The sequence below is a fragment of the Azomonas macrocytogenes genome (assembly GCF_014191985.1).
Classification (GTDB): domain Bacteria; phylum Pseudomonadota; class Gammaproteobacteria; order Pseudomonadales; family Pseudomonadaceae; genus Azomonas; species Azomonas macrocytogenes.
The window spans coordinates 115,343-230,685 of record NZ_JACHXI010000005.1 but is presented as its reverse complement, the minus strand read 5'-3'; the positions used below and the strand labels follow the sequence as shown (position 1 = coordinate 230,685).

The 115,343-nt window shown below is 59.2% G+C and carries 100 protein-coding genes and 3 pseudogenes; 44 read left to right on the top strand and 59 right to left on the bottom strand.

From position 1 onward, the window contains the following. Nucleotides 1-92: 92 nt before the first annotated feature. The 8 genes from FHR87_RS07615 to zapE form a co-directional block, all read right to left on the bottom strand. Nucleotides 93-1,469: a porin gene (locus FHR87_RS07615; RefSeq protein WP_221189762.1), complete on the bottom strand. Its 1,377-nt coding sequence runs from the start codon at nt 1,467-1,469 to the stop codon at nt 93-95. A gap of 718 nt (nt 1,470-2,187) precedes the next feature. Beyond that, nucleotides 2,188-4,311 (bottom strand): heavy metal translocating P-type ATPase, encoded by a 2,124-nt coding sequence (locus FHR87_RS07610; protein WP_183166111.1) that lies wholly within the window; start codon nt 4,309-4,311, stop codon nt 2,188-2,190. Nucleotide 4,312: 1 nt separating this feature from the next. Beyond that, a complete protein-coding gene (locus FHR87_RS07605) occupies nt 4,313-4,846 on the bottom strand; it encodes a hypothetical protein (protein ID WP_183166110.1) in 534 nt (177 codons plus the stop codon). Further along, entirely contained in the window at nt 4,830-5,171 is a 342-nt protein-coding gene (locus tag FHR87_RS07600) for a hypothetical protein (protein WP_183166109.1), read from the bottom strand. Before FHR87_RS07600 ends, FHR87_RS07605 begins: the two co-directional genes overlap by 17 nt. Before the next feature lie 5 nt (nt 5,172-5,176). Further along, a complete protein-coding gene (locus FHR87_RS07595; protein ID WP_183166108.1) occupies nt 5,177-5,464 on the bottom strand; it encodes a hypothetical protein in 288 nt (95 codons plus the stop codon). Nucleotide 5,465: 1 nt separating this feature from the next. After that, on the bottom strand, nt 5,466-6,161 hold the full coding sequence (locus tag FHR87_RS07590; protein ID WP_183166107.1) for a ferritin-like domain-containing protein: 696 nt from the start codon (nt 6,159-6,161) through the stop codon (nt 5,466-5,468). Further along, nucleotides 6,148-6,528 (bottom strand): heavy-metal-associated domain-containing protein, encoded by a 381-nt coding sequence (locus FHR87_RS07585; RefSeq protein WP_246335829.1) that lies wholly within the window; start codon nt 6,526-6,528, stop codon nt 6,148-6,150. The genes FHR87_RS07590 and FHR87_RS07585 overlap by 14 nt, the downstream gene beginning before the upstream one ends. A 234-nt stretch (nt 6,529-6,762) precedes the next feature. Beyond that, entirely contained in the window at nt 6,763-7,917 is a 1,155-nt protein-coding gene (gene zapE / locus FHR87_RS07580) for a cell division protein ZapE (protein WP_183166106.1), read from the bottom strand. Between the two features lie 486 nt (nt 7,918-8,403). Between zapE and FHR87_RS07575 the strand changes: the two genes are divergently transcribed. The 4 genes from FHR87_RS07575 to FHR87_RS07560 all read left to right on the top strand — a co-directional run bounded on the left by FHR87_RS07575 (nt 8,404) and on the right by FHR87_RS07560 (nt 11,972). Beyond that, the gene (locus FHR87_RS07575; RefSeq protein WP_183166105.1) at nt 8,404-9,177 is read left to right on the top strand and encodes an SDR family NAD(P)-dependent oxidoreductase; all 774 of its coding nucleotides are present in this window, start codon (nt 8,404-8,406) and stop codon (nt 9,175-9,177) included. A gap of 45 nt (nt 9,178-9,222) precedes the next feature. Beyond that, nucleotides 9,223-10,545, top strand: a complete 1,323-nt coding sequence (locus FHR87_RS07570) for an MFS transporter (protein WP_183166104.1) — start codon at nt 9,223-9,225, stop codon at nt 10,543-10,545. Continuing rightward, nucleotides 10,526-10,744 carry a hypothetical protein gene (locus tag FHR87_RS07565; RefSeq protein WP_183166103.1) on the top strand — a complete coding sequence of 73 codons (219 nt, stop codon included), beginning with the start codon at nt 10,526-10,528 and terminating at the stop codon, nt 10,742-10,744. Before FHR87_RS07570 ends, FHR87_RS07565 begins: the two co-directional genes overlap by 20 nt. 130 nt (nt 10,745-10,874) lie before the next feature. Next, nucleotides 10,875-11,972 (top strand): hypothetical protein, encoded by a 1,098-nt coding sequence (locus FHR87_RS07560; RefSeq protein ID WP_221189761.1) that lies wholly within the window; start codon nt 10,875-10,877, stop codon nt 11,970-11,972. A gap of 108 nt (nt 11,973-12,080) precedes the next feature. Here FHR87_RS07560 and FHR87_RS07555 read toward each other — a convergent pair whose 3' ends face one another. Then, nucleotides 12,081-13,445: a sensor histidine kinase gene (locus FHR87_RS07555; protein WP_183166102.1), complete on the bottom strand. Its 1,365-nt coding sequence runs from the start codon at nt 13,443-13,445 to the stop codon at nt 12,081-12,083. Further along, nucleotides 13,423-14,112 carry a response regulator transcription factor gene (locus FHR87_RS07550; RefSeq protein WP_183166101.1) on the bottom strand — a complete coding sequence of 230 codons (690 nt, stop codon included), beginning with the start codon at nt 14,110-14,112 and terminating at the stop codon, nt 13,423-13,425. The genes FHR87_RS07555 and FHR87_RS07550 overlap by 23 nt, the downstream gene beginning before the upstream one ends. A 123-nt stretch (nt 14,113-14,235) precedes the next feature. Here FHR87_RS07550 and FHR87_RS07545 point away from each other — a divergent pair, with 123 nt between their 5' ends. Continuing rightward, a complete protein-coding gene (locus FHR87_RS07545) occupies nt 14,236-14,934 on the top strand; it encodes a response regulator transcription factor (protein ID WP_183166100.1) in 699 nt (232 codons plus the stop codon). Nucleotides 14,935-14,988: 54 nt separating this feature from the next. Here FHR87_RS07545 and pbpC read toward each other — a convergent pair whose 3' ends face one another. From pbpC to FHR87_RS07530, 3 genes are all read right to left on the bottom strand, one after another. Then, nucleotides 14,989-17,241, bottom strand: coding sequence for a peptidoglycan glycosyltransferase PbpC (pbpC, locus tag FHR87_RS07540; protein WP_246335863.1), 2,253 nt, complete (start codon nt 17,239-17,241; stop codon nt 14,989-14,991). Nucleotides 17,242-17,410: 169 nt separating this feature from the next. Beyond that, nucleotides 17,411-17,944 carry a DUF3299 domain-containing protein gene (locus FHR87_RS07535; RefSeq protein ID WP_183166098.1) on the bottom strand — a complete coding sequence of 178 codons (534 nt, stop codon included), beginning with the start codon at nt 17,942-17,944 and terminating at the stop codon, nt 17,411-17,413. 117 nt (nt 17,945-18,061) lie between these two features. Beyond that, a complete protein-coding gene (locus FHR87_RS07530; protein WP_183166097.1) occupies nt 18,062-18,625 on the bottom strand; it encodes a DUF2796 domain-containing protein in 564 nt (187 codons plus the stop codon). A gap of 197 nt (nt 18,626-18,822) precedes the next feature. On the opposite strand from FHR87_RS07530, the gene FHR87_RS07525 reads away from it, so the two are divergent. Then, nucleotides 18,823-19,368, top strand: coding sequence for an ATPase (locus tag FHR87_RS07525; protein WP_221189774.1), 546 nt, complete (start codon nt 18,823-18,825; stop codon nt 19,366-19,368). Continuing rightward, complete coding sequence (locus FHR87_RS07520) at nt 19,365-19,565, top strand: hypothetical protein (protein ID WP_183166096.1); 201 nt, start codon at nt 19,365-19,367, stop codon at nt 19,563-19,565. Before FHR87_RS07525 ends, FHR87_RS07520 begins: the two co-directional genes overlap by 4 nt. Before the next feature lie 245 nt (nt 19,566-19,810). Here the strand turns inward: FHR87_RS07520 and FHR87_RS07515 are convergent, their stop codons facing one another. The 3 genes from FHR87_RS07515 to FHR87_RS07500 all read right to left on the bottom strand — a co-directional run bounded on the left by FHR87_RS07515 (nt 19,811) and on the right by FHR87_RS07500 (nt 27,017). Then, nucleotides 19,811-24,745: an alpha-2-macroglobulin family protein gene (locus FHR87_RS07515; protein WP_420826731.1), complete on the bottom strand. Its 4,935-nt coding sequence runs from the start codon at nt 24,743-24,745 to the stop codon at nt 19,811-19,813. 725 nt (nt 24,746-25,470) lie between these two features. Then, nucleotides 25,471-25,884: a hypothetical protein gene (locus tag FHR87_RS19155; protein ID WP_246335828.1), complete on the bottom strand. Its 414-nt coding sequence runs from the start codon at nt 25,882-25,884 to the stop codon at nt 25,471-25,473. 107 nt (nt 25,885-25,991) lie between these two features. Next, nucleotides 25,992-27,017 (bottom strand): zinc-dependent alcohol dehydrogenase family protein, encoded by a 1,026-nt coding sequence (locus FHR87_RS07500; RefSeq protein ID WP_183166093.1) that lies wholly within the window; start codon nt 27,015-27,017, stop codon nt 25,992-25,994. A 224-nt stretch (nt 27,018-27,241) separates the two neighbouring features. Between FHR87_RS07500 and FHR87_RS07495 the strand changes: the two genes are divergently transcribed. The 6 genes from FHR87_RS07495 to FHR87_RS07470 all read left to right on the top strand — a co-directional run bounded on the left by FHR87_RS07495 (nt 27,242) and on the right by FHR87_RS07470 (nt 34,944). Further along, the gene (locus FHR87_RS07495) at nt 27,242-28,198 is read left to right on the top strand and encodes a LysR family transcriptional regulator (RefSeq protein ID WP_338021229.1); all 957 of its coding nucleotides are present in this window, start codon (nt 27,242-27,244) and stop codon (nt 28,196-28,198) included. 233 nt (nt 28,199-28,431) lie between these two features. Further along, nucleotides 28,432-30,597: a TonB-dependent receptor gene (locus tag FHR87_RS07490; RefSeq protein ID WP_246335825.1), complete on the top strand. Its 2,166-nt coding sequence runs from the start codon at nt 28,432-28,434 to the stop codon at nt 30,595-30,597. Between the two features lie 5 nt (nt 30,598-30,602). Further along, a complete protein-coding gene (locus FHR87_RS07485) occupies nt 30,603-31,679 on the top strand; it encodes an ABC transporter substrate-binding protein (RefSeq protein WP_183166092.1) in 1,077 nt (358 codons plus the stop codon). A gap of 1 nt (nt 31,680) precedes the next feature. Continuing rightward, nucleotides 31,681-33,078, top strand: a complete 1,398-nt coding sequence (locus tag FHR87_RS07480; RefSeq protein WP_183166091.1) for a nitrogenase component 1 — start codon at nt 31,681-31,683, stop codon at nt 33,076-33,078. A gap of 66 nt (nt 33,079-33,144) precedes the next feature. Beyond that, a complete protein-coding gene (locus FHR87_RS07475; protein WP_183166090.1) occupies nt 33,145-33,483 on the top strand; it encodes a hypothetical protein in 339 nt (112 codons plus the stop codon). A gap of 234 nt (nt 33,484-33,717) precedes the next feature. Next, nucleotides 33,718-34,944, top strand: a complete 1,227-nt coding sequence (locus FHR87_RS07470; protein WP_183166089.1) for an RtcB family protein — start codon at nt 33,718-33,720, stop codon at nt 34,942-34,944. A 43-nt stretch (nt 34,945-34,987) separates the two neighbouring features. On the opposite strand, the gene cptA is transcribed toward FHR87_RS07470, so the two are convergent. From cptA to FHR87_RS07450, 3 genes and pseudogenes are all read right to left on the bottom strand, one after another. After that, nucleotides 34,988-36,751 carry a phosphoethanolamine transferase CptA gene (gene cptA / locus FHR87_RS07465; protein WP_183166088.1) on the bottom strand — a complete coding sequence of 588 codons (1,764 nt, stop codon included), beginning with the start codon at nt 36,749-36,751 and terminating at the stop codon, nt 34,988-34,990. Between the two features lie 344 nt (nt 36,752-37,095). Beyond that, nucleotides 37,096-37,727, bottom strand: a pseudogene (locus tag FHR87_RS07455) (thermostable hemolysin). Between the two features lie 753 nt (nt 37,728-38,480). Continuing rightward, a complete protein-coding gene (locus tag FHR87_RS07450; protein WP_183166085.1) occupies nt 38,481-38,831 on the bottom strand; it encodes an NADH:ubiquinone oxidoreductase in 351 nt (116 codons plus the stop codon). A 108-nt stretch (nt 38,832-38,939) separates the two neighbouring features. Between FHR87_RS07450 and FHR87_RS07445 the strand changes: the two genes are divergently transcribed. Further along, nucleotides 38,940-39,899 carry a CobW family GTP-binding protein gene (locus FHR87_RS07445; protein ID WP_183166084.1) on the top strand — a complete coding sequence of 320 codons (960 nt, stop codon included), beginning with the start codon at nt 38,940-38,942 and terminating at the stop codon, nt 39,897-39,899. Between the two features lie 10 nt (nt 39,900-39,909). On the opposite strand, the gene FHR87_RS07440 is transcribed toward FHR87_RS07445, so the two are convergent. From FHR87_RS07440 to FHR87_RS07420, 5 genes are all read right to left on the bottom strand, one after another. Further along, on the bottom strand, nt 39,910-40,368 hold the full coding sequence (locus FHR87_RS07440; protein ID WP_183166083.1) for a DUF3301 domain-containing protein: 459 nt from the start codon (nt 40,366-40,368) through the stop codon (nt 39,910-39,912). 36 nt (nt 40,369-40,404) lie between these two features. Then, on the bottom strand, nt 40,405-40,812 hold the full coding sequence (locus tag FHR87_RS07435; RefSeq protein ID WP_183166122.1) for an SMI1/KNR4 family protein: 408 nt from the start codon (nt 40,810-40,812) through the stop codon (nt 40,405-40,407). A 422-nt stretch (nt 40,813-41,234) separates the two neighbouring features. Then, on the bottom strand, nt 41,235-41,375 hold the full coding sequence (locus tag FHR87_RS07430; RefSeq protein ID WP_221189773.1) for a hypothetical protein: 141 nt from the start codon (nt 41,373-41,375) through the stop codon (nt 41,235-41,237). Nucleotides 41,376-41,675: 300 nt separating this feature from the next. Continuing rightward, a complete protein-coding gene (locus tag FHR87_RS07425) occupies nt 41,676-41,954 on the bottom strand; it encodes a DUF2790 domain-containing protein (RefSeq protein WP_183166082.1) in 279 nt (92 codons plus the stop codon). Between the two features lie 376 nt (nt 41,955-42,330). Beyond that, a complete protein-coding gene (locus FHR87_RS07420) occupies nt 42,331-42,663 on the bottom strand; it encodes a DUF2790 domain-containing protein (protein ID WP_183166081.1) in 333 nt (110 codons plus the stop codon). Nucleotides 42,664-42,911: 248 nt separating this feature from the next. Here FHR87_RS07420 and FHR87_RS07415 point away from each other — a divergent pair, with 248 nt between their 5' ends. From FHR87_RS07415 to FHR87_RS07405, 3 genes are all read left to right on the top strand, one after another. Then, on the top strand, nt 42,912-43,625 hold the full coding sequence (locus FHR87_RS07415; RefSeq protein ID WP_183166080.1) for a class I SAM-dependent methyltransferase: 714 nt from the start codon (nt 42,912-42,914) through the stop codon (nt 43,623-43,625). A 42-nt stretch (nt 43,626-43,667) separates the two neighbouring features. Continuing rightward, the gene (locus FHR87_RS07410; protein WP_183166079.1) at nt 43,668-44,036 is read left to right on the top strand and encodes a DUF2946 family protein; all 369 of its coding nucleotides are present in this window, start codon (nt 43,668-43,670) and stop codon (nt 44,034-44,036) included. 146 nt (nt 44,037-44,182) lie between these two features. Then, a complete protein-coding gene (locus tag FHR87_RS07405; protein ID WP_183166078.1) occupies nt 44,183-46,222 on the top strand; it encodes a TonB-dependent receptor family protein in 2,040 nt (679 codons plus the stop codon). A gap of 57 nt (nt 46,223-46,279) precedes the next feature. Here FHR87_RS07405 and FHR87_RS07400 read toward each other — a convergent pair whose 3' ends face one another. Then, complete coding sequence (locus FHR87_RS07400) at nt 46,280-46,714, bottom strand: ArsC/Spx/MgsR family protein (protein WP_183166077.1); 435 nt, start codon at nt 46,712-46,714, stop codon at nt 46,280-46,282. A 567-nt stretch (nt 46,715-47,281) separates the two neighbouring features. On the opposite strand from FHR87_RS07400, the gene FHR87_RS07395 reads away from it, so the two are divergent. Beyond that, nucleotides 47,282-48,052 carry a TerC family protein gene (locus FHR87_RS07395; RefSeq protein ID WP_183166076.1) on the top strand — a complete coding sequence of 257 codons (771 nt, stop codon included), beginning with the start codon at nt 47,282-47,284 and terminating at the stop codon, nt 48,050-48,052. A gap of 59 nt (nt 48,053-48,111) precedes the next feature. On the opposite strand, the gene FHR87_RS07390 is transcribed toward FHR87_RS07395, so the two are convergent. Beyond that, nucleotides 48,112-49,014 (bottom strand): LysR family transcriptional regulator, encoded by a 903-nt coding sequence (locus tag FHR87_RS07390; RefSeq protein ID WP_183166075.1) that lies wholly within the window; start codon nt 49,012-49,014, stop codon nt 48,112-48,114. A gap of 112 nt (nt 49,015-49,126) precedes the next feature. Between FHR87_RS07390 and FHR87_RS07385 the strand changes: the two genes are divergently transcribed. Continuing rightward, a complete protein-coding gene (locus tag FHR87_RS07385; RefSeq protein ID WP_420826730.1) occupies nt 49,127-50,284 on the top strand; it encodes an AbrB family transcriptional regulator in 1,158 nt (385 codons plus the stop codon). 15 nt (nt 50,285-50,299) lie between these two features. Here FHR87_RS07385 and FHR87_RS07380 read toward each other — a convergent pair whose 3' ends face one another. Next, complete coding sequence (locus tag FHR87_RS07380) at nt 50,300-51,439, bottom strand: glycerate kinase (protein WP_183166073.1); 1,140 nt, start codon at nt 51,437-51,439, stop codon at nt 50,300-50,302. 19 nt (nt 51,440-51,458) lie between these two features. After that, nucleotides 51,459-52,364: a LysR family transcriptional regulator gene (locus FHR87_RS07375; RefSeq protein ID WP_183166072.1), complete on the bottom strand. Its 906-nt coding sequence runs from the start codon at nt 52,362-52,364 to the stop codon at nt 51,459-51,461. Nucleotides 52,365-52,525: 161 nt separating this feature from the next. Here FHR87_RS07375 and FHR87_RS07370 point away from each other — a divergent pair, with 161 nt between their 5' ends. From FHR87_RS07370 to FHR87_RS07355, 4 genes are all read left to right on the top strand, one after another. Then, nucleotides 52,526-53,299, top strand: a complete 774-nt coding sequence (locus tag FHR87_RS07370) for an SDR family NAD(P)-dependent oxidoreductase (RefSeq protein ID WP_183166071.1) — start codon at nt 52,526-52,528, stop codon at nt 53,297-53,299. A gap of 49 nt (nt 53,300-53,348) precedes the next feature. Then, on the top strand, nt 53,349-54,164 hold the full coding sequence (gene aroE / locus FHR87_RS07365) for a shikimate dehydrogenase (protein WP_183166070.1): 816 nt from the start codon (nt 53,349-53,351) through the stop codon (nt 54,162-54,164). Between the two features lie 53 nt (nt 54,165-54,217). After that, entirely contained in the window at nt 54,218-55,660 is a 1,443-nt protein-coding gene (locus FHR87_RS07360; RefSeq protein WP_183166069.1) for an MFS transporter, read from the top strand. A 118-nt stretch (nt 55,661-55,778) separates the two neighbouring features. Continuing rightward, nucleotides 55,779-56,252, top strand: coding sequence for a GlcG/HbpS family heme-binding protein (locus FHR87_RS07355; RefSeq protein ID WP_183166068.1), 474 nt, complete (start codon nt 55,779-55,781; stop codon nt 56,250-56,252). 113 nt (nt 56,253-56,365) lie between these two features. Here the strand turns inward: FHR87_RS07355 and FHR87_RS07350 are convergent, their stop codons facing one another. From FHR87_RS07350 to FHR87_RS07340, 3 genes are read right to left on the bottom strand one after another with little or no spacing between them, the layout of a single operon-like run. Next, complete coding sequence (locus FHR87_RS07350) at nt 56,366-57,901, bottom strand: efflux transporter outer membrane subunit (RefSeq protein ID WP_183166067.1); 1,536 nt, start codon at nt 57,899-57,901, stop codon at nt 56,366-56,368. Continuing rightward, nucleotides 57,898-61,044, bottom strand: coding sequence for an efflux RND transporter permease subunit (locus FHR87_RS07345; RefSeq protein ID WP_183166066.1), 3,147 nt, complete (start codon nt 61,042-61,044; stop codon nt 57,898-57,900). Before FHR87_RS07345 ends, FHR87_RS07350 begins: the two co-directional genes overlap by 4 nt. 3 nt (nt 61,045-61,047) lie before the next feature. After that, entirely contained in the window at nt 61,048-62,145 is a 1,098-nt protein-coding gene (locus tag FHR87_RS07340; RefSeq protein WP_221189759.1) for an efflux RND transporter periplasmic adaptor subunit, read from the bottom strand. 251 nt (nt 62,146-62,396) lie between these two features. On the opposite strand from FHR87_RS07340, the gene FHR87_RS07335 reads away from it, so the two are divergent. Then, nucleotides 62,397-63,182 carry an IclR family transcriptional regulator gene (locus tag FHR87_RS07335; protein ID WP_183166064.1) on the top strand — a complete coding sequence of 262 codons (786 nt, stop codon included), beginning with the start codon at nt 62,397-62,399 and terminating at the stop codon, nt 63,180-63,182. 40 nt (nt 63,183-63,222) lie between these two features. On the opposite strand, the gene aroE (FHR87_RS07330) is transcribed toward FHR87_RS07335, so the two are convergent. Further along, nucleotides 63,223-64,074, bottom strand: a complete 852-nt coding sequence (gene aroE, locus FHR87_RS07330; protein WP_183166063.1) for a shikimate dehydrogenase — start codon at nt 64,072-64,074, stop codon at nt 63,223-63,225. A gap of 227 nt (nt 64,075-64,301) precedes the next feature. Continuing rightward, a complete protein-coding gene (locus FHR87_RS07325) occupies nt 64,302-65,531 on the bottom strand; it encodes an ROK family transcriptional regulator (RefSeq protein ID WP_183166121.1) in 1,230 nt (409 codons plus the stop codon). Nucleotides 65,532-65,923: 392 nt separating this feature from the next. Between FHR87_RS07325 and fucP the strand changes: the two genes are divergently transcribed. Next, on the top strand, nt 65,924-67,252 hold the full coding sequence (gene fucP, locus FHR87_RS07320) for an L-fucose:H+ symporter permease (RefSeq protein WP_183166062.1): 1,329 nt from the start codon (nt 65,924-65,926) through the stop codon (nt 67,250-67,252). Between the two features lie 115 nt (nt 67,253-67,367). Here the strand turns inward: fucP and FHR87_RS07315 are convergent, their stop codons facing one another. After that, the gene (locus FHR87_RS07315) at nt 67,368-68,276 is read right to left on the bottom strand and encodes a LysR family transcriptional regulator (RefSeq protein ID WP_183166061.1); all 909 of its coding nucleotides are present in this window, start codon (nt 68,274-68,276) and stop codon (nt 67,368-67,370) included. 101 nt (nt 68,277-68,377) lie between these two features. Between FHR87_RS07315 and FHR87_RS07310 the strand changes: the two genes are divergently transcribed. After that, nucleotides 68,378-69,115 (top strand): SDR family oxidoreductase, encoded by a 738-nt coding sequence (locus FHR87_RS07310; RefSeq protein WP_183166060.1) that lies wholly within the window; start codon nt 68,378-68,380, stop codon nt 69,113-69,115. Between the two features lie 91 nt (nt 69,116-69,206). Here FHR87_RS07310 and FHR87_RS07305 read toward each other — a convergent pair whose 3' ends face one another. Further along, a complete protein-coding gene (locus FHR87_RS07305) occupies nt 69,207-69,743 on the bottom strand; it encodes a cupin domain-containing protein (RefSeq protein WP_183166059.1) in 537 nt (178 codons plus the stop codon). A gap of 511 nt (nt 69,744-70,254) precedes the next feature. On the opposite strand from FHR87_RS07305, the gene FHR87_RS07300 reads away from it, so the two are divergent. The 4 genes from FHR87_RS07300 to FHR87_RS07285 all read left to right on the top strand — a co-directional run bounded on the left by FHR87_RS07300 (nt 70,255) and on the right by FHR87_RS07285 (nt 75,582). Beyond that, entirely contained in the window at nt 70,255-71,295 is a 1,041-nt protein-coding gene (locus tag FHR87_RS07300) for a FecCD family ABC transporter permease (protein WP_183166058.1), read from the top strand. Next, the gene (locus FHR87_RS07295) at nt 71,292-72,077 is read left to right on the top strand and encodes an ABC transporter ATP-binding protein (RefSeq protein ID WP_183166057.1); all 786 of its coding nucleotides are present in this window, start codon (nt 71,292-71,294) and stop codon (nt 72,075-72,077) included. Before FHR87_RS07300 ends, FHR87_RS07295 begins: the two co-directional genes overlap by 4 nt. A gap of 221 nt (nt 72,078-72,298) precedes the next feature. After that, on the top strand, nt 72,299-74,536 hold the full coding sequence (locus tag FHR87_RS07290; RefSeq protein WP_221189758.1) for a TonB-dependent receptor: 2,238 nt from the start codon (nt 72,299-72,301) through the stop codon (nt 74,534-74,536). An 8-nt stretch (nt 74,537-74,544) separates the two neighbouring features. Next, nucleotides 74,545-75,582, top strand: a complete 1,038-nt coding sequence (locus tag FHR87_RS07285) for an ABC transporter substrate-binding protein (protein ID WP_183166056.1) — start codon at nt 74,545-74,547, stop codon at nt 75,580-75,582. Between the two features lie 66 nt (nt 75,583-75,648). Here FHR87_RS07285 and FHR87_RS07280 read toward each other — a convergent pair whose 3' ends face one another. The 4 genes from FHR87_RS07280 to FHR87_RS07265 all read right to left on the bottom strand — a co-directional run bounded on the left by FHR87_RS07280 (nt 75,649) and on the right by FHR87_RS07265 (nt 78,498). Then, a complete protein-coding gene (locus FHR87_RS07280) occupies nt 75,649-76,077 on the bottom strand; it encodes a c-type cytochrome (RefSeq protein WP_420826729.1) in 429 nt (142 codons plus the stop codon). Nucleotides 76,078-76,140: 63 nt separating this feature from the next. Next, nucleotides 76,141-76,689, bottom strand: coding sequence for a cupin domain-containing protein (locus tag FHR87_RS07275; protein ID WP_183166055.1), 549 nt, complete (start codon nt 76,687-76,689; stop codon nt 76,141-76,143). Nucleotides 76,690-76,820: 131 nt separating this feature from the next. After that, nucleotides 76,821-77,225 (bottom strand): RidA family protein, encoded by a 405-nt coding sequence (locus tag FHR87_RS07270; protein ID WP_183166054.1) that lies wholly within the window; start codon nt 77,223-77,225, stop codon nt 76,821-76,823. Next, nucleotides 77,200-78,498, bottom strand: coding sequence for a D-amino acid dehydrogenase (locus FHR87_RS07265; protein WP_183166053.1), 1,299 nt, complete (start codon nt 78,496-78,498; stop codon nt 77,200-77,202). The genes FHR87_RS07270 and FHR87_RS07265 overlap by 26 nt, the downstream gene beginning before the upstream one ends. Before the next feature lie 460 nt (nt 78,499-78,958). Between FHR87_RS07265 and FHR87_RS07260 the strand changes: the two genes are divergently transcribed. From FHR87_RS07260 to FHR87_RS07240, 5 genes and pseudogenes are all read left to right on the top strand, one after another. After that, nucleotides 78,959-79,324: a group III truncated hemoglobin gene (locus FHR87_RS07260; RefSeq protein WP_183166052.1), complete on the top strand. Its 366-nt coding sequence runs from the start codon at nt 78,959-78,961 to the stop codon at nt 79,322-79,324. A 142-nt stretch (nt 79,325-79,466) separates the two neighbouring features. Continuing rightward, entirely contained in the window at nt 79,467-80,783 is a 1,317-nt protein-coding gene (locus FHR87_RS07255; protein ID WP_183166051.1) for an NAD(P)/FAD-dependent oxidoreductase, read from the top strand. A 244-nt stretch (nt 80,784-81,027) separates the two neighbouring features. Next, the gene (locus FHR87_RS07250; RefSeq protein WP_183166118.1) at nt 81,028-82,545 is read left to right on the top strand and encodes a phospholipase D family protein; all 1,518 of its coding nucleotides are present in this window, start codon (nt 81,028-81,030) and stop codon (nt 82,543-82,545) included. Between the two features lie 378 nt (nt 82,546-82,923). After that, nucleotides 82,924-84,129: an MFS transporter gene (locus FHR87_RS07245; protein WP_246335824.1), complete on the top strand. Its 1,206-nt coding sequence runs from the start codon at nt 82,924-82,926 to the stop codon at nt 84,127-84,129. Between the two features lie 127 nt (nt 84,130-84,256). Further along, nucleotides 84,257-84,589 (top strand): annotated as a pseudogene (locus FHR87_RS07240) (type II toxin-antitoxin system YhaV family toxin). Between the two features lie 260 nt (nt 84,590-84,849). Here FHR87_RS07240 and FHR87_RS07235 read toward each other — a convergent pair. From FHR87_RS07235 to FHR87_RS07225, 3 genes are all read right to left on the bottom strand, one after another. Further along, a complete protein-coding gene (locus FHR87_RS07235) occupies nt 84,850-85,083 on the bottom strand; it encodes a DUF2845 domain-containing protein (RefSeq protein WP_246335856.1) in 234 nt (77 codons plus the stop codon). Nucleotides 85,084-85,147: 64 nt separating this feature from the next. Continuing rightward, complete coding sequence (locus FHR87_RS07230; protein WP_183166049.1) at nt 85,148-85,333, bottom strand: hypothetical protein; 186 nt, start codon at nt 85,331-85,333, stop codon at nt 85,148-85,150. A gap of 104 nt (nt 85,334-85,437) precedes the next feature. Continuing rightward, nucleotides 85,438-86,529, bottom strand: a complete 1,092-nt coding sequence (locus FHR87_RS07225) for a calcium:cation antiporter (protein ID WP_183166048.1) — start codon at nt 86,527-86,529, stop codon at nt 85,438-85,440. 362 nt (nt 86,530-86,891) lie between these two features. Here FHR87_RS07225 and FHR87_RS07220 point away from each other — a divergent pair, with 362 nt between their 5' ends. Further along, a complete protein-coding gene (locus FHR87_RS07220; RefSeq protein WP_183166047.1) occupies nt 86,892-87,170 on the top strand; it encodes a hypothetical protein in 279 nt (92 codons plus the stop codon). Between the two features lie 361 nt (nt 87,171-87,531). Here the strand turns inward: FHR87_RS07220 and FHR87_RS07215 are convergent, their stop codons facing one another. The 4 genes from FHR87_RS07215 to FHR87_RS07200 form a co-directional block, all read right to left on the bottom strand. Next, the gene (locus FHR87_RS07215) at nt 87,532-88,218 is read right to left on the bottom strand and encodes a response regulator (RefSeq protein WP_183166046.1); all 687 of its coding nucleotides are present in this window, start codon (nt 88,216-88,218) and stop codon (nt 87,532-87,534) included. Then, the gene (locus FHR87_RS07210; RefSeq protein WP_338021227.1) at nt 88,215-89,696 is read right to left on the bottom strand and encodes a DUF4118 domain-containing protein; all 1,482 of its coding nucleotides are present in this window, start codon (nt 89,694-89,696) and stop codon (nt 88,215-88,217) included. The genes FHR87_RS07215 and FHR87_RS07210 overlap by 4 nt, the downstream gene beginning before the upstream one ends. Before the next feature lie 86 nt (nt 89,697-89,782). After that, entirely contained in the window at nt 89,783-90,376 is a 594-nt protein-coding gene (locus FHR87_RS07205; RefSeq protein WP_183166044.1) for a DUF2726 domain-containing protein, read from the bottom strand. Beyond that, complete coding sequence (locus FHR87_RS07200) at nt 90,346-90,921, bottom strand: GNAT family N-acetyltransferase (protein WP_246335822.1); 576 nt, start codon at nt 90,919-90,921, stop codon at nt 90,346-90,348. Before FHR87_RS07200 ends, FHR87_RS07205 begins: the two co-directional genes overlap by 31 nt. 117 nt (nt 90,922-91,038) lie before the next feature. On the opposite strand from FHR87_RS07200, the gene FHR87_RS07195 reads away from it, so the two are divergent. Next, on the top strand, nt 91,039-91,647 hold the full coding sequence (locus tag FHR87_RS07195) for a phosphoglycerate mutase family protein (RefSeq protein ID WP_183166043.1): 609 nt from the start codon (nt 91,039-91,041) through the stop codon (nt 91,645-91,647). Between the two features lie 8 nt (nt 91,648-91,655). On the opposite strand, the gene FHR87_RS07190 is transcribed toward FHR87_RS07195, so the two are convergent. Together FHR87_RS07190 and cowN are read right to left on the bottom strand one after the other, a co-directional pair. Continuing rightward, complete coding sequence (locus tag FHR87_RS07190; RefSeq protein WP_183166042.1) at nt 91,656-93,245, bottom strand: ABC-F family ATPase; 1,590 nt, start codon at nt 93,243-93,245, stop codon at nt 91,656-91,658. 243 nt (nt 93,246-93,488) lie between these two features. Continuing rightward, entirely contained in the window at nt 93,489-93,788 is a 300-nt protein-coding gene (gene cowN / locus FHR87_RS07185) for a N(2)-fixation sustaining protein CowN (protein WP_183166041.1), read from the bottom strand. A gap of 226 nt (nt 93,789-94,014) precedes the next feature. Between cowN and FHR87_RS07180 the strand changes: the two genes are divergently transcribed. The 5 genes from FHR87_RS07180 to FHR87_RS07160 all read left to right on the top strand — a co-directional run bounded on the left by FHR87_RS07180 (nt 94,015) and on the right by FHR87_RS07160 (nt 100,510). Then, entirely contained in the window at nt 94,015-94,986 is a 972-nt protein-coding gene (locus FHR87_RS07180) for a CHAD domain-containing protein (RefSeq protein ID WP_183166040.1), read from the top strand. A gap of 168 nt (nt 94,987-95,154) precedes the next feature. Then, complete coding sequence (locus FHR87_RS07175) at nt 95,155-95,805, top strand: DedA family protein (RefSeq protein WP_183166039.1); 651 nt, start codon at nt 95,155-95,157, stop codon at nt 95,803-95,805. 226 nt (nt 95,806-96,031) lie between these two features. Next, on the top strand, nt 96,032-96,808 hold the full coding sequence (locus FHR87_RS07170; protein WP_183166038.1) for a DeoR/GlpR family DNA-binding transcription regulator: 777 nt from the start codon (nt 96,032-96,034) through the stop codon (nt 96,806-96,808). A gap of 10 nt (nt 96,809-96,818) precedes the next feature. Next, complete coding sequence (gene glmS / locus FHR87_RS07165) at nt 96,819-98,651, top strand: glutamine--fructose-6-phosphate transaminase (isomerizing) (protein WP_183166037.1); 1,833 nt, start codon at nt 96,819-96,821, stop codon at nt 98,649-98,651. Between the two features lie 383 nt (nt 98,652-99,034). Then, entirely contained in the window at nt 99,035-100,510 is a 1,476-nt protein-coding gene (locus FHR87_RS07160; protein ID WP_183166036.1) for a SulP family inorganic anion transporter, read from the top strand. 105 nt (nt 100,511-100,615) lie between these two features. Here FHR87_RS07160 and FHR87_RS19150 read toward each other — a convergent pair. The 10 genes and pseudogenes from FHR87_RS19150 to FHR87_RS07110 form a co-directional block, all read right to left on the bottom strand. After that, nucleotides 100,616-100,852 (bottom strand): annotated as a pseudogene (locus tag FHR87_RS19150) (IS5/IS1182 family transposase); the annotation flags it as partial. Between the two features lie 48 nt (nt 100,853-100,900). Further along, the gene (locus tag FHR87_RS07150) at nt 100,901-102,031 is read right to left on the bottom strand and encodes an aromatic ring-hydroxylating oxygenase subunit alpha (RefSeq protein WP_183166034.1); all 1,131 of its coding nucleotides are present in this window, start codon (nt 102,029-102,031) and stop codon (nt 100,901-100,903) included. Nucleotides 102,032-102,071: 40 nt separating this feature from the next. Next, nucleotides 102,072-103,898, bottom strand: coding sequence for an IucA/IucC family protein (locus tag FHR87_RS07145; RefSeq protein ID WP_183166033.1), 1,827 nt, complete (start codon nt 103,896-103,898; stop codon nt 102,072-102,074). Between the two features lie 2 nt (nt 103,899-103,900). Further along, entirely contained in the window at nt 103,901-104,479 is a 579-nt protein-coding gene (locus FHR87_RS07140; protein ID WP_183166032.1) for a GNAT family N-acetyltransferase, read from the bottom strand. Next, nucleotides 104,469-105,671 (bottom strand): MFS transporter, encoded by a 1,203-nt coding sequence (locus FHR87_RS07135; RefSeq protein ID WP_183166031.1) that lies wholly within the window; start codon nt 105,669-105,671, stop codon nt 104,469-104,471. Before FHR87_RS07135 ends, FHR87_RS07140 begins: the two co-directional genes overlap by 11 nt. Then, on the bottom strand, nt 105,668-107,017 hold the full coding sequence (locus FHR87_RS07130) for a lysine N(6)-hydroxylase/L-ornithine N(5)-oxygenase family protein (RefSeq protein WP_183166030.1): 1,350 nt from the start codon (nt 107,015-107,017) through the stop codon (nt 105,668-105,670). Before FHR87_RS07130 ends, FHR87_RS07135 begins: the two co-directional genes overlap by 4 nt. Nucleotides 107,018-107,201: 184 nt before the next feature. Next, entirely contained in the window at nt 107,202-109,619 is a 2,418-nt protein-coding gene (locus tag FHR87_RS07125; protein ID WP_183166029.1) for a TonB-dependent siderophore receptor, read from the bottom strand. A 258-nt stretch (nt 109,620-109,877) separates the two neighbouring features. Next, the gene (locus tag FHR87_RS07120) at nt 109,878-110,849 is read right to left on the bottom strand and encodes a FecR family protein (protein ID WP_183166028.1); all 972 of its coding nucleotides are present in this window, start codon (nt 110,847-110,849) and stop codon (nt 109,878-109,880) included. Continuing rightward, complete coding sequence (locus FHR87_RS07115; protein WP_183166027.1) at nt 110,846-111,355, bottom strand: sigma-70 family RNA polymerase sigma factor; 510 nt, start codon at nt 111,353-111,355, stop codon at nt 110,846-110,848. Before FHR87_RS07115 ends, FHR87_RS07120 begins: the two co-directional genes overlap by 4 nt. A gap of 289 nt (nt 111,356-111,644) precedes the next feature. Further along, nucleotides 111,645-112,271, bottom strand: a complete 627-nt coding sequence (locus FHR87_RS07110) for a cell wall hydrolase (RefSeq protein ID WP_183166026.1) — start codon at nt 112,269-112,271, stop codon at nt 111,645-111,647. 408 nt (nt 112,272-112,679) lie between these two features. Between FHR87_RS07110 and FHR87_RS07105 the strand changes: the two genes are divergently transcribed. Continuing rightward, nucleotides 112,680-113,270, top strand: a complete 591-nt coding sequence (locus FHR87_RS07105) for an NAD(P)H-dependent oxidoreductase (RefSeq protein WP_183166025.1) — start codon at nt 112,680-112,682, stop codon at nt 113,268-113,270. On the opposite strand, the gene FHR87_RS07100 is transcribed toward FHR87_RS07105, so the two are convergent. Next, nucleotides 113,191-113,655: a hypothetical protein gene (locus FHR87_RS07100; RefSeq protein ID WP_183166128.1), complete on the bottom strand. Its 465-nt coding sequence runs from the start codon at nt 113,653-113,655 to the stop codon at nt 113,191-113,193. The two genes, FHR87_RS07105 and FHR87_RS07100, sit on opposite strands and share 80 nt — an antisense overlap. Before the next feature lie 411 nt (nt 113,656-114,066). Between FHR87_RS07100 and FHR87_RS07095 the strand changes: the two genes are divergently transcribed. Continuing rightward, nucleotides 114,067-115,257, top strand: a complete 1,191-nt coding sequence (locus FHR87_RS07095; RefSeq protein WP_221189757.1) for a lactonase family protein — start codon at nt 114,067-114,069, stop codon at nt 115,255-115,257. Nucleotides 115,258-115,343 lie beyond the last annotated feature (86 nt).

Genomic DNA, 115,343 nt, shown 5'->3' with positions numbered 1-115,343 from the left:
GATTCGCTTCCGGTCTTGTATGGCAAGTGAAACCCGCCTTATTCATTATCTCGAGCAGAAAGCCCGCATGACGCGGGCTGAAAATTCTTCTGTCAGAAATTGTACTGAAGCTGCATCCGCAGAAGATCACTGTTGTATTTTTCATAGGGGCTGGACTGGACGTTGGTTCGATCCAGCGCCGAGTAATAAGCGGTAAATTCGATTTCGGGAACCGGCTGCCATTCGAAGCCCAATTCCCAATCGTTGACTTTGTTGCGCGGTGCGTTGGTTTCAAACTTCTGCCCGCCGTCGAAGTACTGCCATTTGACAAAGGGGATCAACGTACCGAAGCGTCCGCCCAAATTGTCGATCTTGTACATGGCCTGGACATAGCCGCCATCCAGGGAGCTTTCCTTGATTTCCGTTCTCTCGTCATTCAACTGTGGACCACGTCCCCAGTTCCATTCCGCCTGTAACCCGAAGGGTTGCGGATAGAGCACTGCGTGCAGTCCGACGCGTTTGTCGCTGAATCCATCCGTTTTGGAGCGCGCGGTTGGCGTTATGCCGCCAATAGCGCTCCGATTGGGTTTGAAGGTTCCTGTATGCGCGGAAATACCTGCCTCGATGATTTGCCCGTTATCCAGTTTCATGGGGTAGGTGAAACGAGAAACGACGTGCAGGCTGCTGTTGTTTTCCGAACGGTTCGCACCAGTTCCGTTATACACACCCAGGGCAAACAGTCCGTAGTTGCCCGATCCTTTCAGGTTGTTCGAAGTCAGATACTTGAACATTTCCTGTTTGTCTTGCGGGGTATAGTAATAAAACACGCCCTGGTCACGCTCATCCTTGCAACAGCTGTTTATGGCATCGGCTCGATCAAGCGCTACCCGGTTCTGACTCGATTGAAGATTTTCAAAACCGAATGGAATCTTCGATTGTCCCACGCGCAGCCGGTGTACCCGGTCAGTTGTCAGATGAATGTCGCCATAGGCGTCGCGCAGCTGCGCTATGTTGCCGGTGTCGCCGCTGCTGCTGGCGAAATCCGGCTGGAAGTAATAGGAAAGACGGTCGCTCACATCGCCGGAAAAAACCAGCCGGGCCCGGCGGATGATGAAGTTGGTATTTTCGCCGACTGAGCGGTCCGCCTGGTGCCTGATATGACGGTCGCCGCCCAGGGTCATGTTGTTTCGGACCTGCACGTAGCCACGTATGCTCATGGTGTCCAGCCAGGTTTTCTTGCTGGAAGACGATTGTTTGGGTGCCGAGACTTTGGCTATCTGGTCCAACCTTGCATCCAGCTCCCGTTGCTTCAAAGCCAGGTTTTGCTGCATCCGGGCCAATTCATCTGCCAAGGCTTTTGCATCGCTGGGTTCATCGGAAAGGCTTGCGGTCTGGAGTGGGTCGACCTGCTGGAAAAGCCCCAATTTGACCCTATTAGGGCCGGGCTCGGCGAAAATCTGTTTGGTTTTTCGATCGACATATAATTCCATGGCTGGCCCTGTTGTTTTTGCCATGCCAGTGGCGGAAATCATACCTAAAACTGCAAAGACAGCAGCCTTTGAACTTATTGGCATCATCTTTAATTGCCTCGGGATTCGCTTCAGATTGAGCGAAGCGAATATGTTTTTGGCATATTAAAGATATGTTAAACAAATATTTAAAATATATGACAAGGCCGATAGCAAGATCATCAAAAACAAATAAAAACAAACATAAAAATAATTAAACAGGATATAAAAAACTATAAAAATCAACGGTATAAAAATTGTTTAAAAATAATTAATTGCTTTTTATGGATAAAATTAAAACAAAGTTTTTCCTGTACCCACTACCTGTTCGTAATATCTGGAAAACCAAAGACAAACTGCTCAATATATTAATTATTACTTTTTATAAGTAGGAAGTTTCGATTCCAATCAAAGCCTGTCAATGTATTAAGGTAGCCATAACAGGACAGAATGGCGGCAAAGATCAATATTCCCTTGAATATGGTTGGCCTTCTTCTGGCAATGCATGGCGATCCGCCGGGAATATTCAAGCACTCGGCCACGTGACGCTTCTTGCCAGAGCGTCAATCTTGGAGGGCGAGTGAAACCCGCCACCGACATACTGGGTAGCGTCTGTAGACCTTTCGTCTCTTTGAAAAACCAAGCCTGAGCCAGCGGGAAATCGATCGAACCGCATGCCGTGCTCATGATGCTCCCTTATTCAGGGGAGCACTGGTTTAGCCTGGGTGGCGGCTGCGGAGTAGCGTGGTAATCCGGCTCCCGCCAAAGCCCGCAAAAGAATGGCAATGGTCGCACCGTTATGCAGCATCGAGGCAGAAACAGGTTTCAACAAACCCAGTGCCGCCGCCGACAGGATGCTGGTATTCAGGCCCAGGGTCAGGTTGAAGTTGGAGTGAATCAGACGGCGCGTTGACAGCGCCAGCGCCCGGACCTCTGCCACCAGCGCCAGGTCGTCCTCCAACAGGGTGACGTCTGAAGCCAGTCGCGCAATATCCGCTCCGTTGTGCATGGAAATGCCAACCTGAGCGCCAGACAGGGCTGGTGCATCGTTTACCCCATCTCCCACAAAGGCGATTCGCGCTCCCTGGGCGGCCAGTTCCTGTAGCACGGCGGCTTTTTCATGGGGCAATAAACCGGCACGGAAGTCGTCCAGCCCCAGCTCTTCAGCCAGGGATCTGGCGCGCTCGGGGTGGTCGCCAGTCAGCATCAGGATGCGTTTGACACCCAGCGTACGCAAGCGGGCCACTGTTGCCCCACTGTTGGGACGCGGCGTGTCTTTCAGGGCCAGTACGCCGATCAGTTCGCCACCAAAACCGATGTAGAGCAGGGTCTTGCCCTCCTCATGCAGGCGGTCGATAACCTCGGCGTGGGCCTGGATGGAGATGCCTTCGTCATCTTCCAGGAAATGTCGCGAGCCCACCAGAATACGCTGGCCATCGATGACGCTGGCCACCCCATGGGCCACAATGAATTCAACTTCCTTGTGGTTGAAGTGCCGATGGTGTTCCAGTTTGCGGGCCGCCTCGACCACCGCCATGGCCAGTGGATGGAAATAATGCTCCTCCACCGAGGCGGCCAGGTTAATCAAGTCTTCTGAGCCGTAAGTGGCCGAAAAAGCAATGGAGTCTGTTACCTGCAAAACGCCACTGGTCAGGGTGCCGGTTTTATCGAAGACGAAGGTATCCGCCTCGGCCAGACGCTCCAGCGCCGTAGCGCTTTTCACCAGAATGCCGGCCTGCCCGCTCCGGTACAAAGCGGATTTGAACGCTACCGGTGTCGCCAGTTTCAGAGCACAGGAGTAATCAGCCTGCAAGACGGCACTGACCCGCTCCCAGTCGCGAGACAATAGCCAGGTTCCTCCTGCCAACCCCAGCACCATGGGTACCAGGCGATCGGCCAGTTGGGCGGCCTGCAACTGGGTCGTACTCTTGGCATCCAGCGATTGCTCGACAAAATCGGCAATTCGGGCGGCCGCCGCATTTTGGCCCACCTGCTCGGCATAAATGCGTATCCGCCCTTCCTCGACCAGGGTTCCGGCCAGTACCCGGTCACCGCGACGCCGTGCCACGGGTACACTTTCACCGGTCATGGTGGCTTCGTTGATCAATGCTTCGCCGCCCAGCACCGTACCATCCACGGGAACGACTTTGCCCGTGGCGGCAATCACGGTGTCCCCTACCTGAAGTTCCCGGGCATCGATCAGTACCTCCAGACCATTGCGCTCTACCCAAATATCGCCGCTGTCGGGGCGTAACAGTTGCTTGAGCAGATTGTCCGAGCGGCGCTCGATGGAGTGCTCCAGGTATTCGCCCAGCGCCAATAGAAACAAGGTGGTATTGGCGGCCAGAAAATCCTTGCGCCCAATGGAAATGGCTACGGCCAATGCTTCCAGTACATGGGAGGTGATGCCTTTTTCGATAAAGTTATCCAGCGCCTCGCCAAGCAGTGGAACAGCCGTCACCAGGGACAACGGAGCCTTCAATGACGGTTGCAGGCTGCGGGTCGCCAACAGCGTGGCAGTGCTGATGGCCAATCTGCCCAGTAAAGCCTCTTCCGGCTCGGTGTGCGTCTTCTGCTGGCTACGCACGGGAGGACTCAACGCCAGAATGGCCGCCCCCAGGTGTTCGACACTGGTCTGGTCGCTCTCGAACTCGATGACCAGCATGTGAATGGCCGTATTGACCCTGACCGTACGCACGCCTTTGATCGCGCCGATGGCCTGCTGGATGACCTGGGCACCGCGAGGGCTTTCGCAGCGGTATCCAAAGCGAACCCGCTGCCGGGTGGCGTGCTGCTTATCGAGCCGGGAGAACCAGATCGTCATTTCAGGAGCCTCCGTGCTGCTCCGCATCCAGTTCCGCACGGACATCGGCCACCTGCTCCTTGATCTCCTCCAGCCCCCCCATCACGCTCGAGTAGAGCTTCAGACCCGTCTTCAGCACCTTATTGCGCAACTCCTCGTCACTGAGTACCCAGGCGGCGGCGCCCCCCATCAACAACCCCAACAGAAATTGCTCCGTATGCCGTGAGCGCAGCATAGTGGGCAGCCCTTGCAACAATCCCGCGTCGAAGCCTGCCGCCCCCAGAAATGCCGTAGCTGGCTGTCCGGCTGCATTCACGCCAGCCAAACGTGGATCAGGTACGCTCTGACCCGCTGCCAACCCGCTTTGAGCGCCGTAGGCGGAATAGCCGGCAGCGCCCACACCGAGCGGATCGGTAGCGGCCCCCATGGTCCCGGCACCATTCGTACTCGCACCATAGCCATAGGGTGGATACCCGCCGCCGTTGTAAGCACCCGGGTTCGGGGCATTCACATAAGCCATCTGGGGTTGCCGGTTTTTCTTACGCTTCTTGGCCATCCGTTACCTCCTGAGCAGTCTGCGCGTGCTCGCGCAACAAACGTTCGACAAGCAGTACTCCAGCGGCGCCTGCCGTGGTGGCCAGCAATGCCCCCAGATAATCTTTGCGCTGCACAGCCACAGCCGCGTGCGAGCCAGCCGCCAGGGCCGTCCCACCTTGCAGAGCGTGTTTCAGAATACGTTTGATCTGCTCTGGCGATTGCGCAAGGCCGTTATCTTGACAAGCCGAAAGACAGGCCGTAGCCACGAACCCTCGGGTAAAACTGCCATCCGGGTTAATAATTTGGGCCACCCCGGTGGGGCGCGTAACGACGATGGGATACATCTGAATCACTCCTTGACCGAAATAGAAGGATCACTGGGTGGCTCCACGACCGGCCGTTGCGTCGCAGCGGGAGTCAAGTCCCTGGTTTGCTGCGCTTCAGGTTGTTCTTCCGCGATCAGACGGGCTCGCATGCGCTCTGAAGCACTGGAAACCGTTTCCGGGCTGGACCTTGTGGTCCCCTGCAAATGGCTTTGCACTTTTTCCAGCGCTTCTTTAGACGTCCGGGTTTTAAAAAGACGCAAGACCACGGCGCCAGTTACAACACCCACAGCAAAGGGAATCAGTGGCAGCATTTCAGTTCTCCCTCCGGCCTCGACCGGATTTTTTCTTGAGCAGATACACACCTGTCCCGCCAACCGCCAGCCCCGTCAATAACGCCGGATGGCTATTACGCAACAGCGGACTCAACAGACCGAACATGCCACCACGCCCGGCGACCTGAACCAGGGCCCGCTCGATGAAGTCGGAAAAAGGGCCATGCTTGACATAGGCTTGCTGGGGCGAAACCCCCATGGCGGCATGGTAGCGCTCCTGATCCAGCGCACTGAGCACTGCTTCCCGAAAGGCGGGGAGATGCCGTTCATAGGCGCTTGCCTGTAGATTCAGAAACACAGACCGCGCCTCCGGCTCGATGACCACCGGCAACAACGCGTTGTAAAGACGCACCTTGGCGACCTCGCCCGCGACCGCGCGGCTACAATTGGCCAGCCAGGTTGGCTCAGTGCTGGTTTCCGCCGGAAAAGGGTCCAGAGGCCTGGCCACCCCCAGTTGCTCGCACAACCCTGACAGCGCCGCAATATGGCGCTCCTCGGAGTTCAGAATCTCGGTGAAAGGCGGCCGCGAGCCAAAAGCCTCGATGACCCGCCGGTAAAAACTGCGCGCTGCATATTCATCAAACAACGCAATACGCACCGCCTGATGCAAAAGCGGGTAAGGCGCCTGAGGATCGAGCCGTCGGCTGCGCAAAATCTGCTCATCATAGTTTTGCATGGACAACCTCCCTATAGCTGTTGAGCAAATGAGCTTGCAGAACCCCGGCGGCTGCCGAATCAACGCCAGCCAACAGCTCAGTCCAGGCTTGCTGGGGAATGACGGCGGGGTCGTACTCCAGAACACAGGAGCGCGCCAGGAGATTAAGGTGAACCGAGCGCACACCCGCCGTATGCTCCAGCACGCGCGTCAGCAGGCTCACCCAGGACATCAGGGAAGCCTGGGGCAATCCGTCCAGGCCGGCTGAAGTCCTTAATTTGAGACGAATACGCCCTGGCACATGATGCGCGATGCGCAGGGCGGCCAAGCCCATCTGCCATTGTCCGGTCTGCCAGAGCTCTGCAAGCGTAGCGTCAAGCATGCTCATTGCTTCTCCTTTCATTACAGCCCGTTGAACGGCAGCCTGAAATTGTCTGCCTGACCCCGTTTACGTTAGCTGAAGCCTACAAAAAGGCAGGTAGCAATCTACTGACCTCTGACACTCATTCAGAGGAGAACTCTTGCCATTGAAGGAAGAAGGATTCGATGACGACAAAGCCGCTGCCTTGATTGGTGATCGGGCCTTGCCGAGGTAACCCGCCACCGAGAGGTGAGCCAGCATTCAACCGATGCTGGCAACAGGCGCAAGCCCTCTGGCAAAACGCTCCAGTTGCATTTCTTTCAGGCGGCTCAAGGTCCGGCGAAACGGAAACGACAAATAGCCTTGCGTATACAGCGCTTCAAGCGGCACTTCTGCTTCGATATAGAGTGGAATCTTGCGGTCGTAGCATTCATCCACCAGAGCAATGAACCGCCGAGTACCGTCATCGCTCCGGGAGAGCTGCAGTTGTTGCCGATCACCGGCGACGACTCGTTCCACCCCATCTTCCGTCCCCCTGGCCAGCGGCTTGCCGTTCGGCTCGGCGCCCAGTTGCGGAACCTCGCTCAGCAGAATGGCGGTAAACCGATCACACAAGCCAATGAAATCCAGGGCCGCGAGAGGTTTTTCGCATAGCTCGGCATAACGACACCAGACGACAGTATCACTGTGCTGGACGACGTGAATCGAGCGCGAGCCAATCCAGATCGGCTCGGTCGAGAAAGGCTTGCCTGCATTGAGTTGATCAAATACGCCACTCAGGCTACTGGCGGCCTGGCCGGCCTGCCGGACCCAATAACGCTGCTGCGGCAGGCCCGGATGCAATCGATGATCTTCCCCACCATCGACCTTCACCACCTGCATATGCCGGTTCAGGGCCGCGATGGCCGGAAGAAAGCGCTCACGATTGAATCCGTCGCTATAGAGTTGTTCGGGCGGCTGGTTGGATGTGGCAACCACGACGACGCCCTGCTCGAACATCACCTCGAACAAGCGCCCCAGGATGATGGCATCGCCAATGTCATTGACGAACAGCTCATCGAAACACAGGACGCGAATATCCTGGTGCAACTCTTTGGCGAGTGCCGCCAGGGGATCTGCCGTTCCGGTCAATTCAAACAGCCGCTGATGAACCCACTGCATGAAGTGGTGAAAATGCTGTCGGCGGGCCGGAAGCTGCAGGCTTTGGTAGAACAGATCCATCAACCAGGTCTTGCCTCGCCCGACCGGCCCCCACAAATACACGCCGGTGACTGGCTGGGTTGCCGAGGTGGCTTGCTGCAGTTGCTCGTAACAGCTCTGGAGCCGTTCGGCGGCCTGCCGTTGCGATTCATCCTGGTAATAGCCGCTGGATTCGACCGACCGTTCATAGGCCAGCAAAGGAGGCAAAGTGGTCATCTAAAGACAGGTCCGATTCCGTGCAGGTGTGCATGGCCGCCGCTTTCACTAGTCACAAGAGTGGCTCGATGCTGCTTTATTGCCATGCCTGGCGATCCATCGGCCATAATTGATTCAAGATATTAACAAAGGCTTGCATTTGCCTTGTAAAACTATCGTCGCACATGCAAAACAGGTCTTCGATGCGCTGGCTGCGAGACCTTCGCCGTCGCGCGGACGGACCGGTTCCCTTCGCCGGAGCGTTCCGTATGCCAGCATCGACGCCGACGTGCGTTCCGGCAGGCGTGCAGGCCGGACAAACGTTCGCTTTCGAAGTATCGATCCCGCGGATCGATAGCCATAGTCGCATTCGTCCTTCGCCCATTACTTTTGTGATCAGGGTTTCTGATCATTAAATCAGGCATGACAATTGGACGACTTCTGAAAAGTTGCGCTGAAATGGCTGCGAGCAATACGAAACTTCCAATAACAATATAAGGAGTTTTTATGTCGACTCGCATCAATCCGTTTTGTCTCGATGGTCGGCGGGCTCTTCTGACGGGTTCCTGTCGCGGTATCGGCTTCGAACTGGCTCGTGGTTTGGGGCAGGCCGGAGCAAAAGTACTTATCAATGGACGCGATAAGGAGCGCACGCATGCCGCCTGCGCAAAACTTCGCGATGAAGGCCTCATGGCGGAAGCGGTAGTTTTCGACGTGACCGATTACGGGCAATCCAAAACCGCGATCGACGATGTGGAAAAACGCCTCGGTCCCATTGATATATTGGTCAACAATGCCGGCATTCAGCATCGTGCTCCATTGGAAGAGTTCGCCCCTGAAAAATGGCGTGAACTCATGCAGACCAATCTCGATGCGGTCTTCTACGTATCTCAGGCGGTCGCCCGTCATATGATCGACCGCAAACGCGGCAAGATCATCAACATCGGTTCGGTGCAAAGCGAACTGGCACGCCCCTCGATCACGCCTTATGCGGCCAGCAAAGGTGCAGTGCGCATGCTGACGCGGGGCATGTGCGCGGATTGGGCTCGTTACAGCATTCAAACCAATGGTCTTGCTCCGGGGTATTTCCAGACGGAGCTCAACCGCGCCCTGGTGGAGGATCGGGAATTCTCCGATTGGTTATGCAAGCGCACGCCGGCCGGCCGCTGGGGCCAGGTTGAGGAGTTGTGCGGCGCCGCCATTTTCCTCGCCTCGTCCGCCTCCGATTTCGTCAACGGCCAGATGCTCTATGTCGATGGCGGTCTGACCAGCGTGGTTTGAGCACTTTGCTACGAACGGCATATTTATAAAAACAAGGAAACTCACATGGCCGACTTCAAAGAAGCAATGCTCGGTGGTATCGATATCGACAGAAATCCGCCCCTTGCCATCGATGTCCGAACTCTCCGTTCGGAAGCCCTGGCGCCGAAGCGTTGGTTATACCTGATTCCGCTGATTTTCATTACTTACAGCCTCGCCTACCTGGACCGGGCCAACTATGGCTTCGCCAGTGCCGCCGGTATCGAACACGATCTGGGGATCACGCATGGCATGTCCTCACTGATCGGTTCGCTGTTCTTTTTCGGCTACTTTTTCTTTCAGGTACCGGGCGCCATTTATGCACAGAAATACAGCGTGCGTACGTTGGTATTCTGGAGCCTGATTCTATGGGGCCTGTGCGCCGTGGCCACGGGGCTGGTCACCAGTATCCCCATGCTGATGGTGATCCGGGTTTCGTTGGGAATCGTCGAAGCGTCGGTCATGCCGGCGATGCTTATTCTCATCAGTAACTGGTTCACTCGGCAGGAGCGTTCTCGCGCCAATACTTTTCTGGTACTGGGCAATCCGATCACCGTATTGTGGATGTCGGTGGTTTCCGGGTACCTGATCGATGCCTGGGGCTGGCGCGAAATGTTCGTGATCGAGGGCGCGCCGGCGATTCTCTGGGCCTTTGTCTGGTGGCGCCAGGTACGCGACCGGCCAACCCAGGTCGACTGGCTGACCGATCAGGAGAAGGCACGACTGACGAGCATTCTGGAGAATGAACAGAAAAGCATGCCGGTGATCCGTAATTACCGCCAAGCCTTCATGACTCCCGTGGTCATCCGACTCTGTCTGGTACATGCACTTTGGAGCGTGGGCATGTACGGCTTTATCATGTGGCTGCCGTCGATCATCAAGCAGGCGGCGGCCATCGATATCGTGACGGTGGGTTGGTTGAGCGCCGTTCCGTACATGGTTGCCGTCATAACGATGCTGGCGGTGTCGTGGGCTTCGGACCGCTCGCAACGGCGCAAGATCTTCGTCTGGCCACTATTGGGTATCGGCGCGCTGGCCTTTTTGCTTTCCTATCTGCTCGGTGCCGACCACTTATGGATGTCGTTCATTCTGCTGAGCGTCGCCGGTGCGGCAATGTATGCTCCCTACGGTCCTTTCTTCGCGCTGATTCCAGAAATTTTGCCGGCGAATGTATTCGGTGGAGCCATGGGGCTGATTAACGCCTGTGGGGCGCTCGGTGCGTTTCTGGGATCGTGGATAGTCGGTTATCTCATCGGCCTGACAGGCAATCCGGGGGCGGCCTATATATTCATGACGGTCTGTGTCCTGTCGTCGGCCGTGCTGATGGCCATTGTCAAGGTGCGTTCATAAAGCGGCAGGCGTTTCAGCCGGTATCCAGAACACTCGGGAAACCCTGCTCGACGGACTGCGTGAAAACCTGGCAGTCGGCGCAGTGGATGAGCTCCCCGAGACCGAGACACCGATGGCGCCCAGGGTCGCGCCCTGGGGCCATAAACAGGGCCAGGCGCGGCCACATCGGCAGGCCCTGGCGGACCGCCGCTTTCACTAGTCACAAGAGTGGCTCGATGCTGCTTTATTGCCATGCCTGGCGATCCATCGGCCATAATTGATTCAAGATATTAACAAAGGCTTGCATTTGCCTTGTAAAACTATCGTCGCACACGCAAAACAGGTCTTCGATGCGCTGGCTGCGAGACCTTCGCCATCGCGCGGACGAACCGATTCCCTTCGCCGGAGCGTTCCGTATGCCAGCATCGACGCCGTCTAGCCGCACCTTCGTTTCTTTCCGCCGCCAGGGCCAGCGCCTCATGCTCGCGCTGATCGCCGTCCTGCCTGTAGCCGCGCGCGCCGACACCACCGCGAGCATTTCCGCCGCCCAGACTGCCGCAGCGCACGCTCCGGCTTGCGTCGCGGTCGGCAATTTCTACTGGGAGATTGGCGACAGCAACGGCGTCGTGGCCAGTGGCACTGTCGGTACGGGCTACAGCGCTACCGAAGTGATGAGAGTCGCCTCGGCGTCGAAACTCGTATTCGGTGCCTATGTGCTAGAGCGCATCGGCAGAGACGGCGAGCTGTCGCCGGACATGCTCGACGAATTGCAGATGAAATCCGGCTATACTTCTTTCAATCCGATCGCTTGCCGCCAGACCCCGACTGTCGCAGGCTGCCTGACAGCACACGCCCTGCATGGGCGAAACGACCGTTACCACAGCGAGGATCGGGGTCTTTTCTGGTACGGCAGCGGCCATTCGCAAAAACTCGCCGTGGAGCTCGGCCTCGGTGAGCTGGACGCCAACGGCCTGACGCAGGAAATCCGCACTCGCCTTGGCGGCGATCTTAACTTCTACTATAAATCGCCACAGCTCGCCGGTGGGCTCCTCTCCAGCCCGGCCGATTTCGGCCTGTTCCTGCGCCGTATCGTGTCCGGCCAGTTGGTCATGAAGGATTTTCTCGGCACCCGGCTGATCTGCACACTGCCCGGCAGTTGTCCGAATGCGAAGCAGAGCCCGATACCCGCGCCCTGGCACTACAGCTTGAACCACTGGGTCGAGGACGACGGCAGCTTCAGCAGCCCCGGTCTGCTGGGTTTTTACCCGTGGATTGTGGCCGACAAGACGCATTATGGCCTCGTGGCCCACACCTCCAACTCGCTGAGCCCTGTGCTGTCCACACGCTACCCGACAAACAGCGCCTACTGGCTCAGCGCGCAGTGCGGACGAGCGATTCGTAACGCCTTTCAATCCGGGAACGCCACCCCGCTGCCCGCGATGCCCTGATCCGGCATCCCACCGGCGGGTTGCACCCGGTCTGGCGCGACCCGGTCTGGCGTGACCCGTTCTGACGCGACTCGCCCTACCCCTGAACAACATGCGGGGTTTACACGGCTAGCCCTGACTGGCCTGGATCAGGTCGATCCGGCAACCCGGCTGGGCATCATGCACTTCCAGGATCATGTCATGCAGGCGGGCGACGGCCGCCACCATGCTCAGGCCAAGCCCGTTACCGGCGGTATGGCGACTGGATTCGCAGCGGTAGAGACGCCGGAACACGGCTTCGCGCTCCGCCTCCGGGATGCCGGGGCCATTGTCGGTGATCCGCAGCCCGATGCGACCCTGTTCGGCGATGATCTTGACCTGTATCCAACCATTGTCGGGTGAAAACTTGATGGCATTGTCGAGCAGGTTGCAGGTGGCGTCGAAGAGCAATTGCGCATCGCCCGCCAGGCGGCTGGGAACCGGCGCAGGCGAGAATTCCAGGGCGATGCCGCGCGCCTCGGCCAGCGGTTCGAAGAACTCCGAGGCATCGGCGCCGATCCGGTCGAGATCCACCTGGGTGAAATTGCGGCGGCGGGCGCTGTCTTCGATTTCCGTGATGCGCAGCAAGGCCCGGAAGGTCTGCAATAAACCCTGCGCCTCGGCAATGGCGGCTTCGATGGCGCGGGCGTATTGCTCCTGGCTCAAGGCATGCCGCTGAGTCCGTTCCAGCCCGGCCAGCAAGCGCGTCAGGGGGGTGCGTAAATCATGGGCGATGTCGTCACAAACGCCTTTGACTTCACTCATCAGTCGTTCAAGCTCATCCAGCATGCCGTTGACGATGGTGGCAATGCGATCGATATCGTCGTCGTTGCCCCGGGTCGGCAGGCGATTGCTCAGATCGCCCTTGATGATGCGCTCGATTGACCGGCTGAGCGCATCGAGCCGGCGGCCGGCCAAATAACCGAGCAACACCGCGCCCAACAGGCCGACGACCAGCAGCACCGCGCCACCGGAAAGCAGGGCATTGACCAGCAGTTCGTCGAATTCCTGGATGCTATGGATATCCTCGCCGACCAGTAGCAGCATGCCATCCTCCAAGGGATGGACCATGAAGCGGATCGGTCGCCGGTGGCCATTGGGTTTGTGCCAGACGAATTCATGGGGCTCGTCATAGCCGTTGAATGACGGCAGTTTCTGGACCGCCCCCATGATCGGCCGGCCCTGGGCATCGAACAGCGTGTGGGGACTGTGGCTCTTGCGGTCCTGCTCGATATGCTCCTGCAGCTCATGCAGGCGCATTTTCGGCGGTTGCTGGCTGCGCGACTCGATCTGCCGCTCGAGCCTCTTGTCAGTCTGGTGCGCCAGATAGCCGGCGGTCTGCCAGTAGACATAGCCGAACAACGCCAGGAAGGAAAAACCGAACAGCGCCAGCGACATCAACGCGGTACGGAAGCTGATCGTGCGCGGGATTTCACGCAGGCGAACGAAGGGCATAGCCGGCTCCGCGAATGGTGTGGATCATCTGTTCTTCGCCTTCCCCGTCGATCTTGCGGCGCAGGCGGCTCATGTGCACTTCGATGACATTGGTGCGCTCGCCGTAACTGTATTGCCAGACCGCCTCGAACAGCATGGTGCGGGTCACGACCTGATTGGCGTGCCGGGCCAGGTATTCGAGCAACGCGTATTCACGCGGCAGCAGGTCGATCGGGCGCTCGCCACGGCGCACTTTGCGGCGCAGCAGGTCGATACTCAGGTTGCCGACCCGCAGTTGGTTGTCATGCTCCTGGCCTTGCCCCACAAAACGCCGCAACAGCGCATCGAGGCGGGCGGTAAGCTCGATGAATTCGAACGGTTTGGTCAGATAATCATCACCGCCGGCCCGCAAGCCGCGAACGCGCTCATCCAGCTCGCCAAGGGCGCTGAGAATCAGCACCGGCGTGGCAATCCCCGCCGCGCGCAAGGCCGTGAGCACCCCCAGGCCATCCAGGCTGCCGGGCAGCATACGGTCGAGCACAATGGCATCGAAGGTTTCGCTGATTGCCCGCAGCAAGGCATCGCGGCCATTATCGATACAGGTCACCTCGAAGCCATGGTCCTTCAGCGCTGCCTCGATTTCTCTGGCGGTGATAAGGTCGTCCTCGACGATCAATACATGGGTCATAAGATCTGACGGGCTCCCTCAAGATCACGCAATGGTTGTGGTGGCGCCTAGTGTGTCAAAACCTGGATAGACGGAAGATCGCAGAACCATGAAAAAAAATTCAGCTTCGCCGCAGGGTCCAGTATGCGGATTCTGGTAATCGAGGATGATGCCCGGACGGCGAATTATCTGCAGCGCGGGCTCAGCGAAGCCGGCCATGTCGTGGATAGCGCAGCAGAGGGCCGTACCGGGCTGGAACAGGCCCTGGAAGGTATCTACGATGTGCTGATCGTCGATCGTCTCCTGCCCGGGCTGGATGGCGTGGCCCTCGTGCGCCAGGCGCGCCAGGCCGGCTTGCAAACGCCGATCCTGATGCTCAGCGCCCTGGCCTCGACCCTGCAGCGGGTCGAGGGGCTCGAAGCCGGTTGCGACGATTACCTGGGCAAGCCCTACGCCTTTGTCGAACTGCTTGCCCGGCTCGATGCCCTGCTGCGTACCCGCCATCAACTGCCCGGTCCGGCACGCATCCTGCGCGTTGGAGAACTGCAACTCGATTGCGCCGCCCGCACCGTCGTCCGCCAGGGCAGGACCATCGCCCTGCAGCACCGCGAGTCCCTGATCCTCGAAAAGCTCATGCGCCACAGCAATGAGGTCGTCAGCCGCAGCATGCTGCTGGAAAGTGCCTGGGATTATGTCTTCGATCCCCTGGATAACGTGATCGACAAACACATCCATCGCTTACGGAAAAAACTCGATGCCGGCTTTGCCTATTCCCTGATCCAGACCGTGGCCGGCATGGGTTATCGCCTGCTGGAGCGGCAGCCACATACGGCCGAGCCTTGAAAGAATGGCGAGGGCGGTGCGCTTCTCCTCTGCCGGAAACCCGCGCTGCCTGACTCACTCGATCACCTCGAAGCTCACCTGCGTGGTCTGCCCGGCTTCGTCGAGTACGCTCAGTTGATAGTGCCCGGCCTGCTGGAAAACCTGCTCGATCATCTCGCCTTCGGCCAGCGGCTGGCCGTTCATGAACCACCAGCGCTTGCCCGTGCCGCCGAGGGCCAGCAGCTTCAAGCGCAACGGCGTCTGCCCGGCCAGGCGGCGCAGCCGGTCACCGTCACGGACCCCGCTGAGCAGCAGTCGCCCGCCAGTGCTTCGCGCCACCGGCGGACACTGCGGCGAGACCGCCGGCAAGCGCGCCTCGGCCCGCTCGCGGCGGGGCAACCAGGGTTCCAACGGCACGGGCCAACGGATGAAGGTGTGCGCCCGAGCCGTGGGGCAGCCGGCGTTTACCTGCAGTCCGGCAGCATCCACCCATAACGTCTCGGTCAAGCCCTGCCCCAGCAGCTGATCTACCGCCAGCAGGGTCGGCGGTGCCGTACCGTCCAGAGTCCAGGCCTGACGGCGTTGGCGGCAATTGTCGTCGCCACGCGGCAACGGCTGCCCGCCCGGCCAGCAGATCGCCGCGGAACCGACCGCAGCCGGGCGCGGCGGCAGCGGTTGGGCAACCCCCCGTTGCCCATCGCGATTGAGCAGAATGTCATGCACCTGATGCAGCAGCGGCGCTGCCGAGGCCAGACCGAATTGCCCGGCCACCGGCGTACCGTCCGGGCGACCGATCCAGACGCCGATCAGGTAGCGCGGCCCCACGCCAATCGCCCAGGCATCGCGAAAACCGTAGCTGGTGCCGGTCTTGAAGGCCAGTGCGGGGCGCAGCAGAACGTTCGCCTGCGCCGGATCGGCCTGCCCGGCCAGGATCTGGCGGACGATCCAGGCGGCCCCCGGCGACATGAAACGGCGCTCCAGCAGCGGCGCTTCCGGTTGCAAGCGCGGTCGGGCAATGCGCCCGGCACGGGCGAAGGCGCTGTAGCCAGCGACCAGATCCTCCAGCCGCGCCCCGACGCCGCCCAGGATCAGCGCCAGGTTCGGCTCGGCGGCGCGTGGATAGACCAGCGCAAGGCCCGCCGCCCGCAATTCACCGGAAAAACGCTTCGGTCCGTACGCTTCCAGTAGCTGCACGGCAGGCAGGTTGAGCGAACGGCTCAAGGCTTCGCTGGCAGAAACCGGGCCGCTGAAGCCTTCGGCAAAATTACCGGGCCGGTAGTCGCCGAAACGCCGGGGCACATCCTGCAACAGCGATTCGGAATGAATCAGTCCGGCATCCAGCGCCGCCGCATACAGGAAGGGCTTGAGGGTTGATCCCGGCGAGCGCACCGCCGTGATCATGTCCACATGACCGTAACGCACAGGATTGGCGATATCCGCCGAGCCGAGATAGGCGCGCACGGCCATGTTCTGCGCCTCCACCACCAGGATCGCCGCCGATGTGCGTTCCGGCAGGCGCGCATGCCAGCCGTTCAGCAGATCCTCCAGCCGCCGCTGCAAGGCGGCATCGAGAGTGGTACGGATCACTGGCGCACGGCTTGCCTGATTGAGCCGGCGCGCCAGCAGCGGAGCCAGATCCGGCGCCTGGCGTGGAGGTAGCAGGACCGGCTCCTCCCGCGCCTCGCGCACGCTGGCGGCCGACCAGATGTGCTCCTCGGCCAGCCGCTGCAGCACCTTGTCCCGGGCTGCCTGGGCGCGTTCGGGATAGCGATCCGGGCGTAGCCGGCTGGGTGCCTGGGGCAACACCGCCAGCAACGCTGCCTCGGCGCGGGTCAACTGCGCTGGCGGCTTGCCCAGGTAGGCCCAACTGGCCGCCGCCACGCCTTCCAGGGTGCCGCCGAACGGCGCCCGGTTGAGATAAAGCGTAAGAATCTCGCGCTTGGAAAGATGCCACTCCAGTTGCAGCGTGCGCCACAGCTGGCGCAGCTTGCCGCCCAGCGTACGCGCATGCGGATCGAGCAGCCGCGCCACCTGCATGGACAGTGTGCTACCGCCGGAAACGATCCGCCCACTGCGCACGTTGAGCCAGGCGGCACGCAACAGGGCCAGCGGATTGATCCCGGGATGGCGATAGAACCAGCGATCCTCATAGGCCAGCAGCGCCTGCTGGTAATACGGCGATACCACTTCCGGCGTTGCCGGATAGCGCCATACGCCTTCGCTATCGGCAAAGCGGTACAGCGGCGTGCCATCCTCGGCCAGCACCACGCGGGCCAGCCCATCGTCCGGCAGCGGCAACGGCCAGAGGCGGTCGGCGCACCAGAGCATCGCGGCCGCCAATAATGGAAACAGCAGCCAGCGCCATCGGACCCGAGGGGTGACTCTCACTGCAGGCGATCCTTGGTGATGAAAAGCGGAAATTCGCTTCACTATTTCACCTGATCCCCTATTCGATGGAAATGCGGTAGCGCTCCGAACTCAAAGAATTCCTTCGTCTTCAGCGTTCAGCTGAACCATAGAGATAAATCTTGTCCGCCTCCATGGCATAGCCAGCCTCGGCCAGCTCGCTACTGCTGTGCTTGACCTGCAAAATACCTTCAACCCAGAACGGTTGATCGAGATCGTTCACCAACACGCCCAGTTCGGTTCTCACATGAACGATCTGATTCGAGGGCGGCGGCGGTACATGGATACAGGCACCGAGATAGGGAACCAACAGAAAGTCGACCGCCCGGTTTTCGGCGGAAAACTCCAGCGGCACGATATAGCCAGGCAGCTTTACCCACGCCCCGTCGAGCGACTCCACGACGGGAGCGGCCGGTGCCTGCTGTACCGCAGCAGGGCCGGATTCGGCAGCCAGTACATTGGCCAGTTGGGAAAGATCGTGCAAGGGAACCGGGGGCGGCAACAGGCGCGCATGCGGTGGAATCATTTCCGCCCAGCGTAGATCGCGAATCTCAGCCGACCAGACCGGCATCGCCAGCAGCAGCGACAGGATCGGCCAGAGCCTGGTATTCAGTTGACGGAACATGCTCATCGACCTATGGCGCTATCGAGGCTGGCGAGAATGGCGGCAAAACCATCCGCTGCCAACCAGCGCCAGGTTTTTGGTCGCCACCGCGCCCACTCAAACCACGCAGGGCGGCACTCAAAGCGCTAGCTGTGGATTGCCCGGTGTGGCCTCGAAGCCATGCTGTCCACTCGGCCCTATCGATTGCACAGAGACTTTGTGCGTATCCGGAAACAGCTCGAAAAAGCGCGTCAGATCGAGCGCTGTGAGGCTTTCGGGATGTTGGCAGACCAGCTTGTAACGTGCCTGGATATCGCTGTGCCCATGCTCTTCAGCTGCGTCCTCATGTTCGTCCTCATGGACCGGGCCTTCTTCTTCAAGCAACGCTCCGTCAAGCTTTGTGGCAGTCGCTCTACATCCGGCGGCAACCGGCACACCGAACAGCGCCACGGGATCTCGCAGGCGCTCCTTCACCTGCACGACCCTGGCTTTGTCGGCAGCGCTAGTGGCCGCATGTTCGAAGCCGACAAGGTTCATCGCTGGAGTTTCCAGCTCCACCTCCAGAGTCCGGTCTTCCAGAACCACGTTCAACGTCGCGGCGCCATGTTCATGCGCACCGAGGCTGGCGTGCTCATGGCTCGCATGGGCCTGGGTGATGGATAGTTGCAGTAACAGCAGAAGGGCAAGTAGTCGATAGCACATGAGAGAACCGAAAAATCCAGCCATTTCGTTACACTATAACATAGGCATTGTCGGCTCTATGGTCCACCAGTTTCAGGGCCAGTACTTAGGGGCGGGCTTGCCACCTCCAGTAGCTTTCGGCCACGAGCTCACATTCAAAACCCTTGGCACGGCTACAGGACGACGCCCCATTTCGGAGGCGTCCGGTATTCTCGGAGGTGCTCTTAAAACGAGCAAAGACTATAGAATTAACCCGTTTCCATGGTTTCAAGAACGTCTCTGCCTGCATCAAACAGGATGACGATGACCCGGATAGCGTTCTGCATGCGCGGCTGATCAATATCTTCAGTCACGGCAATTATTCATTCGGTCTGTCGCCTTTTGCGCCGGAGGCAGCCGCCATCAAGGCGGGGCGCTTGATGCTGGAGGAAATTGCAGCCTGTGTGCGGCGCGGCGACAGCTTCGCATTTGAAACCACCTTGTCCGGCTTGGGCTATCTACGGCATATCGCACACTGGCGCGGGTTGGGCTACCGTGTCGGCCTGTATTTCCTGGCGCTACCCAATGCAGAAACAGCCATTGCCCGGGTGGCCGAGCGCGTCCGGCAAGGTGGACATGACATTCCTGAACCCGTGATCCGCCGCCGCTTTGCGGCAGGTCTGCGCAATGTTGACCAACGCTACAAGGCTCGGGTGGATACCTGGGCCAAATACGACAACGCCGGTGTATCGCCGGTGCTGCTGGACTGGGGAGAAAACGCATGAAAGCACAGGATATTTCCAAAGCCGAGAACCCAGACTTGCGCGCCTCGCTGGCGGCCATCCAGCGGGCTGCAGAATTGGCCCGCAAAACGGCCATCCAGACAGAGACAGGTATCGTCATCGTTCGGGATGGGAAGCTGGTGCATGTGTCAGCGCAAGAGCTGCGCGAGAATGCCTTGGAAGAAAAGACGCATGACTGAACAGGATCAGAAACAACTGGGCAATACCCTCTAGGGCATTGCCGACTAACTGCGTGGCGCGATTACATGCTGTCCTTCCTGTTTTTTGCGCTACCTGTCGGACAACTACGCAGCCGCCGTCCAAAAGGAACTGGGGGTGATTATCCTGCGCGTCCTGCAGAAGACCGTCGTGCGCCCTTAGCGGTCTAGTATGCCGCCAACCCGGATGACGTTGCCGAATTTGAAAAAATGCCCCTCGACCGCGTTCAGCGCTCCTTCACCGTCAGTGCTCCGCCAGGTTCGCCGACCGCCTGGAGATCCGGCCGGTACATGGACTCGACCTGGGGCTGCGGGACGACGTAGTGGCCCGGCGTCACCGCCCGCGCCAGATAGAGCAGATGGGTTGTGCCATAGCCGTTCAGGTCCACCGCCGCCACGTAGCGGTCGTCGCGAAATTCCTGGTGCTTGATGCGTCCGTCCTGCATCTCGCGCAGCCAGCCAGCGAAACCGGGGCTGGCATCTTTCAGGCTGGCCGAGCTTTGTGCCAGGTTCTGGTTCTCCAGCTCCAGCCCTGCCGGCAACAGATCCACCACCAGCGCATCGGGAATCCGCTCCTTGGCGGTGACCGCCAGGTGCACGACGATCAACTGGCCGCTGCGAACCTCGTCCAACGCCAGCGGCGTACCGTTCGTACCGAGGAATTCGCGGTGGATTTTCAGATTGTCGCTGCTGACCGGCAGCGGGCGATCCGGATAACCCGCCACGGTGACCTGCTGGTACAACGGCGTTACGTCCAGGTTGCGAATGGTGAGCGACGAGCCAAGCGCGGCGCTGTCCAGGGTCAGGTTCAGGCTGCGCTCGCCGGCGAGCGGCCGGGTCTGCGCTCCCTGCACTAGTTCGGCCTGCCAGGCCGGTTCTGCCATATCGAGCAGGCGGCGACCGGCGAGGAACAGGGCGTTGCGCTCCTGGGTCGAGAGCCAGCGCCGGGCCGCCAGCAGATCGGCCAGGCCGAACAAGCGAGTTTCACGCGCTCCGGCGTCAAGATCGTGCTCCTGCAGCAGCGCGTAGATCAGCGCCTGGTCACGCAGCGGGCTGCCGTAGTCGTGCAGCCACTGGTTGGTTGTCCGGGTCTGCTGCAGCCCAGCCTGGAGCGCTTCCCGGGCGCGCGGCGCGTCGCCCATGCGCTGCAGGGCGATGGCCAGGTGCACCAACGGCAGCCCGGAAGCGGCATCGGCCCGGCGCTCGAACAGGGTGCGCAGCGCGCCCAGCGGCGCCTGTTGGCTGCGCGCCAGGACGTAGCCGGCATAGGCTTGCACGGCGAACCGGTCATGCTTGTCGTTCTGCGAGTAGCCGGTCTCGATCAGGTTGGGTTCCTGCATATAGCGCAGCAGCCTCTCGCTGGCCTTCTTCAGGGCCGTCTCCGGCACGGAAAAACCCCGTTCACGGGCCCGCAGGAGAAAGTCGGTCACGTAGGCGGTCAGCCAGAATTCTTCCGGGCTGTCCGCACTCCACAAGCCGAAACCACCGTTGTAACGCTGCATGCCCAGCAGCCGTTCGATGCCGGTTTCGATCTTCTGCTGCCGCACGCTGTCGCTTTCCCCTTTCAGACCGAGTCGGGCGAGGGTCGCCGCATCCGCATACAGCGCTGGATACAGGCCACTGGTGATCTGTTCCAGGCAGCCATAGGGATAGGCTTCGAGCGCCTGGATATGCTCGGCCAGATTGAGCGGCGGGCGACTGGAGAGGTTGACGAAAGCCTCGCGGCTGGCCGGATCGAACGTGGCCAGCACGGACGGTGCCAGCGTCCAGTCTGCCCCAGGCGGCAACACGGCACGCACATGCTCGCGTCGCGCCGGCCAGGCCGGGCGCACGCCCAACGTCCATTGCCGTTCGAGATCCGGCAGGGTTTCGCCCGGCAGTTGGACGCCGCTGACCCGCAGGTTTATCTGGCCCTGGCCGTAGCCGCCCAGCGCCCGCACCGGAATGCGCAGAGTCTGGCGCTCGCCGGCCTTGAGGGTGACCGATTGTCCGCTGCCGTTCGGCAGGGCCAATTGCCCCGTCACCGCAAGCTGCGCGGTCAGGGTCTGCAACTGTTCGGTCAGGTTGGTGAGGTCCAGCGCCAGGGTCGTCTCGTCGCCGCCGGCCAGAAAGCGCGGGGCCGCCAGTTCGGCGACCAGCGGTGCGGCCACGACAGTTTTCGCTTCGGCAGAACCGTAGCGCTCGTCGGTCCAGGCTTGGGCCATCAGGCGCAATTCGCCATTGAAGTCCGGGATCTGCAGCGCAACCTCGCCTTCCCCGTTGGCGTCCAGGCTCAGCGGCTGGCTTTGCTGTGCGACGAGGGTGACCTTGGTGAGCGGCGGCTTGCCGCCCTTGCTCAGCTCGGCATCGTCACCGCCGAAAGTCAGGCTCGCCAGCCGTCCCTGGCCCGCTTCGATCAGTTGGCCATAGACGTCGAACTGATCGGCAGCATAGGCCTTGCGACCGAAGAAGCCCTGGAACGGATCGGGCGTGCGGTAATCAGTGATGTTCAGGATGCCGGTATCCACCGCCGAGACCAGTACATGCACCTGTTGCGGCAGACTGCCGTCGGCGTTTCTCGCCTTGACGCGCACCTTGAGCGGCTGGCTGGGGCGCATCTGCGTCGGTGCAGCGAGCGTCAGGGCCAGCTTGCGCTGCTCCCGGGCCAGCGGCAGATGCAGCAGACCCACCGCGCGCTTGGGCGTGATCTGGGCCTGGCGCTCGCCCGGTCGCACCACCAGCGCGCTCACGTAGAGATCGTGCCGCGCCCAGGTCTTGTCGATGGGCAGTTCGAAAGTCTTGCCTTGGACCGGGACTTCGATAGGTTGCCACCAGAGCGGCCCGGCAGCGGACTCCAGCAGCAGATAGCCGTTGCCGGCCGCGGGCGGTGTTACCGTGATGCGCGCCGTTTCGCCTTCGGCATAGGCGGGTTTGTCCAGCGCCAGCTTGACCTGATCCGGGCGCACCGCACCGCCTTCGGTATTGTCCTGCCAGCGATAGCCGGCCCAGAAGCGCAGGCTGCTGACCAGCCCGGTCTGCGGGTCTTCCACTTCGACGCGATAGGGGCCCCATTCCACCGGAAACCCGAGTTTGGCACTGCCGTCCTGGGCCAGATTCAGCGTCTCTTCGGCCAGGGTCAGGAATTTTTCGTTGTATTGGCTGCTCCAGCCATCACCTTCGGAGAACTGCCAGTAATAGTCGCGGCGTTCGCGGATCAGACGCACTTTCACCGCGTCTGCGGCCAGCCTGTGGCCCTGGGCATCGGCGATCAGCAGTTCAAATTCCGCCTGGCTGTCGGCATCGATTTGCTCACCGTCGAACAGGGCGCGGATGCCGGGCAGGCGCTGGGCGGGCCAGACCGGCTGTTCGAGGCGCCGGGTCACCGGCCGGCCACCGGACTCCTGCAGGCTCGCCTGCACGGTGAGCTGCAGCGGCGAGCGAGCGTCGCGCCAGCGCGACTCCAGCTCGATCTGTCCATGGCCGCGCTCATCCAGCGTCAAGTCGTCGAGAGTAATGCTTTGCTTGAGGTCGGCTTCGGTGACCGAGCCGAACTGATAACCCGGCAGGGCCGCCACCGCCTCGCGCAGTGGCCGGACGTACAGCTGGCCGCTGACCAGATTGCCGCTGGCCGGCGCACCGTACAGGTAGCGGCCATTGACTGCGACGCTCAGCGGGTCCGCCGGCACCAGTGGCTCGGCGCTGCCTTTGAGTTCCAGGGCCAGACGCTCCGGCAGGAAGTCCTCGACGGAAAACTCGTACAGCGGTGGCTTGCCGCCCCCCAGGTTCATCAGCAATTGCCAGCGGCCGGTGGGCGCTTCGCTGCCGAGCGGCAGGCGATACTGGTAAAGGCCGTCGGCATCCGGCTGCCAGACGAAGCTGCGGCTGGTCTGGTTGTCCGGTCGCCGGACTTCCACGCTGACGGGCTGCGCCTTGAGCGCCCGGCCATCGGCGTCACGCAACAGCGCATTGAGCAGCACGGTTTCGCCGGGGCGATAGAGATCGCGCGGGCCGAAGATGAAGAATTGCAAGGGCTGGGCGATGGCCCCACCGATGTCGAATTCGGCCAGATCCAGCGCCGCGCCATCCAGACGCAGCAGGCTGGTCTGTCCACCCTGGCGAGCCAGCAACAGCGAAGCCTTCGGCGAGTTCGGCAACCGGGCATGACCACGGTTATCGCTCTGGCCTTCGGCCAGCGAATGCCCTTCGGCATCCAGTAGTGTCAGGGTGACGCCGGCCTGGGCCTGGCCGCCGGCGAGCGCCTGGGTAAAGACATCGATTTGCTCACGGGAGCGGTGCGCGGACAGGCCGATATCGCTCAGGGTGAACAGGGTGGCCGGCTGCTGGTAGTCATACGTCCCGGCCTGGCGCATCACCGCGACGTAGACGCCCGGCTGCTTGAGCGGTTCGAGGCCGGACAATGGCAGGAGCAGGGTTTCCTGGATATTGGGCCGGGCCGCCAGATCGAAGCGCCCGCTGTAGACCAGTTCGGCCATCGGCAAGATTTCCTGCGATTCCCAGCTGCCCAGCATGCCGCGCCGCTGCCAGCGCGTCAGGAACGCCGGCAGCGACGCAGTTTTTATCCGGAAGAAATCCACATCGACCTTGCCGACATTCAGCGCCAGCACCGGCAGCCCTTCGGCCAGCCGGGTCGGCAACAGGGAGCCACGACTGGCGAAGCCGACGCTGGGTTGCAAGTCGCGGGTTTCCAACTGCGCGATATGTTCTCTGGGCAGCGTACTACCGGTCAGGGCGCGCAGCCCGGGATCCACCGTCAGCACCAGCTTGCGCTTGGGCTGCAAGTAGCGCAGGCGCAGCTCCAGCAGGTTATCGCTCAACTCCCAGGCGCCATCCACCTTGCCGTCCCGGGCATCGACCAGATGCAACCGCGCCGCGAAATCCTGCTCCGGATCGAGCGGCACCGAAACACTCACAGATAGCGTACTGGCGCCATCCACCTGGATTTCGGAAACATCCACCACGTTCAGTTCGCGCCCGGCGTAGCGTTTGGCCAGTGCGGCGCGGTCCAGCGGCGGCCTGGCTGGTTCCACAGGCGCTGCTACCGTTGCCGGCGCAGCGGAACTGGCCGGATCAGTCTGCGGCTGCTCGCAGCCGGTGAGCAGCGCCATAGTCAATGCCATGCCGAACCACATCCATTTATCCCGCATGGAGACCTCTTCGTTCATGAATGTTCAAGAAAGGCCTGCACTATAGCGAAAGCCCCCATAGCCGGAATCCCAGCGGCTACGGGTCGCAAGCAGGTGCGCTTTAAAATAGACGACCATGCCTGATTGCACTTTCATTTGGCTGCACAAGATGAAAAACCAGGCAGCTCATGTCGAAGGATTCCGGCGAAAATGGACAAGCTATACGACGATCTGGTCGCCCTGACTTACGAATGCGTGCTGAACGAATCTACCTGGCCCGACCTGTTGGACCGTTTGGTAGAAGGGACCGGGCGCCTGCATGGCGCCATGGTCTTGTTCGAAGGTCCCACACCGGGCGGCCAGCAGATAACCGGAATCCACTGCTGCGACCCCAAGTTGGTCAGGGATTACAACGCCTACTATCACCAATACGATCCCTGGAGCGGCTACATTCCCAAACAATCACCCGGCCTTTTCCATCATGACACGCAGTGTTTCGATGCCGAGATCCTCGACAAGGGCATATTCCATCAGGAACATCTGCGTAAATGGGGTATTCGCAGCATCTCTTGCAGCAAATTATTCAAAAATCATGAATCGGCCATTTATCTCGGGCTGGACAACGACCGTGACCCGGCCAGCCTGCCCGAGTGGCGCAATCATTTGTTGCAGCTGATCGCGCCACATCTGGCGCGCGCAGCTACCCTGGCGCGCAAGCTCGACCGGCTGGACCTGGAATTGCAAAAACGCGACCTGCTGCTGGCTCAGAGCGAGATACCGCTGTGGCTGGTGAACAAGCGCAGCACGGTACTGTTCTGCAACCCGGCGGCCGAACGCAGCCAGACCGAGCCGGCCTTCATGCTCAGGGAGCGGCAAAACCGCCTGCAGGCGCGTGATTCAGCCAGCGCGCTACCCGCCTTGATCCGCACGGCCTGCGGCCACAACGGGCCGGCTGGCTGCACCTGGCCGATGGCTCGGGCCGCGAACTGCTGGTCGCGCCAGTCAGTGCCCAGGCCCAGTTCAACCGGATGCTCCAGGAACCGCTGGCACTGGTCGCCCTGCTGGATAATCGGCTGCGCACACAGCAACTCGCTGAAATCTTCCAGTTCACGCCAGCCGAATGCCGCCTGGCCGAACTGCTCGCCAAAGGCCACACACCGGACGTCTGCGCCACGCAATTGGGCGTTTCGATCACGACCGTGCGCAGCCAACTGCGGGCCCTGTTTCGCAAAACCGGTACGGAACGGCAGGCGGAACTGGTCAGGCTGCTCGTGCGGGCCAGCAGCTACCCCTGAGCCTCCAGCTCAAGCACTACCCGCCCCCGGCTCGGGCAGAGTTCCAGGTAACGATTGGCTTCGACGAATTCCTCGAACGGGAATACCCGGTCGATGGGGGCGGCGAGCAGCCCCTGGGCGGTCAGTTCGTTGATATGCCAGAGGGCGCACTCGACGGCCTTGCGGTCCGGTTCGATACCAAGGTCCGGGTGGCCGGTGAAGTCGAGAATACAGTGGCGGAAGAACTGCAGATGCTTGCGAAAAGCCGCGCTGGCCGGGAAGCTCGCGTCGTTGCCGCCGTGCAGGCCGCAGAGCACCAGCTTGCCGCGTACCGCCGCCAGATCGCCGAGCAGTTTCATTTGCGGGCCGGCACATTGATCGAGGATCACATCGACACCCTTGCCGCCGGTATGCCGCTCCACTTCCAGCACCAGATCCTGTTCGCTGGTGAGAATCACTCGGTCGGCGCCCATGGCTCGAATGAAATCACGGCTGCCCGGCTTGCTGGTGGAGCCGATCACCTCGGCGCCGAGCGCCTTGGCCAGTTGCACCGCCTGTGGCGCGAAGCAATGCCCGGCTTCGGTGATCAGCACGCTCTGGCCGGAGCGCAGGCCCGCGCGCACGATCAGGCCGAAGTAGGCGCTTAGATAAGGTGTGTAATGTACCGCCGCCTGTTGCGGGGAAAGTATCTCGGGGTAACGCGTCAGCCCCGCACGCGGCATCACTACCAGATCGCCCCAGGCGGGATAACGATTGGGCGAGAAGGCGGGAAAGCTGGCCACGGGCATGCCCGGCGCCAGGTCTTCCACCTCCGGCCCCACCGCATCGACCACTCCAGCCAGTTCGCAACCAAGCCCGGCCGGCAGGCGCACCGGCTCGGCGGCCAGGTTCTGCCGCCACAACGTATCCTGCCAACCCATGCCCAGCGCCCGGGTTCGCACCAATACCTCGCCGGCTCCCGGCGCTGGCGTGGGCGACTGCTCCAGACAGAGCACGTCGGCGGCACCGAATGTGTGGAAGCGAATCATGCGGGACATCGTCCACCTCGCAGAGAGAAACGTGCTCCGAACTCTATCTGGGGTTGACGGATGACGCTATCGATCCGGGACAATAGTGGACATGCACACCAGTGATCCGCACTCCCCTTCTGGCTTCATCCGACCCCTACCGAGGCCGGACGTTTCTCGCGGGTAGGCCTTGCGCTTGACGCATACCCCGCCCACCCGGCACCTTTCCTTTCGACTCCAAGCGAATGAATGCCGTGAACCGCAACGATCTGCGCCGCCTCGACCTGAACCTGCTGATCGTCTTCGAGACGCTGATGCACGAACGCAGCGTGACCCGTGCGGCGGAAAAGCTTTTTCTCGGCCAGCCGGCGATCAGCGCGGCGCTGGCGCGACTGCGCAGCCTGTTCGACGATCCGCTGTTCGTGCGGACCGGCCGCAGCATGGAGCCGACGACCCGGGCCAGGGAAATCTTCGCCCTGCTTTCGCCGGCGCTGGACTCCATCTCCACCGCTGTGAGCCGCGCCGCCGAGTTCGACCCGGCGACCAGCACGGCAGTGTTCCGGGTCGGCCTGTCCGACGATGTGGAGTTCGCCTTGCTGCCGTCCCTGCTGCGCCGCCTGCGTGCCGAGGCGCCAGGCATCACCCTGGTGGTGCGGCGGGCCAATTATCTGCTGATGCCGCAGTTGCTGGCTTCCGGGGAGATTTCGGTCGGCGTCAGCTATACCGAGGAACTGCCAGCCAACGCCAAGCGCAAGGTGCTGCGCAAAAGCGCGCCCCGGCTGCTGCGCGCCGATGCCATACCCGGTGCGCTGAGCCTGCAGGACTACTGCCAGCGGCCACATGCGCTGGTTTCGTTCGCCGGGGATCTCTCCGGGTTCGTCGACGAGGAATTGGCCAAGCTCGGCTGCACTCGCCGTGTGGTACTGGCTGTGCCGCAATTCAACGGGCTGGCCAACCTGCTCGCCGGCACCGATATCGTCGCCAGCGTGCCCGACTATGCCGCGGCCGCGCTGACCGCTGCCGGTGGCCTGCGGGCCGAGGCGCTGCCGCTGGCTACACCGTCTTTCGAACTGCACATGGTCTGGCGCGGCACCCAGGACAACGACCCGGCCGAACGCTGGCTGCGCTCGCGGATTCAGATGTTCTGCGGCGATGCGGATAGCCTGCTGGGCGGCTCGCAACAAGACGCCAAGGGAAGCTCGGGCAGATAGCCGGACGAGCGCTTCCCACGCCTCACGTACCGTCTCGAACATTACGGCAGCACCGCTTACATTTTCGTATTGGCACTCGCCTTAATGAGAATGATTTTCCATACATCCATGTACCAAGCGCATCCTCCGTACCCGCAGGTGCGAAAAAATCGCTGGTACAAAGCTTGCCCTGTGCCCTGCTCCGAGATGTCCGCTCCAGAGCATCTACAGATCAGCAAGAGGGATAGCACTGAATGTTCAAAATTACGCATCCGGGCCACTGGATTTCGCTGGTGGCCGCCAGTCTCGTTCTACCGCTGGCGCATGCCGAAGATGCCGAGGAAGAGGAACGCAACGAAAAGCTGGAGCTGAGCACGATGCAAATCGGTGCACAGCAGGAGCAAAGCGAGGGTTCGGCACAAAGCGGCTACCGCACCAGCACCGCTACCGCCGGTCCGCTGGGTAAAGTACCGCTCAAGGATACCCCCTACTCGTTGAATGTGACGTCAAGAGAACTGTTCGAAAACCGTGGCGCGCATACGGTTTCCCAGGCGCTGAAAACCAATCCGACGGTCTCCACACTGGCGGAATCCAACACCTACAGTGGCCTGTCGCGGGTGATGATCCGGGGCTTCACCGCCGGAGATCAGGGCGACTTTCGTGATGGGGTGGTCGACCGCAGTTTCACCTTCGTTCCGCTGGAAAACGTCGAGCGCATCGAAGTGCTCAATGGCTTGTCCAGCTTTCTCTATGGTTTCACCTCTCTGGGCGGCTCGCTCAACTATGTCAGTAAGCAGCCGACCGCCGCACCGCTGGCCAGCCTGGCCGTCGGGCGCTACGGCGGCGGCATCGACTACCAGCATGTCGACCTTGGCGGCCCCATCGATCAGGCTGGCCGACTGAGCTATCGGCTCAATCTCTACGATGAAAGCGGCGATACCTATGTCGAAGGCAGTCACCAGGAACGCAGCCTGGTTTCCGGCGTGCTGAGCTACCAACTGACGCCGGATACCCGCGTGTTCGCCGATATCTGGTATCAGGATCTGGATATGCGCGGGTTGCAGACCTACATCAATGTGAACCCGGCAGGCGGGATCAAGGTACCCTCGGCCCGGCATTTCGATGCAGAAACCCAGTACGGGCAGGACTGGAGCTACAACAAATCGCACAAGACCCTGTCGGGCATCGGCTTCGAATCGAACCTCAACGAGGTCTTCACCCTGCGCTCGTCCTTTCGCTACGGCAATATGTGGCGTGCTTACCAATACACCACTGCCACGCTGACCGATAACGACGGCAACTACCGGGAAACGGCGCGCGGCAGCACCCGCCAGACGGAACGTACTTATTCGGGCTTTGCCCTGCTGGACGCCAATTTCCGCACCGGCTTCATCGGGCACAAGCTGACCATGGGTTTTACCGGACACAAGTACCAGTACACCCGCGGCAATGACGTGACCACGGCGCTCGGCATGTCCACTATCGACGCACCGACCACCTATGCCCGCCCCATCCAGAACATCGGCCCGACCAATGTCTGGTACAAGCAGTTCTATCGCAACTGGGTAATCGGCGACCGCCTGGAATTCAACGACGCCTGGTCGGCCGTCATCGGCTTCAACCGCGCCGAAATCCGTCAGAAAACCTGGGGCAGCGGCACCAGCCTGGGGACGGCGAAATACACCCAGCGCAAGACCACGCCCAGCTACTCGCTGATCTACAAACCGATTCCGACGCTTACCACTTACGTCACCTATATGGAGGGATTGGTCAACGGTGGCTCGGCTCCCGCTACCGCCGCCAATGCCTATGAAATTCTCTCGCCGAGCAAGAGCGAGCAATATGAGATCGGTGCCAAAGCCACCGTGGGCCGGATGGATCTGACGCTGGCGCTGTTCCATATCGACAAGGTCAACGAGTACACCGACCCGGCGGACAACACGTATAAAAAGGATGGTCGGGAAGTCCACAAGGGCATCGAGTTCACCGCCACTGGCAAACTCACCGACAACCTGACCCTGGTTGGCGGCTATACCCTGATGACGGCGGAAGTCACCAAGGCCAAAAACAACAAATCCCTGGAAGGCAACATTCCGGTCAACGTGCCGGAGAAACAGGGGCGCCTTTATGTGGAATACAACCTGAGTCAGTTGCAGCTACCCGACGTGACGCTGAGCGGCGCCGCCAATTACTCCGGTAGACGCCCGGTGGATGCGGCCAACAACGACTACCTGCACAGCTCCACCACCTACGACGCCGGCATCCGTTACCAGCCGGAATTCGCCGGGCATCGGCTGACGTTCAACCTGTTCGTCAATAATCTGTTCGACAAGGACTACTGGAGCTATTACCGCACCGGCGATGGCCTGCTACTGGGCGCGCCGCGCATGACCTCCTTCACCGCCAAGCTGGACTGGTGACCCGGATGCGAATCGCTCCGCTGCTGGTCCTGTTGCCGCTCTTGCTCGGCGCCTGCGATAAACCCTCGCCCACCGCACCTGTCGCCAGCCGGCAGGTAGTGGACATGGCGGGCCGGACGGTCGCCGTTCCCGAAACCATCCGCAGCATCGCCTGCCTGGAAGTGCTCTGCTACGAAAAGCTGTTCCTGCTCGGTGCCAGCGAGCGGATCGCCATGATGATCCGCACCAACGCGCCCTGGATGCGCCAGACCAACCCCGCGCTCGATAGCATCCAGCAACTGGGCTCCGATCCCGACAGCGAAGAACTGCTGCGCCGCCAGGTGGACGTGGTCTTTCATACTTACGGCTATCCGGCGCCGGGCAAAATCGAACGCCTTGCCGAGATGGGTATCCCCACCCTGGTTTCGCAGCCAGTGGGGGCAATCGACAGCATCGAAGCCTTTGTCGAATCGCGCAAACGGATGCTGCGCCTCTTCGGCGCGGTGCTCGGTCCGCAATATGCCGCGCGCGCCGAAGAATGGTGCGCCTATCACGACCGTCTGGTCGCCATGGTCAGGGAGCGGACCGCGCAAATTCCCAGCGCGCAGAAGATCCGCCTGTTCCATGTCCGCGGCCCGGCAGCCACCGATACCCAGGGCCTGACCTCCAATACCTACTGGTACGGCGTGATCGCCGGGGCCGACATGGTCATCGACCGCACCCGGCTGGCCGGCAGAGGCAGTGTCGCCATGGAAGAACTGCTGAACTGGAACCCGCAGGTGATCAATATCGGTCGCCAGTACTCCGCCGAACGGGTGACCGCAAACCCGCGCTGGAAGCAGATCGCGGCGGTCCGCGACGGCCGCGTCCAGGAACTGCCCGAAGGCGTCTTCTACTGGGATGGCTCCACCGAGGGTGTGCTGCTGATGCTCTACCTGGCCAAGGAGCTTTATCCGCAGTTGTTCGCCGATCTCGATCTGCGCCAGGAAATCCGCACCTATTACGCTCGCTTCTACCGCTACGCATTGTCCGACCAGGAACTGGAGCTGATGCTGCAAGGCAAGGGGCCGGACGGCCGTCGCCACAACGAGATGAACAACTGATATGAACGACATCCAGCCCTTATCGGAAAAACTGCACCGGCAAGCCATCCAGTACCCGCCACTGGCAGCGGGCTGCCCACCGCTCAGCCTGCCGGCCTGGAACCGGACGCTGAATCGTATCCAGACCGGGCGCCAGGCCATCGGCAACTGCCTCTACGGTGGTCAGACCGCGACCTTCTGGGCGCCGCAGCAGGATCTGCTGCAGATTACCAACGGCCCGGTGGGCTGTGGCGTCTACGGCCACGCCAATCGGCCCCAGGCGACTGGCCCCATGGGATTGGAGCGATTTTCCGGCCTCAACCTGGGCACCGATTTCCAGGAACGGGATGTGGTGTTCGGCGGCGAACGCAAGCTGGCCCGGGCCATTCTCGAAGCGGATCGTCTGTTTCCCCTGCATCGAGGCATGACCTTGCTCTCCACCTGCCCCATCGCGTTGATCGGCGATGACCTCGACAGTGTGGCCCGGCAACAGCGCAGCGCTCTTGGCAAACCCGTGGTGCCGGTACACTGCGCCGGTTTTCGCCGAGGCGATGGCATCGGCGATACCCACGCCACCCTCACCGGCACCTGGCAAAGCTGGGCGAATCCGTCGGCGACAGCCGGTCCCTATGACATCACCCTGCTCTGCCGGGAAATGGAGGGAGCCTGGCGCGGGATCGTCCGCCAGCTCGAAGCAATCGGCCTGAACGTCGTCGCCCGCTGGCCCGCCGGCAGCGACCGGAGACAGATCGCCCGGCTGGGCAACAGTCGACTGACCATCGGTATCGACATGGAATACTGGTCCAAACGCCTCCAACAGCAATCCGGCCAATCCTGGATCGAAGCGGATTTTCGTGGCCCCAACGCCACCGCGGCCAGCTTGCGAGCCATCGCGGCGCGTTTCGACGAGCGGATCGCACAACGCACCGAAGCCCTGATCGAGAGCCAGGCCCCCAGCGCCATAGCCCGCTTGGCCACATGCCGGGACAGCCTGGCCGGACGCCTGTATTTCTCCTTCGCGCCGCTGCAGCCACGCGACATCCGGGTGTTCACCGAAGCCGGCATCCGGGTTGGCAGCGCCCTGCAAGGTTGGGTGGATGTAGACGGTCGCTGGCGCCTTCCCGAACGCCACCTGCGCTATCAGGACATGGCACCCGAGCAGGTGACGGCATTATTGAAACAGGCTCAACCCGATCTGCTGGACGGCCTGGCTCAGGACGGTACGTTCTGGCGCAGGCACGGCTATGCCGTGCTGGACGACCACGCCCGCGCCGAACTGAACCGCGCCACGATCGGCTTCGCTGGCACGGAACGCCTCGTGCGTGTGCTGCAGCGGCTGTTCGACAGTCCGTTGCGACAATATTTGCCGCCATGGAAAACGGAACGCAACGCCCCCCCAAAGCCGAAAGCCCAAGATTAATTTTCAAGCAAGCTCGCCTTGGCATTCTGAACTGGAGCAAACGATCAACCTCCAGAGGAACCAGCCATGTACAAAATCATCATCGCCGCCCTGCTATGCCTGGCTGCCAATTCCACTTTCGCCCAGACGATCACTCCGGCCACCGACTGGGGCAGTCTGATCGGCACCCATTACGCGAAAGCGAAAATCTGCGGAGCGTCCAGTGAAGACCTGGCAGCCTATAAGGTGCGCAACCGTCAGGCTGGCCAGTTGATATATGGTGAAGCAGAGGACTACGGCATCGAATTCAGCCAGGGATTCGACTCGGCACTGAATCATTCACCCCAAGCCATCGCCGCCAATCCCGGCTCGGTCTCGACCAACATGTGTGCAGGCTTGCTGCACAGCATCGGACATGGCGCGTAAAGCATGACCCCACCTCACTCGAATACCTGGCCTGAACCTGGCCGACCTGAGGTATTTCCACCCAGGCTTGCTCAAGCGTAGGCTGGAGAATGTCCTGCTCGCCCGCCATACACGGCGAAACGGTGGCTGGATAACGTGCCGTTCCAAGCCTTGGAGTTGAGTCGTTTGCTACCGAGATTACTCCAGCGATGGCCTCGTACCTTTGCCGATCCCGGTAGCGTCAGGAATCAAGCCATGCACCAAGCCACCTACCAACAGTTGGAAATCACAGGCGGCAAGCCCGTCAAACTCTGGACCCAAGGCGTGCCGGTAGAAGAGGATGCCAAGCGGCAATTGCTGAATACCGCCAGGATGCCGTTCATCTTCAAACACCTGGCGGTAATGCCGGATGTGCATCTGGGCAAGGGGTCGACCATCGGCAGCGTGATACCCACTGTCGGCGCAGTCATTCCAGCGTCGGTCGGCGTGGATATCGGCTGCGGAATGATCGCCGCGCGTACCTCACTGAGTGCCGCCGATCTGCCGGACAACCTGCACGGCCTGCGCAGTGCCATCGAAAAAGCGGTACCGCATGGGCGAACCACCGGGCGCGGCAGGCACGACAAAGGCGCCTGGGAAAACCTGCCAACGCCGGTCGAGCAAGCCTGGTCGGCTCTGCAAGCAGGCTTCAAGACCCTCGTCGACAAGTACCCGCGCCTGGAAAAAACCAATAACCGCCATCATTTGGGTACGCTGGGCACCGGCAATCATTTCATTGAAGTCTGCCTCGACGAGACCGAGCGCGTCTGGTTCATGCTGCACAGCGGCTCACGCGGCGTCGGCAATGCCATCGGCAGCCTGTTCATCGAACTGGCCCAGGCCGATATGCGTCAGCACCTCGCCAATCTGCCGGACCGCGATCTGGCGTATTTCGAGGAAGGCAGCCGGCATTTCGCGGATTACCTCGAAGCGGTCGGCTGGGCGCAGGATTTCGCTCGGCAGAATCGCAACGTGATGATGCAGGCAGTGATTGCCGCGGCACGCCAAGTCATCGCCAAGCCCTTCGATGCTGCTCTGGAGGCAGTGAACTGCCATCACAACTACGTGCAGAAGGAGCGCCATTTCGGCGAAGAAGTCCTGGTAACCCGCAAGGGCGCAGTATCGGCGCGAAAAGGCGAATTGGGCATCATCCCCGGCTCCATGGGTGCCAAGAGCTTCATCGTCCGAGGGCGGGGCAACCCAGAATCCTTCTGCTCCTGCAGCCACGGCGCCGGCCGCACCCTGAGCCGGACCCAGGCCAAGAAGCTATTCAGCATCGAAGACCAGATCCGTGCCACCGCCCATGTGGAATGCCGCAAGGACGCCGCTGTAATTGACGAAATCCCCATGGCCTACAAGGACATCGATAACGTCATGGCTGCCCAGCGCGAGTTGGTGGAAATCGTACACACGCTGCGGCAAGTGGTATGTGTGAAGGGGTGATACCGGCCAATGCTTGATCGATGCCACGGCCTTATCGGCGCTTTTACAGATGCGAATTGATGGTTTTTCTTCTGGCAGACTTGGCTATCTCTTTTTCTCTCGCTAATGGCTGAGAGAGTCCAGGCGAAATCTCGCTGAAATCGATCAGATTCTTGGGATGCTCAGGATTGCCGATCAATAAGGGATGTACCTGGTATTGGGTGCTGACCAGGCTTTTACTATAGTCGAGCTCGTCAAAGTGTAATCCTGCAAGGTTTGCCCACGTATGGATGAAATGGGCGCTGCTATAGGGCCTCGATGTCATCGATGCCAGATCGAGTTGCTGATGAGCTTTCCAACTGGGCGAGCGCCAGATAATGAACGGGACGGTATACATCGGTGCGGTAGGCGCCCCTTCGCTACGGCCTAAAACATCGGGGTGATCAGGGTCGAAGACGGCTTCGCCATGGTCGGAGAGGTAGAGCAAGAAACCATCTGGCTTGGTTGCTGCAAAGTGCTCAATCAGGGTGGACACCACCTGGTCATTGAAACGCACAGCATTGTCATAGCTATTGTAAGTGGATAGTTGATGGTCGGTTACATTTGGCGGTACACCGCGACGATCAGTGAAAAACTCATACTCGGGCGGATAGCGGTACTGATAGTTCATGTGCGTACCCAATAAATGTACGACTACGAATTTACGTAGAGCAGGATCAGCTAGTACGTTATCAAAGGGTTTCAGTACATCGTCATCGTACTGACGGGCGTTCTGTTCACGGTTATTGTTCAGATAAACCTGCTTGTCCGCCTCTTGTGAAAGCGTAGTAAGCATGGTGTTGCGTTTAGTCATGGTCTGCTGATTAGTGATCCAGAAAGTTTTATAGCCGGCCTGTTTCATTAAATTGACCACTGAAGGTGTGGTCAGATAGCGATCCGGGTTTTCCTGATCGGCAAAGGTCAGTATTTGCTGTAGCGCTTCAATCGTATAAGGGCGAGGCGTTACGACGTTATCAAACACATCCAGTTGGTTGCGCAGCCGATCCAGATTGGGCGTGGTCTGACGCGGATATCCGTACAGGCTCATGCGCTGCCGGTTAGTCGATTCGCCAATGACTAACACGAGTGTGGAGGGTAACCCTGCTCGGGCATCGCTCAGATGTTTGACAGGTGCAACGCTATTCTTGTTTTTCAGCATTGCCTGCATGTTGCTTAGCTGCTGCCGATACTGGTGATATCCTACGATCAACTGCCAAGGAGTAGCAGGCTCCAAGCGGTCTTCGATTTTATCCAGTGCACGGTGGCTGTCTGCATTTATGATCAACTGCCGGGTCACGGTATAACCCAGTGAAAGGGTAAAGAGCAGAAGACAAGCAAATATGGCTTTGGGCCATGGCAGGTAGACGGGGCGTAATTTCCGCCATAACAACCAGGCGCCCAATCCGTAACCGATAAAAAGCGGCACCATCCACCAAGCAAAATACTGCATCAAATATTCACTGGCTTCGCTCTGGTTGGACTCGAACATGATAAAAATGACGCTTTGGGAGAATTCCTGCCCGTAAACCAAGAAATAGCCAAACCCTGCTAATGAGCATATCCAGAGGGGAATGCCTATCATGGCAGCCAACCACCGCATCCGGGCTGGAAACAGTATCAATGGAATCATCCATAAGGTGCTAACCAGTGCAGATTGGCGGAAACCAGTAAATCCAGCAGAGTCCGATAGCAAAATCAGAAGCTGCGTAACGCCTGAAAAATACCAGAAGAATAGGAACATCCAGCCTAGTCCAGCCCAATCCAGTCGACTGGGCTGTTTTATTGTCATTGAGCAATTCAAGATTATTTCCTCAACTACAGAGAAGATCCATTTATTAAGAAAGTTCTTTAGCTCTATGATTAATATTTTTTAAAAATCATAGGGATGCCTGTAAGTGCTTCCTTCAAATCCTCGATAGAGCAGACGTGTAACTTTCACCAGGTGTACCAGAAGTAAAATATGTGGTCCGGCCTCCTAAAAAAGACAGGTTTTTAAAATAACTATCAGTGTGATTAGAGAACAAACCTATATCTTTATAATCATGACTCTAAGTTAATTTTCGCACGCAAGTTACTATTGGCAAAAATTAACTGCCCGTATATTTTCCAGAATCAGCGGATTAGCCATTCTGTTTATATTTTTGGCGAGCATGACGCTGAAAGCAGCATGCGATGTGCATGCTGCACATCAATTGCTATGACCCATGGATTGCAATCGTAATAGTTACCCCCATCAGCCAGCTCTGAACCCATGCGCCGCGGATCAGCAGGCATAAGAGGAAGAAGATCCATCTTCAGACGGCTAAACTGTTGATCAACATTGGAGTACCCGTAAAGGCAACCCAACGGTAATTCAGCGCGGCTAATAGCTCGGTTAACACAATAATTAAAAAAGGGATCGATGCTGCTCCGATTGCAGCGAAGTTTCCAATTTTAAGGATTTGTGCCCGACTCATTGAAAGATCACAACTATTTACAATGAGCTGTTCTATAGCCTTATCCAAATAACGCTCGAGGAAAAATGGCTCATTAGCCTGACGAAGCCCTACCGCACCTTGAATTTCTCCTTCGGTATTCTGCATTGCCAAAAGAACTGGCATGAAATGCTGCACATTAGCTTGATAATGAGAAGCGAAACGATGATGAATAAATTGCTCAACTTGCTGTCGAGCTGGAGTTGTGATTGGTGCGTGCAGGCATACATTTAGTGAAGCAATATTACCTATCTTGGCAAACGCTTCTAGTTGCCGAATCTTCGACAGCATCATGCAAACAATCCTCAAGAGAAGGAATGTTTACATGATGATTAGCGAATCCTTAACAAATTATTAAGTCCACCAGAATAGATTTATTTAACATTTTTTTCACAAAATTTTCTCAATGAGAATGCATTTATAAATACAAAGCAATTTCATCAATGTAACAGACATTATCGGCTTATATATGAGAATTATTTCAATAACTATGTTATTAAGAAATAGTTTATCTAAATCACAATTCCAACCATAAATTAATTAATTTTATCAGTTAAATTTATATATCAATAAAATATCTAATCGGCAACATTTCAATCGATTAATCCCATGTCTCTCAGAAACTATTGAAAATCCATGAAAGAGATATTTGGCTTTTATTTAAAAGAAATATCATCATTAAAAATCAATGGCATTTGTAATATGGAATATGCTACTCCACTCAAAGCAAGACAAAATCAGCGTATCGAATGGGTCAAACAAAAAGCCAGGTTCAGACCATGGAAATCATAATTTTTATAAAGAATAGAAATATGTTTTACATGATTTTAAAACAGCTTCAGCGTTGAATGGCGCAGATACTGACCCGGTGGGGGTTCTGCCAGTGCTCGATCGTTTGTTGAGTGCGGAGCAACCTGTATCTCGGCACGAACCCTCGGGGTGGTCGTGACCTGTTCATGCAGTCTGGCATACATCGATATGATCTCGAATCCGGCCGCATCTATTCGACCTGGCAATGGTATCGCTGTAGCGAATACTTGCCGGTCAGTCGAACCAGGTTCCCCTGCTCTGCCGTTCGCAGGCCGGTTTCAGGAAGCGCGCATCGCTGGCGACACCATAATAGTAGATATCCTGCTGGTAGGGAGTGCCGTTGATCCTGGCATTGCGACAGGTGCCGAAAAAGCCGACAGGGCATTGCTCGACGAAAGTCACCTCGACCTTCTGCCCTTTCAGCCGTGGCTGGCAGAACCCCGAGCGGAACATGTTCGGCGGAATGCTGCGGTTTTGCTGGCAGACTTTCACATCCAGCTCCTTGCCCTGGCTATGGACGACACAGGCATCGGCCAGCGCCCAGTCGCCAAGAACCAACAGCAACAAGACCAACGACAGGCGCATGGATAACCCTCCCCAAACCTCTCGACACTCCAGCACAGCGCTGCCGAAACGTCGCCACCCGCTAAAAACGTGTCACTCTAGCATGCAGCCAGATACCGACGGATACCCATGCTGAAGGACATTCCAACCCACTTGATCGCCGGGCCGCTGGGTGCCGGCAAGACCAGCCTGATCCGCTGCCTGCTGGAACAGAAGCCGGCGCACGAACGCTGGGCAGTGCTGCTCAACGAGTTCGGCCAGATCGGTCTGGATGCCGCCCTGCTGGAGCGCACGGCGGAGGGCGTCGAGCTCGCCGAAATAGCCGGTGGCTGCCTTTGTTGTGTCAATGGCCTGCCCTTTCAGGTCGGATTGGGCAAGCTCCTGCGTCAAGCTCGGCCGCAGCGGCTGCTGATCGAACCATCCGGCCTCGGGCACCCAGGCGAACTGCTGCACCAGTTGGCCGCAGCGCCCTGGGACGCAATCCTGGCATTGCAACCTCTGGTGCTGGTCGTGGATGCTGCTGCGCTCGCTGCCGGTCAGGCATTGCCGGCCAGCCAGCAGGACGTCCTCGCGACAGCGGGCCTGCTGGTGCTGAACAAGAGCGAAGCGCTGGACCAGGCGGCACGCCAGCATCTGGCCAGCCGGCTGCCGGACACTGCTCAGCGTTGGACCAGCCAGGCACAGTTGGCGCTCGCCGAGCTGCCAGGCATACATAGGCAAGCGGCAAACCCGCCCGGCCAGAAATCGCAAACGATGCACATGGCGCCTTTCGTGTGGCTCAATCCGGATCAGCCGGTTTGTCAGAGCCACGGCAGCACCGAGGGCTGGAGCATCGGCTGGCGCTGGCACCCGAGCCAGCGCTTCGATTGCGCACGCTTACAGGACTGGCTGGCAGAGCTGTCCTGGCGCCGCGCCAAGCTGGTCCTGCATACCGGGCAAGGCTGGTGCTCCGCCAATGCGGTTGCGGGGCAAGCACCCGAATTCAAGCCCAGCGAATGGCGCCGGGATTCCCGCCTCGAACTGATTTTCGAGCAGCCGCAGGTCGAAGCCTGGCTCACGGCCAGGCTGGCTGCCTGTCGAATCGCCTGAGAACACGGCCTTACTTGCGCGGCGTCTGCCGGGTTCCGTGCAGCTTGCGCCAGTCCTCCAGGCGGATCACTTCGCCCTTGCGGGTCGGAGTCGGTGCGGGAACCGCCGGCATCGGCATCGGCATGGCCGCAGCGGAACCGGTATCGATCAATAACCTGGCGACATGCGGCGCGAATTCGATACTGCCGACCAGGCTACCGAACATGACAATCTGCCCCGGATAACGCTGCTCGCCGGTCACGGTGAATTCGAAGCCATAAAGCCGCCCCAGGCGCTTTCTACCGTGCCTGTCCGGCAGCATGCCGATACGCTGGAAGGCTACGTTGTCGTCCAACAGTTCGACCTCTTCCCTGGCGCAGTGCCGGCGCACCGCCGCCAGGGCGTGTTCGCGAATGCCATAGGAATGCCAGAGCCAGAAGGCACCAGCGGCTACCGTCACTAGCAGGATCAGACTTTCCACATTCATCATGGCGTTCACCGAAAACAAAATTCGATTTTATTCCAACTAACTTTCCAGCCAGACATCCCTGACCCAGTGCCAGACCGAATCCCATACCTTGTCAGTCAGGTTCTCCTCGTCACCAGACCAGAGCAGTACCTGGTTTTCAATATCGACAACATAGTAATCCTCGCCATCCTGGCAGATTGGCAACAAATCGCGTGGCACGCCGGCATCCCAAGCGTTGGCAGCCACTTCCGGCAGATACGTGTGCGACTGCGGATCGGTGACTGTCACCGGCTCCAGCCGACCGTAGACCACATCACTGACTTTGAGCAGAAACTCGCGAAGTTCGAAGGGCAGGTTGATCAACAGTTCCTCTTCGATCGCCACCAGCAAATCGTCATCGGGCAGTTCCAGGGGAACCGGGACTGGCTCGTTGAGTTCTCGCAACTGTTCGATGATTTCTTCCATATCATCCACCTCATATTTTGTACTGATTGGCTGATCGTCGAAAAACCTGGCGGCCAGTGATTTTTCAAGCGTCATGCAAAGCACACGCCGCTCCGCTTGAACGATTTCGGGACATTCGTCTTGCCAATGAACACTTTCTTGGTTAGTGCCGAAATCCGCAAGAATTCGATGAAAATTGCGCTACTCCGTCGCTATTCGTAGCGATAACTCCATTATTCGGCAATCGGAGCGGGGCTTCGTTGTATCCTCGGCTCATTGCCGCTTGCAAGACAGGCGCTTCGCCAGACATCACGGTGCTGCGAAACTGCTTCATCGTGGGTCGGGCGAAGTCATATGGACGTACTTCACGGCCATGCGTTCGACCATTTCAATGTGCAAGATCGGGCAAACGCCGGCATTTTCCGTCAAGCATGCTGCAATGGCTACCGTGCCGGAGTCGAACGCTCGGCAACATGCCGGCGCAGCCCCAGCCCGGCACCACCGCGCCTGGAGTCAAGCCGGTGAAAGCGCTCGAAGACTTTTTCCCGAGCCGGTTCGGGAATTCCAGGGCTCGTCGTCCTCATTATTATCCCGTTGCTGCAATTTCGAGGCAGGCCGATACCCTCTCGCCAAAGCGGATGGCAGGCAAATTCGGGCGTTAAAGCAGGAAAGCCTGCCCGGTTATGCGGCTCTCGGGCAATCGTAGTAATGCAGCCTTTCAGGCCGGTAAGGAGGAGACGGCAGGCAGGAAACGAACAATTCGATCCGCCCTTGCAGCGGTCGAAATCCATGGAAGCGAGATGACTCAGGGCGATCCTGGCGGTAGGTTCGGCGGACGTCTCGGAAATAGACGTCCGTGACCGCTCGAACTGGCTGACAGCTACTCAGCTACCGCTGCAACCCCAGCCCATGCCAGCAACCGTATAGGTGATTTCATGGCGCTGGCCTTGCGAATCTTCATAGGTCATACGCGCTGGCACCACACCGCAGCTGGTTCTGTAATTACTGCCGTAATGCGTGACAGGATTATGTACATCCAACTTCATACCGTATTCGTACTGCTCGGTTTTCACAGCCGGCTGGGCAGCCTGATCGGGAACTTGAGAATCCGCCATGGCGAATCCGGATAGGGATACCAACAACAAAAAAACCAACCTTTTCATGATGAACCTCATTTATCAGGCACACCGAAGGCAGGTTCGTCAGGTGCCTTGGCTACGCCTGGAAGTACAGTTGAATGAAAGAGAAGGTCTTATTTTTCTGATGTAACTCTAATTCGCGTGATTCATGCCGAGTAAGCACTACATGCGACATGCACTGTTGAATGCCTGGTAACAAATCCATTCGCTCAATAGCGAATGTGGTTATGCAAAGCGGTTTCGGAGCGCAATGAGAGGCTGTGTTATCCGCTTCACCCAGCGGCTATCGGCAGTTGAAGCCAGTACCGGCCTGAGAAAATCGAACATGGCACAAACCAGGGGGCCGGGACCGACCGGGCTCGGTCGGCCTGAAGTGTGCAAAGCATCCGGCTGCTTTCGATCAGCTGCCATTACAACCCTGGCCCTGGACCATGTAGGCCAGGTCATGGTGCTGTCCTTGCGAATCGTCGTAGTACATGTGCGCCGGGACGGCACCGCACTGGGTTGCGTAGTTACTGCCGTACTTGGTGACCGGGTGGTGGATATCCAGCTTCATGCCGTATTCGTACTGCTCGGTTTTCACCGGCTGCCCGGACGAACCGGCAGCGTGCTGATGCGTTGCCTGCACTGTCGGTAATACAGGCTGTTGTGCGGAAGCATCAGCAGGAATGGAAGAATCCGCCATGGCGAATCCGGACAGCGATACCAACAATAAAAAGACTGATCTTTTCATGGATAACCTCATTTATCAGGTGCGCCAAAGGTATTTCTCGTCAATTGCCTTGGCTACGGCTTGAAATATCAGTGGCCTGGAAAGGTTTTTTATTATTTGGTTACAAATTACCCCGACTAGAACACCTGAAAAAGCGCCACATGCGACATTCACTATTGAATGTCTGGAAATAATTGTTTTTTTCAATCATCCATAAGTTGTAATAAATAAACGATCTATCGAAATATCTACGCTCAGTGGCAAACCTGATGTCTTCACCCGAAGAACACACCATCATCGAGACATGGCATGAAAATGCCGAAGCCTGGGCTGAAGCGATTGCGACCGACCGCATCGCCAGCCGGGTCGAAGTGACCAATGCCGCCATCCTGGCTGCCATCCGTGAACGGGCGCCGACAACCTTGTTGGACATGGGTTGCGGCGAAGGCTGGTTGGGGCGAGCGCTGGCTGCAGACCGGATAGAAATCCATGGCATCGATGGCGTTCCGACCTTGCTGGAAAAAGCCAGGGCCTCGAGTCCCGGTACTTACGAGGAAATGACCTACGCAGCCCTGGCTGCCGGAGCACCGCTTGCTTGCGTAGAGATGGTCGTGTGCAATTTTTCCCTGCTTGGAAACGAATCCACCTGTGGGGTAATCGGTCGTGTCCCGCAACTTCTACAGCCGAATGGAACGCTGCTGATCCAGACCCTGCATCCGCTGGCAGTCGGCATGCCTGGGCAGGATTATCGCGAAGGCTGGCGCCAGGGTAGCTGGGCAGGCTGTCCCGGCGCTTTTGGCCGTGCCGCTCCCTGGTATTTCCGCCCACTGGGCGCCTGGATCAAGCTATTGGTTACGGCCGGATTGCGGCTCGAAGCCCTGTATGAGCCGCTTGATTCGGCATCCGGCCGTCCCTGTTCGGTCATTTTTGCAGCAGGACTCGGCCAGCCCGAACATTCAAGATCAACCTGCGACAAATCATAGCGGGCTGCTCATCTGCTACGGCGTAATGCTAGAGTCGCCCTCATGAATCCTGCCCGTACCGACCGTTCGCTGATTGCCTGGATGCTCTATGTCTGCGTCCTGTTCAGTGCGCTCGCCTGCAGCATCACGCATGGTCAACTGAGCGGATTACAGCTCAACGCTGGCGGCGGGCTGTTCTGTTCGGCCGAAGGCCACGCCGGGCCGGGGCTCGATCTGGATCTACAAGACGACCTGTCGTTCAAACAAGCGCCGGGCGACTGCCCGTTCTGCTCCGCCTTCGTTTTCGGCGCCATTGCCCTGATCTGCCTGGGCTGGTTGCGCTACTGCGGCGACAAACGCTTGCGCCGCCCCCCATGCCACAAACCCCGCCCTCGCCAGGCCTGGCCTCCGGCCAACCCCTGCGCGCCCTAGCGCTTCGGCTCGTCCACCCGCACCGCTGACCGGTAACCCTGCAGGCGATCCTTTGGCTCGCCTGCGGTTTTCATACCGGTTCGCGTAACTGCGGAATGTCTGTTTCGACAACCAGAACACCGACGATACGATTCCAGGAGTGCGCCATGCGCCACCTTTCCACACAGGGCCTGCTGACCCTGTGCATCAGCTTCGCTGCAGTGGCCCAGGCCGAGCAGCTCGAACTCGACCAGACCACCATTGCCGGCACGCACAAGCCGGATCCGACCGCGCCGACCCTGGCGGAAAAGAAAGCCGACCTGGCCAAGGTGCCCGGCGGCGCGAATGTGGTCGACGCCGAAACCTACAAAAGTGGCCGCAGCAGCACGGTACAGGATGCTCTGGGTCTGGCGACCGGAGTATTCGTGCAACCGCGCTTCGGCTCTGAAGAGTCGCGATTGTCCATTCGCGGCTCGGGTCTGCAACGTACCTTTCACGGACGCGGCATCCTGCTGATGCAGGACGGCGCGCCGGTCAACCTGGGCGATGGCAGCTTCGATTTCCAGGTCATCGAGCCCCTGGCCACGCAGTACATCGAAGTGCTGCGCGGCGCCAACGCCTGGCGCTACGGCGTAACCAGCCTGGGCGGCTCGGTCAATTTCGTCACACCCACCGGCAAGACAGCACCAACTGCCGATGTCCGTTACGAACAAGGCAGCTTCGACTATCACCGCACCTACGCTGCTTTCGGTCAGGATTTCGGCAACTGGGATGCCTTCGTCAGCCTATCCGATTCCATTCAGGATGGCTTTCGCGACCATTCCCGCCAGGACAACCAGCGTTATTTCGCCAACCTTGGTGGCCGTCTTGGCGAACGCCTGGCAACCCGCTTCTACCTGACCCACGTGGAAACCGACTCCGAGCTGCCCGGCAATCTGACCAAGAAGCAGCTGCGCAAGGACCGTGAACAGGCGGCAGCGAGCAATATCAGCGGCGACCAGAAGCGCGACTTCACCCTCAATCGCGTCGGCAACATCAGCGTCCTCGAACTGGACGGCGGGCATAGCCTGAGCCTGGCGACCTTCTATAGCCACAAGTCGTTGCTGCATCCGATCTACCAGGTATTGGATGTCGATAGCGATGACTACGGCCTGCGTCTGACCCACAAATGGCAGAACGACCGAGGCTGGCGCTGGAACGGCGGAATCGACCTCACCCATGGCCGCAACCACGATTCACGCTACCTGAACGTTCGCGGACACAAGGGCCGCAAAGTCAACGAATTCATCCAGACCGCCCGCAACATGAGCGTCTTCGGTGAGCTGGAAATCCCGCTGGCTGAGCGCTGGGCACTGATCGGCGGGCTGACCTGGATTCACCAGGAACGCGACGTCGACGACCGGCTCAGATGCAACGCTGCCGTCAGTACGTCCTGCGTGTATCAGGACGAATCCTTCAACAAGACCTATGTGGGCCGTATCGGTCGACTCGGCCTGCGCTATGACCTGGCTGAAAACGTGCAGTTATTCGCCAACTTCAGCCAGAGCTACGAACCACCGACCTTCAGCGAACTCACCGGCGGACAGGTCTTGACCAGCAACGATGCCCAGCGGGCACGAACATTCGAAGCCGGCATGCGCTTCTCGCACGGCAGCCTCGATCTGGATCTGGCCATCTACCGCAGCGAGCTGCGCGACGAGCTACTCTCGCTCAACGACAGCACCGGCCAGCCACTGGGCACGCTCAATGCCGACAAAACCATCCATCAGGGCCTTGAGCTGGGCGGCGCACTGACCCTCGGCCAGTTCGCCCTGCGCGGCCAGTATCTGTACAACGATTTCCGCTTCGACAACGACAAGGTCTATGGCGACCATCAAATCGCAGGCATGCCGAAGCAGTTTCTCAAGGGCGAAGTCATGTGGCAGCGCAACGGCTGGTATGCCGGCCCGACCTTCGAGTGGGTGCCGACCCATTACAACGTTGACCATGCAGAAACACTCTACGCCGATGCCTATGCGCTCTGGGGGTTGAAGGCCGGTTACCGGCCCGATAAAGGCTTCGGCTTTTTCATCGAAGGCCGCAACCTGTCGGACCGCACCTACAGCTCCACTACAGGCGTGATCGCCGATGCCAAGGGGCAGGACAGCGCCCAGTTCCTGCCGGGCGACGGGCGCAGCCTGTACATGGGGGTGCAGTGGCGGATGTAGAAGGCTCAGGAAAAACGGCTTGCTCGAATGAACAGGCCGTACATTAAAGCGTGCCGATCAATGCGCGTGATGCGAGCACTTGTCAGTGGAGAGGCAACTGTTGATGGTTTCGGGAACCGGCATCTGAATGCCCAACAGCGAGTTCAGACGCGGGATGTCGAAACCACAGAGCAGGGTGTCACCGAATTCGATCAGCGGGCGTTTGATCAATAGCGGGGTCGTGAGCATCTTCTCGATCAGCTCATCCCGGCTCAGCGCCGCGGGGTCGACGTCACCTGACTTGATCAACGGCGACGAGGTGTTGACGATGGCCTCGTTCGGCTTGTCGCCAAAATAAGCTTCCAGCTTCTCTTTGGTCCAGGAACCTTTGCTCATGTCCCGGACATCCAGCGCAATGCCGTGCTCCTGAAGCAAGTCCTTCTGCCGGCGGTTACCCGCACAGCCGGGTTTTTCGTAGAAGACAACCGTCTTTGCAGCGACTTGAGTACTCATGGTTATTCCTTGCGATCAGGCAGATTGACACGGCCAAAGCCTATCCCAACACGGCGTCGACTCGCCATACAGCCAAGCGTAGCAGCACGATTTTCGCCCAAACAGTTGGCAAAACCTTTCTTCCCACTTTGTCTGCACTTCACATAAACACTGCCTGCCCCGCCGAAAGCTATCTGAAAGCTTGGTCATGCAGGATCACCACGGAACGGTTCATCCATGCCTGCCGATCACCCTGCGCCATTCGCTGAATCCGCGCCTATTTTCTCACTTCTGGAGCACTCGTCATGCTGACTGTCCTCGGCTTCGCCATGATCATCATATTTACGCGAGAAACCCCGTACTTTTAGAGGCTGTCGCGAAAGTCCATTGTCGATAAAATGCGGTAATGGACTTTCGCGACAGCCTCTTCACGGCGGGGAGGAAGTCAAGGTTACTGCTCTTGCTCTGGGCATCTTCCCGTTGTTCGGTCGATAACGGTCGCTGCCGACAATTTTTTATAAAGCTCGGACAAGCGGTAAACGCGATACTGCCGGCCGCTTAACTACTTTCTTTTGGTAAGGAAACGATATGGAATGGCTGACCAACCCGGAAATCTGGGTTGCCTTTTTTACCCTGACCGCACTCGAAATCGTGCTTGGTATCGACAACATCATCATGATTTCGATCCTGGTCAGTCGTATGCCCAAGCACCTGCAGAAGCGTACCCGCCTGTTCGGCCTGGCGCTGGCCATGGTCACGCGAATCCTGCTGCTGCTGTCGATCAGTTGGATCATGCGTCTGACCAGCGACCTGTTCACGGTCTTCGGCCAGGGTATTTCCGGTCGTGACCTGATCCTGTTTTTCGGCGGCCTGTTCCTCTTGTGGAAGAGCAGCACCGAGATCTATCACGGGCTGGAAGGCGAAGATGAAACCGGCGATGGCCCCAAGGGTGGTGGCAACTTTATCGGCACCATCATCCAGATCGCCATCATCGACATCGTGTTCTCGCTGGATTCGGTGATCACGGCTGTCGGCATGGTTTCCCACGTGCCGGTGATGGTCGCCGCAATCGTCGTCGCCGTGCTGGTGATGATGTGGGCCTCCGGCGCCATCAGCGACTTCATCGACAAGCACCCGAGCCTGAAAATGCTCGCCCTGTCATTCTTGATTGTGGTGGGCACCGTGCTAATCGCGGATAGCTTCGACGTACACGTACCCAAGGGCTACGTCTACTTCGCCATGGCATTCTCGCTGGCGGTGGAAGCGGTCAATATCCGTCTGCGCACCGCGATGGCCAGGAAGAAGCATGGAGAACCGATCGAACCGGTCAAACTGCGCAAGGAGATTCCTGGCCAGTGAATCAATAACAAGCGGCGACGGAACGGGGCCCTGGCGGCCCCGTTTTCATGAGTAACTCCTCAAGCCTTGCTGAAAAAACTTTTCCCGTTCTCCTTGAGCAACTGCAGCATGGCCTGGGCGGCCGGCGACAGGTAGCCGCCGGCTCTGGTCGATACTCCGATGGTTCGGGTCAGGGTTGCCTCGTCCAGTGGAACCTCGCGCAAACGCGCCATGCCCTGGCCGCATTCCAGTGTCTCGCGGGCGATGAAGCTGAGCAGGTTGGTAAGGGCAATCAACCTGGGCAGCAATGAGATGGAATTCGTCTCGATTTGCACGAAAGGCGTCGGTAACTGTCGGGAAAGGAAGAGATTGTCCACCCAGCGGCGGGCGGAAACCGCGCTCCCCGGTAAAATCCAGCGATACTGGCAAAGCTCCTCCAGTCGCAGCGGACGCTGGAAAACCGGATGCTGCCGGCTGGCGACGATGATCATTTCGTCTTCCAGGATGGAATGGCTGGTCAACCGAGGATCACTGGCGATCATCGGACAAATGATCATGTCCAGGCGTCCGGCGCACAGCGATTCCTTCAACAGATCGTCCTGGCCGATGACCAGGCTCAAGGTGACATCGGGGGTTCGCTGCAGAAGAGCGGCGGTCAATTGCGGCAACAGGTATTCGGCCATGCTCGCCGCGCAGCCAAGCCGGACATTGCCCACCGCCCCGCTGGCGAAATCACGAATTTCTCGCTGGATTTCGGCAACGTTCTGGCTCAATTGCCGGCCGCGCGCCAGCAGCAACTCACCCGCGGCGGTGAGCCTGATGCCTCGGCCATCACGTTGGAACAGCCTGGTACCCAGGGATTCCTCGAGCCGCTGAATGCTCTTGGTCAACGCCGGTTGGCTGCGATTGAGCTTTTCCGCTGCCTTGCCGACATGCCCCAGCTCGGCAATGGTTTCGAAGTAGGTGAGGTCGCGAAAGTCCATGACTCATGAATCAAGGTTATCAATTCATGCCTACTATAAAATGGACTTGATGAATAGGCTCTCGTTAATCTGTCATTGCACATCAAATCACCATTTTATTGGAGCAGCCCAATTGTCGCAGCCCCTTCCCTCTTCGTCGTTCGGTTCCTGGCCAGCTTCGCTGCAATGGCTGGTACTCGTGTCGACTGCAGCCCTGGGCGGGCAGTTGCTTGCATGGATCGGGCTGCCAGCCGCCCATTTTCTGGGGCCGATGCTGGTGGCCATCTATCTGGGCGTACATGGCCTGCGCGTGCGGATCACTCGCTATCCGTTCCAGTTGAGTCAAGGCTGCATCGGCATCCTGTTGGCCCATTCGATAAGTCTGTCGGTACTGGGGACCCTGGCCGATTCCTGGTTCATCATTGTGTTGGCGACCCTTCTGACCATCTCGCTCAGCGGTCTGGTCAGCCTGGGCTTGGCGCGCTTCACCGATATATCCAGTACCACTGCGCTCTGGGGCATGGCCCCCGGTGCCGCCTCGGCCATGGTATCGCTGGCCGAGGAGCATGGTGCCGACGCCCGGGCAGTGGCTACCATGCAATACGTGCGCGTGGTCTGCGTGGTAGTGCTGGGTTCGCTGGTCAGCCACCTGTTCGGCATCCATGAAGTGATCGGTCAGGTGCAGACCGTGCCCCTGCCGGAACACCAGGGGCCACTCAATCTGGCCCTGATTCTGGCGGTGGTCCTGCTCGGCCTGTACGCTGGTTCACGCATCCCGGCCGGCGCCTTGCTGCTGCCGATGCTGATCGGCGGTGCCCTGCAACTGGTCGGTGTGCTGCATATCAACCTGCCGGACTGGATGCTGGCCCTGGCCTACGGCACTATCGGTTGCTATGTCGGCCTGCGCTTCGACCGCGCCACGATCCAATACATCTGGCGACGTCTGCCGGCCATCGTTGCCAGTACTCTCGTACTGATCGCACTGTGCGCGGTATCCGCCTGGGGGATCGCGCACCTGCTCGACAAGGACTTTCTTTCGGTTTATCTGGCCACCAGCCCCGGAGGCCTGGACGCGATGGCCATCATCGCCATCGATACTCACGCCGACGTTGGCCTGGTATTGGCCATGCAGACCCTGCGCCTGTTCTGCGTGGTCCTGCTGAGCATCTTCCTGACCCGCCAACTTATCCGCATGACCGGCAGTGGCCATAAACAGCAGCTAGAAAAGCCTCAAGCGAAATCCGCAAAACCACCGCCAACAGCCGAGCGCTGCCTCCACAAGACAGCTTGAACTGGGCCTGTCCGTTCAGCGCCCGGCCGCCAATCGCCACAGGCGTGCCACGTCACAGGCCCGCTCGCGCAGCAGACGGCCCGCGTCGGTACAGCACTGTTCCAGCGTGACCGGCCCCGGCGCGATGCTGAATGCCGCTTCGATGCCGCGCCCATAGAGCTTCTGGTAACCATCGCCCAACATGCCGGCCAGAGCGATGACGGGAACCCCATGGCGCTTGGCAATTGCTGCCACGCCCGCCGGTGTCTTGCCGTGCAGGGTCTGCTCGTCGAGCTTGCCTTCGCCGGTGATCACCAGGTCGGCACCCTGGATCGCTTCATCCAACCTACTCAGTTCGGCGACCAGTTCAATGCCCGGACGGAATGTCGCGCCAAGAAAGGCTTTGGCAGCATAGCCAATTCCGCCGGCCGCGCCGCTGCCGGGAAATGCGCGCTCGTCGCGCCCGAGCGTGGCAGCGCAAATCTCCGCGTAATGGCCCAGCGCGGCATCCAGATCGAGCACATCCTGCGTGCTGGCCCCCTTCTGTGGACCGAAAACATGAGAAGCCCCCTGAGGGCCGCAGAGCGGGTTATCCACATCGCAGGCCACCTCGAAGGAGACCGCATCCAGACGCTTGTCGAAATCGGACAGATCCAACTGTTGAAGACTCGCCAGGGCAGCGCCGCCAGGTTCCAGTTCCTGGCCCGTGGCATCGTGCAGGCGTGCGCCCAGGGCTCGCAACATGCCGCTACCGCCATCATTGGTGGCACTGCCGCCAAAGCCCAGGATGATTCGGCGCGCGCCGGCCTCCAGCGCGGCAGCGATCAACTGGCCGGTACCGTAGGTAGAACTGCGCCGGGCGTCGCGCCGCTCGCGCGGGACCAGATGCAGGCCGCTGGCCGCCGCCATTTCAATGACCGCCGTGGCATCATCTTCCAGCCAGCCCCAGTGCGCCTGTACCGGCTCACCGAGCGGACCGCGCACGCTAGCCGAACGCTGCTCACCGCCGGTCGCGGCCAGGATCGCCGCCACGGTTCCTTCCCCGCCGTCGGCCATCGGCCGGCACCGCAACTCGGCATCCGGCCAGACCTCACGCAGCCCTTCGGCGATGGCTGCGGCCACGTCCGGTGCCGATAGGCTTTCCTTGAAGGAATCGGGGGCGATCACGATTTTCATGCGGTCCTCTCTGGTTATTTCATTCTTCCGACAGTTCGGTAGTCGACAAGGGGAAAAGTGCCTGGAACAGATCGAACAGCGTGTTTTTGAGCGGTGTATCCAACGCGACCCAGGCCAGACCGATTTCTGCCCGATGATCGCCCAGCTCGACGGGCCTTGCCACCACATTCGGCGGCAAGGCCAGCGCCGCTTCGGACGGTAGCAAGCCCAGGCCGAGGCCAGCCGAGACCAGCGCCAGCATAGTGGTGAATTCACCGAGTTCAGCGGCGATCCGCAAGGCAACGCCGTGTCGCTCCAGCGCCGCGATCAGCTCATTGTAGAAACCGGGCGCATAACGCCGGGCCAGCAAAAACAGCGACGCTTGCGCCAGGTCGGCCGGTTGCAGCGAATGCTGTGCAGCCAGTGAATGCCCGGCCGGCAAAGCGATGACGAAGGATTCCCGCAAGATGACCCGGGTCTTGACTCCAGCACCCGGAACGGGAAGACGTACCAGGCCGAAATCGAGCAATCCATTGTGCAGTGCTGCCAATTGGTCGGGCGTGGACATGTCCTTGAGTTCGAACTCGATCCGGGGAAAGCGGGCGTAGATGGCGCGGATCAGTGTCGGCAGCACATTGGGCAGCACCGAGGAAACGAAGGCGATACGGATACGGCCGATTTCACCTCGTCCCGAGGAGCGGGCGATGTCCATCGCGCGGATCGATTGGTGCACGGCTGCCCGCGCTTCGGGCAGGAAGATGCGGCCGACTTCGCTGAGCGAAACCGAGCGCCGGTCCCGGTCGAACAAGCTTACGCCCAGCTCGTCTTCCAGGGCCTTGATCTGCATGCTGAGCGCCGGCTGCACGATCGACAGGCGCTGGGCCGCACGACCGAAATGCAGTTCCTCCGCCAGCACGATAAAGGCTCGCAGATGCTTGAACTCCATCTTTTTCTCTCACTCCACCATGCTCTTGGCGTGATCTTGATTGGTGATAACAGCATCAGCAAAGACAATTGGACGACCACCTGATACTGCGGTGAAGTGTGTCCAGCCCCCATCCAGAAGGCCAATGGGGATGATTAACCACTTTTCACCAGGAATTATCAATGGCACTGCAAATTGATCCGTTTCGACTCGATGGCCGCCGAGCGCTGATTACCGGATCGTGCCAAGGGGTTGGCCTCGAACTGGCCCGCGGCCTGGCGCGGGCAGGTGCATCGGTGGTGATCAACGGCCGCGATGCCGAGCGGACTCGGGTGGTATGCGCGCAGTTGCGCGAGGAAGGTATCGAGGCCGAATCCAGCGCATTCGATGTGACCGAACGCGAACAGGTGCAGGCGGCCGTCGACGCGCTGGAAAGCCGGCTCGGCCCCATCGAGATACTGGTCAACAATGCCGGTATCCAGCGGCGCGCCCCGCTGGAAACGTTCGCGCCCGAGCACTGGGACGAACTCATGCGCACCAATCTCGATGGCGTTTTTCATGTATCCCAGGCCGTCGCCCGTCACATGATCGACCGGCGGCACGGCAAGATCATCAACATCGGCTCGGTACAGAGCGAGCTGGCACGGCCATCGATTGCACCCTACGCGGCAACCAAAGGTGCGGTGCGCATGCTCACCCGTGGCATGTGCGCCGACTGGGCCAGGTACGGAATCCAGGCCAATGCCCTGGCACCCGGCTATTTTCGGACCGAACTCAACCGTGCACTGGTCGATGACCAGGAGTTTTCGGCCTGGCTATGCAAACGCACGCCGGCCGGCCGCTGGGGCAATGTCGAGGAGCTGTGCGGCGCAGCCGTGTTCCTGGCCTCGTCCGCAGCCGATTTCGTCAACGGCCAGACGCTTTACGTGGACGGCGGGCTGACCAGCGTCGTCTAGCTGCCCACAGCCATCCTTTCTGGCGATAACAACAATTTGGAGAAATGCGATGCCTAGATCCCTTCCCACCCTATGCGGTTCAATCATGGGCGAGCCGTTTTCGCTGGGCGAAAAAATCCATAACGCGGCCTATCAGGCGCTCGGCCTCGATTACACATTCGTCTGCTTCGGCGTCGAAGATCCCCAGGGCGCGGTCCAGGCGATCCGTACGCTGGGAATCCGCGGCATGAACGTATCCATGCCCTACAAGTCGGTCGTGATGGCTTTTCTCGATGCCATCGACGAGTCGGCCCAGGTCATCGGCGCAGTCAACACGATCAATAACGTGGATGGCGTACTCACCGGCTACAACACCGATTTCATCGGTGCGGTGCGTGCCCTGCAGGAGGCGACCAACCTGAATGGCAAACGGGTCGCGATCATCGGCGCGGGTGGCGCGGCACGGGCGGTCGTCCATGGCTGCCGCCAGGCTGGCGCCAAGGTCCAGGTCTTCAATCGTAGTGCCGAACGCGGCCAGGAGCTGGCCGCGACGCTGGATGTCGGCTTCGCTGGATCGATCGACAAGTTTGAAGCCCAGGCCTTTGATATCGTTATCAACGCGACATCTGTCGGCTTCCGGCAGCCTGAGGTAAATCCACTGGATGGAAAGTTGGCACCGCACCTGATCGTGATGGATGTTGCCTTCATTCCAACCGAAACGGCCCTGCTACAACAGGCACGAAAACTGGGTTGCATTGTCGTCACAGGTACGCGCATGCTGCTGCACCAAGCCTGTCGACAAATCGAGCTGTATACCGGCCATGAGGCGCCGATCCAGGTGATGGAACAAGCAATGCTGAAGGAGATCCAACGCTTGCGTTTGTAACCGGTTTCATTTCCAACCCGATAAAGCCTTTCAGGGCTCTTTGAGAAAACGCTATGACAATTACAAATCCAACGATAGCCAATCCACTGTCGCACGCCGACGACCAACAGACCACCAGCGAAACGGATCACGAAATCCGGGAAAAAGACCTGCGCCGCGCGGCCTGGGCCTGCTCGCTCGGCAGTGCTCTGGAATATTACGACTTTGCGCTGTATACCCTGGCGGCGGCGCTGATCTTCGGCCCGCTGTTCTTTCCCGAGCAAACGCCGGAGATGCGCTTGATCGCCAGCTTCGGCACCTATTTCCTGGGGTTTGCCGTACGCCCGGTGGGCGGCATCCTGTTCGGCATACTCGGGGATCGCGTGGGCCGCAAGTTCGTGCTCGCGGCCACCGTCCTGCTGATGGGGGTATCGAGTGCCCTGATCGGCGTTCTGCCGACCTTCGAGACGGCCGGCTACCTGGCGCCGATCCTGCTCGTCGTCCTGCGGCTGCTGCAAGGGCTCGGTGCCGGAGCAGAGCAGGCGGGCGCCGCGGTCATGATGACCGAGTATGCACCTCCCGGCCGGCGTGGTTTCTACGCAGCATTGCCATTTCTGGGCATTCAGCTCGGCACGCTGCTCGCTGCCGGGGTATATCTGCTCATGAGCAGCGACCCTGCCCAGATAACGGAAACCTGGTTGTGGCGCGTACCATTCCTGCTCAGTGTCATCATCATCGCGGTCGGCCTCTGGATGCGTCTGCGACTGAAAGAGTCACCGACTTTCATCAAGCTGCAATCGCACCGGAAGACCGTCGCCAACCCGCTGAAAAGCGTGCTCACCGAATCCCGGCGCCCGCTGCTGATCGGTGTCGGCCTGCGCTTGGCGGAAAACGGCGGCTCCTCGATCTACCAGGCGCTAGCCATCAGCTTCATGGTCGGGGTCATGGGCCTGCAGGGACCGGTCGGAGTCATCACATTGATCTGCGCGGCCATCGTGGGCTCCTTCACCGTGCCGATCGCCGGCAAGCTGAGCGATAGATTCGGCCGGGTCATCGTGTATCGCAGCTTCGCCTTCCTGCAACTGGCGCTGGCCTTTCCGACCTGGTGGATTCTCAGCCAGGGCAATACTGCAGCCAGTGTCGTTGCCGTCGCCATCGCGCTAGGCATCGGCACCTGGGGTATGTTCGGCACGCAAGCGGCGCTCATGCCGGAGTTGTTCGGATCACGCCATCGCTACATGGGCGTATCCGTAGCCCGGGAAGCGTCCGCAGCTGTCGCCGGTGGCATTGCGCCCATGGTCGGTGCGGGAATCATCGCGGTAGTTGTCGCCTTGAATGCCAACGATCCAAACGCGGCAGTCGGCGCCTGGTTCCCCATCGCCTGCTACCTGTCATTGCTGACCCTGATCACGCTCTACACGACGTTCAAGATGCCGGAAACGCTGAACCGCGACCTGGACGATCCACACGATGCCACCCATCGCGATGCCACCCCTGTCGCCCAGAAATCGTTCTGATCCCTGGCGGCACTGCCGGAGCCGATCCGGCACCGGCTTCGAGAGCGCGGGACCCGGTCCCCGCTCTCGAACCCCATCGATACTGCCACCGCCTTCCTGACTTGCAAAGGTTCCGCCTATGAACGCTTTCGATAACCGTGCGCGGGAGATCGAGCCCCGCTACGTGCGCCAGATAGATACCATTACCCTGCCACTGGCCATGCGCGCGCTGCAGGCCGCGCTGGATAAAGCCACCGAACTCTCGATACGCATCAACGTCAGCATCGTCGATGCGAGTGGCAATCTGATTCACCTGGCACACATGGATGGGGCGACGCTGCAGAGTCGCGACATCGCCTTGAACAAGGCCCTGACAGCCGTCGGTTTCGGTATTTCCACCAGTGCCTGGGAAGAGCGCCTGACAACCCGCTCGGCAGCGGTACGCCAGGGCCTGCCATTGCAGGATAGAGTCGTGTTGTTCGGTGGCGGAGAGCCGTTCCTGTATCAGGGTGTGGCCCTGGGCGCCATTGGCATATCGGGTGGCTCCGAGCAGCAGGATGTCGTTTGCGCCATGGCGGCCGTTCACGCCGTGCAAAGCCTGATCGGCCAATAGTCGGCCATGTGACACCTGCCGCAACCGGACGACCGGTCATCGCCCTGTTCATCCAGAGATAAACAAGGGCGATGCAACAAGACTCCATCCACTACCCTGCGCAAAACAGCTTGTTATAGCGGTGCCGGATTCGTCGTAGCCTGAGCCAGGCTGCCGCCAGCGACGCTATCCTGCTGCCAGCCGCCGCCGAGCGCCTTGTACAGGCCGACTTCACGATCCAGTTGCAACAGCCGATCGCTGAGCAGCCGCTGCTGAGCGGTGAACAGCTCGCGTTGGGCGTCAAGCACTGTCAGGTAGTTGTCGACGCCCTCGTCATAGCGTTGGCGGGCCAATTCGTAGTAGGTCTGGTTGTTGTCGACCAGTTCGCCCTGAGCCTGCAACTGCTCGCCGTAGGTGCCGCGTGCGGCTAGGCCGTTGGCAACGTCACGGAAGGCAGTCTGGATGCTGTATTCGTAGCGCGCGACATCGGCATCCATGCGCAGTTTGGCGTATTCCAGGTTCGCTTCGAGCCGGCCAAAGGTGAAGATGGGCAAATTGATCGTCGGTACGAAGCTCCAGGTGCCGGAACCGGCATCGAACAGGCCATCCAACTGACGGCTGGCAGTGCCGGCGCGGGCAGTCAGGCTGATAGTCGGGAAGAAAGCGGCGCGGGCTGCGCCGATATTGGCGTTGGCAGCCAACAGGCGATGTTCGGCAGCACGGATGTCCGGCCGTTGCAGCAGCAGATCGGACGGCAGGCCAGCGGGAAAGTCGGCCAGCATCCGCCCGTTGATATCGAGCCCTGGTGGCAAATCTGCCGGAATGGCGCCGCCCAGCAACAGTTGCAGGGCATTGGCATCCTCGGCGATCTGCCGGGTATAGAGGGCTTTCTGCGCCCGTGCCTGGTCCACCAGAGTGTGGGCCTGGCGTACATCGAGCTGCGAGGCGACGCCGGCGCTTTCGCTGGCGTCGATCAATGCCAGGCTTTCCTGATAGCTGGCCAGAGTAGCCTTGGTCAGCTCCAGCAGGGCCTGGTCGGTGCGCCAGGCGAAATAGGCGGTCGCAACGTCGCCGACCAGAGCGATATGTACGCTGCGCCAGGTTTCCTCGGTGGCCAGATAGTCTTCCAACGCCGCCTGGGTCAGGCTGCGGATGCGGCCGAACAAATCCGCTTCCCAGGTGCTGGTCCCCAGGGTTATGGAGTAATGACTCTGGATGAAGCTGCCGCCGCCCGTCTGGCCACCACCACCGCCACCACCGCTGGAGCCGCTGCCATTGCTACCGGAGCCGCCACCACCGCCACGACTGTAGTCGGCGGGCCAGCGCTGGCGACTGCTGACCGCTTCCGTATCGAACTGCGGAAACAGCTCGGAGCGCTGTGTGCGATACAACGCCCGATAGGCTTCTACATTGATCACCGCCTGGCGCAGATCACGGTTGTTTTCCAGTGCCAGCCTGACCATCCGTTGCAACGCCGGGTCGCGGAAGAACTGCTGCCAGCCGAGTTCGGCAGCCATTGGCTGGCCGCTCGTCGTCTCCTGGCGATAGGCCTCTCCCTGCGGCCAGGCGCCAGCGACCGGCGCATCCGGGCGCCGATAGTCGGGAATCAGGCTGCAGCCCGGCAGAGCCAGGGCGCAGCTTATCGCCAGCCATAGATGCCTTTGCCTCATGCCGTTACTCCTTCTGCATCCTGCGCTTCGGATACTGTGGGTTTTCTCTCGAACAAGCTGATCACCACAACGTAGAACAGCGGTACGAAGAAAATCGCCAGGAAAGTCGCCGCCAGAGTCCCACCGAGCACACCGGTGCCAATCGAATGCTGGCTGCCGCTGCTGGCCCCCTTGGCGACAACCAGCGGCAGCACCCCGAGGACGAAGGCGATCGACGTCATGATGATCGGCCGCAGGCGCAGCCGCGCCGCTTCGATGGCAGCCTGGATCAGGCTGCGGCCCTGGTGTTCGTGCAGATTCTTGGCGAATTCCACGATGAGAATGGCGTTCTTCGCCGCCAGCCCCATGGTGGTGAGCATGCCGACCTGGAAGAACACATCGTTGGACAGCTCGCGCAGCAGGGTGGCCGTAACCGCGCCGAGTACGCCCAGCGGCACCACCAGCATCACGGAAATCGGTACCGACCAGCTTTCGTAGAGCGCTGCCAGACACAGGAACACGATCAGCAGTGACAACCCATAGAGCGCCGCAGCCTGTGAACCGGCAGCCCGCTCCTCGTAGGACAGCCCGGTATAGGTAATGCCAATGCCTGGGGGCAGCTGGCTGGCGATACGCTCGACTGCCGCCATGGCATCGCCGGTACTGTAGCCGGGTGCGGGCATGCCGAGCACTTCCACCGAGGCAATCCCGTTGTAGCGCTCCAGCTTCGGCGAACCGTAGATCCACTGGCCGCTGGTGAAGGCCGAGAACGGCACCATCTCGCCCTTGAGGTTACGCACATACCATTTGTCGAAATCCTCGGGCGCCAGGCGGGAATCTTGGTTGCCCTGCACATAGACCTTCTTCACCCGGTCGCGGTCGATAAAGTCGTTAACGTAGGTCGAGCCCCAGGCCACGGACATGGTCTGGTTGACGTCCTCGATGGGCACTTGCAGGGTGCGAATCTTCTCGTCGTCGACGGTTACCTGGTACTGGGCTTCATCGTTCAGGCCATTTGGGCGAACCATGGCAAGTACCGGGTCCCGGCTGGCCAGTTGCAGGAACTGGTCGCGAGCTTCCATCAAAGCCGCGTGGCCCAGCCTGGCATGATCCTGCAGGAACAAGTCGAAGCCGGAGGCATTGCCCATTTCCAGAATGGCCGGCGGCACGATGGGGATCACCGTTGCTTCCTTGATTTGCGCGAATCGCGCCCCCGCCCGCTGGGCCAGGGCAAAGACGCTCTGCGCAGGCTGCTGGCGCTCCTCGAAGGGTTTCAGATCGACGAAGATCATCCCCGAACTCTGCCCACGCCCAGCGAAGTTGAAACCGGTGATGGCATAGGTGGTGGCCACCGTATCACCCTCCTCATGCAGCAGATAATCGCTGATCTCGGCAAGTATCCGTCCAGTCTGTTCGGCACTGGAGTTGGGCGGCATCTGCAACTGCACGAACATCTTGCCCTGATCCTCTTCAGGCAAGAAGGCACTGGGTACCTTGCCGAACAGCAATGCCACCGCTGCGACCAGCAGCAGGTAGACCAGCATGAATTGCCAGCGATGGGTGAGAATACCGGCCACGCCATTGCGATAGCGGTCGGCACCGCGCTCGAAGGTACGGTTGAACCAGCCGAAGAACCCCCTCTTCTCATGGTGCGCGCCGGCTTCGACCGGCTTGAGCAGGGTCGCGCAGAGCGCCGGGGTAAAGATCAACGCCACCAGCACCGAAAAGCTCATGGCTGCGATGATGGTGATAGCGAACTGCCGATAGATCACCCCGGCGGAGCCACCGAAGAAGGCCATCGGCAGGAAGACCGCGGAAATCACCAGACCGATGCCCACCAGCGCGCCGGAAATCTGGTCCATGGACTTGCGCGTGGCCTCCTTCGGCGAGAGCCCCTCCTCGGCCATGATTCGCTCGACGTTTTCCACCACCACGATGGCATCGTCCACCAACAGACCGATGGCCAGCACCATGGCGAACATAGTCATCACGTTGATGGTGAAGCCGCAGGCGAACAGCACGCCAAAGGTGGCCAGCAACACCACTGGCACGGCCAGGGACGGAATCAGGGTCGCCCGGAAATTCTGCAAGAACAGATACATCACCAGGAACACCAGTACGATGGCTTCGAACAAGGTATGCAGGACCGCCTCGATCGAAGCAGACACCATCGGCGAGGTGTCATAGGGGAAACTGGTCTCCACGCCATCCGGCAGATAAGGCTCGAGCTCGGCCACCACCTGACGCACGGCCTTTACCGTATCCAGCAGGTTGGCCCCGGTGGCCAGGCGCAGGGCGATCCCGGCTGCCGGTTTGCCGCCGTATAGACTGGACAGGGAATAATCTTCGCTGCCCAGCTCGACCTCGGCGACATTTCTCAGGCGGATCTGCGAACCATCCGGGTTGACCTTGAGCAGGATCTCACGGAACTCGTCGATGCTGCGCATGCGCATTTTGCCGATCACGGTGGCGTTCAGCCGTATGCCCTTGTGCGCCGGCAGGCCGCCGAGCTGACCGGAGGAAATCTGCACGTTCTGGGCGCTGACTGCAGCGACCACATCCTGCGGCGTGAGCTGGTAGCTGTTGAGTTTCTGCGGGTCCAGCCAGATGCGCATGGCGTTCTGGGTGCCCACGATCATGAAATCGCCGACTCCTTTGACCCGCGAGATCGGGTCCTGGAAGCTGGAGACGATGTAGTTGCCCATGTCCCCGCTGGACATCCGCCCATCAGTGGAAACCAGCGCCATGACCAGCATGAAGTTAATCTGGTACTTGACCACCCGGATGCCCTGGCGCTGCACCATCTCGGGCAGCATCGGGATCGCCAGTTGCAGCTTGTTCTGTACCTGGACCTGAGCGATATCGGGGTCGGTGCCCTGGTCGAAGGTCACGGTGATCTGCAGGCTGCCATCGGAATTACTGTTCGACGAGATATAGCGCAGTCCGTCGAGTCCATTGAGCTGCTGCTCGATGACCTGCACCACCGTCTCCTGCACCGTTGGCGCCGAGGCACCGGGATAACTGACGGAAATCTGGATTGCTGGGGCGGCGATATTGGGGAACTGATTGACAGGCAAGGCAAGAATAGCCAGGCCGCCGCCGAGCATGATGACCAGGGCGATGACCCAAGCGAAGATCGGCCGATCGATAAAAAAGCGTGACATGGCCTAACGCCCTCCCTGTTCCGAAAAACCGGCTACCAGATCGATCTCCCGGGCGGCGACAGGCTTGACGGTGATCCCGTTGCGTACCCGTAGCACGCCCTCGGAAATCACCCGTTCCCCATTGACCAGGCCTTTGCCGATCAACCAGGCGTTGCCCACGGTACGCAGAGTTTCCAGCTCGCGCAGTTCAACGCTGTTGTCAGGCTTGACCACCCAGGCGGTGGCGACGCCACGACTGTCGCGGATGACGGCCTGCTGCGGAATCAGGATCGCATCCTGTTGCACGCCTTCTTTCAAGCGGGCATGCACAAACATTCCCGGCAACAGCTTGCGCTCCGGGTTGGGGAAAACGGCACGCAAGGTCACCGAACCGGTGCCCTGATCGACATTGACCTCGGAAAACTTCAGGCTGCCCTGCAGCGGATACTCGCTGCCATCGTCCAGAGTCAGGTCGACCTGCGCCTGATCTGTCTGCGTGGCCTGCAGGCGCCCGGATGCCAGGATGCGCTGCAATTCGAGCAGCCGGGTGATCGGCTGGGTCACATCCACATAGATCGGATCGAGCTGATGCACCGTGGCCAGCGGCTGGGCCTGGCCATTGGTGACCAGAGCGCCTTCGGTGACGGCAGAGCGCCCGATTCGTCCACTGATCGGCGCCAGCACCTTGGTGTACTGCACATCGATATGCCGAAGGCGCACTTCGGCCTGAGCCTGTTTCCAGGTCGCCACGGCATCGTCGTATTGCTGGTGGCTGATGGCCCGACTCTGCAATAAACGCTCGTAGCGCTGGGCCAGGTTCCTGGCGGCGATCTGGTTGGCCTCGCTGCGGGCCAGCTCCGCTTCATAGGTGCGCGGATCGATTTGATAGAGCTGCTGCCCTTTTTTCACCTCGGTTCCCTCGGTGAACAGGCGCTCCTGCAGGATGCCGTTGACCTGTGGCCGGACCTCCGCCACGCGGTAGGCCGCGGTCCGGCCAGGCAGATCGGTGGTCAACAACAGCGGACGCGCCTGCACCGTATACACACCGACCTCGGGCGCAGGTACGGGCACGCTTTCCTGTTCGCTTTGCTTGCACGCCGTCAATAGCACAAGAGCGGCCAACGAAAAGCCGTGGCTCCACGAAAAATCTGTGTATTTCACCGCCTGGATCTCCCTGATATGACCACATGACACGCACAACTGTATCGAATAATGATTCACTGCACCACTATACGGTTATCATTGATCATTATTCATGGATGCCGATGAAGATGAGAAAATGCCGGGCGCCCGAGAAAACCTGACGAAGGCGCCGCCTATCCAACGGATACCGGCTTCATGACGTAGGATTCGATTGTTTCGAAGGAGAAGCTATGACCAGACAGGAACCGGACGGCGGCGATGACGGCAAACAGTGCGGTATCCAGGTCATTGCACGGGCCGCAGCAATCATGCGCACCCTGGGTACCCACCCTCAGGGCCTGAGTCTGGCGGCCATCGCCCAGGCGGTGGGCCTGCCACGTTCCACCGTGCAGCGCATCGTCAGCGCCCTGGAAAGCGAATATCTGGTCGAAGCCGCCCGCAGTGGTGGCTTTCGACTCGGCCCGGCCCTGGGCCAGCTGATCTACCAGACCCAGACCGACATCATTTCCCTGGCCCGCCCACACCTGGAAACTCTGCTGGAGCGGCTGCAGGAATCGGTGATCCTGGCCACCTCGGCCAATGAAAAAATTTATGTGGTCGACCGTATCGTCGCTGAACACGAATTGCGCGTCGTCTTCCCTATCGGCAGCTACGTTCCCATGCACTCGACAGCCGTAGGCAAGGCACTGCTGTCACGAATGAGCGATGCGCAGGTCCGCGACCTGTTGCCCGAACCTCTGCCGGCGCTGACCCGCAATACCCACGACCTGCCATCGCTGCTGGACGAACTGGCAACGATTCGCCAGAGCGGCGGCCTCGCCGCCGACCGGGAAGAATTCATCGAAGGAATTTACGGTTTCGCCGTGGCCCTGGATACCTACCTGGGCAACTACGGCATCGCCGTGGTCGCTCCCGCTTCGCGCATCAAGGGAAAAGACGAGCTGTTCTGCAAGGCGCTGCTGGACTGCAAGCGCGATATCGAACAAATGATCGGCGCCGGCAAATTGCCAGCCTGAAGACCGGACCGGGCTCGCAAGGCCCGGTCCGCAGGATTTTTCACACGTAGAAGATCTTTTCCAGCGTCTGACGCATTACTGCGGCATCGACATCGATACCGGTCCAGTATTTGATGCCGATGACGCCCTGATTGACCAGCATGCCCAGACCATCGAGAACGCGACAGCCGCGCTTTTCCGCATTGCGAATCAGATGGGTCCTGGGCGGATTGTGGATTCCATCCGCCACCACCATGTGCGGAGAAAGCGAATCCAGATTGAGCTCCAGTTGCTGGTCGACATTCGGATACAGGCCAATGGAAGTGGCGTTGATCACGATATCCGTACCTGGCGGAATATCCACGACACCGTCCCACACCTGCAGGCTCGCGGCGGTCCCAGTCTTGGCATTCAGCAGATCGACGAGCACCTGGCCGTTCTTCTGACTCCGGTTGACGACCAAAATGCTTTTCGCCCCAGCCAGGGCCAGCTCGACACTCACCGCCCGCGCTGCACCGCCTGCGCCGAAAATCACCACGGTCTTGCCTTGTGGATCGATGACCTCGCGCATGGCCTGGACGAAACCCTTGCCATCGGTGTTTTCGCCAATGTATTGGTCGCCACGCCGGACAATCGTATTGACCGCGCCGATGATTTGCGCCGACTCACCGAGCCCGTCGAGATGTTCGATAACTGCAACCTTGTGCGGAATCGAGCAGTTGAAGCCGACCCAACCCATGGCTCGCGCTCCCCGTACCGCATCGCCAAGACGTTCCGGAGGAACTTCGCAGTTGATATAGCGCCAATCGAGACCATGATGGCGATAGGCGGCTTCCACCATCGCCACGGTCGGATTCTCGGCGGCCGGCATGGCAAAGGATCCGGTCAGGGGGCTCAGGAAATTCGGTTCCATCGTATGTCCTTCTCTTATCACGGGTTGAGGTTCAAGAAGATGACGCTGCCAGACTTATTAATTCACAATGAATGAATAAGTCAATCGACAAGCCTTATAACCGAAGACATAACGTGAGTCGAGCCATGTCGGGCAAAAATCTGGCAAGGCATACACTTTTCATTTACTGGCCAGGAAGGCCTTCGCCCCGCCCCAAGGCATAGCGACCGTCCGGCGGCAGCAGATCCTCAGAAAGACTCCATGCCGGCCGAGGCAAAAACCTGCAAATCAAGCAGGTAACGGCTGGATAACGGCAGGCTGGCGGCACCGAGCGAGCGGGCATGGGCGCCAATGGTGCCTGCCTCGATCATTGGCAAGGTGAGGCCATTGGCGGGCATATCCCGCAGATATATCCGCACTTTTTCTACCAGCCTGGCGCGCACCTCCACCGGCATCCAGCCGTCGATCAAACAGGCTTCGAAGTCGTAGACTGCCACGACCGCATCGGCGGCAGCGGCAATTGCCCGGGCCGCTCGATCGATCCATTGAGCAACCAGATCCTGTGGAAAATGCCATTCCGAAGGCATGTCCCACAGGTGCTCGGAGGTTATGCCCTGATCGATCAGCTGCTTTTCCAGTACTGATAGCGAAGCAATATCGAGAAGGACCACCTGCCCACCCTGGCCATCCGGCACCAGCATCGAACCGACCGCTCCGGCATTGCCGGTTCGCCCGGGCAACAGACGGCCGTTGAGAACGATTCCGCCACCGATGAAATAGCCGACGTAGAAGTAGAAGAAATCGCGCGGTTTGTTCCCTTGCCCGAAAATCAATTCGGCTCCGCAAGCAGCCGTAGCATCGTTCTGCACCTGTACGGAAAGGCCGGTAGTCTCGCCGATCTCGGCGCCGATATGACGCTGGCGCCAGTCGATCAGCGCATCCTGCGGAACTCCCAGGGTGTGCCACCACTCCCACGTTTGAAAGGGCATGGCAATGCCCAGCCCGGCAATCCGCACGCGCTCTTCGGCGCTCAGCTGCCCGGTAATGTCGGCAATGGCAGCGCAGGCGAAGCGCACGGCCTGGTCCGGCGTCGGATAGCCATGGTGCTCGGTTATGCGAAAGCGGATGCCACCGAGAAAATCCAGCAGAACGAGATCGAGACTACGGTGCCCGACCTTCAACCCCAGGCTGAATACTCCGTTTCTCGCCAGCCTGAGCGGTGTCGATGGCTGGCCTATCCGGCCACGCAGCGGCGTGCCGCGCTGAATGAGGCCATCGCTCTCCAAGGCACGCACGATGACCGAGATCGTCTGCGCCGAAAGGCCGGTCACACGGCTGATCTCGGCCTTGCTCATCTCGTCATTGATGCGCAGCAGCGAAAGGACCAACCGCTCGTTATGCGCTCGAACCCCGCGCAGATTCGAGCCGCGCAAGCTGGCCATGCCCTCGTATTTCTCTCTCTCGGGACCCACGGTCATGCCATTCAATATGCGTATTTTCCTGATGGGGCTATCCAGCCTGCACTTTATCTTCGCAAAGCGCCTGCAACCTGTTTTTGTACGACTGCCAATGCCGGATCACCCTGTTGCAACGACATAAAAGCATTACCGATCAAGCCAATGCGACAAAAAAGCCAACCTGGAAGCAAAGCGGGATATTTCAATAAACCTGAAAGTTACCCCAAAGGACACTCGGAATAATCAGTGTAAATTTCTGACAGAACTAAAGAAGAACTCTTGACATGAAACGTTTCAGCATACATTTTTGCTCGCGCAGGACGATACAAAAGGGCACGTATTCTGTGCGCGCACACCCTGCAAATTCACACTGTAAAAAAATAACTCAAGTTAAGTGATTTTGTGGAGGCACCATGCCGACATCTCTACCGTTTCTACACCGGGACAAGCTCCTGCCTTTCATCCTGCTGGTCGTCTGCTTCGCGGCGTGGGGCGTTGCCGCAACCATGACCGACCCGCTCGTGCAAGTCTTCAGCACAATTTTCAGTATGAGTACCTTCCAGGCGTCCCTGGTCCAGTTCGCCTACTACGGCGCGTATTTTCTGCTGGCCCTACCGGCTGCATTCATCAATCAGCGCTTTTCCTACAAGACTGGCGTGCTGGTCGGCCTGGGCATGGCCATCGCCGGCGCTCTGCTCTTCTATCCAGCCAGCATCGAAATGACCTTCGGCTATTTTCTGCTGGCACTTTTCACCCTGGCCGGCGGGTTGGCAGTTCTGGAAACCTCAGCCAACCCCTTCGTCATCGCAATGGGCCCGGAAGAAACCGCAACCCGCCGACTGAGCCTGGCGCAATCGTTCAATCCGGTCGGCACCAATATCGGTGTCCTGCTGGCGACAACCTTGATCCTGCCACAACTGCACTCTGCGACCCTGGCCGAACGCACCGCCATGAGCCAGCAGGAACTGCTGACTATTCGCTCAGCCGAATTGCAGGCGGTCATGGTGCCTTATGTCGGCTTTGCCTTCGTTCTTCTAGCGATCTGGATCGGCATTGCGCTGACTCGCATGTCTACCCGTGACACATCGAAGAAAGCCGAACCGGGACTGCACGAGATTCACTTCAGGGCAACAGTCAAGCGTCTGATTCATAACCCTCACTATCGCTGGGGCGTCATAGCGCTGTTTTTCTACATAGCCGCGCAGACCTGTGTCTGGACTTTCACCATCCAGTACGCCACACACACCATCGGCGCCGACCATGCCACCGCAGGTAGCTACCTGCAATACAGCATGATCGTCTTTCTCATCTCGCGTTTCGTGATGACCTGGGTGATGGGCTATATCCGGCCGTCGATACTGCTGACGCTGCTCGGCTTCATTGCGACCGGCCTGTGCCTGTATGCCATCTTCTATCCTGGCCTCTCCGGTCTCTGGGCAGTCGTGGCCCTGTCGATGTGTCTTTCGCTGATGTTCCCGACGATCTACAGCATCGCGCTGCAAGGGCTTGGCGAAGATACAAAGTTCGGCGCAGCCGGTCTGGTCATGACCCTTCTCGGCGGAGCGCTGATGCCGATGGTCCAGGGAGCCATGATCGATGCCTTCGGCGCAGCAATATCCTTCGCGCTGCCAGCATTCTGTTTCCTGGTCACCGCAGCTTACGGCCTGTTTGACCTGCGTAGTGCTCCCAGGCTACCTGGTTCGGCATCATCCCATGCCGCCAAAACGGCTGACTCTGTATAAGAACAGGCCAGCAACCTTGCATTCCGGATGATCGAAGCCCTTTCGAAAGGGCCTCGATCTACCCGGCAAGCCTCCCCACTCCTTTCTCTCCCTCGTAGACCCGTATATCAGCAAGCTAACGAGCTGAATGATGTGAATCCTTTCCAACGAAATCGAGGAAGGCCCGCAGCGGCGGCGCAATCTGGTGGCGGCTGGGGTAATAGATAAAGAACCCAGGAAAGGCGGCCGTCCAATCCGGCATCAGTTGGACCAGCTCACCGCTTTCGAGCGGGGCGCGCACTTGATGATCGAACAGATAGGAAATACCTGCACCCGATCGCACGACCTCGATCAGCATTTCCGGCTCGGTCACGACAAGAGGCCCGCTGACCGCAACTTCCAGCTTTTCCTTGCCACGCTCGAACTCCCACCGATAGAGGCTCCCATCACTGGGCCGGCGATAACCGAGGCAAAGATGTTCTCTCAGTTCTCGCGGATGAACCGGTGTCCCGAAGCGTTCAAGATATGCCGGAGCGGCTACGACCTGCATCTTCAATTCCCCGCCGAGCCTTACCGCCACCATGTCTTTTTCCAGCTTCTCCCCGAGCCTGATACCGGCATCGAAGCCGCTTGCCACTATATCGACCAGCCGCTCGTCGGTGACGATATCAAGGCTGACTTTTGGATGAGCGTTGAGAAAGGGACCGATGAGGCGAGCCAGATAGTGAATCGCAGCTATGCGAGTTGTGTTAATCCGCAGCGTTCCTGAGATTTCCTGGCCCGCTTCAACGATTTCGGAAACCGCCGCATCGAGCTCCGCCAGGGCGGGCCGCAGGCGTGCGAGCAATTTGATGCCTGCTTCGCTCGGAGCAACACTGCGGGTTGTACGGTTAAGGAGGCGAACCCCCAGCTTATCCTCCAGGGTCCGGATAATCTGGCTGAGCGCCGAGGGCGACATGCCGAGATTAGCCGCTGCACGGGCAAAATTGCCATGCTCGACAATGGCGACAAAGGCCCGGAGTGCCGCATGATCGCTCCCGCGCATTATGCATCCTTTACTTCATAGATAATCCATATAATAGCGTATTATATATATAATCAATGAATGTCATCCTCCTCGCGAATCACTATGGCAAGGAGAACGGCATGAAGCGATTCGTTGGAAAAACCATTCTTGTTACGGGGGCTACAAGCGGCATTGGCCTGGCGGGTGCCAAGCACATTGTCGAGGAAGGCGGGAACGTTTTAGCCACCGGTATGAATCCGAGCCATATCGAAGCAGCTCAAAAGCTTCTGAATGGCGCAAAAATCATTCGTAATGATGCTGGCGATCCGGAAGCTGTCCACGCTCTCATTGAAGAAACGCAGGCCATGGGTGGTCTCGATGGTCTCTGGCTTAATGCAGGATATGCAGGCATCGGGGCTATCGAGGAAACCACGGCAGATTTTTTCGACCGCATGATGGCCACCAATGTACGTGGCCCCCTGTTGCAGCTTGCGGGTCTCTCACCGTTACTCAAGAAGGGAGCATCGGTAGTGCTGACCGCATCCACCTCAGCCTATGAACATGCGCCCATGGCCAGCGTTTATGCGGCGACCAAAGGAGCCATGATCTCCATGGCCCGTTGCATTGCTGCAGGACTTGCCCCGCGCGGTATCCGAGTGAATGTGCTGGTGCCCGGGCCCATTGACACGAATTTCCGCACCTTCATGAGTGACGATTTACGACATGAATTTGAAAGCGAGGTGATTTCCCGGGTACCACTGTCACGCAGTGGTACGACAGAAGAAGCTGCAGCGGTTGCCCTGTTTCTTCTTTCCGACGCGGCATCCTATGTCACAGGTAGCCAATATGCCGTCGATGGCGGCCTTACGATGCGCTAAGTGTTGCTTTCGACAGTTTTTGCGACCACATCCGCGATGAACCTGTCGCCATTAAGCACGACAGATCCAAAACAGCTGCCCCGCCCAAAATTCAGGCAACGGAGCGCGCCGGCCGGTGACGCCACAGGCTAACCAAGGCCCCCTGGCTGCCAGCCAGCGGGTCCATGACCGGAATGGTGACTTTGGCTATACGGGCGACGGCAGCATCATGGGTGCGTTCATCCGGGCGTACTTCGTCATAAACCTGTTCGACTGGATAACCACCGACCACGAGTAAATCCGGGCTGGCGGCAAGCTGGCAGTGGCCGGTGCCGGCCGGCAGCACCAGGGCATCCCCGGCGCATACATCGATTTCTACCCCTTTTTCACCGCCCAGCAGCAAGCGCGCAGAACCACGGGCAATGCCAAGCACTTCATGGGCAGTCGAATGATAGTGATGGTAGTCATAAAAGCCGGCGCGCCACTGCGCTGGCCATAGATGGCTGGCGAAAAGCCTTTCGAAGCGACTGGCCAGATCCTCGGTGCCCAAAGGCAGGGCACGGTAGACAAGCACAGGGTGGGCACTGTTGGGCGTGCGCCCGTCGCTGAACAACTGCAGCTGCTCGGGTTGCGGGGCGGAGCTGGGCATTCGCTGAACCTCTTTACCTGACGGATCTGCATTCAGGTTGGACCGGGGAAAAAAGATTTTGTGCCAGCGAACGACGAAAAACGGCCCTAGAAGGCAAATTCAAATATAACCTTTTATATATACATGAAATGTACATTTCATAATTTCAAATAGAAAATCGTAAAAGTTCCCTGAAATAGGTAACATCATTATTACGGTAGATTTTTCTGGTGTACAAAAATGTCAAAATCTCCAGAAAGCTTTCTCTTGATATAAACCAACCAGAACAACCAATTAACCACATGATAAATATTAAAAAATAACTAAAACGTACGACGGTACCATTGCGTACGCTACCCACCATGTCGCGTATACATGAATATTTGTACGACTGAACCTCTGAACAAATCGCTCCGGAGAGCTTTTTTGCCACACCACTTTCTTTGCAAAATATTTCCTTATATGGTCATATACATATATAGAAAATAGCTTATCAAGCTAACGATTAACTTTTTCTCTCCTGGCTTATGTAATGAACAGCAATCCGAAACGGCCTGGTCTCGATCATCGTGAGCGATGGATCTGGAGCAGTGCAGCCCTGCTGGTGATTACAACCCTGCTGTCGCTTGGCCTGGGACGCTACGCGATTCCAGTCACGGATCTCGCGCACTTCCTGGCCGCCTGGGTCGGTTTTGGTGATTTGCCGGCAGATCGTTTCGCACTGCTACATAGCGTCATCATCGATACCCGGCTGCCGCGTGTGCTGGCCGCTATCCTGGTCGGCGCGGGCCTGTCTGTTTCCGGGGCGGCCTATCAGGCAGTATTCCGCAATCCGCTGGTATCTCCCGGATTATTAGGTGTACTAAGCGGCTGTGCCTTCGGTGCGGCCTGCGGCATCGTGCTGGGTCTGCAAGGGCTATGGATCACCGTCCTGGCCAGCCTTGCCGGCCTGCTGGCCGTAGGGATCGGTGTGGGAATCGCCAGCCTGTTTCCTGGCGCTTCGATCCTTATCCTGGTGCTGGGCGGGATCGTCAGCAATGCGTTATTCACGTCCCTGCTATCCATCGTCAAATACCTGGCCGACCCACAGGACCAACTGCCTTCCATCGTCTACTGGATGCTGGGCAGCCTCGGCGCGGTGGACACCGAGGCACTCACCTGGACAGCACCGCTGCTGATGCTGGCCATCGTACTTATGTGTCTGCTGGGGCGTGCCATCGATGCATTGTCCTTGAGCGATGACGAAGCCCACAGCCTGGGCGTGTCGGTGCGCCGCATCCGCTACGGCATCATCACGCTGGCGACCCTGATTTCGGCGTTGACCGTGAGCATCGCCGGCATGATCGGCTGGGTTGGCCTGCTGATTCCACATCTGGCACGCCTGCTGGTGGGGCCGCGCAATGCCGCACTGGTGCCCATGAGTGCCCTGCTGGGCGGCAGCTTCCTGCTGGCCGCCGACGATCTCGCCCGCACCCTGACCAGCGGCGAAATTCCGCTCGGCATCATCACCGAATTGCTCGGTGCCATTGCCTTCGTGCTGGTATTGAATCGCGTCCGGCGAGGCTGGCTATGAGCGACGCGACAACCGATACCACGCTGCGCGCACAAGGGCTGCACTACCAGCTCGGTGCGCGCACGATCCTGGAAGAAGTTTCCTTCGACGTCCGGCCAGGCGACTGCATCGCCCTGCTGGGCGCCAACGGTGCCGGCAAGAGTACGTTACTGAAAATTCTGCTGGGCTTGTTGCAACCGCAAGCTGGCCAAGTACGCCTGAATGGCCGCGATCTACATGAGCATTCCCGGCAGCAGGTCGCTCGCCAATTGGCCTATGTGCCACAGAGCCATACGCCCAGCTTTCCCTTTTCCGTGGAGCAGATCGTCGCCCAGGGCCGGCTACCGATCTCCGGTCTGGGCCGGGCACCGTCCCGAGAGGATTGGCAGGTGGTGAACCAGGCGCTGGCCGACATGCAGGTCGAGCATCTGGCCGGACGGGTCTACACCGAGCTGTCGGGTGGCGAGCGCCAGCGGGTGCTGATTGCCCGGGCCCTGGCCCAGCAGACGCGCCTGATCCTGCTCGATGAACCCATTACCGGACTGGATTACGGCCATCAGCTGCGTTTGCTCAAGCATCTGCAGCACCTGGCAGCCCAGGGCTACGGCATTCTTGCCACCACCCATCGTCCCGAACATGCCCTGGAGTCGGCCAATCGCGCCCTGGTTCTGCACCAGGGGCGGCTATTGGCGGATGGTACGCCCCATGAAGTCGTCACTGCCGAGCTGATCGCGCGTCTTTATCAGGTAGAGGTGCGACAGATCGAATGTTCTCCCTACCGTTTCTTCGTTCCTAGCGAGTAGCCGTCGATGTCATTCGCTTCCATGCAAGAGGCAACTGGCAGACCTGGGCTTCAACATCCCCACCAGGCGCCATAGCACCCGATTCGTGCCGATCCCCCAGGGATCAGGCACCGACAAAAAGAATCGTCACACAGAACGATCCACACCACTCGACTCTGTTTGCCAGCAGTCGTCGGCCCGAGCTATTGCCTAACCGATTTGTCTTCAAGTGAGTAAAGATCATGTCATCCAGCACCATGCGCCCTTTGTGGGCACCCTTACTGCTTGCCGTTTCGATCAACGCTGCCTATGCCCAGGACGGGTCGGCCCTGAACCTTGACACACTCGAAGTCATGGACAACAAGCGAAACGACGACAATTTCGCCGACGACGGCCCGCAGACGTTCGAAGAGTGGAAAGACAAGGCGCGCAATCAGGCAGCCGATCTCGGCCCCTTGGGGGACCGTAATATCCTCGATCTGCCCTATCAGTTGAATACCGTCTCTTATTCGCTGATCAAGAACCAGCAGATCAAGAACATCCAGGATGCCCTGCGCTATATCCCCTCGGTACAAGGTGACGGTGCTCGCCCACAAGCTCGCGGCATGCAGGGCAGCGTGGTGCAGAACAGCCGGATCAACGGCTTCAACATCATATCCACGACTCAGTATCCGATCGAACAGTTCGACCGTATCGAAGTGATGAACGGCCTGGCCGGCTCCCTCTATGGCCCAGCCAACCCGGCAGGAACGTTCAACTTTGTTTCCAAGCGCCCGACCGACGAAACCCGCAACCGCATTACCATGGGTGTCGGAACCGGTCTTTCGTGGCTGAAAGCAGCTGACCTGAGCGGCCCGATTCCGTCTACCAATAATCGGATCAAATACCGCCTGAACCTGCTGGACGATTCGAAATCGACCTACACCAACGATGGGCGAATCTCACGCAAACTGGCCAGCCTGGGGCTGGATTTCCAGGTCACCGACAACACTGTGATCGAGACCAACACCAGTCATTACGAATACAAAAGTCGCGGCCTGCCGGCCACCGTCGCCATCGGTGCGGCCGGCATCAATCTGCCGCATGCCCCCGACCCGACCAAAAGCGATCTGGGCCAGCACTGGGCCGGTGACCGTCAGCACACCAACACCTTCGATTTCCATATCAAGCATAACTTCGATGACAATTGGAAGCTGGACATGGGCGCTCTAAGGCAGATCGCCGACCGCGAATCCACGGCGGTTACCTATACGTTCGCCAACACGCGGGATCACAGTGCCTACACCACGGGAGTGAACACCTCCACCGCCAGCCGCTTTACCATCACTAGCTATCTCGCCAATCTCAACGGCCATGTACAGACCGGCTTCATGGATCACAATCTGACCTTTGGTGCCAGCGGCTTCGTCTGGAACAACTACAACCCTAAGAATGGCTCTTCGGTTTCGTCCGGAACGACTGGAAGCATTGGTTCAACGCCGCTTGTTGGCGGCGATTACGACAATCCCACGGATTTTGCCAAGCCGGACTTCCTGGGCGGCTTCCAGAACCGCTACCGCACAGCGAAAACCACCCAGACCTCGCTGATTTTCGGCGACACCATTACCCTGACGCCAAAGTGGATCATTTCGGGAACGGCCAGTTGGTCCAGGTTCGCCGCCAAGAATTGGAAGGCCGTCAAGCAAAATGGAAAATATGCCGGATCGACAAAGAGTGGTTACTCGGAAGACTACGGCTGGAACCAGGCACTCAGCCTGACCTATAAGCCCACCGACGATTCATCGGTTTACTTCACCTACGCCGACAGCCTGCAGCAGGGTGACCCGGCACCGACCAACGCCAGGAATGCCCAGCAGATCATCGATCCCTACCGCAGCCGGCAGTGGGAAGTCGGTTCCAAGGCCGTTGTCGGTGGCGCCCGGCTCTCGCTCGCCGCTTATCAGATCAAACGGCCCTACCAGGCAATTGCCGCCAGTGGGTATTACGACAACATCGGCGAACAACGTAACCGTGGTGTCGATTTCACCGTCGACGGCAAGCTTACGGATGACATCTATATGTTCGGCGGCGTCAGTTGGCTGCAAGCCGAGCTGCGCAAGACCGGAAACGACGCCACCAATGAAAAGCGGATCGTCGGCCTGCCGCGCTACACCGCTAACCTGTTGACCGAATACACCATACCGAACCTGCGGGAACTGGTGCTGAACCTGAATGCCCGTTACGTTGGTCGTGTGGCCACCGACCGGGAAAACACCCTGTGGTATGGCGACTACCACCTGTTCGACGTGGGTGCCCGCTACACCACCAAGGTCCAGGATCACGAAACCGTATTCCGCCTGCAGATCACCAACCTCACCGACCGGCATTACTGGACCAACATCCATCCGGGCGGCATAAACGGCTACGGCAGCTCGGGCTTTGCCAGCGCCAACCTGGGCACACCACGGATGTTCCAAGCCTCCGTCCAAGTGGATATTTAAGCGTAGCGATGAGCCATTACCGCAATTTCACTCTACTGGCCGCCAGCCTGCTCGGGCTGGTGCTCAATACCGCCAGCGCATGGGCCGAGCCACGCAGCGTCATCGACGACAGCGGTCGGCAGGTCGAGCTGCCGGACCAGGTCGAACGCATTGCCGAGACCTGGTTCGCGCATCAGGAACTGTTGATGACCCTGGGTGCCGGACCACGAATCGTCGCCACGGTGAACAATCCACAGACCCGGCCCTGGATGTTCAAGGTCCAGCCATTGCCGGATGGCACCGCGCTGACCCATGGCGATGCCTTCAATGTAGAAAGCCTGCTGGCGGCGCGGGTCGATGTCGTCTTTACGGCGACAGCGGGTGAACGCAATGCCCTGGCCTACGAGCAGGCCGGTATCCCCACGTTGCGCATGAATTTTACCGACCTGCCCTCGCTCCAGCGCTCCCTCGTCACCATCGCACAGGTATTGGGCACGCCAGAAGCCCGGCAGCGGGCCGAGGCCTACAATGCCTATCTCGACGAGAAGCTACATGAGGTGCATACGCTCACCGACCCACTCACCGATGCCCAGCGCCCGCGGGTGCTGCACATCGCCTCGCTGAACCCGCTACGGGTCGATGGCAGTGGTACGCTGATCGACGACTGGATCAAGGTGGCGGGCGGACGCAACGCGGCAACCGGCCTCAACGGCAATCAGCAGCCGGTTTCCGGCGAGCAATTGCTTGCCTGGCAACCCGATGTGATCATCCTCGCGGCCAACGCTGGCGCGCTGGACTCCGCCCCCGATGCCGCGCTGTTCAAGCACCTGCCGGCCGTCACGCAGGGTCGGCTGCTGCGCAATCCCGATGGCGTGTTCCCCTGGGATCGCTACGGCACGGAAGCGGCATTGCAGATCCAGTGGGCTGCCCGGCAACTGCACCCGGAGCGGTTTTCGCACGTCAATATGATCGAACGCACCATCGATTTCTATCGGCGCTTCTTCGATTACCCGCTCAAGCCCGAGGACGCGCAACGCATCCTCGATGGGTTGCCGCCCGCTTCGTAAAAGGCGCGCCCACCATGCAAAAGCCCGCGATCTGCGGGCTTTTTGCTTTCACGAGAGAAACCGGCGCTACAACCCGGACATATGCTCGATAGCGGCCTGCAACTCTTCATCTGTGCAGTCGAAACAGAGGCCCTTGGGCGGCATGGCGTTGCGTCCGGCAATCGTCGATGCAAGCAACGCATCGAGCCCGCCCCGTTGCTCGGTCCGGGCTTTCCAGGCCGCGCCATCACCGATCATCGGTGCATTCGGCAGGCCGACGCCATGACAGACGGCGCAGAACCGCTCGGTGATCTCCTCGCCGCTGCGCATGATCCTGGCGGGCACGACCATCCGCTCGGTGACGGTGCAAGGCTGTCCCTCGATACAGACGTGACCCACGGGTGTCAGCCGCCTTGCAATGACTGAGTCGTCGCTCCCGGCCTGAGCGGACAGGCAGCCCAGCAGCATGGCAACGGCTGGAACCGACAAGCTTTTCCTGCTCTTGATCGAATTCACCTTTTACTCTCGTCTGGCCGAACATGAATCGCCATGGTTGCCCGGGAATACACCATGCAGCGCCTAAAAATTTGCCGGGGTCGTCGCACTGATCAGGCGCGCCGGCTGGTCGAAGGGGTTGCGTAAACGGTGCGGCTGGCTACCGTCGAAATAGTAGCTGTCACCGCATTCCAGCAAATAGGTCTGGCTGCCAACCGTCAGCTCCAGTCGGCCTTCGATCAATACGCCGGCTTCTTCGCCGTCATGAACGAACATTTCCTCGCCGGTGTCGGCACCCGGTGGATAGGTTTCATCGAGAAAGGCGATGGCGCGCCCGGTGTGCGCCTTGCCGATCAGCTTCATGCTCACCGAACCGGTGGAGATATCGAGCAGCTCGCCAGCCTTGTAGACCACCTGGGCATGTCGGTCCTGTTCCATATCCATGGAAAAGAACTCCATCAGCGACATGGGAATCCCCGCCAGCACCTTCTTCAACGAGCTGATCGAAGGGCTCACGCTGTTTTTCTCGATCATGGAAATAGTGCTGTTGGTAACGCCTGCGCGCTTGGCGAGTTCGCGCTGGGAAAGACCCTTCAGTCTGCGGATGGTCTGCAAGCGTGTCCCGACGTCCAAGACGGCCTCCACAAGCGAAAAAAGGCCATAATAATGGCCAGAGTGTGCAATATTTTCAACGCTTGGAGACGGAGATTATCCAGACATCAGGCCAGTGCGGCGGCCCGCTCAACGCGACCGCCAAATCGGGATCAGTTCTGCGCAGTGATGGTCGAGGCAAACGCCACCGTCTTGCCCAACGCCTCGGACAGCGCGGCGGTTACACTGATTTCCACCCGGACCTCGGGCCGGTACAGCTTCGCTTCAACGGTCGTGCGTGCAGGCGTGGCCCCCGGTGCGACCCAGGCATCCCAGACTTCGTTCATGCCCGCGTAGTCGGCGGCAATGTCCTTGAGATAGATGGTCGCCGCTAGCAGCCGCGCCTTGTCGCTGCCAGCTTCGGCCAGCAGGCGGTCGATTGCTGCCAGGGTATCGCGGGTTTGCTGGCGAATGTCGCCACCGAGATCGTCGGCCAACTGGCCGGACAAATAGACCGTCCCATTGTGGATGACCGCTTCGCTGTAGCGGGTTTCAGTGTACAGGCGTCGGATTGCCATGCCTGTGGATCTCCTTGAGTTTGCCGTAGCGGAAAATGTCCAGCCCTTCGGTGCTGATCTGCGGGCGCTGCTGCGCCAGCAGGTCGGCCAGCAGGCGGCCGGAGCCGCAGGCCATGGTCCAGCCGAGCGTACCGTGGCCGGTGTTGAGGTAAAGGTTGCGATACGGCGTGGCACCGATGAGCGGCGTACCATCTGGCGTATTCGGGCGTAGGCCGGTCCAGAACTCCGCCTCGCCCAGAGCGCCGCCCTGCGGGTAGAGATCGTTGACGATCATTTCCAGTGTTGCCCGCCGCTTCGGGTTGAGCGAGAGATCGTAGCCGGCGATTTCCGCCATGCCGCCCACGCGGATGCGCTGGTCGAAGCGGGTGATGGCCACCTTGTAGGTCTCGTCGAGGATGGTGGAAACCGGCGCCATGGCCGGATCGGTGATCGGCACAGTCAGCGAATATCCCTTGAGCGGGTAGATCGGCGCACGCAGGTCCAGCGCCTCCAGCAGCAACGGACTGTAGCTGCCCATGGCCAGCACATAATAGTCGGCCGTTTCCAACTGGCCGTCGATCATTACTCCCTTGAGGCGGTCGCCGTCGCGCTCGAGGCGCTGGACATTTCTTTCGAAACGAAATTCGACGCCCAGCCGGGCCGCCATCTCGGCCAGATGGCTGGTAAACAGCTGACAATCGCCGGTCTGATCGTTGGGCAGGCGCAAGGCACCACTCAATTTGTGCGTAACCTGTGCCAGCGCCGGCTCGACCCGGGCGATACCCTCACGATCCAGCAGTTCGTACGGCACACCGGAACGCTCCAGCACAGCAATATCCTTGGCCGCGGCGTCCAGCTGCTGCTGGGTACGGAACAGTTGGGTAGTACCCAGTTGCCGGCCTTCGTAGGCGATACCGGTTTCGACGCGCAACTCGTCCAGGCAATCGCGGCTGTATTCGGAAAGACGCACCATGCGTTCCTTGTTGATCGCGTAACGGGCCGCCGTGCAGTTGCGCAGCATCTGCGCCATCCACCAATACTGGCGTAGATCGCCGGTCAGCTTGATGGCCAGCGGTGCGTGATCCTGCAACAGCCACTTGATGGCCTTCAGTGGTACACCGGGCGCAGCCCAGGGCGAGGCGTAGCCGGGCGAAACCTGGCCGGCGTTGGCAAAGCTGGTTTCCAGTGCAGGCCCCGGCTGACGGTCGACCACGACCACCTCGAAACCGGCACGCGCCAGATAATAGGCACTGGTCGTACCGATCACACCACTGCCGAGAATCAGAACACGCATCGCTCCTCCCTAGTCCTCGCGGACCGCCTCATTTGGGTGTCTGTGCGAAATCTGTCGCGGCTGGAATAGGCTCAGGATCACACAGATAAACGCATTGGGGATAGTTGCCCGTATCCGCAGTATAAGAACAGCCGCTTGTCGGTGTCGCCTGCGCTGCGATTCTCTTTCGAATCTTTTGCTCTGCACACACGCTACGCAGAGACAGCCGTTTGTGAGCGGTATTTGCATCGCCATCGCCAGACTTTCGTGAATGCGGGCTGCGCTGCAGGCCATATCCCGGTGCGTGGCGGTGGAACGCTGTGCCGAGACGCTATATCACACCTTATATTGAAAGACCTGCGAGAATAGAATTGCGGCCTTGTTTTCCACCTCACGCCAACATCTCGTACCGACTGCCAGTGGGTAAATGAAAACGGGCTTTCGGTCCAACGTTTATTTTCGTATTCAAGGAGCATGCCCGATGACCATGGTTACCGACCAACAGATTTCCGACCTGGTCCAGTTATTCTACGGACGCGCTCGCGAACATGCCGAGCTCGGCCCGGTGTTCAACGGTGTGGTGGACGACTGGGATCATCACCTGCAGATCGTGCAGAACTTCTGGTCCCATGTCCTGCTCGGCACCGACACCTACAAGGGCCACCCCTACCCTGTGCATACGAGCATGCCGATCCCGATCCAGCGCCAACATTTCGATGCCTGGCTGGAGCTGTTCCGTGAAGCGGCCCACCAGACCCTGCCAACAGAGGCAGCGGAAAAAGCCATTGCCCGCGCCGAGCACATGGCCACGAGTTTCAAGGCCGGCCTGTTTCCCTTCGATCGCTGAAAAGATCGACCAGTTGTCAGTTCCCTGAACCGGCAACTGTTCATCTGAGTGATTCTTTGCGACTTCGTACCATTCGGCTCTATCCTTCCGAGGTGCCGTTCGATAACGCAACATGCCATTTCCTGTGGACACGTCTTCGCTCATGACTATCGTTTCCAATGCAGCCCCGCAGCATAGCGACGCCCACGTCTTTTCCTACTACGCTGCCACGCTCAATCGCCAGCTCGGCTTCGCCAGCCTCGAAGGCGATTTCCAGGCCGATATCTGCGTGATCGGCGGCGGTTTCACCGGGCTCAATACCGCCATCGAGCTGGCCGAGCGCGGTTTTTCCGTCATTCTCCTGGAGGCCCGCCGGATCGGCTGGGGTGCCAGCGGGCGCAACGGCGGCCAGCTGATCCGCGGCATCGGGCACGATGTCAAACGCTTCCTGCCGCTGCTCGGCGCCGAAGGCGTGAACGAACTCAAGCGCATGGGTCTGGCCGCCGTGGACATCGTTCGCCAGCGCATTCAGCAGCATGCCATCGACTGCGACCTGACCTGGGGTTTCTGCGACCTGGCGAACAAACCGCGCCATCTCGACGCGCTCGCCGAAGACCATGCCGAGTTGACGCGCCAGGGCTACTCGCACCCATTGCGTCTGCTGTCGCGCGCTGAATTGGGCGAGGTAATCAACTCCGGACGCTACCTGGGCGGTCTGCTGGACATGGGGTCGGGCCACCTGCACCCACTCAACCTGGCGCTTGGCGAAGCAGCGGCGGCTAATTCGCTGGGCGTGCAAGTGTTCGAACGCTCGCCGGTAACACGCATCGGCTATGGCGCCAAACCAGTGGTGCATACGGCGCGTGGCCGGGTGACGGCCAATACCCTGGTGCTGGCCTGCAACGCCCACCTGGGGCGCCTGCAACCGCAGCTGTCCGGCAAGGTGCTGCCCGCCGGCAGCTACATGATCGCCACCGAACGCATGCCCAAATCGTTCTGCCACGAGCTGCTGCCGATGAACGCGGCGGTCTGCGACCAGAAGATGCCGCTGGATTACTTCCGCCTGTCAGCCGACGGGCGCCTGTTGTTCGGTGGCGCTTGCCATTATTCCGGACGCGATCCGAAAGATATCGGCGCCTACATGTTGCCGAAAATGCTCAACGTCTTCCCTCAGCTACTGGGCATCCACCTGGAATATGCCTGGGGTGGCATGATCGGCATCGGTGCCAATCGCCTGCCGCAGATCGGGCGTCTGCCAGAGCAGCCCAACATCTACTATGCCCAGGCCTACGCCGGACACGGACTCAACGTCACTCATCTGGCTGGTCGCCTGCTCGCCGAGGCCATCGCCGGCCAGCAGGGTGGCGGCTTCGATCTGTTTGCCAGAGTGCCGCATCCGACCTTTCCCGGTGGCCCCCACCTGCGCTCGCCGCTGCTGGCCCTCGGTATGCTCTGGTATCGACTCAAAGATCTCCTCTGATCGCCAAACTGCTGTACGAAAGTAGTCTGCGCCCGGTCAACTCGCGTTAACCAAGGCAGTAGAAGGCTTACTTGCCACGCATAAGCGTGCGTGCACGCCCTGTGCGCTTTCTTGGCATTTTTGCCTCGCCCGCCCCTCACTCGTCGATGGCCCATACAGAACCTGCTGGCGCTGCGCTGTCCAACGACTTTGACGGTCCTCCAGCGAAGGAGTCCTTGTGCCCTTACGCGCGCTGTTTCTGGCAATGCTGCTCCTGGCCGGCTGTACCAGCCACCTCCAGCCCGAACCTTCGCAAGCGCTGCCGGCACAGCAATCGTCGCTCGGCCGGCAAGTCCTGCAACTGGCCAGTGCGCAGCCGCCAGGCTACTCCGGGTTCCGCCTGCTTGCCTCCAGTACCGATGCCTTCAGTGCCCGCGCGGAAATGATCCGCGCCGCGCGCAGCAGCCTGGATATCCAGTACTACATCGTCCATGACGGCCTGACCACGCGAACCTTGGTGGATGAGCTGTTCAAGGCTGCCGACCGTGGCGTGCGTGTCCGCCTGTTACTCGACGACACCACCAGCGATGGCAACGACTACACCATCGCTACCCTGGCGGCGCATCCGAACATTCACATTCGCGTGTTCAACCCGCTGCATGTGGGCCGCAGCAACGGCGTCACGCGCCTGCTCGGCCGGCTATTCGACCTCTCCCGACAGCACCGGCGCATGCACAACAAGTTGCTGCTGGCCGACAGTTGCCTGGCCATCGTCGGCGGACGCAACCTCGGCGACGAATACTTCGACGCTGACCAGCAGATCAATTTCGCCGATATCGACCTGCTTGGCGCCGGACCGGTAGCTACGCAGCTGTCGAAGAGCTTCGACCAGTATTGGAACCACTCGCTGAGCACGCCGATCCAGCAATTTCTCCATACCCCCCCGGACCAGACCGATCTGTGGCGCACCCGTAACGAAATCCGCCAATACCTGGCCGACGCGTTCCGCGATGACCGGGAACGCTACCGGCGTGTGATGGAGTATCGCGAACATCTGCCCCTGCGCTGGCTGGACAGATTGCTCTGGGCGCCGGGCCAGGCGCTCTGGGACAGCCCCGAGAAGCTCCAGTCCGTCGGCGAACCCGCGCCGGAGCTGCTATTGACCACCCAGCTCATGCCCGTACTGCGCAGCACCCAGACGGAGTTGACCTTGATTTCCGCCTATTTCGTCCCGACCGCTGAAGGCGTGCGCTTTCTCACCGACCGCTCACGCAGCGGCAGCACCGTCCGCATCCTCACCAACTCCCTGGAAGCCACCGACGTCCCGGCCGTCCACGGCGGCTACGCGCCCTACCGCCGGGCCATGCTCGAACAAGGCGTGCGCCTGTTCGAACTGCGCCGACAACCGGGCGACGACATCTACTACAGCTTCAGCGGCAATTCCGAATCCAGCCTGCACAGCAAGGCCGCCGTCATCGACCGGCAACGCGCCTTTATCGGCTCGCTGAACTTCGACCCCCGCTCCTATCTGTGGAATACCGAACTCGGCATCCTGGTCGACAGCCCCGAACTGGCCGGCGAAGTGAATCGCCTGGCGCTGGAAGGCACCGCGCCGGCCGTCAGTTATGAAGTCCGGCTGGTAGAGCGCGAGGGTGAAAAGCGGTTGGTCTGGGTGGGTGAAAAGGATGGCCGGCAACAGGTACTGGAAAAGGAACCGGGCGGGATCTGGCGACGATTCAATGCATGGTTGGCGGAGGTGATTGGCTTGGAGCAAATGCTTTAAGGCCGTGCAGTGACGGTTGTAACAAGCAGCAAACCTGCCGCATCATCCGTAGATCACGGATGCGACCTGACCGATACCTTGCTCGATTCAATCAGGAGAAGGCATGAACGAAATCCAGCATTTTCTTGCTCATTGCAGTTAGGTTTCGCCAGCATCGGAATGGTACCTCCGGCCGCAACAACCTTCGAAGACCGGATGCAGGACAATCCACAGCTTCGGCTTGCAAGTCACCACGGCCTCTGCCAAGGCCAACGCTCCAGTGCCACCTGAATCACTCCTCGCAACTGGACGCTCATCGTCCAAGGCATTGCATCTCCCGCGTCACCGCTATTCGCGCGGGTAAAAAACCGCTTCTCACATTCGGAGAGATTGTTCGATATGACTGATATTTCCTCATCTGCAGACGCCAAAGCACAATCAACGATGACCCCGGGGCTGGTCCTGCTGTTTGCGGTTTGCTGCGGTGTCATCGTGGCTAACCTCTATTATTCGCAGCCGATCATCGAATTGATCGCCCCCGACCTTAACCTGTCACCCGGCAGCGCCAGTTTGATCGTCTCCCTGACCCAGGTCGGCTATGCACTGGGATTGTTTTTTCTGGTGCCGCTGGCCGACCTGCTGGAAAACCGGCGTTTGATGCTCGTGACCACCACTGTGACCACCTTCAGCCTGGCGGGCGCTGCGCTGGTGGAACAGCCGGGCAGCTTTCTACTGATATCGGCCCTGATCGGCTTCAGCTCGGTCTCGGTACAGATACTGATTCCGCTGGCAGCCCACCTGACGCCCGAGGCAGCGCGCGGCCGGGTAGTAGGCGGCATCATGAGTGGCCTGCTGCTGGGCATTCTGCTGGCGCGGCCGCTGGCCAGCGTGATCACCGATCACTTCGGCTGGCGCATGGTGTTCGTCACTGCAGCCGTCGTCATGCTGGCGATCATGCTGGTGATCTCCTTCACCATTCCCCGGTACCAACCGAACCAGAAGGCTACCTATGGGCAATTGCTGGCCTCGCTGTGGTACCTCCTGCGGCGCGAACCGGTACTGCGCCAGCGCGCCTTCTACCAGAGCCTGATGTTCGCCACATTCATCCTATTCTGGACCGTCGTGCCATTGGAACTGGCACGTCACTACGGGCTGTCGCAGACCCATATCGCCCTGTTCGCCCTGGTTGGCGCAATCGGCACCGTTGCCGCGCCGCTCAGCGGCCGCCTGGCGGATGCCGGCCACACTCGGAGCGCCTCGCTGGTGGCCATGTTGCTCGCGACCCTGAGCTTCCTGCCGGGTCTACTCGTTCCTGGTACCGGTATCATTGGCCTGGCGCTCACCGGCATCATGCTGGATTTCGCTGTGCAGATGAACATGGTGCTTGGCCAGCGCGCCATCTACACCCTCGACCCCGCCAGCCGCGGCCGCCTGAATGCGCTGTATATGACCAGTATTTTTATCGGCGGCGCTATCGGCTCGGCCGTGGCCAGCTCGCTCTACGGCGCAGGCGGCTGGCGTTTGATCGCCATTATCGGCAGCGTCCTGCCCCTGATTGCGCTACTGGCTTTCTGCAAGCAATCGCGCAGCGCGAATTGCACGTAAAGCCGGGGTTTCCGGGACTGGGTTAACGACGTCCCAGTCCAATGGTTTTGGCACGAGGAAAGTCTGGCATCTTCTGGATTCTGTGCTCAAGCGCCAAGTGATGCGATCCTCCCGAGCGTTATAGCCCATGGAATTCGATGTCATCTCTCAGGATCCGACCAAACCCCAATACCGGCAAGACAGCACCCTGGGTGAGGATCATAAGCACTGGTTTCGTGCCAAGTTCTTTCAGCAGTATCGACTGTTCTTCCGTTACCACGGCCCGAGCAAGGTGATCGTGTTTTGGCTTGGGTGAACGATGCAGAGATCAAGCGCGCCTATGTAAAGCAGTGACGATGCCTACCGGGTTTTCCGGAAGATGCTGGCCAGCGGTCATCCGCCTGACGAGTGGGATCAGTTGCTGAAAGAAGCCAAGTCGGGAGTCGCGCGTCTACATTCGGCAATAGTGCCAGTCAAATGAGCTTTATCGTAGAGCGGCCGAATGCCTCAAGTAAGCGTGTGGGTCAGCTGTTTACCAGCCTCTGACAAGCAGATGGCTGAGGCGCCGACTGATGCTGATTTGCTTGAGCGCTGACGAGGCAATCTGTAAGCATGGATCAGTTATGACCGATGAAGTACTGCTAAAGCCAAGGGCAGTATCAGGGGAATCACAAACGGGTGGAAAAGCCGCCTATAAAGATTTTTACTGTAAGCTGAATCAGATAAAAATATCGCATAATATTACAACCGACGGCTTTCAATTTTCTCTAATTTACCATTTATAAAGCGTAAGAAATAATACATGCCATTATTGTCCCCATAGACCCAGTTTTCTACTGGAACTGAATTCACTGGGGTTCTCCCGTTGGGATCTATTATCGGATTCATCACTTCTCTACTTGTTGGGGAGCCACATTTTCTTTCAACTTCGAATATTGTATCTCCCTCACTAATTATTCCACTGCCACATCTCATGGAGGCTTGTACATATATAGGAAGAAGAAATATTATAAATATAAGTTTTTTCATAATCTACCTGCTAATTTATGGCTAACCGATATCGATCAGCCATAAAATTGGCATATTTATCCACAATATCAAAAACCGATATCGTTGTATGACTTCCCGCTGCAGATACAGCCTGCTGTAAATTATTGGCTGTCGGCTGTGCTCCGTTAAAGTCAACACTGAAGCGCTTAGGACTTGAGGCCACCATGGCGATCATACTGGAATTCCATGTGAAAACGACTCCCGCTTTTAAACAGCAAGCCAAATTAAAATAACGATTCATAAAATCAAACAATACATATTTGATTCGTGACGTGCTCCCTACAATCCAATCACCGTCAGCATGATAAAAGTCGCGAACAGTACGAAGTGCGTCATGCCTTCGATGGCGTTGGTTTCCCCGTCGTTGAGGTTGATCGCGGCGACGATCAGGGTGACGAACATCATGACGCTCTGCACGGGCGTCATGGCCATTTGGATCTGGTGGCCGGTGAACAAGGCAATGGCTTCGACCACCGGCACGGTGAGGATGACGGTGGAAAGCGACGCCCCCAGGGCGATGTTGATGACCGATTGCATGCGGTTGGCCATGGCGGCGCGCAGGGCGGTGAGGATTTCCGGACTGGCGGAAATGATTGCCACGACCAAGGCTGAAACCATGGGCGGCACCGGCAAGCCTTCGAGGCCGGCGCCCAGGGCCTGGGACATTACTTCAGCCAGCGCGCCGGTCAGGACGACCCCGACGACCAGCAATGCGCCGGAGCGCTTCACATTGCCGCCCGAATGAGCTTCTTCGGTTTCAGGTTTTTTCTTGCGCTTTTCCGGATAGTTGTAGCTGAAGAAGTAGCTTTGCGGTCCGGTTTGCATATGCAGGAACAAGGCGTACATGGACACCATGACGACGATGGTGAACAGGGAATACAGATGCCAGCGCGTGGCCGGGATGAATTCGGGAACCAGCATGGAGATGCTGACGGCGGTGAGGATCATCACCCCATAGCTGCGGCTGGAATTGTCGTTGTAGACCTGCTCGCCGTGCTTGAGCCCGCCCAGCAGCGCTGCCAGGCCGATGATGCCATTGATGTCCAGAATGACAGCCGCGTAGATGGTGTCCCGTGCCAGGGTCGGTGAATGATCATGCTTCATCATGATCGCCAGGATGATGACCTCCACCAGTACGGCCGCCAGCGTCAGGATCATGGTGCCGTAGGGGTCGCCGACCTTTTCGGCCAGCACCTCCGCATGGTTCGCCACGCGCATGGCCGTGCCGATGATGGCGGCGATCAGTACGCCCGCGCCCACCAACGCCACCACCTGCCCGTCGTCGACGAGTTGTGGTTCGAATACATAGGCCAGCACGCCGATCATCAGCGCGACCAGCATCGGGCTTTCGTCTTTGAGTATCGCAATCATCCAGCGAAGGTCCTTGAATCACGCCGACCAGCGGCAGCTTGCTTGCTGTGTTCACGCAAGGTGCCCATAAAACCACGCAAGCTATCGATTTCCGTGAGTTTTTTATACAAACACATTTACCGGCCATGAATAGACCGCTTTCCTCGCCAGTTCTGACCGCAACCAGGCCGGCATGCGCGACGCGAACCAGCAAAATTCCACATTCCACGGGATGACGTGTCCGTCAGCTCATCCAGGCGCAAAATATTCTATATCCGATGCTTTACAATAAATCCGAAACGATCACCGAATCGCGCTACGCAGCAGGATTCGGTACGGCCACCATGGAACCTCAGCAGACCGCTCAAGCAGGAGAAGAAAGCATGCCGAGTATCGAAATGAAATGCCCGGACGGGCGAGCGAACGACTGCCACGCAACGGTCGAGGTCTACCTGCCCTTCGAACTGTTCGACGATCAGCTCGAAAGTTTGCAGAACGGCGATTCCATTACCATCACCGAGGACAACCTGTGTGATAACTACATCGGTTTTCTGGGTCACGAAGACAGCCGCCAGTTGGCCGAGGAAGGACAACTGACGCTTTTCCCCGAGCACCTCAAGATCGAATGCTGCTCAGCCTGCCGCAGCGGCGAAAATGCCTGATCGGGCACCTTATCGCCATTGTGCCGCGTTGCCCTCCTGCGGCCTCACGCAAAACCAGAACTCCAGGGTGCTGGACAGCTGGAACTGCCGGGCTTCGCCGATCGAGACGTAGTACCGGTTGGCGCTGGGCGAGAAACACCTGCAGGAAATCCTGCTCCGGTGCCGTTTCGGTGTCGGGGGTAGCCACCGGACCACGTTCGGGAAGGACGAGTTGAGACATCGATTCGAGCTGGCATCAGGCAGCGACGGAAATTGCCCCGGATGATAATGTTTATCATCCACGACCGATAGTAGCGCCGTGCTTCTGCTGCTTGCCGCTGCTCCGCAGATATCGCTCAGCGGAGCTTGCCGACCCCCCGTTTCATAGCTGGAAGCGATAACCGACGCCCGTCTCCGTCAGGATGTGCTGGGGCTGCGCCGGATTATTTTCGATCTTCTGCCGCAGTTGTCCGACGTAGACGCGCAGGTACTGGTTGTTTTCCGCACGATCGCCCCAGACCCCGGAGAACAGGTAGCTATGGGTCAGTACCCGGCCGGGATTTGAAACCAGCAGGATCAGCAGCCGGTATTGGATATCGGTCAGGTGCAGTGGCTCGCCGGCGCGGGTGACCACGCGGCGGGCACAGTCGATTTGGCAATCGCCGAAGCGGATGATGGGGTCGAGTTGATCGCGTTCCTCAGTCGTGCGTTGCAGCAGCGCACAGACCCGCTCCACCAGTTCGGCTACGCTGAACGGCTTGGTCAGATAATCGTCGGCGCCGGCGTCCAGGGCGGTGATCTTGCTGATTTCCTGAGTGCGCGCCGACAGCACCAGGATCGGCACCGAGGACCAGATGCGATAGTCGCGGATGAAGTTGATGCCGTTGCGATCCGGCAGGCCAAGATCGAGGATCAACAGGTCCGGCTTGCAGGCGCCAGCCTGGGCTGCGCCTTCGGCGGCAGTCTGCGCCTCGACGACGGCATAGCCTTCGCTTTCCAGGGTTCCGGCGACCAGTTCGCGAATCTGTGGATCATCCTCCACCAGTAGGATGGTGTACGTTTCACTCATAATCCCTCCAGTTCCTTGAGCGTGGGCGGCGTGCCTACTGGCAGCCGTAGCCGGAAACACGCGCCGCCGCCCAGGCGATTTTCCGCCAGCACCTGGCCACCGTGCACCTCGGCAAAGCCGCGGGCGATGGCCAGGCCCAGGCCGACGCCGGGAATATTGGACTCCTCGCGGCCCCGGCGGAACATGTTGAACAGATCCTCGAGTGCCTCCGGCGGCAGGCCGGGGCCCCAATCGCAGACCAGTACTTCCACCCAGTCACCCAACCGGCGAACCACCAGCTCCACCGGAGTATCCGCCGGCGAAAACTTGATGGCATTCTCCAGCAGGTTCCACAGCAACCGTTCGATCAGCACCGCGTCAAAGCGCAAAGGCGGCAAATCGGGTGAGACGTCCACCGTGATCTCACGGTCCTTCCAGTGCCTCTTGACCAGCCGCAGGGTAGTGCCGATTACGTCTTCGATGGGCTGCCATGCCTCGTTCAGATCAATGGAACCCGAACGCAGGCGGGCCATGTCCAGCAGGTTGGTGACTTGCTGATTGATCAACAGCGCCTGGTTCTTGAGGGCAGCCAGCATGTTCCGCTGGCGCTCTGGCGAGATTTTATCCAATTCCAGGGTCTCGGCCAGGCCGACCATCACCGTCAAGGGGGTACGCAGATCGTGGGAAAGCGCGGAAAGAATGGAATTGCGCAAAGCTTCGGCGGAACGGCGGATTTCGGTTTCCCTAGCGACATCCGCAAAATGCGTGCGTTGTAGCGCCACCGTCACGACCGATGAGGCCGTTTCCAATAATTCCTGGGTAGCCGGCGTCCTCGCCGTCGTCGTGGGCAGCTCGCAAGCCAGGACACAGCGCGGATCGACACAGGCGGCCAGCGGCATCAGTACCAGCGTGAGCTGCTGGCTGCTGCCGTTGCTCAACAATGGCTGGCCTTGATTGAGGGCGGCACGCAATAACGCTCCGGTCAGCGGAGGCGGCGGCTGGTCACAGGCGCTTTCCGGAATAATCCGGATATTCACGGCCTGTAGCGCGATGCGCAGAAAACGACTGGTGACCTGCGCCACTTCCTCCGACGTCAGCGACGCGCCGAGCTGGCGTGCCAGGTCGTATAACGCGCGGGACTGGGTTTCCCAGGCATCCACCTGTTCGGCTTTGCTCTTCAGGGATGCGGTGAGATGCCCGACCAGCACGGCCACCACCAGCATGACCACGGCAGCCAACAGGTATTGCGGCTCGGTGATCGCCAGGGACAACGGCGGTGGCACGAATAGATAGAGATAGAACAGGGAGTTGGACACGGCTGCGAAAATCGCCGGACCGCGCCCGTAGCGGCTGCCGGTGACGACCACACCCAGCACATAAAACAGCACTGTATTGGCCAGATCGAGGGACGCCTGCAGCGGCAGTATAAACAGCGTAAGACCGATGCTGACCAGCAGAGCGGGCTGGTAGTTACGAACGGACACGGCGGTCTGACTCACTTGAAAGCCTGGAGAAGGCAACATCGTAGCCGTCATCGAATAAAAACGGCGGAAAAATCGACGGCAGCATGGCTATCGTACGGCCTCTACCGACGCTTGGACGCGGCAGGCCGGGCTGCCTTTTTGCGCCGTGGTGCAGGCCGCTCGACATTGGTTTTCTGATCCCGGATCGCCTGCAGGATGCGGCTGCGCACCTCCGGCACGGAATACGAGGCTTTATTCACGAAACGCAGCAATGGCACGCCTGCGGCCCGGCACACCGCATCGACGAAGACATCCCGCTCCTGGCGGTCAGGACGCGCATGGGAACTGTCGTCCAGTTCGATGGCACACAGCACCACCAAGCTGTTGCGATCGCAGATCACATAATCCAAGTGCTTGGAGCTGATACGGGTGAAGGCGCGCCACCAGTCGCGCCCGTTGCGCATGGGGCTGACCTCGATGACATCGGCGATGCGTACCTTGCCAAACAGATGGAAATCGTCGCCAATGGCACCGTCGATGGCCTTCAGGAAGCGCTTTTCGGCCGGCGTGAATAGTGCCTCTCGCCGCCGGTAAGGCAATTTCGGCGTCCGGAAGGTTTTGACTGTCAGTCCCAGGACGACCGCTCCCAAGCCACCCAGGGCCAGCGGCCACGACAAAAACGGCTTTACCGCATCAACGACTTCAACGAACTGCACGAACGGCTGACTCCACTTTCGGGCGCATACTGCGTGCGCCACTCTTCGTGCGTCATTCTATACAGGCGCACGGGCAGACCATGGAAAAATGTGCGCTGGAACACATTAAAGCCGGCTTTTTCGGCAACCCGCTGCGAGGCAAGATGGGTCGGCGCAATGATCGCGATGATCGAATCGATACCAGGCTGCGCGAAGCCGTGTTGCAGCACGCAGGTCACCGCTTCGGTGGCCAGTCCCATGCCCCAGAAGCGCCGCGCCAAGCGGTATCCCAGATTGATTTCCTCGCAGCCATCCACCGGATCAGGACCAACCCCGCAGTAGCCGATGAGCGCCGCCGAGCGCTTGTCGATCAGCGCCCAGGGACCGATGCCACGAGTCTGGTAGACGTATCGGCACCAATCGATGAAACGGCGCGTCGCCAGCCTGTCGAACGGGCCGCGCACTGAATAATGCATGACCTGTGGGTCGCCGAGGATCGACGCCAACTGCGGCAAGTCATCCTGAGAGAGAGGGCGCAGCAGCATTCTGGTGGTTCTGGCGATCATCACCCACACTCCCTGCCGGTACCCGCGCCCCGGCTGACAATGAGACCGTGCGGAATTCGTTTTTCGCCGGCCAGTCGAACGGTCATCTTCCCTTCATCAAGCGGAGACTTCCTATTCATGCAGATCATCCTAGTGCGCCATGGCAAGCCCGACCACCACGCCACGGACTGGTGTACCCCCAGCCAGATGAAAATCTGGGTCGAGCACTACAATCAGGCGGATGTGGTACCGCAGCCGGACGATGTTCCCGCCAAGCTCACCAAACTGGCGGAAGACGTGGGCCAACTGGTCAGCAGTTCCCAGTCGCGTTGCGTGCAGTCACTGCAATACTTGAACCGCGACCGCCCGCGCCTGAGCGAGGATATCTTCACTGAAGCACACCAGCCATGGTTCGATGCACCGTTCCCCAGGCTACCCGTCCCATTCTGGCGCTTCGCGCTCCGGCTCGCCTGGTTCTGCGGCTTTTCCAGCCACACCGAATCCATCCTCGAATCGAGCAAGCGCGCCAAACTGGCCGCCGCTCGCCTGATCGAACTGGCCGAGGCGCACGAGTCCGTCCTGCTGATGGGCCACGGCATCATGAACATTCTGATCGCCTGGCAACTGCGGGCACAGGGCTGGAAAGGCCCGTACCTGCTGTTTCTACGCGGCTATTGGCATGCCAGCGTGTATGAGAAAGCAGTGGAGCGAATCAAGGCGATGCCGGCGGACGTGGACGTGGCTTGAAGCACGCGTTAAACCATCACGCCCTGGCTGCGCAGATAATCGTTATAGCTGCCGCTGAAATCGGTCACGCCGTTTTCAGTCAACTCGATGATGCGGGTAGCCAGGGAGCTGACGAACTCGCGGTCGTGGCTGACGAAGATCAGCGTGCCCGGATAGTTTTCCAGCGCCAGGTTCAGCGCCTCGATGGATTCCATGTCCAGGTGGTTGGTCGGCTCGTCCATCACCAGCACGTTGGGTTTGGCGAGAATCAGCTTGCCAAACAGCATGCGGCCCTGTTCGCCACCGGAAATCACCTTGACTGACTTCTGGATCTCGTCATTGGAGAACAGCATGCGCCCCAGCGTACCGCGCACCAGTTGCTCGCCGCCCTGGGTCCACTGCCCCATCCAGTCGAACAGGGTCATGTCCTGCTCGAAGTCATGGGCATGATCCTGGGCGAAATAGCCGACTTCGGCACTTTCGGTCCACTTCAACTCGCCGCCCAGCGGCGGCATTTCTCCGACCAAGGTGCGCAACAGCGTCGATTTGCCGATGCCGTTGGGCCCGATGATGGCTACTCGCTCGCCGGCTTCGATCTGCAGGCCAAGGTTCTTGAACAGCGGCACGCCGTCATAACCCTGGCTGATTTTTTCCAGGGTGACCGCCTGGCGGTGCAGCTTCTTGGTCTGTTCGAAGCGGATGAAGGGGCTGACGCGGCTGGATGGTTTCACCTCGTCGAGTTGGATCTTGTCGATCTGCTTGGCCCGCGAAGTGGCCTGCTTGGCCTTGGAGGCGTTGGCCGAGAAGCGGCTGACGAAGGTTTGCAGCTCGGCGATCTGCGCTTTCTTCTTGGCATTGTCCGCCAGCAGGCGCTCGCGGGCCTGGGTCGCGGCCGTCATGTACTCGTCGTAGTTACCGGGGAACAGGCGCAGCTCGCCGTAATCCAGGTCCGCCATGTGCGTACAGACGCTGTTCAGGAAGTGGCGGTCGTGGGAAATGATGATCATGGTGGAGTTGCGCGCCGTGAGCACGCCTTCCAGCCAGCGAATGGTGTTGATGTCCAGATGGTTGGTCGGCTCGTCCAGCAGCAGCACCTCGGGATCGGAAAACAGCGCCTGGGCCAGCAACACGCGCAATTTCCAGCCGGGCGCCACGGCGCTCATCGGACCGAAATGCTGGTCCAGCGGGATGCCGAGGCCGAGCAGTAGCTCGCCGGCACGGGATTCGGCGGTGTAGCCGTCATATTCGGCGAACTCGACTTCCAGTTCCGCGACTTTCATGCCGTCTGCTTCGCTCATTTCCGGCAGCGAGTAGATGCGGTCACGCTCGGCCTTTACCGTCCAGAGCTCGGTGTGCCCCATGATCACCGTGTCGATAACGGTGAAATCCTCGTAGGCGAACTGATCCTGGCGCAACTTGCCCAGGCGCACGTTGGGTTCGAGCATCACCTGGCCGGCGGACGGCTCGAGTTCGCCGCCGAGGATTTTCATGAACGTGGATTTGCCGCAACCGTTGGCGCCGATGAGACCGTAGCGGTTGCCATTGCCGAATTTGACGGAAACGTTCTCGAACAGCGGCTTGGCGCCGAACTGCATGGTGATGTTGGCGGTAGAAATCAAAGGGTTGTCCTGCAAGAAAAGCGAAATGAAAGGCACTACGACCAAGGGTCGAAGGCCTGAACACAGAGTCGGATAATTGTAGTTCGCAGCGCCGCGAATCGACAGGGGCCAGCGGAAAAGATCACCAGCCTTGCACCAGCACTCAGAGCGATGCAGCTTCGCTGGCCAGAAAAAAAAGGAGGCAGGACAAGACGCTCGCCCTGAACTGCCTCTCAAAGGGGGCCATGGGGATGGTGAAATGCCTCAGCAGCATTCCTCTTCCAACTGTTCCAGCAATACCAGCGCATCCTGGTCGTCCCAGGTTTCGAACAGCTCGCGCACCTGATTGACGTAGGAATGGATCAGGAAAAGATCATCGGGCCTGGGGCCCGAACCGCCGGTGCGTTTCTTCGCGAAATAGTCCCAGAACACATTGTTGCGGCCGGGAATGGCCAGGTGCCGGTCGATGCAGGCCATGATCTGGCGGGCATTGCCATCACAGTCGATGCCGTCGAAGCTCACATAGCGATCCGTGGTTTTCTTACAGCCGCAACCTTGGGACATGGCGATTCTCCTTTCCAGGTAGTGTCGCTGCCCGACTGTAGCCAAGCTCCATCATTCCGTCTGTCGGCTGGCCGACACCCGGCCAGCCGATCATGACCGACCGTCGGAACAACCAATGACTACAATTTCATGAAGCTTTCATGAATATTGATCGAGGCATCTGGTTTCCACTCCGGGCGAAGGCTATCTTCGCGCCCCAAACAACCATGGCCGCCGAGGAATCCTCATGTCGTTGCAAATCCATGCGTGCAAAAAAACCGACAAGGAAGTCGTGCGTCTCGCCGGCGAACGCCTGCTCAAGGCCGCCCAGGCGCTGGAAGAAGGCTCGGCCGAAGGCGTTCACGGTGCCCGCAAGCGCCTGAAGGAAACCCGCGCTCTGCTGCGCCTGGTGCGCAAACCGCTGGGTCGCCGGCAGTTCGACCGGGAAAACCGCCAGTTACGCGACCTGGGCCGGCATCTGTCGGAACAACGCGACGCAGCCGCGCTGCTGGAAAGCTGGGATGGCCTGGCCGAGCATGATCGCCGGCGGTTCGGCTCGGCCACCATGAAGCGGGTCCGCGACCGGCTGGCCGAGCGAGTCCCACAATCCTCGAACGCTGCGCAGTCCCACACGGAACTGCTGGAAACACTCCAGCATGCCCGTGACGACATCAGTCGGCTGTCGCTGAAAGGCAAGGGTTTCGCCCTGTTCGAAACGGGCGTGCACCGCACCTACCAGGATGGCCGCCGCGCCCTGAAGAATGTCGCGCACCAGCCAAGCGATGAAATCCTGCATGAATGGCGCAAGCGGGTGAAGGATCACTGGTATCAGACCCGCCTGCTACAGCAAGCCAGCCCGGAGCTGTTCAAAGAGCGCGCCAGCCAGCTGGAAACCCTGTCCGACTGGCTGGGCGACGATCACGACCTGGCCGTGATGCAGGCCCTGCTGCGTGACCAGCCAGCCCTGTTCGGTGCCACGAACACGCGGCGCAGCATCGCAACGGGCATCACCGCACGCCGTAATGACCTGTACGCCAAGGCGCTCGAACTGGGCGACCGCCTCTACAGCGAGAAACCCAAGGCACTGGTCGCGCACTGGGCCGAGCTATGGCGCAGCGCGGCCAAGGCCGGGAAAGGCAAAACCGGGGAAAAGACCAAATCCAAGGCCGACACCACGGCAGAATCAACACCTGACACGGCCGCACAGGACACGCCATAGCGGATCGGCAACAGACCCTAACGATCAACGAATTTGTTTCAGAGGGAACTACTTCAGGGCTGATATGAGTCGAAGGCTGTCATTTACCGAATTATCTCCAGTTGCAATGCAGTACCTTGGTGGCTGCCGTTACAGTGGAGTGCTCTTCCATCTTGCAAGGGAAAATGTATGACAGACCTGATAGATATCATTCTTCATCTCGACCAGCATCTGGTCGAATGGATGGCGATCTGGGGCCCCTGGATTTATGCCCTGATGTTTCTGATCATCTTCTGCGAAACAGGCCTGGTGGTGACGCCCTTCCTGCCGGGAGATTCTCTGCTCTTCGCCCTGGGCGCCCTGACGACCGTCGATGACGGGCTCAGCCTGGCCATCCTGCTATCGAGCCTGACCCTGGCCGCCATCCTTGGCGATGCCAGCAATTACCACATCGGGAAATACCTCGGACCGAAGGTGTTCGACCGCAACTCCCGAATCTTCCGCCCGCAATACCTGGAGCAGACGAACGCCTTCTATGAGAAATGGGGCAGCTTCACGATCATCGCCGCCCGCTTCGCGCCTATCGTGCGGACATTTGCGCCTTTCGTCGCGGGAATCGGCAGCATGAGCTACAAGAAGTTCATCGGCTACAACATCATTGGCGCCTTTGCCTGGGTGTTCACCTTCATCCTCGCCGGGCACTTCTTCGGCAACCTGCCTTTTGTGAAGACGAACTTCCACATCGTGATTTTCGCCGTCATCTTCGTCAGCCTGCTGCCGATGCTTGCCCCCTGGATAAAATCGCGCTTGAGCCGGGCATCGAGTACTCCGACCGACTAGCTGCCGTGTTTCGATTCACTGCGCTTACCCATAAAGACGAACGAGCAGGAAAAACCCGCCGCTTTTTTTAGATTCATCGTATTTTCCTGCGAACCAGCTTGCGTAGCGGCATGGCTCCCGATGGTTGTGGAGCCTTGGCCTCGCCTTTACCTCAAGCGGAAACTTGACTTTCAATGCATAAAAAGCTTTGATTCGATACATATATATTTCGAATCGAAACCTTTATATGTCGAAACGCAACACCCCACAACGCCGCCACGCCATCCTGACCCAGCTCAACGCGCAAGGCGAAGTCAGCGTGGAAGCCTTGGCCAGGGCGTTTTCGACGTCGGAAGTCACCATCCGCAAAGACCTCGCCGCCCTGGAAAGCGATGGCCTGCTGTTGCGCCGCTACGGTGGAGCAGTGCCGATGCCACAGGAGCTGACCGGCGAAGACATCCCGCCGATATCGCCCTGCAAACAGGCCATCGCACGCGCGGCGGTCGGGCTGATCGGCGAGCATGCGCGAATCATCATCGACAGCGGCAGCACCACGGCAGCGATGATCGCCGGGCTGGGCAGCAAGCCTGGCCTGGTCGTGATGACCAACTCGCTCAACGTGGCCAATGCCTTGCGCGAGCTGGAGCACGAACCGGTACTACTGATGACCGGTGGCACCTGGGACCCGCATTCCGAATCCTTCCAGGGCCAGGTCGCCGAACAGGTGTTGCGTTCCTACGACTTCGACCAACTGTTCATCGGCGCCGACGGCATCGATCTCGAACGCGGCACTACCTCTTTCAACGAGCTGCTCAGCCTGTCCCGCGTGATGGCCGAGGTGGCGCGCGAAGTGATCGTCATGGTCGAGGCAGACAAGATCGGCCGCCGCATCCCCAACCTGGAGCTCCCCTGGAGCGCCATTCATACCCTGATCACCGACGACCGCCTGCCGGCCGCCGCACGCGCCAGTATTCAAGCGCGCGGCGTGCGACTGATCTGTGCGACCGTCGCTCAAGCGACATAGGAGATTTGCCATGTGCGGCATCGTTGGCGCCATCGCCGAACGCAATATCAGCCCGATTCTTCTCGAAGGTCTGAAACGCCTGGAATATCGCGGCTATGACAGTGCCGGGCTGGCGCTGGTGGACAGCGCCGGCCAGCTGCAACGGCTGCGCCGCGTCGGCAAGGTCGCCGAACTGGAGCAGGCTCAGCGCGAGACGGTGCCGACCGGCCGGCTGGGTATCGCTCATACCCGCTGGGCAACCCACGGCGTGCCTTGCGAACGCAACGCGCACCCGCACTTTTCCGGCGACGTGGCGGTGGCACACAACGGCATCATCGAAAACCACGAAGCCTTGCGCCGCCAGCTCAAGGAGCTGGGCTACGAATTCCTGTCGGATACCGATACCGAAGTCATCGTCCATCTGCTGCACCACAAGCTCGAATCCTGTAGCGATCTGAGCGACGCTCTCAAGGCGACCGTCAAGGAATTGCATGGCAGCTATGGCCTGGCCGTGATCTGCAGCCGCTTCCCGGATCGTCTGCTGGCGGCACGCTGCGGCAGCCCGCTGGTGATCGGCCTGGGGCTCGGTGAGAATTTCCTGGCTTCCGACCAGTTGGCGCTACGGCAGGTCACCGACCGCTTCGTCTACCTGGAGGAAGGCGATATTGCTGAAATCAAGCGCGACAGCGTGCGCATCTGGGATATATCCGGCCAGCTCGTACAGCGTGAAAACGTGCAATACCACGAAGGCGCGGAAGCCGCGGACAAGGGTGAATACCGCCACTTCATGCTCAAAGAGATCCACGAGCAACCCAAGGTGGTACAACGCACCCTCGAAGGCCGGCTTGGCGATGGCCAGGTCATGGTCGAGGCGTTCGGCCCGCAGGCTGCCGAGCTGTTCGCCAAGGTGAAGAACATCCAGATCGTCGCCTGTGGCACCAGTTTCCATGCCGGCATGATCGCCCGTTACTGGCTGGAGGAACTGGCCGGCATTCCCTGCCAGGTCGAGGTGGCCAGCGAGTTCCGCTACCGCAAGGTGATGGTGCAGCCGGACTCGCTGTTCGTGACCATTTCCCAGTCCGGCGAAACCGCCGATACCCTGGCGGCACTGCGCAATGCCCGGAACATGGGCTATCTGGCCAGCCTGGCGATCTGCAATGTGGCCATCAGCTCGCTGGTGCGCGAATCCGACCTGACCCTGCTGACTCTGGCCGGGCCAGAAATCGGTGTGGCTTCGACCAAGGCCTTCACCACGCAATTGGTGGCGCTGATGCTGCTGACCCTGGCACTCGGCCAGGTGCGCGGTTCGCTGGCCGTGGACAAGGAACGACAATTGGTCGAGGAACTGCGCCGACTGCCGGCAAGGCTTGGCGAAGCGCTGGCGGTCAACGCCGCGATAGAACAGCTCGCCGAATACTTCGCCGACAAGAACAATACCCTGTTCCTGGGGCGTGGCGCCCAGTATCCGGTAGCGATGGAAGGCGCGCTGAAGCTCAAGGAAATTTCCTATATCCACGCCGAAGCCTACCCGGCCGGCGAGCTCAAGCATGGCCCGCTGGCGCTGGTGGACAGCGACATGCCAGTGGTCACCGTGGCGCCAAGCAACGAACTGGTGGAAAAGCTGAAATCGAACCTGCAGGAAGTCCGCGCGCGCGGCGGCGAACTGATCGTCTTCGCCGACGGCCGCGCCGGCATCGAGAACGGCGAAGGCACCCGCCTGGTGAACATGCCGCACATCATCGATGCCCTGGCGCCGATCCTCTACACCATCCCCCTGCAACTGCTGTCCTACCACGTCGCCGTATTCAAGGGCACGGACGTGGACCAGCCGCGCAACCTGGCGAAATCGGTGACGGTGGAGTGAGGCGGCTAGAAGCTGCCTTTGACTGGTAACCCCAAATAGACACTCGAATGTCCTGTCCATTTTGACAACAGCCATTCGAGCCCGAACACTGTTCGTCATATAGCCGAGGCCGGCTCGCTACTACCCTTTTGTGCAGTACTACCGGCAAAGCCCCTGGCCAGCAGACCAGGGGCTGGCCAATATCAAGCAACTCCTTTTGCCGATAATGTCGGCAGCGCTCCTATGGATACGCCAATCCCATGCGTAACTCATCGTCACGAAACAGCAAAAGCTTTCGAATTATTTTGTAAGATTCTCACCTTTCGGCACTCTGCCACGCCCTATCCGGCTCTATGCCCGAGACATTCCGGCCGGACATGTCCAGTAGTATCGACAGGATTTGCATGAGCACACTCCACTTACGTGACAACATACTGGCCGGCCTGACCTCTTCCTTCGCGCTGGTTCCCGAATGTATCGCCTTCGCCTTAGTCGCCCAGCTCAATCCACTGATGGGACTGTACGGCGCGTTCATCATCTGCACGCTCACCGCCCTGTTCGGCGGCCGGCCCGGCATGATTTCCGGAGCAGCCGGTTCCATGGCAGTGGTGATCGTCGCGCTGGTCGTGGAGCACGGCGTGCAATATCTGTTGGCCACTGTGGTGCTTGGCGGTCTGCTGATGGTGTTATTCGGTGCCCTGCGACTGGGCAAACTGATCCGCATGGTGCCGCACCCGGTGATGCTGGGCTTCGTCAATGGACTGGCGATCATCATCGCTCTGGCACAACTGGAGCATTTCAAGGAAGAAGGTCCCAATGGCCTGCAATGGCTGAACGGCACTGAACTCTGGATCATGCTGGGTCTGGTGGCGCTCACCATGAGCATCGTCTATCTGCTGCCGCGCCTGACTCGTGCCGTGCCACCAGCGTTGGTGGCGATCATCAGTGTCGGCCTGCTCAGCCACCTGCTGGATCTGCCGACCCGCACGCTGGGCGACATGGCTGACATTGCCGGCAGCCTGCCCAGCTTCACGTTGCCAGAGATTCCCTGGACCTGGAAAACCCTTGAAATCATTTTCCCTTATGCCTTCCTGATGGCCATGGTCGGTTTGCTGGAAACCCTGCTGACCCTCAACTTGACCGACGAAATCACCGAAACCCCTGGTAAACCCAACCGCGAATGCATCGCCCTGGGTTTCGCCAATGTGGTCTCTGGTCTATTCGGAGGTATGGGCGGCTGCGCCATGATCGGCCAGACCATGATCAATCTCACCTCGGGCGGTCGCACCCGGATCTCCGGCGTAACCAGCGGCGTGATGATTCTGCTGTTCATTCTGTTCCTGTCGCCATTGATCGAGCGCATTCCGCTGGCTGCCTTGGTCGGCGTCATGTTCGTGGTTGCCGAGGAAACCTTCGCCTGGGCCTCGCTGCGGGTCATCAGCAAAGTGCCGAAGGCCGATGTGCTGGTGATCTTCACCGTGACCCTGATCACGGTCTTCACCGATCTGGCCACCGCGGTACTCTGCGGCGTGATCATCGCTGCGCTGAACTTCGCCTGGCAGCACGCCCATGACATGCGAGCCGACAGCGAAACCGATGGCAACGGCCGCAAGATTTACTATCCACGCGGTACGCTGTTCTTTGCGTCCACGACCCACTTTCTCGTTCAGTTCGACCCGAACGAAGATCCCGAACAGGTCACCCTCGATTGTGCTCATCTGCGCTTTACTGACTATTCGGCCATCATGGCTCTGAAGACCCTGCGGGAACGCTACGAAAAGGCCGGCAAGCACCTGCGAGTCATTCACCTGTCCGAACAATGCAAGCATCTGCTCAAGCGTGCCGGACATGAGGAATACCTGGAAAGAGCGAATGGCTGAGGACTGAACAACCGATTTGGTTCACAGCGAATCCAGCCGCTGTTTCATTGCGTGCCAGTGCTTTCTGTAGCCACGGCGGGAAAACATCCCCAACCGCCAGGAGCAGACGGCCATGTGCACCTTCGAGCCCTTGCGGCGTTTGGTCCCGTCATAGCCGGTCCGTGCGCCGCTTTCCGGGGTCGACTGCTGGGTATGGTTGTCGAGGATCACGGTACTGGGCTGGACATGGCGCTTGTCGGCCACCCGGATCAACTCGCGCACATCATGCAGCAGTTCCTCGAAAACGCCGGCCTCGATCCAACGTCGGGTCTACTGATACGCCACCTGCCAGGGCGGCAAGTCGAGCGAGTCAGGGCAAAACGTGTCGGTCTTGCCCTGACCGATAGGCAGTTAGCTCATCACCGAGCGATACCAGGTATGGAAATGCCGCATGCCGTCTTCCAGTGGCGCTTGATACGGGCCAATGTCAGTGACGCCACGCCGATACAGCGCTCGACGGCCCGCGTCGGTACGTTCGGCGATTTCGTCGTCCTCGTAAGCGGTTTCCATGTAGGCCGCGCGGTGGGCGGCAGCCAGTCCCGGATGCGTGCGCAGCAGCTCTTGTGGGTAATAGAACTCCACAACGTTCATGGTGCGATCGATGGCCAGCGGATAAACCGTGGATAGCACCAGCGCTTGGGGAAAGACTTCGATCATCAGGGTGGGGTAATAGGTCGCCCAGACCGCTCCGAAATCCGGTGGTTTACCCAGATAATCCAGTAACTGCTCCTGCCATTGGCGATAGGTTTCCGTGCCGGACTGATGCAGGTTCGAGCTGGCGCTGATGCGCTGTACGTTGAAGGCGCGGCCGTACTCCCAACTCAGATCATCGCTGCAGACGTAACGCTTGAGTCCTGGGTGAAAGGCAGCAATGTGGTAATCGTCGTTGTAGATCTCAATGAAGGTTTTCCAGTTGCAGGCACAGTCGTGTAGCTCGACGTGATCCAAGGCATAGCCGCTGAAGTCGCATTCTGGCGCGGCCAACAGGTTTTCCAGCTCGGCTCGTGCATGATGTGGCCCTTCGAAAAGAAACCCACCGACATTGCTGATGGGAAAACGCTCCAGATTCTGGCAAGGGTGGACTGGAAACTTCGGGGCGCTAACCAGCTTTCCACGGTTGTTGTAAACCCAGGCATGCAAGGGACAGGTGATGCGGTTACCGGCGCCAGCCAGGGTGCCACGGCATTCGCCGGGGCTGCCGTTGCTGAAGTCGCCGAGCATCAGCGCTTGCCGGTGTCGGCAGATGTTGGAGAGCAGTTCGATACCGGTGGCGTTGTGTACCAGAATGCGCGCTTGCTCTTCATGGGCCAGTCCGCGCCAATCGCCGGGCTGGGGAACCATCATCGAGTGGCCAACGTAGATAGGACTGTTGCGAAAAATCCGCTCCAGCTCCAAGGCATAGATATCCGGGTCGCAGTAGTTCTCGATCGGTAGCTGGGGGAAGCCTTCGACCAGTTGCGGTTTTCGTTGCACGCTGAACATATGAATCCCTCGGAAAAAAGATGGACGATGACGAGAGCGCTCAGGCCCGGTTGCCTGGGCGAAACGGCGCGACCGGATTGGCCAGCGGTTCGGCAAGGATCAGGCTGGAGGCCGGGTCGGCCAGATCGACCATCTGCAAGTTGTTCTTCAGTTGCAGGCGGTTCAGGCAGGAATGCTGGAAGGTCGGCGCGAAAAAGTCGTCACGGGCGAATTTCTCGGCCAGTTCAGGGTGCTGCGCCTGATAGGCGGCGATGTTTTCAGCCACCTGTTGCCAGAAGTCGTTCTCGTGGAGCACGTCGTGCTCCATCAGCAATTGGCTCATATGGCGGAATACGCCATCGAAAATGTCGATGAAGATGCCGAGGATGCGGAAGTCTTCCGGCACGCTGACCGCCAGCCGCGCGATGCCTTCCGGTAGCTGAGCCTGCTCATCCAGAATGGCGGTTTCTTCGGCGATGTCTTTCATCAGTACGCGAACTGGCACATGGCCATCGAGCACCAGAATTAGATTCTCACCATGCGGCATGAACACCAGATCATAGGCATAGAAGCAATGCACCACGGGTTCGAGGAAGGCGTGCAGATATTGTTTCAGCCAGGCGTTGGCGGTCAGTCCTGAACGGCGGATCAACTCTGGCAAGAGCGCCTGCCCCTGCGGATCGACATGCAGCAGAGCGGCCATGGTCATCAGCCGTTCGTTGCCATGCAGGCGGCTTTGCGGGCTTTCCCGCCAGAGTGCCGAGAGCATTTTCTTGATCGGATTGTCTTGGCTGATCGCTGCTTCGTAGTAGCGGTTGTGATAACCGATGGAGGCCACTTCTTGCAGGATCGAGAAACGGTATTCATCCACCAAGGTGCGGTCGTTGGAGAGCAGCTCGTTGAGGAAGGCATTGATCGCGGGCGTTCCGGCCATGTAATAGGGCGACAGACCGCGCATGAAGCCCATATTGAGGATCGACAGCGAGGTTTTCACATAGCACTTATGCGGGCTGCTGCGGTTGTAGAAGGTGCGCAGAGACTGCTGGGCGCTGTAGAGATCCTGGCTGGTTTCCAGTGGCACAATCAGTTGGTTGGCCAGGTCAGAGGCGAACAGAATGCTGATTTTGTTCGACCACTGCCAGGGATGGACCGGCATGAACAGGTAGTCGTCCGGCGTCAGTTCGCGCTGGCGCAGGCAGTCATCGAAATGGTTGAGGGTTGCCTTGCCCAGTTCTTGTTCCAGTAGCGTTCGATAATCCAGTCCGGGAATCGCCGCGAAATGCGCGTTGCTACAGTGAACGGCGATCCAGACGATCTCGAAGCGGGAGCTGGTTTCCGGGGCGTAGCGGTGATAATCGCTGCTATCGAAGCCGATCCGGCCGTTGTTGGCGACGAAATTCGGGTGCCCTTCGATCATCGCCGCTTCCAGTACCTGAAAGTCGGCATCGGCCAGTTCGGCGCTACTGAGAGCTTCGCGGGTGTGTTTATAGGCCGCGCCGAACAGGGTGCTGCTGATCTCGTCCAGATAGATCGGCAGTTTGTCCGCAGGAATCGCCAGCGTGTCCTTGAAATCGAGAATGAAGGTCAGTGCATCCAATTCCGTTGGCTGGCCATCCTGATGACGCACGATGGATGCCGGGTCAATCCACCAGTGGCGCAGAGCCATGGGCATAGCACTGAAGCTGTAGTGGCAAGCCTGCCGGTCGGCCGCCAGATGGTAGGTGAGCCAGCCATCCGGTCGGCTGCCAGTCTGCTCGAAGCGGATGATCTGTTCATGGGCGTATTCCACCAGTGCCTTGCGTACCAGTAGGCGGTTTACCTTGCGCCAGATGTGTGGTTCCAGATGCTCGACAGTTTGGGTCAGCGGAGAAAAGTAGGCAGCGTTCATAATCAATCCTCTTGCAGCAGCGAGTGTTCGAAGGCCGAGCGGGTACAGAAAGCGAGTTGGGCGGTCTTGGTAGGTAGCTGAATGTCCTTGTCCCGGACGAAACCGACCGCTTGATTCAGCCGGTGGATCTTCTCGTTGCGCACATCCGGCTCGACCACGACCCGTGTAGCCCCTAGCTCGAAGAACAGAAACGCCATGATGGTACGCAGCACATCACGGGTGAAATGGCGGATCGGCCGGCTGGGCGGCCCGACAAAAAAGTGCATGCCGATGTCACCCGGCTGAACCGCGTAGTGATTGCCGACTGGATCGAAATGCGGGTCATAGCACTCCACGACAAAGGCCGGTTCGTTGTCGTACAGACCGAGAAAGACGTTGCCATGGCCGCTGTTCAGCAGGTCTTTGTAGAACGCCCGGGTCTGCTCCAGGCTGTAGTGCTGCATGTTCCAGAAATAGGCATACTCCATGACGAACCAGGAGTGCAGCAGGTCGATATCGTTATCGATATCCAGGGTGCGCAGGCCCAACCGCGGATTGAGTGCCATCAAGGGCAGATACGGGCGGGCAGTATCAGTGGACATGATTCAACTCTCCGGACTCTGAAGGGTGCGAAGGGGCGTGTTGTCTTTCCACGTCGCAGTAGCCGCGATCAAACAGCAGCGTGACCAGCAGGCCGAGGGCGGCGATGAGAAAGATCGCGAACAGGGGAACGTGGCTGGCCAGTTGGCCGGCGATGAACGACGACAGCAGAACGCCAAGGTTCTGGAAAAAATTGGTGATGCTGAAATCACGGGCGTAATCGGCTGGGGTGCTGATCCGAAACAGCGTGACTTCGAGTTTTACGATGATCTGGAACATGCTCCAGCCGTACAGGCAGCGCCCCAACAGAATCAATGGCAATACCGGCGAAGCTTGCAGCAGCATGCCAAGTAGCCCGAGCAGCAGGTTGATGCTCAGCCGATCCGGCACCTGCCAGCTGTATCGCCCGGCCTGCTGTTTCACCAGTAACGCCAGCAGCGCGACCAGCCCAGGAATGGCAAAAACCAGCCCGGTCACCAATTGATCGCTATCGGTCAGGGTTTCCCAGTAGATCGTGAAGAACGGTCGAACCAGATAAACGCTGAAGTCGAACAGCAGCATCAGGACGCTCAGTTTCAGCAAGGCGGAAGATGGCCGCGCTGTACCCTGTGCTGGCGGCGTTGCCGTTTGGCCGAGATCACGAATCACCCGACCGCTGGCAATCAAATACAGACAGATCAGCATCTGGCCGAAATCTCCGGCTGCCATCAGCCACAGGCAGGCGTCCGGGCCGGTGTCCTGTAGCAGCCAGCCGCCCAGCGTGGCACCGAAGATGTTGCCCAAGTGAATGACCACCGACAGCAAACCGATGGTCAAGCCATGGGCCGCAGCGGGCAGATGGCGCATCAGGTAAGGAAACATCAGCAGGTAGCTGCTCTTGCACATGAACATCAGCAGCGACAGCATCCAATACGTCGTGCTGGTAGCCGCGCTGATGCTGGCCAGGCAGAGCACACCCGCCAGACATTGGGTGAACACCAGCAGGTGCAGGGTTTCCACATACCGGGCGACGCGCGCCCACAACGGTAGGGTCACCATGACCGCGATGGAAATAGCCGCGATGTACGCACCCACCAACTCGGGATCGGTCAAGCCATAGCGTGTTTCGAAAAACTGCGGATAGAAGGCGATGAGAATCGCATCGCTGAGTACGCCGAGTGCCGACATCAGCACAATGGCGGTACGCAGACTCATGCGCGCTCACGCTGTTCCAGCCGCACGAAAGCGCTGTCGGCAGGCGGCAGAAAATCCTGAAAGGTGGTTTTGTCTTCGAGCGGGTAATACTCGTGCCCGGTGATTTCCCGCAGCAGATAGCCGTTCTGGTGGCAAGCCAGACCCAAGTCAGGATTGGTCAGCCCATGGCTGTGAAAGCCGGCGTTCTGAATGAACACTTGATTGCCCGCGTGATCCACGGAGTAATTGCGAGCTTGATCGTAGCGGCCCTGCTCATCCCAGCGCAGTCGGTCCCGAATGCCTTCGATGAAGTCGGGCACCTGGTATTCGTAGCCGGTCGCCAGAATCAGGCTGTCCGTGCTGTGCTGATAGCAGGCGTCCACTTCGCGGTGCTCAAATTGCAGGTCGAAGGCCTGCCGTTCCTGGCTGAATGTGCACTGGCTGAGCGATAGGTTGGCCAACAGGCGCGTTTTGGCCTGCACGACATCCCGGTATTCATCCAGGTACTCATAAATCTGGTTGATGAGGTGCTGATTGATGCCGTTGTAAATGCTTTTCTGGTTATGAATTACTCGCTGTTTGACCGACTCTTCCAGGCTGAAGAAGTGGTCGATGTACTCCGGCGTAATGATTTCCAGCGTGAGCTTGGCCGTCTCCATCTGGAAGAAGCGGGGTGAGCGGGTGACCCAGTTCAACTGGTAATCGTATTTGCCGATGTCTTGCAGCAGATCGTAATAGATTTCCGCGCCACTCTGCCCACTGCCGACCAGCGTAATACTCTTCCCGGCCTGTAATTTTTGTTTATTGCGTAAATATTGCGAAGAATGAATTAATCGACCGGAGTTATCGATTTTGCATAACGCCGGAATATACGGTGAGTTACCAATGCCAATAACCAACTTGCGCGCTTTGAACTGAAAACTGCGTTGTGACTGAATATCCAGTCCAGATACGACATACAGTTCTCCGGCCTCGTCATACCAGATTTCCCGAACATCATGACTGAATCGAATGTTGCTCAGTTGCTGGGATGCCCATTTGCAATAGGCATCGTATTCCTTACGGCTTAAATAAAAGTTTTCCCGAATGTAATAATTGTACAAACGTCCCTGTTTCTTGCAGTAGTTCAGATAGCTGTAGGGGCTGGTCGGATCGGCCATGGAGACCAGATCAGCCAGAAAAGGATTCTGCAGCGTCGTTCCATCGATTAGCAGATCGGCGTGCCAGGCGAATTCCGGGCGTTTCTCCAGAAACAGGCAACGAACCTCATGCAACGGTTCGGTCATGCAGGCCAGACTGAGGTTGTGCGGACCCAGGCCAATGGCCAGGAAATCCAGTGGTTGTTCCGCAGTAGTGTTCAGCGTCATGTACCTTCTCCGTACTTGTTGTGCAAAAAACAAAGTCGATAGAAACCCTGGCCCGGATATACAGCGCTATATCGGGTGAGTAGGTATTCAAGATTTTTTAATGCAGCGAATTAATTAATTGGAGTACTGGTGAATTAATTCTCCTTCTATAAGTTTTTATTGATGGTTATTTAATATTGAGTAACTAATTCTTCCACTCTAAGGTAACCATGGCATTGCGTGGCGCACCGTAATAAGACTGATTCCAATACAAACTGGTCAGATACTTCTTATCGAACAGGTTATTCACATTCATGGCGATATTCAGGTTCTTGGTGATATCGTAACGCCCCATGAGGTTGGTGATGGCATAAGAGCCTTGGCGGATGATGATGTCCTGGCCGGTGGAGGTTTCGCCTTCGTCACGGTAGATATTGCTTTGCCAGGTCACGTTGGCACCGAGCTTGAGGGCGGGCAGAAACGGCATTCGCGCTGAGGTGGCCATATACAGGTTGGTTTTCGGCACGAAGGTTCTGGCCCGGTGCCCTTCGTCATCTTCCAGCGTGAAGAGGTGGCTGTAGCCTGCGTTGATTTCCCAGCCGGGCATAAGCTGGCCGGAAATATCGGCCTCGAAGCCGCGTGCGCGGTTATTCACGCCTTCATAATAGGAAAAGCCGGAGGTGTTATCGAAACCTGCGTACTGCGCCAGGTTGTTCTGGACGGTACGGTAGATGGACAGGCTGGCATTCAGGCGTTTGTTGAACCATTCCCCTTTGATACCAGCCTCGGTGCTGCGCCCCTGTACGGCGCCAACCAGATTGCGGTCTTGGGTGATTTCGTTCTGCGGGTTGAAGATTTCCGTATAGCTGGCGTAGGCAGAAAGATTGTCGGTCAGGTCGTAGGTTGCTCCGAAGTAGGTGGTATTACGGGTATAGCGATAGTCGTGGGAGGCCGCATATTGCACGCCACCACTCTTGATCTGGGCGTGATTGATCCCGGCGATGACGTTCAGTTTGTCGGTCAGGCTGAGATTGAGTGCGGCGTATAGCGTCCGGCGGTGGTTGGTGAAATTGGCAAAGCCGGTTCGGCCATTGTCGAAGGCGGGCTCAGGAAAGGTTGCCCAGAGCCTTCGGACCGAGGGCAAGGCACCACCGCCATCGGCATAGGACTCATCGTAGGAATCGATGTGGTCGCGCAGGCGTGACCAACTGGCTCCGAACATCAACTGGTGGGTCCGGCCAAGTAGCTCGAAAGGACCTTTGGCGTAAAAGTCGAAGTGGATTTGTCGCTCGTTGCTGCGGTAGCTGGAGGCATAGCCGGTAACCCCTAAGCCAGTTTCTTTGTCTGGTACGCCGCTAACCGATAGCTGCTTATAACGACCGCTGATATCCCGGAAATTCAGTGACAACTCGCTTTTCCAGTCGTGGCCCAAATCGCTGTGCAACTCAAGGAAGGTTCGCCGATCGGTGGTATTCCAGTAGCTCCAGTTGGGCGCGGCCGTATCCGAGCGGCTGTAGTGTATTTTCGATCCGTCGCTGTAATAGAGCGGCAGGGCGCCCCACATGGTGTTATTGGGGCGGTTGATCTGTTCGGTATGGCCAAGGCTGACGACGTTGTTGCTCCCAAGATCCGCTTCAGCGATGCCGTAGAAGCTGTACTTTTCCTGGTTATAGCGGTCCAGGTAGGAGTCGCCTTTCTGGGCGGAACCGACCAATCGTCCACGGATCGTACCGGATGAGTTCAGGGCGCCAGAAAAGTCGATATCGGTGCGGCGATTGTTCCAAGAGCCATAGCCCACACTGGTCACGGCATGGAAGTCAGCGGTTGGCCGCTTGCGCACGAAGTTGATGGTCGCGGCCGGATTACCGGGGTTGGCAGTCAATCCGTTGGCACCTTTAAGCACTTCGATATGGTCGTAGAACGAGGTGTCGAGATCGCCCATCTGCTCACCCGTGGAAAACGGCTGACCTAGACCATCGATCTGGAAGTTGGAGATGTCAAAACCGCGAGCGGTGAAGTAGGTGCGATTGGTTTCGACGCGCTGCACATTGACGCCAGTGGCCGCGGACAAGGCGTCGTTGACAGTGTCGAGCTTGAAGTCATCGAGCTGGTCATGGCTGATCACGGTGATGGTCTGTGGCGTGTGCCGCAGCGACAAATCCATCTTGGTGGCGGTGTTGCTCGAACCAAGGGTATAGGTGCCAGTACCTTCGGTCATATTGCCCAGCTCTGGCTCGGTTTCTGCCACCGAGATGGCTTCCAGGTCTATGACGCCACTGTTGTTCACGGGCTGCACGCTCAGGGTGCCACTGCCGGTAACGAACAATTCCAGACCACTGCCGGCCAAGGCTTGCCGGACGGCTTCTTCGGGGGAGAACTGACCGCGAATGGCCGGTGCGCGTCGCCCTTGCAGTAGCGCTGGATCGACCGACAAGTTGCGTCCGCTTTCCCGTGCGATGCGTCCCAGCGTTTCACCCAGCGGGCCGGCTGGGATGGTGAATTTTTGTGCGGCGGTGCGGGCCGTTTGTTCGCCTTCCTGGGCGTGTGCCGAGAACGCCAGTCCGCCCATCGCAATGGCAACGGCCAGTGCCAGGGAGCCGAGACGCAGGCTGGAGTGGGGCATGATGGTTCCTCGTGGTTAACGGTGACTTCTTTGAAGCAAGTCACCCGAGGCACATGAATCCCCTCAATGCTTTTGCAAAAAATTATTATTTTGTTTTGCGGATGCAATGTTATCCCTCAGTTCGAGGTTTTATGCTGATTCAACAATCGGTACGGTGGCTCACGCTGACGGATAGGGTACTTTCCAGTGAAGCGATGATGGCGGCACGGAGTAATGGCGTGGAGCGAACTTGTCGCGCGAGCGTTAATGTTGCTTGGGTCAGGCTTGTTCGATCATCGTCAACAGCGGCCCGTAACTGCTCACCCGTACTGGCAGTGTTTCGGCCAAAGAACATAAGGTTTGCTGAATATCGTCGAGCTGGAAGATGCCGAACGTGCGAATCTGCGCCGCTGCCGGACTGATCCGGAGCAGCCCTAGATAGTAGGGACGCAACGCTTCGATCAGATTGCCCAGCGGTTCATCTTGGACTTCGAGGTAGCCGTTGGCCCAGCTGGCGCGGGTCTGCAGGCCATTCATCGCGGGTTGAAATCCCTGATTGTCGAACCAGACGGCCTGACCACTTTGCAGGCGAGCTTGGCGACCGGCCTCGTTTTCCAGCTGTACTTCATGCTCCAGCACGCTGACCAGGCTGCGATCACTGTCTCGGCGAACCAGAAACTGTGTACCCAGTGCACGGACCTGACCATGATCGGTAATCACTAAGAAGGGCCGTAACGGATCGGCGGCGACCTGCACCAAGAGTTCGCCGTCGTACAGCTGCACCAACCGGCGTACGTTGTCGAAATGTATGTCTGCCGCGCTGCGCGCATTGAGGATCAGCCGGCTACCGTCGGCCAAGGTCACCGTCTTGCGGGTTCCGGTTGCGGTATGGTGGTCCGCCAGCAGGCCGTTCAAGGGCATAATGCGATTGACTGCCGCGGTGCCGCCCAGCCCGAGCGCCAGCATGGATAGTCCGCCGAGTAGCCGACGCCGCTGTGGCGAGGCCGGGGTATTCAACGCTCGGCGGGCCGCTGTCAGTTGACCAGGATGGCGTGTCTCGGCGTTTTGCAGATCGCTGAAGGGCTGTTGCAGCAAGCCGCTGACCCGTTGCCAAGCCGCTTCGTGGCATGGATCAGCGGCCAACCAGGCCGTAAACGCTTGCCGGTCGGCTTGGGTCGACCGAGAGGGGTCGAGACGGATCACCCAGTCGACTGCGGCTTGGGTCGGGCCATCCGGTTCGGTTCGGTTCATGGTTGTTCAGGGTAGGTTAAACAATGCAGGTAAGCACGGCGTAAATCACGTTCGACCGTGGCCAACGAAATACCGAGTCGGGCCGCGATTTCCGGCTGCGTCAGGCCATCCAGCCGATTGAGCAGAAAGGCCCGACGGGCGCGCCGTGGCAGGCCGTCTAGCAACTGGTCGATGGCCTCGATGGCTTCGCGGACTAGCGCAATGTCTTCTTCGGATGGAACGCAGTTATCTGGCAGCAGAACGAGGGCTTCCAGATAACTGCGTTCCAACTGGCGGCGCCGCCAGAAATTGCACAACAGTCGCCGAGCCAGCGTTCCAAGAAAGGCCCTTGGCTCCTGAATCTCTTCCAACTGCCGGGAGTACAGGGCACGCAGAAAAGTATCCTGAGTAAGGTCTGCGGCATCTTGCGGACATTGCAGTTGCCGGTTCAGCCAGCCACGCAGCCAACGATGATTTTCTCGATAGAGGGTCGCCAGAATGGCATTGGGATCGGTAGTGTTCGACACAACAGTTACCCTTGCATCACTCAGATGAGAATGTTTTTCATTATTTGTAATGCAGAGGGCTGTTTGTCAATAACTCTCGGTTCGTCTCGATACGAAAAACAATATTGACTGACGAACAAGTACAACAGTCAAGGTGGGCTTATGCTTCATGGACGATGCTGTGGAAAAAGCGCACATTCGGATCATTGGCCAGGAGCGGCGTACTGCCCTGCTTGAAGGGTGTGAAGTGCGGCATGGTCTTGTGGTACTCGAAAACTGCCCGGGCGCGATAGACTTCAGAGTAAACGCGCTAACGTGTGGCACTGTCGCTGGCGCGCGGCTTATAGAAGAGGAATTTGCCGGTTTCGGCTGTTTTGATGTATTTCGTGGCCCAGTCGGGGACCACCTTCCTATCGTGGAAATACAAAGCGCCATCGGTTCGGTCCGTCAGTTGCCGGTTGAGCGCTTTTCGCGCTATTTCCTTGGCGAGCGTGTAGGGGGCATCTTCTTCAACATGATCCGAACGCCCGTCACACCACCACGAAAACTGACAGGCACCCTGCTCGGAGCCTTGTTTGACAACTTCACAAATCGTATTTGGAAAGCCCTCATGGCCCAGCCGGTTCATGACCACATTGGCGACCGCTTCCATGTTGAGAGACGCCTCACCCTTGGCTTCCCAGTAGATGGTGCGGGAAAGACAGGTGATGGCATCGTCCAGGGGTGCTTCGCCGGCCGGATCGACCGCCTGCGCTTCGGATTTCGTGATGGTCTTGGCCGCAGGTGAACGCTCCACGCTATCCTTGGTCGCAGCCTTCTGCTCCAGTACTTCTGCCTTATCTGCTGCCACTTCGGCCTTTTGCTCTGGGTCAGCCGCGATCGCCTGGCCTGCAAGAAGGGTTATCGCGAAGCAGGTGGTTATCCCTATAAGGCGCATGGTCGAACCTTCTGCACGAACCAAACTCGGTTCCCTACCGGTGCTCCAGCTCCATCCCAGGCGGGCCATTGCGAGGTTCGCCAGTCAGTGCGCCACTGGAGCGCCTTGATGACGATGCCGCCTGATCGAATCGGTACTGTTTCAGTGTAGCTTGGGCCTGGCGGATTTGCTGCCGCTGCCTGGACCAAGCGAGTCATGGCAGGCAATTCGGGCTTTCCAGGGAGAGGACAGGCAGGCTCGATTTCATCCATAACCGGCCAAGTGCGGGCGATAGGGTGATTCGTGATTTCAGATCACAGCTTCTATGCCATGCGCCCGGCTTAATCGAGCCGTTCGCTTCCCCGATACTCGTCGCCATTCCAACTGCCGTCCAGTTCGGCAGCCACGACCACCTGTTCGGAGTTTTTCATGAAAATCCTGCTGATCAATGGCGGCAAGCGCTTCGCCCACTCGGGCGGTCGCTTCAACGATACCCTGCACGAAACAGCGCGGGCCCAGCTCGCCGAATTGGGTCATAGCCTGGAGGAAACCCGTATCGAATCCGGCTATGAGCCCAAGGAGGAGGTGCAAAAGATTCTTCGGGCCGAGGCCGTCGTCTACCAGATGCCTGGCTGGTGGATGGGGTCTCCCTGGTCGGTGAAGAAATATATCGACGATGTGTTCACCGAAGGCCACGGTACGCTTTACGCCAATGACGGCCGCAGTCGCCACGATCCGAGTCGTCACTATGGCAGCGGCGGGCTGCTGCAAGGGCGCCGCTATATGCTTTCGCTGACCTGGAACGCGCCGCAGGCCGCTTTCGATGAAGCGGATAACTTCTTCGAGGGCAAAGGTATCGACGGTGTGTATTTTCCCTTTCATAAATCCCAGGAATTCCTCGGCATGCAGGCTTTGCCGACGTTTCTCGCCACTGACGTGATCAAGGCTCCCGACGTGGAGCGCGACATCCGCGCCTATCAGGCGCACCTGACCGAAGTGTTTGGTACAGCCGAACGCTGAGTGGTGACAGGACGAGGCCAAACCGTCCAACTGCTTTTGCTTTTGCGGACAAATGCTCTGAGAAGCGGTTGAACAAAACCTCCGGCCTTGCACCGAAGGTTTTTGTCAGGGCCGGCTCAAGGATCAGCACATCCTTGCCGGCCAGAGCCAACTGGTGGGCAACCAGAGCACCGGTTACACCGGAACCGACAAGGATGCAGTCCGCTTTTTGTCGTTCCGTATCGAGAGATAAGCCACCCAGCAACCGGGTTGGTTCGGGCACCAGAACGTCATCCACCGCGTTGAACAGCAAGGCCTGCTTGTAAGTGGTGACCGTACTGTCATCGCCATCCCCCAAAGACCAGCAGGAGAGAATGTCCCGCATTACCTGCGCATAGCCGTTCATTCCGCTACCCAGGGTTCGAGTGGACAGCGCTCTCTGTGAGAACTTGTGCTTTCCACTATCATTGATCAGGTAGACGAGATAGATGCTGGTCTCCAGCCAGCATTCACCAGGTTGAGACCGGCATTGCTGGCAAGATTTTCGCTTGCTCTTGGTTATTTTATTAAAATCACTACCGATGTAATGATTTTCAGGTCATCAGCTGTAAAATTTTATAACAAATCAACATTTTCATATAAAAATCATTCGCGAATACTTGCTTTACTTCCATCCCCAGCAAAACGCCGGGGCGCGCCATGGCAAGCTATGGTCAGGAATGACAACAACACAGGCAGGCAAAGGTGCCACCAGGATTCGTTCCATGGAGCAACCCCATGAGCCGCCAAGCAAATGGACCATTTTTGGATCAAGCGCATGAAGCTGACGACCCGCTACTCATTACACCGCATGGCTGCACTCTGCATGTTGGCCATTGCCCCCGCCACCAGCGTATTTGCGACGGAGCAAACCCACCCGCTTTGGATCGGCAGCTACACGGCAACAGGCAGCGAAGGCATCCATGTGTACCGCTTCGATAGCCAGACCGGAATGCTCTCCGAACGTCCCGAGCAGGCCGTCAAGACGCATAACCCTTCCTGGCTGACGTTCTCGCCGAACCGGCGCTACCTGTACGCGGTCAACGAAAACGGCCCGGGGCAGACAGATATCGTGGGCCGCGTCACCGCGTTCCGGGTGGATCCTGCCAGCGGCACCCTCCAGCAAATCGGCCAGGTCCAGACGCTGGGCTCCGAGCCGGCGCATGCCACGGTCAGTTCCGATAGCCGCTACCTGTTCGTGTCCAATTATTCGGTGAATGCCGATCCGGGCGGCACCCTGGCGGTCATTCCCCTGGACAGTGAAGGCCGGCCCCACCCGGTCGTCCAGATCAAGACTCACCATGCCAGTCGGACGGATCTCGAACGCCAGGCATCGCCCCATATGCACTCTGTGGTGGAATCGCCCGACGGGCACTATGTGCTGGGCCAGGACCTGGGTGCCGACCGGATCTATATCTACCGCTACGATTCGAATCACCCGGAACATCCACTGACCGCGAGCGCAAAGCAGCCGTTCGTGCAGCTGCCGCCCGGCTCGGGACCGCGCCACCTGATCTTCAGCGCGAATGCCAAGCAGGCCTATCTGACGCTGGAAATGACCGGACAGGTAGCTGTTCTCGACTATGCCGATGGCCAATTCGCCCTCAAGCAGATAGTGGAGCTGGCAGCTGAAGGCTTTACCGGCAAGAACGGCGCGGGAGCCCTGCATGTTTCGCCGGATGGCCGATTCCTCTATGTAACCAATCGCGGCACCGATAACCAGATGGTGGTCTTTGCCATAGACCCCAATAATGGCCAACTGGCATTGGTTTCACGCCATCCGGTCGGAGGCCAGGAGCCGCGTGAATTCACCTTTGACCCCAGCGGTCGCTTCGTCCTCATCGCCAACCAGCGCAGCAACGCAGTGGTCGTGATGGAGCGTGATCTGGCCAGTGGCCAGTTGGGCCGGACGATCCAGACCCTCAGTATTTCGACCCCCGCCGACCTGAAGTTCACCACCTCGAACTGAAACCGGCCCACTACCGGAGTTGTTGGAGGGCACCCTGTGCCCTCCAACCTCCGCAATATTTGCCGCCCTATAATCCCGAAATAACC

Coding starts and splice junctions, on each gene's coding strand:
- FHR87_RS07615 (WP_221189762.1), bottom strand. CDS start 1,469: ATGGAATTATATGTCGATCGAAAAACCAAACAGATTTTCGCCGAGCCC.
- FHR87_RS07610 (WP_183166111.1), bottom strand. CDS start 4,311: ATGACGATCTGGTTCTCCCGGCTCGATAAGCAGCACGCCACCCGGCAG.
- FHR87_RS07605 (WP_183166110.1), bottom strand. CDS start 4,846: ATGGCCAAGAAGCGTAAGAAAAACCGGCAACCCCAGATGGCTTATGTG.
- FHR87_RS07600 (WP_183166109.1), bottom strand. CDS start 5,171: ATGTATCCCATCGTCGTTACGCGCCCCACCGGGGTGGCCCAAATTATT.
- FHR87_RS07595 (WP_183166108.1), bottom strand. CDS start 5,464: ATGCTGCCACTGATTCCCTTTGCTGTGGGTGTTGTAACTGGCGCCGTG.
- FHR87_RS07590 (WP_183166107.1), bottom strand. CDS start 6,161: ATGCAAAACTATGATGAGCAGATTTTGCGCAGCCGACGGCTCGATCCT.
- FHR87_RS07585 (WP_246335829.1), bottom strand. CDS start 6,528: ATGAGCATGCTTGACGCTACGCTTGCAGAGCTCTGGCAGACCGGACAA.
- zapE (WP_183166106.1), bottom strand. CDS start 7,917: ATGACCACTTTGCCTCCTTTGCTGGCCTATGAACGGTCGGTCGAATCC.
- FHR87_RS07575 (WP_183166105.1), top strand. CDS start 8,404: ATGTCGACTCGCATCAATCCGTTTTGTCTCGATGGTCGGCGGGCTCTT.
- FHR87_RS07570 (WP_183166104.1), top strand. CDS start 9,223: ATGGCCGACTTCAAAGAAGCAATGCTCGGTGGTATCGATATCGACAGA.
- FHR87_RS07560 (WP_221189761.1), top strand. CDS start 10,875: ATGCGCTGGCTGCGAGACCTTCGCCATCGCGCGGACGAACCGATTCCC.
- FHR87_RS07555 (WP_183166102.1), bottom strand. CDS start 13,445: ATGCCCTTCGTTCGCCTGCGTGAAATCCCGCGCACGATCAGCTTCCGT.
- FHR87_RS07550 (WP_183166101.1), bottom strand. CDS start 14,112: ATGACCCATGTATTGATCGTCGAGGACGACCTTATCACCGCCAGAGAA.
- FHR87_RS07545 (WP_183166100.1), top strand. CDS start 14,236: ATGCGGATTCTGGTAATCGAGGATGATGCCCGGACGGCGAATTATCTG.
- pbpC (WP_246335863.1), bottom strand. CDS start 17,241: ATGCTCTGGTGCGCCGACCGCCTCTGGCCGTTGCCGCTGCCGGACGAT.
- FHR87_RS07535 (WP_183166098.1), bottom strand. CDS start 17,944: ATGTTCCGTCAACTGAATACCAGGCTCTGGCCGATCCTGTCGCTGCTG.
- FHR87_RS07530 (WP_183166097.1), bottom strand. CDS start 18,625: ATGTGCTATCGACTACTTGCCCTTCTGCTGTTACTGCAACTATCCATC.
- FHR87_RS07520 (WP_183166096.1), top strand. CDS start 19,365: ATGAAAGCACAGGATATTTCCAAAGCCGAGAACCCAGACTTGCGCGCC.
- FHR87_RS07515 (WP_420826731.1), bottom strand. CDS start 24,745: ATGAACGAAGAGGTCTCCATGCGGGATAAATGGATGTGGTTCGGCATG.
- FHR87_RS07500 (WP_183166093.1), bottom strand. CDS start 27,017: ATGTCCCGCATGATTCGCTTCCACACATTCGGTGCCGCCGACGTGCTC.
- FHR87_RS07490 (WP_246335825.1), top strand. CDS start 28,432: ATGTTCAAAATTACGCATCCGGGCCACTGGATTTCGCTGGTGGCCGCC.
- FHR87_RS07485 (WP_183166092.1), top strand. CDS start 30,603: ATGCGAATCGCTCCGCTGCTGGTCCTGTTGCCGCTCTTGCTCGGCGCC.
- FHR87_RS07480 (WP_183166091.1), top strand. CDS start 31,681: ATGAACGACATCCAGCCCTTATCGGAAAAACTGCACCGGCAAGCCATC.
- FHR87_RS07475 (WP_183166090.1), top strand. CDS start 33,145: ATGTACAAAATCATCATCGCCGCCCTGCTATGCCTGGCTGCCAATTCC.
- FHR87_RS07470 (WP_183166089.1), top strand. CDS start 33,718: ATGCACCAAGCCACCTACCAACAGTTGGAAATCACAGGCGGCAAGCCC.
- cptA (WP_183166088.1), bottom strand. CDS start 36,751: ATGACAATAAAACAGCCCAGTCGACTGGATTGGGCTGGACTAGGCTGG.
- FHR87_RS07450 (WP_183166085.1), bottom strand. CDS start 38,831: ATGCGCCTGTCGTTGGTCTTGTTGCTGTTGGTTCTTGGCGACTGGGCG.
- FHR87_RS07445 (WP_183166084.1), top strand. CDS start 38,940: ATGCTGAAGGACATTCCAACCCACTTGATCGCCGGGCCGCTGGGTGCC.
- FHR87_RS07440 (WP_183166083.1), bottom strand. CDS start 40,368: ATGATGAATGTGGAAAGTCTGATCCTGCTAGTGACGGTAGCCGCTGGT.
- FHR87_RS07435 (WP_183166122.1), bottom strand. CDS start 40,812: ATGGAAGAAATCATCGAACAGTTGCGAGAACTCAACGAGCCAGTCCCG.
- FHR87_RS07430 (WP_221189773.1), bottom strand. CDS start 41,375: ATGAGGACGACGAGCCCTGGAATTCCCGAACCGGCTCGGGAAAAAGTC.
- FHR87_RS07425 (WP_183166082.1), bottom strand. CDS start 41,954: ATGAAAAGGTTGGTTTTTTTGTTGTTGGTATCCCTATCCGGATTCGCC.
- FHR87_RS07420 (WP_183166081.1), bottom strand. CDS start 42,663: ATGAAAAGATCAGTCTTTTTATTGTTGGTATCGCTGTCCGGATTCGCC.
- FHR87_RS07415 (WP_183166080.1), top strand. CDS start 42,912: ATGTCTTCACCCGAAGAACACACCATCATCGAGACATGGCATGAAAAT.
- FHR87_RS07410 (WP_183166079.1), top strand. CDS start 43,668: ATGAATCCTGCCCGTACCGACCGTTCGCTGATTGCCTGGATGCTCTAT.
- FHR87_RS07405 (WP_183166078.1), top strand. CDS start 44,183: ATGCGCCACCTTTCCACACAGGGCCTGCTGACCCTGTGCATCAGCTTC.
- FHR87_RS07400 (WP_183166077.1), bottom strand. CDS start 46,714: ATGAGTACTCAAGTCGCTGCAAAGACGGTTGTCTTCTACGAAAAACCC.
- FHR87_RS07395 (WP_183166076.1), top strand. CDS start 47,282: ATGGAATGGCTGACCAACCCGGAAATCTGGGTTGCCTTTTTTACCCTG.
- FHR87_RS07390 (WP_183166075.1), bottom strand. CDS start 49,014: ATGGACTTTCGCGACCTCACCTACTTCGAAACCATTGCCGAGCTGGGG.
- FHR87_RS07380 (WP_183166073.1), bottom strand. CDS start 51,439: ATGAAAATCGTGATCGCCCCCGATTCCTTCAAGGAAAGCCTATCGGCA.
- FHR87_RS07375 (WP_183166072.1), bottom strand. CDS start 52,364: ATGGAGTTCAAGCATCTGCGAGCCTTTATCGTGCTGGCGGAGGAACTG.
- FHR87_RS07370 (WP_183166071.1), top strand. CDS start 52,526: ATGGCACTGCAAATTGATCCGTTTCGACTCGATGGCCGCCGAGCGCTG.
- aroE (WP_183166070.1), top strand. CDS start 53,349: ATGCCTAGATCCCTTCCCACCCTATGCGGTTCAATCATGGGCGAGCCG.
- FHR87_RS07360 (WP_183166069.1), top strand. CDS start 54,218: ATGACAATTACAAATCCAACGATAGCCAATCCACTGTCGCACGCCGAC.
- FHR87_RS07355 (WP_183166068.1), top strand. CDS start 55,779: ATGAACGCTTTCGATAACCGTGCGCGGGAGATCGAGCCCCGCTACGTG.
- FHR87_RS07350 (WP_183166067.1), bottom strand. CDS start 57,901: ATGAGGCAAAGGCATCTATGGCTGGCGATAAGCTGCGCCCTGGCTCTG.
- FHR87_RS07345 (WP_183166066.1), bottom strand. CDS start 61,044: ATGTCACGCTTTTTTATCGATCGGCCGATCTTCGCTTGGGTCATCGCC.
- FHR87_RS07335 (WP_183166064.1), top strand. CDS start 62,397: ATGACCAGACAGGAACCGGACGGCGGCGATGACGGCAAACAGTGCGGT.
- aroE (WP_183166063.1), bottom strand. CDS start 64,074: ATGGAACCGAATTTCCTGAGCCCCCTGACCGGATCCTTTGCCATGCCG.
- FHR87_RS07325 (WP_183166121.1), bottom strand. CDS start 65,531: ATGACCGTGGGTCCCGAGAGAGAGAAATACGAGGGCATGGCCAGCTTG.
- fucP (WP_183166062.1), top strand. CDS start 65,924: ATGCCGACATCTCTACCGTTTCTACACCGGGACAAGCTCCTGCCTTTC.
- FHR87_RS07315 (WP_183166061.1), bottom strand. CDS start 68,276: ATGCGCGGGAGCGATCATGCGGCACTCCGGGCCTTTGTCGCCATTGTC.
- FHR87_RS07310 (WP_183166060.1), top strand. CDS start 68,378: ATGAAGCGATTCGTTGGAAAAACCATTCTTGTTACGGGGGCTACAAGC.
- FHR87_RS07305 (WP_183166059.1), bottom strand. CDS start 69,743: ATGCCCAGCTCCGCCCCGCAACCCGAGCAGCTGCAGTTGTTCAGCGAC.
- FHR87_RS07300 (WP_183166058.1), top strand. CDS start 70,255: ATGAACAGCAATCCGAAACGGCCTGGTCTCGATCATCGTGAGCGATGG.
- FHR87_RS07295 (WP_183166057.1), top strand. CDS start 71,292: ATGAGCGACGCGACAACCGATACCACGCTGCGCGCACAAGGGCTGCAC.
- FHR87_RS07290 (WP_221189758.1), top strand. CDS start 72,299: ATGTCATCCAGCACCATGCGCCCTTTGTGGGCACCCTTACTGCTTGCC.
- FHR87_RS07285 (WP_183166056.1), top strand. CDS start 74,545: ATGAGCCATTACCGCAATTTCACTCTACTGGCCGCCAGCCTGCTCGGG.
- FHR87_RS07270 (WP_183166054.1), bottom strand. CDS start 77,225: ATGGCAATCCGACGCCTGTACACTGAAACCCGCTACAGCGAAGCGGTC.
- FHR87_RS07265 (WP_183166053.1), bottom strand. CDS start 78,498: ATGCGTGTTCTGATTCTCGGCAGTGGTGTGATCGGTACGACCAGTGCC.
- FHR87_RS07260 (WP_183166052.1), top strand. CDS start 78,959: ATGACCATGGTTACCGACCAACAGATTTCCGACCTGGTCCAGTTATTC.
- FHR87_RS07255 (WP_183166051.1), top strand. CDS start 79,467: ATGACTATCGTTTCCAATGCAGCCCCGCAGCATAGCGACGCCCACGTC.
- FHR87_RS07250 (WP_183166118.1), top strand. CDS start 81,028: ATGCTGCTCCTGGCCGGCTGTACCAGCCACCTCCAGCCCGAACCTTCG.
- FHR87_RS07245 (WP_246335824.1), top strand. CDS start 82,924: ATGACTGATATTTCCTCATCTGCAGACGCCAAAGCACAATCAACGATG.
- FHR87_RS07235 (WP_246335856.1), bottom strand. CDS start 85,083: ATGAGATGTGGCAGTGGAATAATTAGTGAGGGAGATACAATATTCGAA.
- FHR87_RS07230 (WP_183166049.1), bottom strand. CDS start 85,333: ATGATCGCCATGGTGGCCTCAAGTCCTAAGCGCTTCAGTGTTGACTTT.
- FHR87_RS07225 (WP_183166048.1), bottom strand. CDS start 86,529: ATGATTGCGATACTCAAAGACGAAAGCCCGATGCTGGTCGCGCTGATG.
- FHR87_RS07220 (WP_183166047.1), top strand. CDS start 86,892: ATGCCGAGTATCGAAATGAAATGCCCGGACGGGCGAGCGAACGACTGC.
- FHR87_RS07215 (WP_183166046.1), bottom strand. CDS start 88,218: ATGAGTGAAACGTACACCATCCTACTGGTGGAGGATGATCCACAGATT.
- FHR87_RS07200 (WP_246335822.1), bottom strand. CDS start 90,921: ATGATCGCCAGAACCACCAGAATGCTGCTGCGCCCTCTCTCTCAGGAT.
- FHR87_RS07195 (WP_183166043.1), top strand. CDS start 91,039: ATGCAGATCATCCTAGTGCGCCATGGCAAGCCCGACCACCACGCCACG.
- cowN (WP_183166041.1), bottom strand. CDS start 93,788: ATGTCCCAAGGTTGCGGCTGTAAGAAAACCACGGATCGCTATGTGAGC.
- FHR87_RS07180 (WP_183166040.1), top strand. CDS start 94,015: ATGTCGTTGCAAATCCATGCGTGCAAAAAAACCGACAAGGAAGTCGTG.
- FHR87_RS07175 (WP_183166039.1), top strand. CDS start 95,155: ATGACAGACCTGATAGATATCATTCTTCATCTCGACCAGCATCTGGTC.
- FHR87_RS07170 (WP_183166038.1), top strand. CDS start 96,032: ATGTCGAAACGCAACACCCCACAACGCCGCCACGCCATCCTGACCCAG.
- glmS (WP_183166037.1), top strand. CDS start 96,819: ATGTGCGGCATCGTTGGCGCCATCGCCGAACGCAATATCAGCCCGATT.
- FHR87_RS07160 (WP_183166036.1), top strand. CDS start 99,035: ATGAGCACACTCCACTTACGTGACAACATACTGGCCGGCCTGACCTCT.
- FHR87_RS07150 (WP_183166034.1), bottom strand. CDS start 102,031: ATGTTCAGCGTGCAACGAAAACCGCAACTGGTCGAAGGCTTCCCCCAG.
- FHR87_RS07145 (WP_183166033.1), bottom strand. CDS start 103,898: ATGAACGCTGCCTACTTTTCTCCGCTGACCCAAACTGTCGAGCATCTG.
- FHR87_RS07140 (WP_183166032.1), bottom strand. CDS start 104,479: ATGTCCACTGATACTGCCCGCCCGTATCTGCCCTTGATGGCACTCAAT.
- FHR87_RS07135 (WP_183166031.1), bottom strand. CDS start 105,671: ATGAGTCTGCGTACCGCCATTGTGCTGATGTCGGCACTCGGCGTACTC.
- FHR87_RS07130 (WP_183166030.1), bottom strand. CDS start 107,017: ATGACGCTGAACACTACTGCGGAACAACCACTGGATTTCCTGGCCATT.
- FHR87_RS07125 (WP_183166029.1), bottom strand. CDS start 109,619: ATGCCCCACTCCAGCCTGCGTCTCGGCTCCCTGGCACTGGCCGTTGCC.
- FHR87_RS07120 (WP_183166028.1), bottom strand. CDS start 110,849: ATGAACCGAACCGAACCGGATGGCCCGACCCAAGCCGCAGTCGACTGG.
- FHR87_RS07110 (WP_183166026.1), bottom strand. CDS start 112,271: ATGCGCCTTATAGGGATAACCACCTGCTTCGCGATAACCCTTCTTGCA.
- FHR87_RS07105 (WP_183166025.1), top strand. CDS start 112,680: ATGAAAATCCTGCTGATCAATGGCGGCAAGCGCTTCGCCCACTCGGGC.
- FHR87_RS07100 (WP_183166128.1), bottom strand. CDS start 113,655: ATGAACGGCTATGCGCAGGTAATGCGGGACATTCTCTCCTGCTGGTCT.
- FHR87_RS07095 (WP_221189757.1), top strand. CDS start 114,067: ATGAAGCTGACGACCCGCTACTCATTACACCGCATGGCTGCACTCTGC.